The following is a 99,575-nucleotide window of genomic DNA, read 5'->3' as shown; positions in this document are numbered from 1 at the left end:
GGAGAACCCAGCCGCTAGGCCGCTTCGGAGCTGGCGCCAATACATCGGACTACTGCAGCCTTTTTCAACGAAATCGGCCAAAAGCCGACACCAACCTCAGCCGCTCAAAGCCCCTTGGCACCGCGCTCCCTTGCCGCAACCACAATCGTGATGACGATGCTGATGCTGATCACAAGGATGACGGCCAGCCAATGCCGGAAGATGAAATCCTGTAGATACCAAAGCCCCAAAAGGATGTAGGCGAAAATGACCTGTTGAGCGTCCACCCGATTTCCTCCGGACGTTGTACTACCGTACTGTATCGCTCGCGCGTTTACGCTTTCTTTTAAATTCATTCCAAGTCCGAAATGGGTCACAAGCCGCCGACCACATGTGCAGTAGCAGACTTCCGCTGTGCTTTGGTAAGCTGACGATGACGCGCGCTCCGCCAGCGGAGTTCCTGTGACCACAACTGCCTGGAAGGACAGCCGATGAGCATCAAAGCCGTCGTCTTCGACGCCTACGGGACGCTCTACGACATCCAGTCGGTCGCGGAGGTCACCGAAGACGCGTTTCCCGGCTACGGCGAGATCATCACGCAGGTTTGGCGGATCAAGCAGCTCGAATACACCTGGTTGCGCTCGCTGATGCGGCGCTACCAGGATTTTGGCGCGGTCACGCGGGACTCGCTGACCTATACGCTGCGCGTGCTCGGACTTGCTTACGAGAGCGAGGCGTTCGAGCGCGTCGTCGAGAAATATCTGCACCTCGATCTCTATCCGGATGCGGCGGCAGCGCTGGCCGCGCTGAAGCCGCGCAAGCTCGCCATCCTCTCCAACGGCAGCCCGGACATGCTGAACGCGCTGGTGCGCAACACCAGGCTCGACCGCCTGCTCGATGCCACCATCAGCGTCGATGCCAGGAAGATCTTCAAGCCGTCTCCTGAGGCCTATGAGCTGATCGGCGAGGCGCTCGGCACCAGGCCGGACGAGGTTCTGTTCGTCTCGTCCAATCCCTGGGACGTTGCCGGCGCGAAATCGTTCGGCCTCAACGTCGCCTGGATCGAGCGGGTGACGCCCGAGGCCATGGCGCTGGCTTGCGTCGAGAACGAACTCGTGGCACCGCTGACGATGTTCAAGGCGATCCGCACCCAGATGGACGAGCTCGGCTTTGCGCCGGACCACCGCATCCGTTCGCTCTCCGAACTGGCAAAGATCGCATAAGTATCGCCGCCCGCCCGTGAGTTGTGAATGAGCCTGGAATCCGTTCGCGCCTTCTTCGCCGAAAAAGCCCCCGACATATCAGTCATCGAATCTCCGATCAGTTCGGCGACCGTGCCGCTGGCCGCCGAAGCCTATGGCGTCGAGCCCGGGCGGATCGCCAAGACACTGTCCTTGCGGATCGGCGAGCGCGTCATCCTGATCGTCGCCGCCGGCACTTCGCGGATGGACAACAAGAAGGTGAAGGCGCAGTTCGGCGGCAAGCCGAAGATGCTGGGGCTGGAAGAGGTTGCCGAGATCACCGGCCACGAGGTCGGCGGCGTCTGCCCGTTCGGGCTGAAGTCGCCGTTGCCGGTCTATTGCGACGTGTCGCTGAAGGCCTTCGACGTGGTGGTGCCGGCCGCAGGCTCGACCCACAGCGCGGTGCGCATCACGCCGGAGCGGATGGCCGAGCTCACCGCAGCCGAATGGGTCGATGTCTGCGAGGTCAGGCCGTAAGGCCGCTGCGGGACGCCTGATGCATTTGTCGGTCGGGGAGGCTAATGTAGGAACCATGACCGACGACAAAGTGAAACGACGACTGACCACCGTGCTGTGCGCCGACGTGTACAGCTATTCCCGTCTCATGGAAGCCGACGAGACCGGAACGCTGGAGACACTCCGCCGCTACTTCGCTGCCATGGCGCGATTGGTCGAGCGGCATGACGGCCGCATCGTCAATACCTGGGGCGATGCCGTGATCGCCGAATTCGCCAGTGTCGTCGAAGCCGTGCAATGCGCGATCGAAATCCAGCAGGAAGTTTCCAATCAGGAGTCGGCCCCGCCCCAAGCGAACCCAATGCGATTCCGTATCGGCATCAACCTCGGCGATGTCATGGTGGACGGCACCAATATCTATGGTGACGGCGTCAATATCGCATCACGCCTGCAGGAGCTCGCTGAACCCGGCGGCGTCGTGATCTCGAGCTCCGTCTACGATCAGGTGCACAACAAGATGTCGGTTGGCTTCGACTGTCTCGGCCAGCGCCCCATGAAGAACATTGCGCCCCTGACCAGCTATCGGCTGACCCTCGGCAGCCAGACCGCCGGGCTGGGAAGCTTCGCGATCAATGAGAGCCCAGCTCCTTCAGAGAGAGCGCGCGCTCCGCGGATGGACCTCAGCCGCGAGCCGTCTACGTCGACGAATGTCGTCTCGCATTGGCTAGGAAAGCTGCCCCGCCCGCTTGCAGCGGCTCTCACGGTGTCGGCCTTCCTGATTCTGATCAATCTTTTCACTGGCCACAAGATCTGGTTCCACTGGCCAGTCGCCGCCATTCTCTTCGGCGTCGTCCTGCGGATGGTGCTGGGACATCGACCGGAATCGGACAGCGAGCGCCAGCGCTGAACGAGGCAATGTGACCGAATCTTCGCGCCGGCAGCTGCGTCTCGACACGCCCAACCAGAAGGGGTGAGCCGCAATGAAGTGCCTGCGCATCTATGCCACCCCGGATGGCGAATCGCATTTCGACGAAGTCGAATTGCCGACAACGAAGATGTCAGTGCATCCCGATGCGCTCCCGTTCGACGTTTCCGCCAAATATCCCGCGTCCCGCGTCCGCCTCACCCGCATTCCTGCGGGCATGCGCGAAGTTGCTTGGCATACGGTCCCAGAGTCGAACCTTTGCGTGAGGCTGGATGGTTCGGTTGAATACGAGACGAGCGACGGAGAGGTGCGCCACGTTCCGGCGGGAAGCTTCGTGTTGGTGGAGGATACACACGGCAAGGGCCATCTATCGCGCCATTCAGCGGAGGCGCAAACTGTCATTTGGATCTCACTACCAAACGGCCTCGACGTGCCGCCCGCATAGCCCGTCAAGGCACGACGGGTGGTGCGACCGCTGAGACAGGCTCTTGGCTATTGCCACATACTGCACAGCCTAATCGTCGTCATCGTAAGGCCGCGGCTGCGCGGGCGGAGGCGCATTGTTGTAGCGCGGCGGCGGTGCAGCGCGATTGCGAGGGGCCTGCTGTTGCGGCGGCATCTGGTTATTGGATTGGAACACCGCACGGCAGCCGCTCGAGAGCTGCGGCGTGTTCTGCTGCAAGCAGGCCGTGATGCGGCTCACGTCCGGAATCTGGTCGCTGCACAGGCGCCACACATCCGGCGTGCAGGCCATCTGCTGTTCCATGGTTCCGCGATATTCTTCGGCGAATGCTGCGCCGTGCGCGACGATGCCGCCAATCGCGAGCGCCACACCCAGCGCAATCCGCTTTGTTCGCATGTCTCGATTCCTTCCCGAGTCTCTCGAATTCTCATCAATCAATGAGACGCGGGCAGGTTCTGGACCAACAAAAAAATGTGAAGTGCCGGCTGGAACCTACTCCACCTTGCCGATCTTCCTGACCGCCGCGATCAGCCGCGTGCTGTCGACCGCGACGAATTCCGAGAAGGCCGGCGCATCCTGATAGGCGACGAGGCTGCCGGACGTGTCGAAGGCCTTGAGGACATCAGGGCTCGTCATCACCTGCGCCATGGCCTCGCGCAGCCGGGTCGCGATCGGCGCGGGAAGAGAACCCTGTGCAAACAGCCCGGCCCAGATATACATCTCGACATCCTTGTAGCCGAGCTCCTGGAAGGTCGGCACGTCAGGGAAGCTCGCGATGCGCTGCGCACCGCAATTGCCGAGCACACGCAGCTTGCCGTCGTCGACCTGCGGCTTCAGCGTGCCGGGGGCCGCCGCGATGGCCTGCACGGTGCCGCTGAGCAGCGCGGTGAGCGCGGGACCCGCGCCGCGGAACGGCACATGCAGCAATTTGATGCCCGCGCTGCTGGCAAACATCTCCATCGCCACATGCAGCGTGCCGTACGGGCCGGACGAGCCATAGGTGATCTGGCCGGGCCGCTTCTTCGCATCCTCGACGAAATCCTGCGCCGTCTTCCATGGCGCCGAAGCCGGCACCGCCAGCAACGTCGGATCGGCCAGCACGCGCGCGATCGGCATGAACTGCGAGACTTCATAGGCGACGGGACGGTCGAACAGCCGGTCGGCCTCGGGGAGCACCGCGAGCGAGGACAGCGTCATCAGCAGCGTGTAACCATCAGGCTCGGCGCGCGCGGCGGCGGCATTGCCGACCGATCCGCCGCCGCCTCCGGCGCGGTTGTCGACGATCACGGGCTTGCCGAGGATCCGCTCCAGCGCCATCGCCACCGGGCGCGCGGCGAGATCGGCCTGGCCGCCGGCCGGAAACGGCACGATCATCGTGATGTTGCGAACAGGATAGGTTTGCGCGAAGGCTTCATTCGGTAACGCAGCCCGCAACAACGGCAATGCCGCAGCGGCGCGCAAGAGATCGCGACGATCCATCATGGAGCCTCCCCCTGATTTTCTTTGTTTCGTCGCCAGCCTAACGTGCCGAACGGCAAGAACAAGCCGTTTACGAAGCATTAGCCATGTTCGGTCCGGCCCGGAACGCATCCCTGGACCCGCTGTTGCCCTCTCGAGGGAGTGAGTGATGCGGAATCTTGCAACCATCGACGTCGCGCTGGACGAGATGCTGGTGAATCTCGCGGCGATCGTCTTGCGGCTTTCAAGGCCCGAATTGACGCGAACACCGGAAGCGCGGCGCGCCCTGGCGCAATCGGTCCATCAATACGCGGCATGCGCGGCGCGATCGACTGACCCGCGCGTGCACGAATTGAAGTCGCAGCTGGAGTCGACTTTGAAGCCCAGCTTGCGTATTGCCGCGATCAACGGTGTGAAGGTGTCGTAGTCACGCTCCGTCATTGCGAGGAGCTCTTGCGACGAAGCAATCCAGAATCCTTCCGCGGAGGCACTCTGGATTGCTTGGCTGCGCTCGCAATGACAGGGTCGTTGAGGCTCGCTCTATGCCCCCTTCACTTTCGCACGCGGACGCCGCTTGCAGGTGCCGGGCAGCTTGGCTGCGAGAAAATCGCCGAGCGCCTCGACGCGTGCGGGGCGCGGGCCGCCGGGCGGCGTCACCAGGTGCACGGCGCCTTCGGCCTGTTTCCAGTCTTTCAGGATCACTTCGACCTCGCCGGAGGAGATGGCCTCGCCGACGATGAATTCAGGCAGCTCGGCGATGCCGAGGCCTGATATCAGCGCCGGCATCACGGCTTCGCCGTTGTTGACGCGGAGCTGGCCGCCCGGACGCACGCTGGCCTGCTCGCCGGCGGAATTGGTGTAGTGCCAGACATTGGGCGTCGAGAGATAGGCGTAGCTGAAGCATTTGTGCTCGGCCAGATGCATCGGATGCGTCGGCCGGCCGTGACGCTTGAGATAGGACGGCGCCGCCACCGTGAAGCGCGCCATGGTGAAGAGCCGCCGCGCGATCAGCGAGGAATCCGGCAGCCGCGCGATCCGCACCGCCATGTCAAAACCTTCGCCGATCAGGTCGATGGTCGCATCGCTCAAATGCAGATCGACCGAGACCTCCGGGTAGGTTTCGAAGAACTCCGGCAGCAGCGGCGCCACCGCCTTGATGCCGAACGTCATGGGCACGGCGAGCCGCACCAGGCCGCGCGGCGCCACCGATTGCGCCAGCGCCTCGTTCTCGGCGGCTTCGCCATCGACCAGCAGGCGCGTGGCGCGTTCGGCGAGCTTGTGCCCGGCATCGGTCAGCGCGAGACGGCGCGAGGTACGGTTGAACAGCCGCGCGCCGAGCCGCTCCTCGAGCCGGGTGACGGCCTTGGACACCGTCGCCTTGGACATCGCGAGCTCACTCGCGGCACCCGCAAACGACCGTAACTCCACGACTTTTGCGAAGATCGCGAGCGCCTCGAAATCGGGGAGTTTTGCCATGGAAGCCGGTCCAACCAGGATGTTTTAGGAAACAATACGTTTCAACAGTTTCTATTTCTATACCACAGGCGGAGGCTTATCCAAGGGTCATCAGAAATTCAGGACTGGAGAAATCCAATGACCAAGAAGCTCTCAGGCAAGGTTGCCCTCGTCACCGGCGGCTCGCGCGGCATCGGCGCGGCCTCTGCCCGCGCGCTCGCCGACGAAGGCGCCGACGTCGCCATCAGCTATGTCGCCTCGCCCGACAAGGCTGAAGCCGTCGTCACCGAGTTGAAGGCCAGGGGCGTCAAGGCTCGTGCCTTTAGGGCGGATCAGGCCTCGGCCAAGGACGTCACGAAGCTCGTGAACGACGTGGCGAAGGAGTTCGGCCATCTCGACATTCTCGTCAACAATGCCGGCGTTGCCGCCGGCGGTGCGACCGACGATGCCAAGGCCGATACCGATGCGCTGGAACGGCAGGACCAGGTCAACGTGCATGGCGTGATCGCGGCGATCCGCGCCGCCTCGCAATTGATGGGTGAAGGCGGCCGCATCGTCACGGTCGGCTCGATGCTGGCCGATCGCGCCTCGTTCCCCGGCCTTGCCGACTACGTCGCCACCAAGGCGGCCGTGGTCGGCTACACCAAGGGCGCGGCGCGCGACCTCGGCCCGCGCGGCATCACCGTCAACGTGGTGCAGCCCGGCTCGATCAACACCGACATGAATCCGGACGATGACCGCGACTTCGCGGAAGTCCAGCGCAAGCAGCACGCGCTCCAGCGTTTCGGCCGGCCCGAGGAAGTCGCCGCTGGCGTGGTCTTTCTGGCGAGTCCGGAGGCCTCCTTCGTCACCGGTACCGTGCTCAACGTCGACGGCGGATTTGGCGCCTGATCAGGGCGCCAAACCCACTTACACAAGGAATACGCAAATGATCGAACTCAGACCTTTCGACAAGCTCGGCGGCGCCGATCATGGTTGGCTGAAAGCAAAACATCATTTCTCCTTCGCCGGCCATTACGACCCGAGCAACATGGGCCATGGCGCCTTGCGGGTGTGGAACGACGACGAGATCGCGCCCAACACCGGCTTTCCCGCCCATCCCCACGCCAACATGGAGATCATCACCTATGTGCGCGAGGGCGCGATCACCCATCAGGACAGCCTCGGCAACGAGGGCCGCACTGAAGCGGGCGACGTGCAGGTGATGAGCGCTGGCAGCGGCATCCGCCACTCCGAGTACAATCTCGAGCCGACCAGGACGCGGATCTTCCAGATCTGGATCGAGCCTGTGGCACGCGGCGGCCAGCCGACGTGGGGTTCGAAGCCGTTTCCGAAGGCGGACCGCACCGGCAGGCTCGTCACCATCGCCAGCGGTTTCGAGGACGACACCGACGCGCTGCCGATCCGCGCCGACGCGCGGGTGCTCGCCACCACGCTGAAGGCCGGCGAGAGCGCGGAGTATGAACCGCAAAAGGCGCGGCACCTCTATCTGGTGCCAGCGGCAGGCGCGGTCGAGATCAACGGCGTGCGCGTCAACGCCCGCGACGGCGTCGCGATCCGCGACGAGGAGCGGCTGACGATCACGGCGCTCGAAGACTCCGAGCTCGTGCTCGTCGACGCGGCTTAAACCGCTCTCCCCGTCATGGCCGGGCTTGTCCCGGCCATCCACGCCTTTCCGCGCGTGACCAAGAACGTGGATGCCCGGGACATCTAGCGCGAAGACGCGCTTCGCGCTTCTGCCCGGGCATGACGCCCTCTCAACAATTAGCCCATCAAACCCAATCAACGGAGATCACCATGACCAAAGTTCTCGTTCTTTACTATTCCGCCTACGGCCACATCGAAGCGATGGCCAATGCCGTCGCCGAAGGCGCCCGCGAGGCCGGCGCCACCGTCGACGTCAAGCGCGTGCCGGAGCTGGTGCCGGCCGAGGTCGCCAAGGCCTCGTATTACAAGGTCGACCAGGCCGCCCCGATCGCTGAGATCGCCGACCTCGCCAATTACGATGCGATCATCGTCGGCACCGGCACGCGCTTCGGCCGCATGGCTTCGCAGATGGCGAACTTCCTCGACCAGGCCGGCGGGCTCTGGGCCAAGGGCGCGCTGCACGGCAAGGTCGGCGGCGCCTTCACGTCCACAGCGACCCAGCATGGCGGCCAGGAGACGACGCTGTTCTCGATCATCACCAACTTGCTGCATTTCGGCATGACGGTGGTCGGCCTGAACTATGGCTTCGCCGGCCAGATGAAGCTGGATGAAGTCACTGGCGGTTCGCCCTATGGCGCCACCACGATCACCGGCGGTGACGGCAGCCGCCAGCCCAGCGCCAACGAGCTCGCCGGCGCACGCTATCAGGGGCGCCAGATCGCGGAGACCGCCAAGAAACTACATGGCTAGCTGCACTGCTGAGCCGCGGTTAAGCTTTACGGACGAACGGCTGCATGGCTGATGCGACGCGGGCGGCATTCTCTTTCGGGAATGCCGCCCCATCTTTGCGGCAGGATATTTCACCAAAAGCGATACGAATGGCTTTCGAACTCTTGTTGATCGCGCAGATGATCCGCAAGCCCGCCCAGGCATTGGCGCGGCGCTGGTATTGCCGCAGCCTGTTCCGCGCCTCGCGCGGCCGGTTTCAGTGTGCAGGCTGCACGGAATCGTGAGACGCTAGGCCCGCGTGATATCCGCGTGGGGCTTGATGGGCGCAGTCACGACAGGCGCTGCCGCCGTGGACAGCCACCAGCCCTCACCGGCGAACCAGCAGGTCTGGTCGGGAACGCCCTCCCTGCGTAACGACTGCACGCCCTCCCATCCGCCTGCAAACGCCTCGGCCAGTCGCCGGCCGGCATCCGCATCCTGCAATCCCGCGCAGCCGATGAATTGGGCACGGCTGAGGAATTTCGCGGGCCAGATCGCACCCTCGTCCGGGCGCGTGATCATCAGCATGCCGCCGAGCACTCCCTCGGGCGCGAGCGGAAACACCAGCCGTCCGCCGGGCAGCAAGGCATCGAGCCATTCGGCGGCCGGCTGCGCCGCGCCCGCGCAGACATAGATCACGTCGGCCTTGGGCAGATCGGACGCGATGCCCGAACGGTCGCGCACGTCCACATGGGCGATGTCTTTCAGATTTTCGCGCGCGAGCCCTGCCAGACGTTCGTCGATCTCGTAGGCGTGGACGCGGCCGCCGGGGCCGACGAGATGCGCCAGGATCGCGGTGTAATAGCCGCTGCCCGCGCCGATCTGGATCACGGTCTCGCCTTGCTTCACCGCGCAGCCGCTGAGCCAATAGGCGTGCGCACCGGGCATCCCGATATTGAGGCCCCGCGCGCTGTCGAGCGCGAGCAGCGTGTTCTGGTAGAGGAACACGGGGTCATCGTCGGGCGTCATGACATAGGGGTGGCCGCCGAGACAAATCGACCACGGCCCGGGCCCGGCGAAAGGCTCGCGCCTGACGCTCCGAAAGGCCTCCTCGATACGGGGATCCGCGGTCTTCGCCGCGGCGCAGAGCAACTGCGCATAGAATGCGCGATATTTTGCCGACCGATCTTCCATGTCGCCTCCGGACTGCGGAGACAACGATAGCACAACGATTGCGATATTCGAGCGACACCTGCAATCAGGGCAGTCGTGCTCTAACGTACGCGCTTGCCAATCGCATGCGCCGCAAACGCCGCGAGCCTTGGGTGACGGCGCAGGCCCTGCGCGACATGGTCGCGCCAGGCAAAAGGCAGCCCACGCCAGGACAGCGCGACGCTGACATCGGTCAGCGGCACCTGCTCGGCCCCCAGCCGGCGCTTGTAGTCCTGATTGCCGATGCTGAGATCGAAGCGGCGCACGCCCTGCCCATGCAGCGCCTCCATGGTGCGTTCGGTCACGAGCAGCCCGGGGGAGAAGTTCGCCCAGGTCTTGCCGGTATGACTGATGCGCAGCAGGAAATAGGTCGCGCCGTATCGGACGCCGAGCGTGGTCGCAACGATGCCCTTGTCGCAGACCAGCGCCGAGATGACGGCATAACCTTCGGCAACACCCTGCCGCGCCACCTCGCGATAGAATCGGCCGTGAACGTCGTCATTGAGAACGAAAGGCGAGCCAAGCTGCCTCATCCGCCCCTCTTGCTGCACGTCCATCATATCGAGGAACTCGTGCGCACGCGCGACATCCGTGGCGATCTCGAACCGCGCACTGCCAAGACGGCTGAAGACGCGCCAGCACCGCGGCAGCTGGAGACGCCTGATCGACGCCCGATAGTCGGCATAGTCGTCGCCCGTCAGCACGAGATTGCCGTTGAGCGAGCAGGATCCGATACGGCCGAGCGACACCAGCGGGTTCGGCTTGCCGCCGACATGGGCCGGCATCTTCTTCAGGCGCAGCAGGTCGAAGCGGTCGGGCAAGGCGCGCAATGCCTCGACCAGGGCCTTGCCGATCGCATGCATCGCCGCCGCGTCCAGCACGGCATCGAGCGCCATGATCGGCGCGTTGTTGTCGGAGACGCCGAGGTCGGCAAACTCGACGACGCGGATCCCGCGTCTGACATGGCTGATCATCGGCACCACCGCGATGTCCCTGCCGGTCGCGGCATCCGAGATCACCGCGATCAGCGGCGCAAGGTCGGAAAACGCTTCGTACCAGGCAGCGAGCCAGTAACCATGCTGGAAAGCGGTGCGATGGCCTGCATTCAGGCGCGAGGCGGCCTGCCGCCAGTCGCGCACGAAATCGACCGCGATTCCCGACGTGCTGGACACCCGATCATCTGGTTGTTCGACACTGAGAAACGTCATCCGCGAGTCATACGATTACTGAATGTTTGCAGGTAGATTATGTTTTGCCGCAGACCACAAGTGACGTCGCCGCTTATCGTTAAGCCGATGCCACCATCGCGGCGACGGCTGCGACAAGCTGTCAGCGAACGAGTTCCGCTCGTTCGGCGCATTGGAACCTTGCCAGGAAGTGCAGACCTGCAACGGCAAGCGCGAACATGAACCAGATCGGATTCTGCCGTTCGAGCAGGAAGGTCTCGGTGGCCCCGTAATACAGGCCGAACAGCCACACCGTCAGGAACAGTTTCGCCAGCGCGCTACTGCGGTTGCGCGCCTGGGCCGACTGGAAATTGCCGAGCGGGGCGAGCACGAAGACTGGGATCACGAGCATCAGCCCGGGCAGGCCGATGGTGACCGCGAGCTCGAGATAGCTGTTGTGGCTGTGCGCAGCGGACGTCGCCCATTCGGCGCCCTGGGCGGTCTGCCGCGCGGTCACGTCGTCCCAGAAGGCCGCATAGCCGTGACCGATGATCGGCTTGTCGGCGACGGCTGCGATCGCGAACTCCCAGATGTCGGAACGGCCGGTGAAAGTGGGATCGAGGGGAAGCAGCCGCGTCACGGCTGCGAGCCCCGGGCTCAAGACACTGCCGACCGTCAGCAGGTTGATCGCGATCAGCGGCACGAAACAAATGAGCCGCTTCAGCCACAGGCTTCGCGTCACATAGACCAGCGACGCGAGGACATAGATCGCAAGGCACAGCACCGACGACGTCTTGCCGCCGGTGAAGATCAGGAAAATGCCGGCCAGCGCCGCGATCGCCGGTCCCATCACGAATGCGCCGACGGCGGACAGGTAGATGCCGACATAGACCAGGATGGTCATGACGGGCGAAGCGACGTTCTTGTGGCCGAAACTGCCGCGCCAGTCGCCGGCGAGCCGCGGCTCGGTGATGTCGAGTGCGGTGTGGATCGAATATTGCGGTGCCAGGACGACGCCGAGATAGCAGAGCGCGAGCAGCACGAGCGCGGCGGCGCCGAGGCACAAATTGAAGCTGCGCTGCGTCGGCGGCAGCAGCGGCAACAGGACGGCGAGCGACGTCACGCTGACCGCGAGCACGAAACGCTGCATCGAAACGCCGCGGCTCTCGGAGAACACGATGTTGATCAACAGCCAGCCGACGAGGCAGAGATGCAGCGGTGTCACCAGGGTCTTCAGCGCCGGCGCATCCGTGGCCGCGACGAGCAGCGCCGCGACCGCAGCCAGCAGGCCCCAGCAGATGTAGGTCGTCGCCATTCGTCCACCGACGACGGTGGCGACGTCCTCACTGCGCAAGTCGGGAAACGGATCGAGCGTCACCAGCACGAGCAGCAGGGCCGCAACCGCGACGAGGCAGCGCGCCGCCTGCACGGCATTCAGTCCGGCAAGACCACCGCGCAGCACGTGGCCGAACGATCGGGCCTCGACGTCGGTCATGTCAGCGGCGCTGCGATCCATGGCTCAGGGCCGGTCTGGTGAATCCGGGAAGCGACAGGTCTTAGCCCATCCCCGTTAACCATCCGTCAACCAGCATGCCTGATGTGGCGCGCCTCGTGCTGCCGCACCACGCCAACGGCTTAACGCTAATTGACGAAACCCGTGCTGCGCAGGGCTTCCCGGAAACGATTCGGCCGTAATGCGAGTATCATCCGCAGCGGCCGAGATTGCGATCGCTGGCACTTGCCAGCCCGGCAGAAGCGCCCTGGTTAACAGACCGTTAAGAACGAGCCGCAGCTTGATCACCGCCGACGACGTTCTCGATCTACCCGCCGCACCGCGCGCGACGACCGTCGTGCGCCGCCCGCTGCCGATGCCCCCGGTCGCGCCGGTGTCCGTCGTCATTCCCGCCAAGAACGTTGCGGCCTATGTCGGCGAAACCATCGCGAGCGTGCTGGCGCATGACGAGGTCGCCGAGGTGATCGTCGTGGACGACGGCTCGACCGACGACACCGTCGCAATCGTCCGCGCCATTCGTGACCCGCGGCTACGCCTGATGGTCAACGAGTCCGCCGGCGTATCGGCCGCTCGCAATCTCGGCGCGCGACAGGCCGGCGGCGAGTGGCTCCTGTTCCTCGATGCCGACGACCGCCTGCGCCCCGGCGCGGTGGCGGCGCTGCTGGCGGCGGCGCGCAGAGCTCCGCGCGCCGTCCTCGTCTACGGCGACTACAACACGATCGACAGCGAGGGACGGCAGATCGGCCGGCGCGACCTCTTGAAAGGTCGCCGCAAGCCCTCCGGCGACGTGCTGACGCGCCTTGCGGCCGGCAACTTCATCGTCAACGGCGGCATCGCGCTCACACGTGCGGAGGCCTTCCGCGCGATAGGCGGCTTCGACACCGCCCTCAGATATTGCGAGGACTGGCACTGCTGGTGCCGCCTCGCCGCGATCGGCGAGTTCGAGTTCGCACCGAAGCTTCTGCTCGACTATCGCCTGCACACCGCCAACACCATGAACGCCGCAGTGCGGACGCCGCAGGACTTCTTCCCGGCGATCACGCGCATCTTCGATGACGGGCTGATCCTGGCGAGACTGCCCGAGGGCACGGCAGCCGGGCTGCGGCAGGCGGCCGAGATTCATCTCGTCACCTATTCTGCGATGCAGGCGGTCCGCTTCGGCAGATATCGCGAAGCCTTCACCTATCTCGGAATGATCGGAGCGCGGTCGCCAAAATCGCTGCCGCGCGCCGCGGTCAGGGTCGCCCTCGCCTGCTTCGGCATCTAGTCCGCCGCCATGCCGTCACGACGCGATCTTCGAGGCCTGATAGGGCTTGGGATCGAAGCCGAAGGCCGCGAGCGCAGAACCGAGCGCCACCATCACGGGATGCATCGCGACAACGGCCTTCGACGTCGTCAGCAGACGGGCAGCGCGTAGCAGAGACAGCGGCAGCCGCCCGAGCATCTGCGCAAACACCCGCGCCCGCGCCGCAACGCCCCGCGCGGCCTTGTACTGCACACGATAATTGATCGCGCCGATGCGCAGGCCGCGCTTTGCGATCCAGCCGAGACTGGTGCGGTTTTGCGGCACGGTTTCGGTGATGACCGCCTCCGCCGTCCAATGGAAGATCATGCCCGCATCGCGGCAGCGCACGAAGAAGTCGCAGTCGCCGCCGCCGAGAAAATTGAAGCGCAGATCGAAGGCCGGGCTGCCGAGCCGCTCGAACGCCGCACGCGTGATCAGACAATTGCCGCAACCATAGATCAGCGGCACCGCGCCGCTGTAGTCGTAGGCGGGGCAGAAGGCGGGATGACGCGAAAGCCAGGGCTGGCTGTCGTCGTCGAAGTCAGGCAGCACCGGCCCGCCGACCACATCGGCACCGGTCGCCTCCGCGGTGCGAACCATCAGCTCGAGCCAGTCGGGCGAGGCGATCTCGTCGTCGTCGATCATCAGGAAGCGGGTCGCGGCGGGAAACAGCACCTGCGCGGTCTCGAACGCGGCGTTGATCGCCTGGCAGTTGCCCTGCCGCTGCTCGACGAGGCAGATGCCCTGGAGTCGGCCGTCGGCCAGATACTCCGCTGCGACCGGCGCGCTCTCGCGCCCTGCCGCGTCATTCTCGACCATGACGACGGCGAAGGAACGCGGGGTGCGCTGGCTCGCGAGCGAATCCAGCGTCAGCCGCAGATGCTGCGGACGGCGGAAGCACGGGATGCAGACGACGATGCCGACCGACAGGTCGATGACGCGGGAGCTCGCCGCGATCTCGCGGTTGGGATCGCGCACGGCATCCGAGAGCCGGCTGGCGGACAGGTCTGTCGGGATCAGCGTCATGGCGTTCTAGATGCCCGAGATATGTTGAAAAAGCCCTTTAACTGAAGACGGCCTTGCGCCGGCCGCATGCGTCGGCGCAGTCCCGCGACGGCACAGTACGGCGGGACAGATGCGTGCCAAAGTGGACGGAAGGATCGAGGCGCGAAACGGCACCGCCTCGTGGATCCCGCGGCAATGCGGACGTGCCACCATGTGCTTAACCGCTTTCACGTGTTTTCCCTGCAAATCCATCCGCGCATGGTACTGCAATTCGCAGTCCATCGTCCGCCGCCGGCGCGATAGGGACAATGCCGTAGTTAACGCCCATGCGCATTAACCCGACCGTAAGCACCGCGACCGGTGAGGTGGCACGGCATCAGATTTGCTCTTCGGGCATGCGAGATTTTTCCTGTAAATTTGAGTCGAACAAGCGCGGTCAAAAACATGAACAAGCCAGCCACGATTGATTTCGCGACAGCCACGGCAATCCAAATCCCCGCGGCCAGCGCACAGGCCCAGGCACTGCATGATCTGGTGCCCGGCGAAGCCCGCGACAGCCTGCTCGCCGTCCACGACGTATTGCGGCGCGATCTGCCGCAGGGCCGGCTCGCCATCTATGAAGCCGGCGGCGGCTCGTGCAGCGTTCTGCCGCCTGAATTGCTGAGCCGCAGCAAGGTCACCGTCGTCGACATCGACGAGGACCAGGTGCGCAACAACACCTACGCCGACGAAGCCATCCTCGGCGACGTGCAGACCTACGCCTTCGGGCGCGAAACCTTCGATCTCGTGATCTGCTACAACGTGATCGAGCATCTGCCCAATGTCGACGCCGCACTCCTGAATTTTCGTGACGCACTCAAGCGCGGCGGGATGATCCTGATCGGCGCGCCCAATCCGCGCTCGCTGTCCGGCGTCGTCACCAAATACTCTCCGCACTGGTTCCACGTCTGGTTCTACCGGCACGTCCGCGGCATCAAGGATGCCGGCCTGCCCGGCGAGCCGCCGTTCCCGACTTTCTTCCATCCGCTGGTGACGCTGCCGCGGCTCGAAACGTTCGCGGCCGCTAATGGCCTCGAGATGGTCTACCGCCGTGAGGTCGAGAGTCCACGCTATCCGGAGATGCGCCGGCGCAAGCCGCTGTTCGCGGCCCTCGTCGACGCCGGCGCCGCCGTGCTGAACGCCGTGCTGCCGCGCGGCACCGACGTTCGCCGCGGCGATTATCACGTCATCCTCCGGAAAAGCTGACGCTCATGGTGCGCGCGCACCCCATCGCAGGACGGGCGGAGCCTCGCGGCCACGCGGCGCGCGGTAACGAACCGTTAATCTCCGACCCCCTGCGACATCGCGAATGTCACAGTGACGCGTCGAGCAGCGGCGTGCACTTAAACGTTTTGTTTGCCATTTCGGTGAATAGTCCCTCAATGCGTATGGTTAATTTTCCCTGTTGCGTTGATTGGGCACCTATATCCTGGGTGCGTGACAAGAAGCGAAGAGTAACCCCTCAGCCCGCGGCAGTTGGAATGGAAGCTGGGGATCATGCTTGACTACAACCAGCCAATCGATCGAGCCAGACCCGAGGCCCCGCAGCAGAAGCCAGAAGCCGGCTTCAACGTGCTGGAGCTGGTCAGCCTGCTGTGGCGGCGTAAGATCGCGATTGCGGCCGCAGCCCTGCTCGGCGCGACGCTTGCGGTCACGGTCGGCAAGAGCCTGACGCCCCGCTACACCGCCACCGCCCAGCTCTATGTCGACCCGCGCGAACTCCAGCTCGTCGATCGCGAACTCACGCCGCGCGCCCAGGACGTCTCCGGCATGTCCATGGTGGTGGAGAGCCAGGCGCGCCTGATCACCTCCAACAGCGTGCTGCTCCAGGTGATCCAGCAGGCCGGTCTCGACAAGGATCCCGAATTCGGCGACGGCGGCGACGCCAAAAGCCTGATGTCGTCGTTGCTCGGCCTGATCGGCCTTCAGCCCCGCGCCCCCTCCGCCGCGGAGACGAAGGAAGTACAGCTTGCGGCGCTCGAGGCGCTGAACCGGCACATCACCATCCGCAAGACCGAGAAGAGCTTCATCGTCGACATCGAGGTCTGGTCGACCGATCCGGCGAAGGCCGCGATGCTCGCCAACACGCTGACCGGCGCCTACCTCGCGGAATCCCGCAACTCGCAGGCTTCGGCCGCACGGCGTGCCACCAGCGACCTGTCCGGCCGGCTCAAGGAGCTGCGCGAGCGGCTGCGCAACGCCGAGACCGCGCTTGCGACCTACAAGGCCCAGAACAATTTCGTCGGCACCCAGGACGCGCTGATCAGCGACCAGCAGCTCTCCGCCAGCAACCAGCGGCTCTCCGCGGCCCGCGCGGCGACGATGGACGCGCAGGCACGGCTCGACCAGATCGAGGCGAGCCGCCGTACGGCTGCCGATGCGGGCGCGATCCCCGAAGCACTGCAATCGCCGACCATCGCGAACCTGCGCGCCCAATATGCCGACGCGCGCAAGAAATATGCGGAGCAGACCGGCGAGCTCGGCCCGCGCCATCCGGCGCTGCGCCAGACCGAGAAGCAGGTCGAGGACCTCAAGCGCACCATCAGCGAAGAGATCGAACGCTTCGCCCAGTCCGCCAAGAACGATCTGACGCGCGCCCGCGACTTCGAAGCCTCGCTCAACCGCGCGTTGGAAGCGCAGAAGCGGCAGAGCGTCCAGCTCAGCCAGGCCGCCGTACGCCTGCGCGAGCTCGAGCGCGAGGCCGACGCCAGCCGCGACGTCTATCAGTCCTTCCTCAAGCGCTCACGCGAAACCGAGGAGCAGGAGACGCTCAACACCTCGGCGGCCCGCGTCATCGGCGAAGCCACGGTGCCGCAGCGGCGCTCGTTCCCGCCTGCCATGAGCCTGTTCGCCATGATCGGCTTCATCTTCGGCGCACTCGCGGCTTCGAGCTGGTTCGTCGCAGCCGAGCTCCTGTTCGCCGGCGCGCCCACGCCGGCCCGCCGCGAACGCACGCCGGCGCCGCAAGCCCGCCGTGTCCCGGAGACGATTCGGGCTTCGGAGATGGTCCGGCCCCAGCAGGCATCGCGAACCCCGGAAATCGCGCAGGCTCCGCCGGAGCTTGCCGCACCGCCGCTGCAGCCCTCGATGGCCGAAAAGCCCCTGATCGAAAAGCCACTGATCGCGCGCCTCCAGGAGGCCGACGTCATTCACACGCTGGGTGCCATTCTCGCCACCGGCGGCGGCGTCGATTTGACACGGCTGGGCTGGCCGACGCTACGCCCCGGCTTCCCCCTGACGACGCTGCTCAATGCCTGGCGCGACATGCGCGCCGCAGTCGCCCGGCGTGCCGGCGGCAAGGCGATGCCGGTGATTGCGCTCATTGGTGCCAGCGAGACCACCGGGCGCAGCGTAACCGCGCTGAACTTCGCGCTCGCAGCGGCGCGCGACGGTGCCCGCGTGCTGATGATCGATGCCGACCATCAGGCACATGCGCTCTCGACCAAGGTCAACCGTCCCGGCAAGAGCGAGCCGAGCGCGCTTGGCTGGCTCTCGATCGGCAGCAAGGCCGCACGCGAGATCAAGACGGTCAACGGCATCTCGGTGCTGCCGGCCGTCGAAGGCGACGCCGGCAAGGCGACCGAAGCCATCCGCAAGGCGATTTCGCAGGCGCGCGCCGCCGGCGGCTATGATCTCGTGATCCTCGACGGCCCCGCGATGCCGCTCCCGGCCGGCAGCCGCAAGCTGCTCGACGAGGCCGACACGCTGGTGGCGGTGCTTCCGACCGGCCTCGACATCAACGACAGCCTGGAAGAGATCCTGAACACACTCGGCCGCGCCGAGCGCAAGCTCGTCGGCGTCGTGCTCGACGAGCTCGCCCCCGCAACCCAAGCGCGCCAGCGAGGCAGACAATATGCTTGAGCGCCGCGTCAATCTGGACGGCCGGGCCGCAACTGCCGAGGTGCCGCGGATCACCGTCGGCGGCCTTCGCATGGCCGCGCTCGACCTGGAAGCGACCGCCGACTTCATGATCGAGGCCACCGATCCGCGCCATCGCATCGGCCGTCCGCTCTACCTGACCTCGGCCAATGGCGAAGTGCTGGCGCGCTGCTCGACGGAGCCGCAGACCGAACGCCTGTTCCGCGCCGCAGACCTGATCAATGCCGACGGCCAGCCGCTGGTGGCCGCCTCGAAGCTGCAATCCTGGTTTCCGCTGCCCGAGCGCGTCGCGACCACGGACCTGTTCCACGTCGTCGCGCGCAAGGCCGAAGCGGTCGGCCGCACCTTCTACATGTTCGGCGCCAGCGAAGAAGAAAATGCCGCGGCGGTCGCGAACGTCCAGAGGATGTATCCGAACCTGAAGATCGTCGGGCACAGCCACGGCTATCTGCGCGGCGAGGCCCTGCGCGCGAAAGTCGAGGAGATCAACGCGCTCGCACCCGATTACCTGTGGGTGGCGCTCGGCGTGCCCAACGAGCAGGCATTCGTGGAGGAATACACGCCGCTGATGACCAATGTTGGCGTTATCAAGACGTCGGGCGGGTTGTTCAACTTTTTGTCGGGCAGCCGGTCCCGCGCGCCGCAATGGATGCAGAAGATCGGGCTCGAATGGGCCTGGCGCACCCTGCTCGAGCCACGCCGCCTGTTCTGGCGCTATTTGACCACCAACCCCCGCGCGCTCTATCTTCTCTTCAGCCGCAACCGGCCCCTCCGCTAAGAAGAAGAGCAGAAGACGACATGACCGACCGACCGACTGTCCTCGTCACCGGAGGCGCGGGCTATATTGGCTCGCATGCCTGCCGCGCCCTGACCGCCGCCGGCTATCAGCCCGTCGTTTATGACAATCTCTCGACAGGTCACCGCAGCTTCGTTGCCGGTCCCCTGGTGACCGGCGACCTTCTCGACGGCGCAGCGCTGGCGCGCGCCTTCGCCGATCACAAGGTCTCGGCGGTGATGCATTTCGCGGCGGCGAGCCTCGTCGGCGAATCCATGACCGACCCGCAGAAGTACTACATCAACAACGTCCAGGGCACGCTGTCGCTGCTCCAGGCGATGCGCAACGCCGGTTGCCATCGCATCGTGTTCTCCTCGACCGGCGCCGTCTACGGCAATGCCGATTCCAAGGAGCTGCCGGAGGACTTCCCCTGCGCGCCGATCAATCCCTACGGCGCGTCGAAATGGATGATCGAGCGCATGCTCGCCGACTATCGCACAGCCTATGGCTTCGGCGCGTTCTGCCTGCGCTATTTCAACGCCAGCGGCGCCGATCCGGCCGGCGGCATCGGCGAGCTGCGCGACAACGAGACCCATCTCATTCCGCGCGCCATGATGGCGCTGCAGGGCCATGTCGACTTCGCGGTGTTCGGCGATGACTACGACACGCCGGACGGCACCGCGATCCGCGACTACATCCATGTCACCGACCTCGCCGCCGCGCATGTCGCCGCACTGAAGCTGTTGGAACAGGGACATGCCGGCGGCAGCTTCAATCTCGGCACCGGCTCCGGCTTCTCGGTCCGCGAGATCCTTAACGCCATCAGGCAGGAGACCGGGCGCGAGGTGCCGCACACCGTCAAGCCGCGCCGCGCCGGCGATCCCACCTATCTGGTCGCCGACCCTTCCGCCGCGCGAAACGTTCTCAACTTTGTGCCGCGTCATTCCGACCTGCCGACGGTCATCCGCACCGCCTGGGCCTGGCACCAGACGGCCCATCCGCTCAAGTCGCGTTAAGCAACCGTAACACCCGTACCTTGCCTGCCATGCCTCCAAACGGCTAAAGTGGCCGTTCGCCGCCGCCGTTGGCGCATCGCCCACGGCCGCTTTTTTGGCATTGCCGACGACGATGTCGGCATGCATGGCCCGGCCACTTTGGCGCGAGCCGTCTTTCCGAGTGCCAAGGCCACGATCAAATCCGTGCATCGGCCTGTCGTCGGGCACGGATTCCGGGAGTATCGACCGCATGCATCAGGCTGCACGCCTGGAATTCGAGCGCGTGATGGATGAGTTCGTTCGCTGGCATGTCGTGCCCGCGGACGAGCGCTCGCCTGCGCCTGCCTGGTGGTGGGGTCCCGCCATGGCAGTGGTCGACGACCAGGAGCCGATGAGCGGCGCGTGGTGCGCCGAGCTCGGCCTCAACCAGGGCACGAGCTTCGCCGACGGCGCGCGCACGATTTTGGCGCTGTTCGTCGAGCAGACCTCGCTGACGGAACCACAGGATTTTCCGAGCAAGGCCGAAGGCACGGATCACGAGGTCCGCGAACTGCACCCGCAGCCGTCAGACGACAGCGCGTTTCAGCCGTGACATGGCGCCTTCGTCCGCTGCCTGCTCCGGCTGGAGCGGCGGGGCGACCGGCAGGACCATGGGCCGCAGCAGCTCGGCCATCTGCCGCGCCGGCAGCGGCTTCGAGATCAGGAAGCCCTGCATCTCGTCGCAGCCATGGCTGCGCAGGAACGCTTCCTGCTCGACGTTCTCGACGCCTTCGGCGACGACGGTCATGCCGAGCGCCTTGCCCATGCTGATGATCGCCTGCGCGATCGCCTGGTCCTCCGAATCCTGCGGCAGGTCGCGCACGAAGGAGCGGTCGATCTTGATGGTGTCGATCGGGAAGTGCTTCATCAGCGACATCGACGAATAGCCAGTGCCGAAATCGTCGATGGCAAGGCGGATGCCGCGGCTCTGGATGGCGTCGAGCACCTTGAGCGCGCGCCCGACATTGCGCATCATCATGCTCTCGGTGACTTCGAGCTGGAGCAACACCGGCGACATGCCGGAGGCCGCCAGCGCCTCGTCGACGTCCTGCAGCAGATGTTCGTCGGCGAACTGCCGCGGCGACAGGTTCACCGCCATCGACAGCGGCAAGAGGCCGCGGTGCTGCCAGGCCATCGCCTGCGCGCAGGCCTCGTTCAGCACCCAGCGGCCGATCGGCACGATCAGCCCGGTTTCCTCCGCAAGCGGAATGAACTGTGCCGGCGAGACGTTGCCGAGATCGGGATGCGCCCAGCGCAGCAGCGCTTCCACACCGGTGATCTGGCCGGTCGCCATGTCCACCTTGGGCTGGTAGTTCAGCGAAAACTGCTCGCGCTCCAGCGCCCGGCGCAGTGCGCTCTCGAGCGACAGCCGCTCGATCGACTGCGTCTTCACTTCCTTGGAGAAGAAGCGGTAGCCGTTCTTGCCGTCCTCCTTGGCGAGATACATCGCCATGTCGGCGTTCTTGGTCAGTGTCTGCACGTCGGAGCCGTTGGCCGGATACATCGCGATGCCGATCGAGGCCGTGGTGTGGCACTCGTGGCCGGCGAGCTCCATGGGTTCGGCCAGCGCCGCGAGCAATCCGGTCGCGATGCGCTGAACGTCGTCGATCTCGCCGCACTGGTCGAGGATCACCACGAACTCGTCGCCGCCGAGACGCGCCACCACGTCGCTGACCCGCAGCGCGCCGCGCAGCCGCCTCGCCACTTCGAGCAGGAGCAGATCGCCGGCCTCGTGGCCCAGCGAATCGTTGATGACCTTGAAGCGGTCGAGATCGATGAACAGAACCGCAAAGCTGTGATCGTGGCGCTGTGCGGTGTCGATCGCCTCGCGCAGCAGCCCGTTGAAGGTCTCGCGGTTCGGCAGGTCGGTCAGGCTATCGTGCGAGGCGAGGTACTCGATCCGCTCGTCGGCCTGGTTCTTCTCGTCGGCGCGATCGAAATTCTCCATCGCAAAGGAGACGTTGTCGGCAAGACGCTGCAACAGCTCGACGAACTCGGACGTGAAGGTGCCCGGTTCGGTCGACATGTAGATCATGACGCCGACGGCCTGATCGTGCGCGATGAGCGGAAACGCCGCGCCCGACCGTGCGCCATCGGCGCGGACGACGGGATGGAAGACGCGAACGCGATCGTCGTTGAGATAATCGTTGCTGATGCAGGGTTGGCGCGTGCGGAATGCGGTGCCGCTCATTCCGCGCCCCTCGGGACGCTCGGGGTCGATCGAGAGGCGGACGTTGCGCGTGGTGTCGGCGGACGGCCCGGCCGCGGCCACGATCTCGAGCCGATCGCTGTCGGCCCTGGCCAGCGCGATCGTCGTCGAGGTGAATTTGGCGCCGTTCGATGCCGCGAGGCAGACGAGATCGAACAGCTCGGCGCGCGATTTCGCCCGCATGATCGCCTCGTTGGTGGCGCTCAGCGCCGCGAACATGCGCGTCAGGCGCTCCTTCTGCGCCTCGGTGCGGGCCTTTTCCTCGGCGCGATCGAAATTGTCGAGCGCGAACGAGACGTTCTCGGCAAGCCGCCCCAGGAGCTGGATCAGGTCCGGCGTGAACGTGCCTTCGTCAGCGGAGAGGAACAGCAACACGCCGACCGCCTTGCTGCCGTTGCTGAGCAGCGGGAAGCAGGCTCCCGATTTCGTGCCCTGGATACGCGCGATCTGGTGCCAATGCGCCGTGCGGATGTCGGTGAGAAGCTCGTTGGTGACACAAGGGGTGCGCGTGCGGAACGCGGTGCCGGTCAGCCCCCGTCCTTCCGGATCGTCCGCCGAGGTCGAGAACCGCCATTGCTTGACCTGATAGCAGCTGTCGCCCTTGGTCATGGCGATGTCGAGGTAATGTCCGGTTTCGTCCACCAGCGCGATGGTCGCGGAAGAGAACGTGCCGCCGAGCACCGCCGCCTCGCAGACCACTTCGAACAATTCGGCCCGGGCCTTGACCCGCATGATCGCTTCGTTGGTCGCGCTCAGCGCCTCGAGCATGCCGCGGAGACGGTTGCGCTGCATTTCGGCCTTGGCCTTCTCGTCGGCGCGGTCGAAATTCTCCAGCGCGAAGGCGACATTGGCCTGGAGCTTGCGCAGCAGCTCGACGAATTCGGGCGTGAAGGTGCCGCGCTCCGGCGAATTGAACAGGAACACGCCCTCGACCTGGTCGCCATTCAAGAGCGGCAACGCCGCCGAGGATGCGATGTTGTTGCGGCGGGCGCTGGCGTGCCACGGTGCGATGCGGTCGTCGGCGAACACGTCATTGCTGACCGCGGGCTGGCGCGTGCGGAACGCGGTGCCGGTCAGGCCACGCCCCTCGGGCACCCGGTCGGATGTGGAAAACTTGAAGGTGCGGACCTGATCGGCGTTCGGACCATAGCAGGCGACCACGCGCAGCAGCTCGGCATGATGGTCGACGAGCGCAACGGTGACCGAGGTGAACTTGGCGCCCTTCGCCGTCGCCTCGCAGACGAGGTCGAACAGTTCCGATCGCGACCGCGCGCGCAGGATCGCCTCGTTGGTGGCGCTGAGCGCCGCATACATGCGCGCCAGGCGCTCTTCTTCCGCCGCAATCCTGGCCTTGTCGGCCTCGCGGCCGAAATTCTCGATCGCGAACGAGACGTTCTCCGCCATGCGCAGCAGCAGCGCGACGACTTCCTCGTCTTTGGCCCATGACCTGCTGACGAAGGACAAGAGCACGCCGACGCTCTCGCCGTGCTTGATCAGCGGCGCGACCACGCAGGCGGCGACGCCGGTGTTGACGTTGGCCTGCTCCCACGGCGTTCCACGGGTGCGGCTGGCGAGATCGTCCTCGACGATGGCCTTCTGCGTCCGGAACACCTCGCCGGAGACGCCCTTGCCGTAGGGATTTTCCGGGTCGATCGAGTAGCGCGCCTGGGTGACCAGCTCCAGGTTCTGTCCGGTGGAAGCGACCGGCTTCATCCAATGCGAATCCGGCTCGCGGAGCAGGACGATGGTCGCCAGCGACTTGCCACCATGCACGGAGGCGTCGCACACGAGCTGGTAGAGCTCCTGCTCGGTCTTGGCGCGGAGAATGGCTTCGTTGGTGGCGCTGATGGCGCCGAACATGCGGTTGAGCCGCCGCGTCGCTCGCTCGCCGGTCTGCCGCGCGGTCTCGCGCGCGAAATTGTCCAGGGCATAGGAGATGTTCGCCGACATGCGCTCGAACAGCGACACCATCTGCTCGTTCAGCGAGCCGGCTTCGCTCCGGGTCACGTACAGCACGCCGACGCTCTTGCCGTTGCAGAGCAGCGGCAGCGCCGCGGCCGCGCCGATATGGGCCTTGGCGGCGCCCTCGCGCCACGCCTGCGAGCGCGGATCGTTCAGATAGTCGTTGCTGACGCACAGCTTCTGATCGCGAAAGGCCTCGCCACCGACGCCGGCTCCTTCCGGGGTGCCGGCCTCCGTGGTGATCTCGATCGAGCGCAGCCGCGGGATATCGTCGCCGCAGCCGGCCGCAAAGCGCAGCCGCCGGCCGTCCGGTCCCACCAGGAACACGGCCACGGCCAAAAAGTCCCCGCTCGAAAACCCGGCGTCGCAGACCTTCTGGTACAGCTCGTCCGGCGATTTCGCGTAGAGAATCGCTTCGTTGATGGCGCTCAACGCCGCAAAGGTGCGCGCGAGTGTCGTCGGCACGATCTCAACTCCCGGGCATTTCTGCCTAATTCTCCCGGGTACGTTATGAACGGCCATCGCCTAAGTGGTCGTTATTGCGCGCCGCAAACCGTCGATCACAGTGAACGAGCTGCGAACGACCCACGCCAAACTGTCGAAATACCGCTGCCCGGGACAAATCTTCGACCAAAGGCGCGTTCTCTTTACGAATTTGCAGCCCTGTATTGGTTTACGGGACGTTGATATCGGTCCTGCGCTTTGAGACGATGGCACCCAACAACGCCCACCAAGGGCGAGACCGGGGGAAACGCCATGCCGATCGTCAGGGCCGACCGCCTCACGCGCATCAGCGCCGCGCTGCTCCAGGCGGCCGGAGCTTCCCCGGACGAGGCCGACGCGGTGGCCACCGGCTGCGTCAACGCCAATCTCGCCGGCCACGATTCCCACGGCGTGATCGCGATTCCCACCTATATCGACCGCATCAAGGCCGGGCACATCGTTCCCGGCGCACCATGGACCATCGTCCAGGAATCGCCGACCACGACCGTGATCGACGGCCATTGGGGTTTCGGTTTTCACGTCAACGCCAAGGCGATGGCGCTGACGGTCGAAAAGGCGAAGACGGCGAACCTCGCCGCCTGCACCGTGTTCCGGCAGAGCCATGTCGGCCGCCTCGCCGCCTATCCCCTGATGGCGATACGTGAAGGCATGATCGGGATTGCCACGGCGGACTCCGGCCGTTCGCCGAAGCATGTGGCACCGTTCGGCGGCAAGGAGGCGCGGCTCGGCACCAACCCGATCTCGATCGCGGTGCCGTCCGATCTTAAGGCGCCGTTCTATCTGGACATGGCGACCTCGGCGGTCGCCGCCGGCAAGATCCAGCTCGCTGTGGCCCGCGGCGAGGAGATTCCGACGGGATGGATCATCGACGCCGAAGGGCGCCACACCACCGATCCCACGCAATATCGCAAGGGCGGCGCGCTGCTGCCGCTCGGCGGCACCGAGGGCTACAAGGGGAGCGGTCTCGCCGCCATGGTCGAGGTGCTGTGCGGCCTGCTCACCGGTTTGGGATTCGGCGTCGAGCCGACCGGGCGACACAACGACGGCTGCTTCATGGCGGTGTTCAACGTCGCCGCATTCCGCCCGCTGAAGGAGTTCAAGCGTGAGGTCGCCGAATTCGCCCACTATCTGAAATCGACCCCGCCGTCCGAGGGCAGCCAAGGCGTCTACTATCCCGGCGAGATCGAGGGCCTGCGCGAGCAGCAGCGGCTTCGCGACGGCATCGCGGTCGAGGATGCCACCTGGGAAAAGCTGCGCACGCTGGCGCGGGAATACCGGCTCGACACAGTGCTCGATCTGGCCTGACGGACTCTTGGAGAACAGCATGACGCGGCAGATGGTACTGGTCGGCTTCCTGCAGGCACAGAACTGCACGAACTTGCCAAGCTCCTGGCGGCATCCGGACTCGCGCGACGATTCGATGTCAGCGGATTACTATCAGGAGATCGGCAGAATCCTCGAAGCCGGCAAATTCCACATGGCGTTCTTCGACGATCGCCTGGCGATGCCGGACCGCTACGGCAACGACCATGCCCACACCGTCGAATACGGCATCCGCTGCGTGAAGATGGATCCGCTGATCGTGCTGACCACGATGGGCATGGTCACCGACAAGCTCGGGCTAGGGGCGACCTGCTCGACCACCTATTACGAGCCGTTCGATGTCGCGCGGCGCTTCGCGACGCTCGATCTGATGTCGGGCGGGCGCGCGGGCTGGAACGTCGTCACCTCGCTCAATGACGGCGAGGCGCTCAACATGGGCCGCGACTCCCATCCCGAACATGATTCCCGCTACGACCGCGCCGACGAATTCATGGAGGTCGTGCTCGGCCATTGGGACACCTGGGAGGACGGCGCGCTGATCATGGACAAGAGGAGCGGCCGCTTTGCCGACCCGGCCAAGGTGAAGCGGCTCGATCACAAGGGAGCGGCCTTCAAGTCGCGCGGGCCGTTCACCGTGCCGCGCTCGCAGCAGGGCCATCCCGTGATCATCCAGGCCGGCGCATCGGGCCGCGGCCAGCGCTTTGCCGGGCGATGGGGCGAGGTGATCTTCACCGCCGCACGCAACCTCGCCGCGGCCAAGGAGGGCTATGCGGCCGTGCGCAACGAAGCCGCCAAGGCCGGCCGGGATCCCGACCAGATGTTCCTGTGCAATCTGACGACGCCGGTCTGCGCCGCGACCAGGGCTGAGGCCGAAGACAAGATGGCGCTGATCAACAAGCTGCCGCTCCAGATCGACGCGTTGTCGCTGCTCGCCGAAGCGCTCAATTACGACTTTGCGTCGAAGGATCTCGACGAGCCGCTGACGACGGACGAACTGAAGAGCATGCAGGGCATTTTGGGCATCCGCGACGGCGTCCTGAAGAATTCGGGCAAGAGCAATCCGAGCGCGCGCGATTTCGTCACCTTCTCCGGCCGCGGCCAGGTGCAGGACGCGATGGTCGGCGGCCCCAAGGAGATCGCGGACAAATTCGAAGAGATGTTCGTCGAGCGCGGTTGCGACGGCTTCGTCATCGCGGCCACCTACGTCCCCGGATCCTACGCCGATTTCGTGCGCCACATCGTGCCGGAATTGCAGCGCCGCGGCTTGTTCCAGAAGGACTATCGCGGCAAGACGCTGCGGGAAAATCTCGGGCTGGCGCGACCGGCCGCCGGCGCCTGGAAGGCGCAGCCGCGCGATGCTGCGGAATAACAACGAGGACACCACATGCGCTGGCTGAAATTCACCGCCGCAGACAAGACCTCCTGGGGGATCGTCGAGGCCGACCAGGTGATCGCGGTCGACGGCGATCCGCTCAGTGAATGGCAACGGACCTCGCGCACGCATCCGCTTGGCGGCGTCAAGATCGAGCTGCCGCTGATCCCGCGCACGTTCTATTGCGTCGGCCTGAACTATCTGAAGCACCTGAAGGAGGCCGCCGACAAGCGCGGCGAGGTGCCGGCCGTCCCCGATAGACCCGAGATCGGCTATCGCGCGCAGAACGCGCTGATCGCACATGACGAGGACGTCATGATCCCCTCCTTCGCGACGGACAAGATCCACTACGAGGGCGAGCTCGTCGTCATCATCGGCAAGAAGGTGAAGCACCTCACCACACAGAACGCGATGAATTGCGTGTTCGGCTACACCATCGGCAACGACGTCAGCGAGCGCAGCTGGCAGAAGGCGGATCGCAGCCTGTGGCGCTCGAAGAACGCCGACACCTTCAAGCCGATGGGCCCGTGGATCGAGACCGAGGCCGATCTCGATCAGATGGAAACGATCGTCCGGGTCAACGGCAAGGAGACCAACCGCTTCCACACCAACGACATGATCTTTGGTGTCGTGCCGTTCCTGGTCGAGCTGACCAAGTATTTTACGCTATGGCCCGGCGACGTGATCTGGATGGGCACCGACGGTGCCTCGCCCGATATCAAGCACGGCGACGTCGTGGAGATCGACATCACCGGCATCGGCACGTTGCGCAACAGGTTCGTGCGGGAGCAGCGGTAGACAAAGGTGCCGTAAGGTGGGCAAAGGCGCTCTTGCGCCGTGCCCACCATCTCTCCACGATTTCGCTGGAGATGGTGGGCACGCTTCGCTTTGCCCACTCTACGGCACTTCGCCGGGACGACGACGAAGAATCCCTGCAGACCTCCTCAAAACGGCAGCGCCACGCTCGTCTTGATTTCCTTCAGCACCACGTTGCTGCGGACGTAGCGGATGCCGGGAATGCGGAACATGAACTCATCGAGGAATCTGTTGTAGGCCGCCATGTCCTGCACGACGACGCGCAAATGGTAATCGGCGTCGCCCGTGGTCGCAAAGCACTCCAGCACCTCGCGCCGCGTCGTCACTCGCGCGACGAACTCGTCGACGAACTTGGTGTCGTGCCGTTCCAGCGAGACGTGGAGGATGGCGGACATCGCAAAGCCCGCCTGCTCGCGCGCGACCAGCGCGGCATAGCCCCGGATAACGCCGCTCTCCTCCAGCGCACGCACCCGGCGCCAGCAGGCCGAGGTCGACATGCCGACCTCGTCGGCGAGCTGCTGGTTGGTGGCGCGGCCATCCTTCTGGAGATGGGCGAGAATCCGCGTGTCCTGCTCTTCAATCATGGAAACCCCTCAATTGGAGGAGATCTATCAAATTCGGACCGCAATTGCAAAATTCTACCGAATTGGCGCCATATACGGGATAAATAGGTAAGACCTACCAACCGCGCGGGCATAACCTTCCATTATTCGGCAGGATGCCGCGCGAGGCCGCCATGGACGCCATTTCGTCGCTCGATGCTTACGAGCTGTCCGACCGCTACGACCGCGAGGAGGGCCGCGTCTTCCTCACGGGCACGCAGGCCATTGTCCGCATCGCGCTAGACCAGGCGAAGCGCGACCGTGCGCGCGGCCTCAACACGGCCGGCTTCATCTCCGGCTATCGCGGCTCGCCGCTCGGCGGCGTCGATCTCGAGCTTTGGCGCATCCAGGAGCGGCTCAAGCGAGACCGCATCGAATTCCTCCCGGCGGTGAACGAGGACCTCGCGGCGACAGCGGTGCTCGGCTCGCAACAGGTCGAGACGCAAGCCGACCGCGAGGTCGATGGCGTGTTCGGCCTCTGGTACGGCAAAGGCCCCGGCGTCGATCGCTCCGGCGATGCGCTCAAGCATGGCAATGCCTACGGCTCCTCGCCGCATGGCGGCGTGCTGGTGGTCGCGGGCGACGACCATGGCTGCGTGTCCTCCTCGATGCCGCACCAGTCCGATGTCGCCTTCATGAGCTGGTTCATGCCGACGCTGCATCCGGCCGATGTCGGCGAATATCTGGCGTTCGGCGAATATGGCTACGCGCTGAGCCGCTTCTCCGGCATGTGGGTCGGCTTCAAGGCGATCTCGGAGATCGTCGAGTCGGGCGCCTCCGTCGCATTGCGCCCGCCGCGCCTTTTCCGCACGCCCGACTTCACGCCTCCATCCGGCGGCCTGCACTACCGCTGGCCGGATCTTCCGGGTCCGCAGATCGAGGAGCGGCTGGAGGCGAAGAAGCACGCGGTCTACGCCTTCGCAAAGGCCAATCCGATCGACCGCCACATCTATGACATTCCGGACGCCACCTACGGCATCGTCACCACGGGCAAGGCGCATCTCGATTTGATGGAAGCGCTGCGGCTGATGGGCCTCGACGAAGCCGCTTGCCGCAGCATCGGCATCGACGTCTACAAGGTCGGCATGGTCTGGCCGCTGGCGCTGCATGACGCCATGGACTTCGTGAAGGGCAAGCGCGAGATCCTCGTGGTCGAGGAGAAGCGCGGCATCATCGAGAGCCAATTCAAGGAATATTTCTACGATTATCCCGGCGCCAAGCCCGAACGCATGGTCGGCAAGCACGACGAGCGAGGGGCACGGCTGATTTCCTGGATCGGCGAATTGTCGCCGCGTGCGCTGGCGGCCGTGCTCGCACGCCGGCTCGATCCAATGTTTCCGGGTCTCAATCTCGCCGCACGCGCAGCCACCTTGATGCCTGAAGCCGCGCGCACGATCAACGTGAGCGGCGCGACGCGCACGCCCTATTTCTGCTCAGGCTGCCCACACAACACGTCGACAAAGGTACCTGAGGGATCGAAGGCGCTGGCCGGCATCGGCTGCCACTTCATGGCGAGCTGGATGGACCGCGAGACCTCGTCGCTGATCCAGATGGGCGGCGAGGGCGTGAACTGGGCGGCATCGTCGAAGTTCACCGGCAACAAGCACATCTTCCAGAATCTCGGCGAAGGTACCTATTATCACTCCGGCTCGATGGCGATCCGGCAGGCGATCGCTGCAAAAGCCAACATCACCTACAAGATCCTGTTCAACGATGCCGTCGCGATGACCGGCGGCCAGCCGGTCGACGGTCCCGTCAGCGTCCATGCCATCGCACACAGCGTCCGGGCCGAAGGTGTGGCGCGTATCGCGCTGGTGTCGGACGATCCCGCGCAGTTTTCGCCGGCGGACCTGCCCATCGGCGTGACCATCCATCCGCGCGAGGAGATGGACACCGTGCAGCGCGAGCTGCGCGAGGTCTCCGGCGTCTCCGTCCTGATCTACCAGCAGACCTGCGCCACCGAGAAGCGACGCCGCCGCAAGCGCGGACAGATGGCCGACCCGAAACGCTTTGCCTATATCAACGACCTCGTCTGCGAAGGCTGTGGCGACTGCTCGGTCGAATCCAACTGCCTCAGCGTCGAGCCGAAGGAGACGCCGTTCGGCCGCAAGCGCCAGATCAATTTGTCGTCCTGCAACAAGGATTTTTCCTGCCTCAACGGTTTCTGCCCGAGCTTCGTCACCGTCGAGGGTGCGACGCGCCGGAAGAAGAGCGCGAGCCGGATCGATGCAAGCGGCCGCGCCGCCACGCTGCAGCTGCCCGCCCCTGTAGCGCTCGACCGACCCTACGATCTGCTCGTCACCGGCGTCGGCGGCACCGGCGTGATCACCGTCGGCGCACTGATCGGCATGGCCGCGCATCTCGAACGACGCGGCGTCTCGGTGCTGGACTTTACCGGGTTTGCGCAGAAGTTCGGGCCGGTGCTGAGCTATATCCGCCTCGCCGCTTCGCCCGAAGCGCTGCACCAGGTGCGCATCGACCAGGGCGCGGCCGATGCGCTGATCGGCTGCGACCTCGTCGTCAGCTCCTCGCCAAAGGCATCCGGCACCTATCGCCGCGGCACCCGCGCTGCCGTCAACACCGCGGAGATGCCGACCGGCGACGTCGTCCGCTTTCGCGACGCCGACCTTGCCTCGCCCGCCCGCCTGCGCGCCATCCGTCACGTGATCGGCGACGGCAATCTCGACACGATCAACGCCAACGCGCTGGCCGAACGGCTGCTGGGCGATGCCGTCTATGCCAACATCATCATGCTCGGCTTTGCCTGGCAGCACGGACTGATCCCCGTCTCGCTGCAAGCGCTGTTGCGCGCGATCGAGCTTAACGGCGTCACGGTCGAACGCAACAAGCAGGCCTTTGCCTGGGGCCGGATCGCCGCGGCCGATCCGGACTTTTTGCCGAAGACGGACGATACGCCTAAAGCCGAGACGCTCGACCAGCTCATCGCCCGCCGCGCCGATTTCCTCGCCGCCTATCAGAACGAAGCCTACGCGGCACGCTACCGGACGATCGTCGCAAGAGTCCGCAGTGCCGAAGCCAAGTTGGACAGCGAGGCGATGACCGAGGCCGTCGCGCGCGCGCTGTTCAAGCTGATGGCCTACAAGGACGAGTATGAGGTGGCGCGGCTGCACATGCAGAGCGGATTCCGCGACGAGCTGAAGCGCGAGTTCGAGGATGGCTTCAGCATCCAGTACCATCTAGCCCCGCCCCTCCTGCCGTCCGAACGCGACGCACGCGGTCGTCCGCGCAAGCGCGCTTTCGGCCAGTGGATCCAGATGCCGCTCACCATGCTCGCGCGGTTGAAGGGCTTGCGCGGGACGCCGCTCGATCCGTTCGGTTACACCGCCGAGCGGCGCGCAGAACGGGAGCTGATCACCTGGTATGAGGGTGTGATCGAGCGGATACTCCGCGAACTCGATGCGGCGCGCCTGCCCGATTTCGTGGCAATCGCCAAGGCTCCGATGGAGATCCGTGGCTACGGCCCTGTCAAGGACGTCGCGATCGCCAAGGTGAAGCCGCAGGTCGAACGGCTTCTCGCCGATGTGATCGCAGCATCGCCGGCAAAGTTGCGCGCTCGGTTGACGTGATGCGCGCGAGGCTTCAGCCTCTGGACCTGAGGGGCCCCTTATGGGCGCCTGCAATCGGGTGACGCATCATGGATTTCGACCAGTTGACCCTGACCCAGGCCGCGGCCGAACTTCGGGCGGGGAAGGTCACGAGCACTGTGCTCACGACCGAAGCTCTTGCCCGCGCCAAAGCCAACACGGATCTCAACGCCTTCGTCACCCTGGACGAGGCCGGCGCGCTGAAGGCCGCGGCCGCATTTGACGCGAAGAGCGACAAGACAAAACCGCTCGGCGGCGTGCCCATCGTGATCAAGGACAATATCGAGGTGGCGGGACTGCCCTGTAGCGCCGGCACACCGGCGCTGAAGGATTATGTTCCGAAGGCCGACGCGCCTGTCGTCGCGAAGCTGCGCGCCGCCGGTGCCGTCATCATCGGCAAGACCAGCATGCACGAGCTCGCCTTCGGCATCTCCGGCTACAACACCGCATTCAAGACCGGCGCCGAGTACGGCATACGCAACGCCTATGATCGCGCGCTGATCGCGGGCGGCTCCTCGTCAGGGACGGGCGCCGCGCTCGGGGCGCGGATCGTCGCGGGCGGGCTTGGTACGGACACAGGCGGATCGGTCCGGGTGCCGGCTGCGCTGAACGGATGCGCCTCGCTGCGCCCGACCGTCGGCCGCTACCCGCAAACGGGCATCGCGCCGATCTCGCACACCCGCGACACCGCAGGGCCGATGGCCGCGACGATCGCCGATGTCGCATTGCTCGACCGTGTCATCACGGATGACGACGAGGTTACGCCGGCTGATTTGAAGCAGGTGCGGATCGGCATCGTGAGGTCGATGCTGACCAATCTCGACGCCGACACGGAGGTCGCCTTCCACGCGGCCGTCGCGACGATGAAGGCGCAGGGTATCACGATCGTCGAGATCGAGATGCCGCAACTGCCTGAAATCAACGGCCAGGTCGGCTTTCCCGTCGCGCTGTACGAAGCCTATGACGACATGGTCGCCTATCTCGCACACACCGGCACCGGCCTCACCATCGAGGCGCTGGCAAAGGAGATCGCCAGCCCCGACGTGAAGGGCACTTATGATGGCCTCGTCATCCCGCGCAAACTGCCCGGCCCCGACAACTCACTCTTCGACGCCAAGCCGATCTATGACGCCGCGATCAAGACCGCGCGGCCGGCGCTTCAGGCGCTTTACAGCAAGACTTTCGCCGACAACCGGCTCGACGCCATCGCCTTCCCGACCACGCCGCGCGTCGCCATTGCCTCCAATCCGGAGTCCAGCAGCCTGGACAATTTCGGCCTGTTCATCCAGAACACCGATCCCGGCAGCAATGCCGGCATTCCCGGCATCCAGATCCCGATCGCGCTTGGTGCTGCGAGCAAGCTTCCGATCGGACTGGAGCTCGACGGCCCTGCAGGCAGCGATCGCCGGTTGCTTGCGATCGGCATGGCGCTCGATGCCGTATTTGGAAGATTACCGCCGCCGCGCTGACGCTCTCGTAGGGTGGCAAAGGCGCCCTTGCGCCGTGCCCACCGTGTATCTGCATCCGCGATGCTGATTGGTGGGCACGCCTCGCTTTGCCCACTCTACGGCACCGCCGGTTGGCTTCACGCGTACGGATTGATCAGCTTCTGCTGCTCGGCGCTGTGCTGCACCAGCATGTCGATAAAGGTCCTGACCTTCGCCGACAGATGATGCCGGTGCGGATAGACCGCGTTCATCGACATCTCCACCGGCCGATATTCGGGGAGAAGACGCACCAGCCGGCCGGCATCGAGATCGTCGCCGACCAGGAAGCCGGCCGCCAGACTGATGCCCGCGCCCTGCAGCGCGGCCTCGCGGAGGGCTTCGCCGCTGTTGGTGATGAGATTGCCTGATACCCGCACCGAGGCCGGCGTGCCCTTGCGATCGAAGAAACGCCACTCGTCGAAGGGATAGTTGATGTGGCGCACGCAATTGTGCCCGGCGAGATCCTCGAGCCTCTGCACGCGGCCATGCGCCTCGATATAGGCGTGCGAGCAGCACAGCACATGCCGCCAGGTCGCGAGACTCCGTACGATCAGGCTCGAGTCGGGCGGCGCGATCATGCGCAGCGCGAGATCAAAGCCCTCCTCGATCAGGTCGACATTGGTCTCGCCCATGCGCAAATCGACCTTTACTTCCGGATAGGTCGCGAGGAATTCGGCCATCACCGGGGCCACGAACGGAACCATATGGGTGGCGGTGTGGATGCGCAGCGTCCCGCGCGGCGTCGATTGCAGCGCGCCGGCGATATCGTCGGCCTGTTCGATATCGGCCAGGATCTGGACACAGCGGTCATAATAGGCCTTGCCGATTTCGGTCAGGTTGACCTTGCGCGTGGTGCGCTGAAGCAGCCTCACGCCGAGCCGGTCTTCCAGCGCCTGAACATGATTGCTCACCATGGTGGTCGACATGTTGAGCTTGCGGGCTGCTGCAGAGAAACCGCCGGTCTCGACCACCCGGCTGAAGACTTCGAGGCTGGTCAATCGGTCCATGCTGCCTGATTATCCGCTCTTGATCGATAATCCCAAGGAATTTGCTCGGATTGTCTATCAGATCGACGCGCGGGCGGCATGGCTCAAGCGTTCGCAGCAATCGCTCGACAGGCACGGCAATCGCTCTGGGGCAGCGGCATGGCTGGTTCGGTAGACCACGCATCAGGGCGAGGCCCCGGACCATCCACTCCCAGTGGATAATCCTTCCGGCATTTCGCCGATTATCACTCAAACCAGAAAGACCGATAGTCCCTCCCAGCCGACAGGAGACCGTCATGTCCGAGATGCCCCGCACCGAAAACTTCGAACAAGCAACTGAAATCACTCAGGATTGTGCCAAGGCGCAGCTGCGCGTGCCGGCCCGTCACAGGATCCGGCGCGCGGCCCTGGTGCTCGCGCTCCTCGCCGGCACGGCCATGATTGGCTATTACGGCCATGACTACTGGATCAATGGCCGCTACCTCGAATCCACCGATGACGCCTATGTGAAGGCCGATTCCACCATCATCGCGCCGAAGGTCTCGGGCTATATCGCCAAGGTGCTGGTCGGTGACAACGAGAAGGTTCGGGCTGGCCAGGCGCTGGCGAAGATCGACGACCGCGACTTCAAGGCGGCACTGGACCAGGCCCGTGCTGACGTGGCCGCCGGCGAAGCCTCGGTACGCAACATCGATGCCCAGCTCGAGCTGCAGCAACCGATCATCGAGCAGAGCACCGCCGACGTCACTGCGGCGGACGCCAACCTGAAATTCGCCCAGGAAGAGCGCGCCCGCTACGACGATCTCATGAAGTCTGGCTCGGGCACGATCCAGCGCGCGCAGCAGACCGACGCCGCGCTCCGCGCCAGCAACGCGCAATCGCAGCACGCGAAATCCGGCCTTCTGGCCGCACAGCGCAAGGTCGACGTGCTCACCACCCAGCGCGCCCAGGCCACCGCCCAGCTCGAGCGCGCCCGCGCGGTGGCAGACCAGGCGCGGTTGAACCTGTCCTACACCGAGATCACCGCGCCGGTGGACGGCACGGTCGGCGCGCGCAGCTTGCGCGTCGGCCAGTACGTGCAGGCCGGCACGCAATTGATGGCGGTGGTGCCGCTCGATGCGGTCTATGTCGTCGCGAACTTCAAGGAGACGCAGCTCACCCATGTGCGTCCCGGCCAGCCGGTCGAGCTGCACGTCGACAGCTTCCGCAACCAGACCCTGCGCGGCCATGTCGACAGCCTGTCGCCGGCGAGCGGGCTCGAATTCGCACTACTGCCGCCCGACAACGCCACCGGCAATTTCACCAAGATCGTGCAGCGCGTCCCGGTGAAGATCGTGCTCGACGACCACAGCCTCACGGGCCTGCTGCGGCCCGGCATGTCGGCGGTGCCGACCGTCGACACCAAGCAGACCGTGCTGGCCGAGCGCGAGACCGCCAGGCGCCTCGCCGACAACGCCTCCCGCCCGAACGGCGGCTGACGTCGAGGGGCTTGCGGCAGGATCATCAAGTCATGCCGGATGATCCTTCCCAGACTGCCTCGACGATCGAAATCAACGGCCTAATGCATCCTGTCTCCACACCCGAGACGAGGCTTCCATGAGCACGCTCCAACCGACCATCGACGCCGCTTCCGCCACCAACCTCCCCGCTCCGGCCGCGGCTCCCGCAACGCCCGCCGTCTCGGCCAAGACCTGGATCGCGGTGATCGGCGCGACGCTCGGCGCCTTCATGGCGGTGCTGAACATCCAGATCGTCAACGCCTCGCTCGCCGACATCCAGGGCGCGATCGGGGCCGGCATCGACGACGGCGGCTGGATCTCGACCTCCTATCTGATCGCCGAGATCGTGGTGATCCCGCTCTCCGGCTGGCTCGCCCAGGTGTTCTCGATCCGCCTATATCTCCTCACCAACGCGATCCTGTTCCTGGCCCTCTCCGCAGCCTGCGCGCTCGCGCAGGACCTGCCGCAGATGATCGTGCTGCGCGCCGTGCAGGGCTTTACCGGCGGCGTGCTGATCCCGATGGCGTTCACGCTGATCATCACGCTCTTGCCGCGCGGCAAGCAGCCGGTGGGCCTTGCGCTGTTCGCGCTGTCGGCGACGTTCGCGCCCGCGATCGGCCCGACCATCGGCGGCTATCTCACCGAGAATTTCGGCTGGCAGTACATTTTCTACGTCAACCTCGTCCCCGGCGCGATCATGGTCGGCATGCTCTGGTACGCGCTCGACGCCAAGCCCATGAAGCTGTCACTGCTGCGCGAGGGCGACTGGGCCGGCATCATCACCATGGCGATCGGCCTGTCCGCGCTCCAGACCGTGCTGGAGGAAGGCAACAAGGACGACTGGCTCGGCTCGCCTTTCATCGTGAGATTGTCCGTCATCGCCACCGTCGCGCTCGCGGCCTTCCTGATCATCGAGCTCACCGTGAAGAAGCCGTTGCTGAACCTGCGCCTGCTGGTGCGCCGCAATTTCGGCTTCGGCATGCTCGCGAACTTCCTGCTCGGCATCGCGCTATACGGCTCGGTGTTCATCCTGCCGCAATATCTGGCGCGCATCCAGGGCTACAATGCCGAGCAGATCGGCATGGTGCTGGCATGGACCGGACTGCCGCAGCTCGTGCTGATCCCGCTGGTGCCGCGCCTGATGCAGCGGTTCGACGCGCGGGTCATCATCGGCGTCGGCTTCGTCCTGTTCTCGGCCTCGAACTTCATGAACATCACCATGACCAACGACTACGCCGCGGACCAGCTGTTGTGGCCCAACGTCGTGCGCGCGATCGGCCAGGCGCTGGTGATGGCGCCGCTGTCCGCAGTGGCAACCGCAGGCATCGAGGCGGAGAATGCGGGTTCGGCCTCCGGCCTGTTCAACATGATGCGCAATCTCGGCGGCGCCGTCGGCATCGCACTGCTCCAGACCGTGCTGACCAAGCGCGAGCAGTATCACTCCAACGTGCTGATGCAGTCGGTCTCGGTGTTCGAGCAGGCGACCCGCAACCGGCTGGAACAGCTCACGCAATATTTCGTCAACCACGGCGTCCTCGACCGTGCGGACGCCGCGCATCGCGCCTATGTCGCGATCGGCCATACCGTGCAGAAGCAGGCCTACATCTTCGCCTTCAGCGACACCTTCTATTTGCTCGGCATGGCGCTGATCGTGGCGCTCGCCGCCGTCCTGTTCCTGAAGAAACCCGGCCATGTCTCGGCCGGTGGAGCCCACTGAAATTAACCCAGCAAGCAAGGAGACCGACCATGAAACCCCGCATGAATTTCTACCAGGCCGCCCCTGACACAATGAAGGCGCTGATGGCGCTGGAAGAGCAGATCCAGTCGACAGGTCTGGAGAAATCGCTGATCGAGCTCGTCAAGATCCGGGCGTCGCAGATCAACGGTTGCGCCTTCTGCATCAACATGCACACCGAGGACGCCCGCAAGCGCGGCGAAACCGAACAGCGCATCTATCTGCTCAACGCCTGGCGCGAATCCCCGCTCTATACCGACCGTGAGCGCGCCGCGCTGGCCTGGACCGAATCGGTGACGCTGATCTCCGAGACGCATGCGCCGGACGACGTCTATGAGCAGGTCCGCGCGCAATTCTCCGATGCCGAGACGGTGAACCTGACAATGCTGATCGGCGCCATCAACGCCTGGAACAGGATCGCGATCGCGTTCCGCGCGGTGCATCCGGTGAAGGTGAAGGCGTCGGTGGCGTAGGGCGCGGCGCGTGGAGGCCAAACTGCCTCTACACATTCAACTGTCATGCCCCGGCTTGACCGGGGCATCCAGTACGCCGCGGCTTCTCGATTCAAGCACTCCTGTTACGGAGTACTGGATCGCCCGGCCAAGCCGGGCGATGACAGCGGTGGGAGTGGCTCAGACCGCCGTCGCCTTGGCGAACTCCACATAGATCTCGCGAAGCCGCGTCGCCATCGGGCCGGGCTTGCCGTCGCCGATCTTGTTGCCGTCAACGGCGACCACCGGCTGCACGAAGGACGAGGCCGAGGTGATGAAGGCTTCCTTGGCGGCGAGCGCCTCGGCGACCGTGAAGGAGCGCTCCTCGACGCGGAGCTGGCGCTCCTCGGCAAGCGCGATGACGGCCTTGCGGGTACAGCCCGGCAGAATCGCGTTGGAATTCTGGCGCGTCACGATGACGTCGTCCTTCGTCAGGATGAACGCCGTAGACGAGCCGCCTTCAGTCACATAGCCATCCTGCAGCATCCAGGCTTCGCCGGCGCCGGCTTCCGCCGCGGCCTGCTTGGCCAGCACCTGCGCCAGCAGCGCCACGCTCTTGATGTCGCGCCGCTCCCAGCGGATGTCGGGCACAGTGATCACGTTGATGCCGGTCTTGGCCGAGGCGGCATTGATGATGTCCTTCTCGGAGGTGAACATCACCAGGCTCGATTTGACGTCGCCCTTGGGGAACGGGAAGTCGCGGCCCTTGTCGGCGCCGCGCGTGACCTGGAGATAGACGAGGCCGCTCTCGACCTTGTTGCGCGCGATCAGCTCCTTCTGGAGCTCGGTGATGCGCTCGACCGTCTCCGGCAGCTTCAACTTGATCTCACCGACCGAACGCTCCAGCCGCGCCAGGTGCGAGGCGTTGTCGACCAGCTTGCCGCCGAGCACGGCCGAGACCTCGTAGATGCCGTCGGCGAACAGGAAGCCACGATCGAGGACCGAGATTTTGGCTTCCGAGAGCGGGACGAATGAGCCGTTGACGTAGGCGATCGGGTCCAAGGCAGGTCTCCTGGCGGGATAGGGGAATTTGGCGCCCGTATACGGGATTTGCGCAGCCCGATAAACCCTCGATCGGCCATTCCGGGGCATTCGCGGTGCGAATGACCCCGGAATCTCGGGATTCCGGGTTGCTTCGCATCGCCCCGGAATGACGGTGGAGGCTAATGCGACAGAATCTTCGACAAGAACTTCTGCGCGCGGTCGCTGCGCGGCTTGCCGAAGAAGTCCTCCTTCGCCGCGTCCTCGACGATCTCGCCGCGGTCCATGAAGATCACGCGGTTGGCGACCTTGCGGGCAAAACCCATCTCGTGGGTCACGACCATCATGGTCATGCCCTCATGGGCGAGGTCGACCATGACGTCGAGCACTTCGCTGACCATTTCGGGGTCGAGCGCCGAGGTCGGCTCGTCGAACAGCATCACGATCGGATCCATCGCGAGCGCGCGTGCGATCGCAACGCGCTGTTGCTGGCCACCGGAGAGCTGCGCGGGAAACTTCTGCGCCTGCTCCTTCAGGCCGACGCGCTCCAGCAGTTGCTCAGCTTTCGCCACCGCCTTGTCGCGCGACCGATCGAGCACCTTCTGTTGCGCGAGACAAAGGTTATCGATGATCTTGAGATGCGGAAACAGCTCGAAGTGCTGGAACACCATGCCGACGCGCGAGCGCAGCTTCGGCAGATTGGTCTTGGGATCGTTGACCTTGGTGCCGTCGACGCTGATGTCGCCCTCCTGGAACGGCTCCAGCGCATTGACGCATTTGATCAGCGTCGACTTGCCCGAGCCCGAGGGGCCGCAGACCACGACGACCTCGCCCTTGGTGACGCTGGTGGTGCAGTCGGTCAGCACCTGGAAGGTCGGGCTGTACCATTTGTTGACGTGGCTGATTTCGATCATGACCGACACGCTCTATCGAATGATGGCGATGCGCGCCTGGAGGCGACGCACGCCAAAGGACGCAACACAGGAAATGGTGAAGTAGACGACGGCAGCGAACAGATACATCTCGACCAGGCGGCCGTCGCGCTGCGCGACCTTGCTCGCCGCGCCCAGAAAGTCCGGGATCGAGAGCACGTAGACCAGCGAGGTGTCCTGGAACAGCACGATGGTCTGCGTCAGCAGCACCGGCAGCATGTTGCGGAACGCCTGCGGCAGCACGACGTAGCGCATGGTCTGGGCGTAGGTCAGGCCGAGCGCGTTGGCGGCCGCCGGCTGGCCGCGCGAGATCGACTGGATGCCGGCGCGCATGATCTCGGAGAAGTACGCCGCCTCGAACATGATGAAGGTGATGAGCGAGGAGGCGAACGCGCCGACGCTGATCGGGCGCGAGGCGCCCGTCACCCACTGCCCGATATAGGGCACCAGGAAGTAAAACCAGAAGATCACCAGCACCAGCGGCAGCGAGCGCATGAAGTCGACATAGACACCGGCGATGCGGCCGAGCAGCTTGTAGCCCGACAGCCGCATCAGCGCGATCGCCGTGCCGAAGATCAGGCCGCCGAGGCCGGCGAGCGCCGTCAGGGTCAGCGTGAACGTCATGCCTTCGTAGAACAGATAGGGCAGCGCGCGGCGGATGACGTCGAAATCGAGATTACCGAACATGGCGCTATTTCCCCGTGATGTAGCCGGGGATCGCGACGTAGCGCTCGAGGAAGCGCATCGCGGTCACGACGACGGCGTTGACGAGGAGATAGATCAGGGTTGCCGCGGTGAAGGCCTCGAACACCTGGAACGAGAATTCCTGCATCGAGCGCGCCTGTCCGGTCAATTCGAGCAGGCCGATCGTGATGGCGACCGCCGTGTTCTTGATGGTGTTGAGGAACTCGGAGGTCAGCGGCGGCAGGATGATGCGGAACGCCATCGGCAGCAGTACGTAACGATAACCCTGCGCGGTGGTCAGGCCGAGCGCAGTTGCGGCCATCTTCTGCCCACGCGGCAACGAGCCGATGCCAGCCTGCAGTTGCACGGCGACACGCGCCGACATGAAGAAGCCGACGCCGATCGCAGCCGTCCAGAACGGTGCGTTCGGCAGTTGCTTCAGCCAGGTGCCGGCGGCTTTCGGCAGCAATTCCGGCAGCACGAAGAACCACAGGAAGAGCTGCACCAGCAGCGGCATGTTGCGGAAGAACTCGACCCAGCAGAAGCCGAACCAGTAGGCCGCCCTGGAGGGCAGCGTGCGCATGACGCCGATCAGCGAGCCGAAGACCAGCGCGATGACCCAGGCGAGCGCAGCCGTCTTGAGGGTCAGCGCCAGTCCCGACAGGAGCATGTCGAGATAGGTGCCGGTCCCCATCGGGTTCGGCTCGAAGAATATTCCCCAGTTCCAGTGGTAGTTCACGTGTCCCCCGCGCGAACGCGCCAATCATAGATGTCCCGGGCACTTATGCAAATGTCCGGCCACTCTCCCTCCAGAATGGCCGGAATTTGCGTCCTCTCCCCGCACGCGGGGAGACGCAAACAGCATATTACTTGTAGTCGTCCGGGTTCGGCGAGTCCGTGGGCTTCGCGAACTCGTTCTTCAGCTCGGCCGAGATGGGGCTGTTGAGGTTCAGACCCTTCGGCGGGATCTTCTGGGTGAACCACTTATCGTAGATCTTCTGCCCTTCGCCGGAGGTGTAGATCGCAGCAGTCGCCGCATCGACCACCTTCTTGAAGGGCGCGTCGTCCTTGCGCAGCATGATGCCGTAGGGCTCGGGCTTGGAGAAGGCGTCCTTGGAGATGACATAGTCGTCCGGCGACTTCGAGCCGGCAACGAGGCTCGCGAGCAGGATGTCGTCCATCACGAAGGCGACCGCGCGGTCGGTCTCGACCATCAGGAAGGACTCGGCGTGGTCCTTGGCCGGAATGATGTTGGCGCCGAGGCTTTTCGCAACATTGGCCTCGGTGAGCTGCTTGATGTTGGTGGTGCCGGCAGTCGAGACCACCGTCTTGCCCTTGAGATCATCGATCGACTTGAGGCCGCTCGACTTCTTGAACACGTAGCGGCTGGCGGTCAGGAAGTGGGTGTTGGTGAAGGCGACCTGCTTCTGGCGCTCGGCATTGTTGGTGGTCGAGCCGCATTCGAGGTCGATGGTGCCGTTGGCCATCAGCGGGATACGGGTCGCCGAGGTCACCGGATTGAGCTTCACCTCGAGCTTGTCGAGCTTGAGCTCCTTCTTCACGGCGTCAACGATCTTGTAGCAGATGTCCATCGCGAACCCGACGGGCTTCTGGTTGTCGTCCAGATAGGAGAACGGGATCGAGGAGTCGCGGAAGCCCAGCGTGATGGCGCCGGTGTCCTTGATGTTCTTCAGCGTGCCGGTCAGCTCCTGGGCCCCGGCCTGGCTTACGGCGAAGGTCGCGGCGAGCGCAAGACCGATGCTACGGAAATGTTTCACTTTTTTGGTCCCCTTTCAGGATGATGCGGCCGGATGCAAGCACAAATCTGGCCGGATTAGAATGTGACTTTCGGCTGGATTGCGGCTCAGGTTAATGGCCCAGGCCGGTGGTTCAGGTCAGCGGTTTGGGCAATTCCCCGAGATCCCAGAACAGCCCGGCCATCACCGTCAAGGCCTCTTCGGTCAATGGCAGCAGGATGTGCTCATTGGGCGCATGCTGCGAGCAGCCGGGATAGGAGTGCGGGACCCAGATCGTCGGCAGGCCCAGGATCTCGGAGAACACGTCGTTGGGCAGCGAGCCGCCGAAATTCGGCAGCACCGCCGGCGCCTTGCCGGTGGTCGCTTGCACCGAATCCGCCGCCCATTTGATCCAGGGGCTGTCGAAATCGGTACGCGAGGCGGCAAAGCTCTGCGCCGCCCGCACCTCGACCATCGGAAAACCCTTTTGCACCAGATGCGCGCGGACGGCCTCGATCAGGCCGTCGACCTTGGTGCCGACGACAAAACGCAGTTGCAGCACGGCATTGGCCTGGCCGGGAATGGCATTGGCCGGCTTCTCGATATTGCCTGACGACATCGCCAGCACTTCGAGCGTGTTCCAGGCGTAGAGCCGTTCGGCTGCCGACAGCCCTTCCTCACCCCAATTCTCCGCGAGCGCCGGTTCGTCCGCGGTCGGCACTACCTGCACGTCGGCGAGATAGCTGCGGATCTGGTTGGTGAGCCGTGGCGGCTTCAGCGCATCGAGCTGGAGCCGGCCTTGGCCATCGACCAGCGTCGAGATCGCGTTGACCAGAATGGTCGCCGGGTTGGCGAGCACGCCGCCCCAATTGCCGGAGTGATGCCCGCCATCGCGCAAATTCACGTCAAGATGGATGCGGATGCCGCCGCGACAGCCGAGGAACAGGGTCGGGCGATCTGCCGACAGGCGCGGCCCGTCGGAGGCCATGAATAGATCGGCCTTGAGCGCGTCGCGGTTCAGATCGCAGACCTTGCCGAGATCGGGCGAGCCGATCTCCTCACCCATCTCGACGATGAATTTGGCGTTGAAGCCAAGCTTGCCCCCGCGGGCCTCGCGCACCGCACGGAGCGCCGCCATGTTGATGCTGTGCTGGCCCTTGTTGTCGGCGGTGCCGCGGCCGTAGAGGCGCGTGCCCGCAACCGTCGTGCGCCAGGGATCGCGGCCATCGCGCCACTCGCCCTCCATGCCGTCGACGACGTCGCCATGACCGTAGATCAGCACGGTCGGCGCCGTCTCGCTCTCCCGATGCTCGGCGAACAGGAACGGCGCCTTGCCGCTGGGGGATTCGACCATACGGCTTTGAAAATCGAGCGCGGCGAAAGCGGGCACCATCTCCTGTTCCAGATAGGCGCGCAGCTCCGCACCGCGCGACGGGTTCTGGCTTTCGGTCTTGAAGGCGACGCGGCGGTCGAGTTCGGCGAGGAACGCACCCGATGTAAAATCCTCACGGGCACGGGCGATGGCGTCGGCTCTGGTCATGACTTGTTTTTCGAGGCTTTGCGACGAAGGACCTTACCCGAGACAGGTAGCCCTTCGAAAGTGGCGGGGACTTGGATAGTTCTTCGAGTTCTCTTGTAGTTCTCTTGGGATTTCGTTCTTGCTCTCTTGAGATTAGCTTGCCAAGCGCGGCGGCGCCGCTGATTTTGGCCTTGCCAATACTCAGACATATGCAAGAACTTCGCCAAGTTGGGGCGCACATCTATCATTCGAAGAGCGCTCAGTACAAGCGCCGGGGGACCATCATGGCCAAGCAGATCAGGCTCAACGCCTTTGCGATGAATTGCGTGGCGCATCAGTCACCGGGCCTGTGGACCCATCCGCGCGACCGCACCGCCGAATATAATCGCCTGCCCTACTGGATCGATCTTGCCAGGACGCTGGAGCGCGGCCGCTTCGACGGGCTGTTCCTGGCCGACGTGCTTGGCGTCTACGACGTCTATGGCAACAGCCCTGACGCAGCTTTGCGCAATGCAGCGCAGACGCCGTCGAACGAGCCGTTGCTCCTGCTCTCGGCGATGGCGGCGGTGACGCAAAATCTCGGCTTCGGCGTTACCAGCAATCTCTCCTTCGAGCCGCCCTACCCGTTCGCGCGGCGGATGTCGACGCTCGATCATCTCACCGAGGGCCGGATCGGCTGGAACGTCGTCACCGGCTATCTCGACAGTGCCGCGCGCGGCGCCGGCAAGGACAAGCAGATCGGGCATGACGACCGCTACGACATCGCCGACGAATATATGGAGGTCGTCTACAAGCTCTGGGAAGGCAGCTGGGAGGACGATGCCGTGCTGCGTGACCGCAAGCGCGGTATCTTCACCGATCCCGCCAAGGTTCATCGCGTCAATCATGTGGGCGCGAACTATCGCATCAATAACACCGTTCACCTCAGCGAACCGTCGCCGCAGCGCACGCCCGTGCTGTACCAGGCCGGCACCTCGCCGCGCGGCCGCCAGTTCGCGGCGCGTCACGCCGAATGCGTGTTCATGTCGGGACCGTCGGCCAAAGTGATCGCACCGCGGGTCTCCGCGATCCGCCAGGAGGCCGCCGCGCTCGGCCGCAACCCGGCCGAGATCCTGATGTTCTCGATGATGACGATCATCCTCGGGCGGACCGAAGCGGAAGCCAAGGAAAAACATGCCGACTACCGCCGCCATATCAGCCCCGAAGGCGCGCTGGCGCTGATGTCGGGATGGACCGGGGTCGACTTCTCCGGCTACGACCTCGACCAGCAGGTCCGCCACGTCCAGAACGATGCCGGCCGCAGCGCGATGGACAACGTCACCCGCGCCGACCCTGATCGCGTCTGGACCGTGCGCGACGTCATCGAGCATGTCGGCATCGGCGGCGCCGGTCCTGTCGTGGTCGGCACGCCGGAGATGGTGGCGGACAAGATCGAGCAATGGTTCGAGGCGACCGACGTCGACGGCCTCAACGTCGCCTTCGCAATCTCGCCCGGCGATTTCGAGGACATCGCCGACATGCTGGTGCCTGAGTTGACGCGGCGCGGGCGGTACAAGCCGGAATACGCAAAGGGCACGCTGCGGGAGAAGCTGTTCGGCGATGGCCGCGCGCGGCTTGGCGCGCCGCATCCGGCGGCGGGGTATCGGGTGGGGAAGACGGGGTAGGCCACCGCCTCCCCGTCATTGCGAGCGCAGCGAAGCAATCCAGAGCCCCTCCGCGGAAGCAGTCTGGATTGCTTCATCGCAAGTGCTCGTCGCAATAACGGTGGAGACAGTATGCCCTCACACCTTCCCGTCCACCGTCACCTCGATCAGCTTCGTCCCCGGCCGGCCGAATGCCGACGACAGTGTCGCCTTCAGCTCGCGAGGATCGCTCACCTTGATCGCCTCGCAGCCCAGCGCTTTCGCGATCCCCGCGAAATCCACCGGCGGATCGACGAAATCCATGCCGACGTAATTGTCGTCACCGTGGAAGGCGAGCAGGCGCTGCTTGATGATGCGATAGCCGCCATTGTTGGCGATGACGACGTTGAGCGGCAGCTTGTGATGTGCCGCGGTCCACAGCGACTGGATCGAATACATCGCGCTGCCGTCGCCGGAGAAGCAAACGACGGAACGATCCGGATTGGCGATGCTGGCGCCGACGGACGCCGGCAGGCCCCAGCCAATGCCGCCCGATGCAAGGCCGTGATAGCCGAAGCGATCGCGGTGCGGACGCAACGCTGTGATCTGGCGGCTGGAGGTCAGCCCTTCGTCGACCAAGATGGCGTTGTCAGGCATCGCCTCGACCATTTGCAGCACCAGAAAATCCGGATCGATGGGGCTGCGGCCGGCGCTCTTGCCGATCTGTTCGACCAGCGCGGCACGGCGCGCGGTCCAGTTCTTCGGCGCAAGCTCGGCGAGACGCTGCTTGGCGCGGCTCGCAAGTGTGACACCGCCCATCTCCTTCAGTACCGGGATCAGCGCGCGTAGCGTTTCCTTGACGTCCGCCTTCAGTGCGATCTCGGCGCCGTAATTCTTGGCGATCTCCCAATCGACGAGGCCGATCTGCACGATGCCGAGTCCATCAGGCAGCGCGTCCACTTCGCTATAGACCGACATCCGCAGGGGATCGCCGCCGAGCGCGATCAGGAGATCGTAAGGCGCGAGTGTGTCGCGCGCGACCTTCTGCACGCGCGCCAGCGTGCCGACGAAGCTCGGGCTTTCCGAGAGGAAGTGCGAACCATAGGGCGTGGAGGATTGAAAGGCGGCCGCGCCGAGCAGCTCGGCGAACTCAGCGGCCTCCTTCAGCGCGTCGCTCTTGACCACCTCGTCCATGGTCACGATGACCGGACGCTCGGCCTTCAGCAGACGGGCGGCAAAGGCCTTCAGCGCCTCGTCCGATGGTTTGGTGCGCGCGTCGATGCGGGTGGAGCGGCCGAGATCGATGCCGGCTTCGCTGTTGAGAATGTCGCCCGGCAGCGAGATGAACACCGGCCCGGTCGGTGGTGTCATCGCAACCTTGGCGGCGCGGCGCACGATGCGCGGCAGATCCTCCAGCCGCGTCACCTCGACCGCCCATTTCACCAGCGGCTCGGCCATCCGCACCAGCGGGCCATACAGCACCGGCTCCATCAGGCCATGACCCTGCTCCTGCTGGCCCGCGGTCAGGATCATCGGCGTGCCCGTGAACTGGGCGTTGTAGAGCGAGCCCATGGCGTTGCCGAGGCCGGGCGCGACGTGGACGTTGCAGGCGACGAGCTTTCCGGAGGCGCGGCTGTAGCCATCGGCGATCGCGACCACCAGGCTCTCCTGCATCGCCATCACATAGGTGAGGTCAGGGTGGTCCTTCAGCGCATGCATGATCGGCAGCTCGGTGGTGCCGGGGTTGCCGAACAGATGCGTGATGCCCTCGTCCTTGAGCAGCGCGAGAAAGGCGGAGCGGCCGGTGATCTTGTTCTTCATGTTTCCTCCAGGAGCGGACGTTGCCGCAAGGACGGAGGCATGATGGCCGAAATCGAAGGGGGCGCGCAAGGAAGCGCGGTCATGGCTGCGTTGCGCGGGCGTGCGCTACATCTCCTCGCGACCCAATTCGAACGGATCCTCGCCGCCCGCCCGCTTCTTCTTTTTCGAGCGCTGCCACACCACGCCGGGAAAACCCTTCAGCGGCACCAGGGGCTCGCCGGTATAGGCCCATTCCTGCAGCTCCTCGATGGCGATGTGATAGAGCGGCTGGCGGCCGGTACGCTCCTTGAACAGTGCGCGCGGGATGTTGACCATGTGCGGCCCGCGCGGGCGCTCATAGGCGATCGGCGTGCCGCAATGCGAGCAGAAGCTGCGTGTGGTCTTGGTCGCCTTGTCCTCGTAGCGCGTGAGCGCGGTCTTGCCGGAGGTGATGCGAAAGCGCTTCTTCCAGCTGCCGACATAGGTCGCGTAAGCCGCGCCATGGGCGCGGCGACTGGCCGCGGAATGATCATGCCAGGCCCAGCGCGCGGGAACGTCGATCTCGAAGGTGACCTTGCCGCAGAGGCACTGGCCGGTGGCTATACCTGCGGTGACTGCGGCTTTGGCCATGGTGCTTCCCCATCGTCATTGCGAGCGCAGCGAAGCAATCCAGACTGCCTCTATGGAAAGATTCTAGATTGCTTCGCTACGCTCGCAATGACGGAGTTCGTGGGCTCGTCGGAGCGACGAATATAGACCCGTAGCCCGGATGGAGCGAAGCGCAATCCGGGACCTATGCCTCGCGGGATCAAACCCGGATTTCGCTTGCGCTCCATCCGGGCTACGAAGAGCGGCTACGCCGGCGTCAGCTCGTCATAAACAGGATAATCCGTATACCCCTTCTCCTCGCCGCCATAGAACGTCGCGCGGTTGTACGGCGTGATCGGATAACCCTGCTCCAGCCGCCGCGGAAGATCGGGGTTGGAGATGAAGATGCGGCCGAAAGCGATGATGTCGGCGTGTCCCTCGGCGAGGGCCGCATTCGCGGTCTCGCCGGTGAAGCCGCCGGCCGTCATCAGCACGCCGCTGTAGAGCGGACGGAACAGCACCATTGCCGACGGCACGTTCTGCCAGTTGACGTCGGCGCGGCCGGCGCCGCTGGATCGCGGCTCGATGAAATGCAGATAGGCAAGGCCGAGCTTGTCGAGTGCCTTCACCACATGCGTGTACAGCGGCATCGGATCAGGCTCGCCGGAATCATTGGCGATGCCGTGGGGCGACAGCCGGACGGCGACGCGGTTTGCGCCCCAGACGTCGATCGCGGCCTGCGTGACTTCGAGCAGCAGCCGCGCGCGGTTCTCGATCGACCCGCCATACTGATCGGTGCGCTGGTTGCTGCGCGATTGCAGGAACTGCTCGAGCAGGTAGCCGTTGGCGCCGTGGATCTCGACGCCGTCGAAGCCGGCGGCGAGCGCGTTCTTCGCGCCCTGCCGGAAGGCCTCGACGATGCCCTTGACCTCGTCCGTCTGCAGCGCGCGCGGTGTCTCGTAGTCGGCAATCTTGCCGTCGGCCGTCATCGCCTTCATGCCTTCGGCCTTGATCGCGATCGCCGAGGCCGAGACCGGCAACGCGCCGCCGTGGAAGGAGGAATGCGAGACCCGACCGACATGCCAGAGCTGGAGGAAGATGATGCCGCCCTTGGCATGCACGGCATCGACCACCTTCCGCCAGCCGGCGATCTGCGCTTCCGAATAGATGCCGGGCGTCGCCGGGTTGCCGCGGCCGTGCGAGAGCACCGGCGAGGCTTCGGCGATGATCAGGCCACCCTTCGTTGCGCGCTGGCTGTAATATTCGGCGTTGAGCGGTCGCGGCGAAAAGCTGTCGCGCTCGGCCCGCATGCGCGTGAGCGGCGCCATCGCGACGCGATGCGCCAGCTTGTACGGACCGACCTGCAACGGTTTGAACAACGCCGGATATTTCATACTGGCCCCAATTGGCTATGGAAGGATGCGGATCATATAGCGAGGGGCGGCCGCCGGAAAAGGCACCGCCCCTCAAAAAGCAGATATTCCCTTCCGCGGAACGCGAGGAGAGAACAGGCGTTACGCCGTCTTGATCCAGACGGCCTTCACGTTGAGATACTCCTCGACGTGCTGCTTGCCGGACTCCCGACCGTAGCCGCTCATCTTGTAGCCGCCGAACGGCACCGCCGGGTCCATCGCCTGGTAGCAATTCACCCACACCGAGCCGGCGCGCAGCGATTTTGCCACCGCATGCGCTTTGCTGACGTCGCGCGTCCACAGGCCCGAGCCGAGGCCGAACGTGGTGTTGTTGGCACGCTTGACCAGCTCGTCCATGTCCTTGAAAGCGATCGCGGAGATGACCGGGCCAAAGATCTCCTCCTGCGCGATGCGCATATTGTCCTGGACACCGGCAAACACTGTCGGCGAGACGAAGAAGCCCTTCGACAACGCGCCCTCGGTGACGCGGCCGCCGCCGGCGAGCGCCCGTGCGCCCTCCTTCTGGCCGATATCGAGATAGCCGGTGACGCGCTCGAGCTGCTGCTCGGAGACGAGCGGGCCGATCTGCACATTGGGATCGAGACCGTTGCCGACCTGCAGCCTCTTGCCGAACTCGGCGACGCGGCCGACGAACTCCTCGTAGATCGACTGCTCGACGAACAGGCGCGTGCCGGCGCTGCAGATCTGGCCGGAATTCGCGAACACCGCCATCGCGGCGCCGGGCACGGCGGCATCGAGATCCGCATCCGCGAACACGATGTCCGGCGACTTGCCGCCAAGCTCGAGCGAGACGCGCTTGAGGTTGCCGGCAGAGGCACGGATGATCGACTGTCCCGTGACATGCGAGCCGGTGAAGGCGACCTTGTCGACGTCGTGGTGCGAGGCGAGCGCAGCGCCCGCGGTCTCGCCATAACCGGGCACGACGTTGACGACGCCGGGCGGAATGCCGGCTTCCATCGCAAGTTCGGCGATGCGCAGCGAGGTCAGCGGCGCCTCTTCGGCGGGCTTGAGCACCACGGTGCAGCCGGTCGCGATCGCCGGGCCGATCTTCCAGATCGTCGCGGTCAGCGGACCGTTCCAGGGAATGATGGCGCCGACGACGCCGATCGGCTCCTTCAGCGTGTAGGAGAAGATTTCGCCCGGCAGCGAGTTCTCGATGGTCTCGCCGTGGATCGCGGTGGTCTGGCCGGCGTAATAGCGCAGCATGCCGACGGCACGCAGGCGATAGGCGCGCGTGCGGCTGAGCGGCGCGCCCATGTCGAGGGTGTCGAGCTGCGACAATTCGTCGAAATTCTTCTCGACGAGATCGGCAAGCCTCAGCAGCAGGTTCTGCCGCTCGAACGGCTTGACCTTGCTCCAGGGACCTTCGAAGGCCCGGCGAGCGGCGGCAACCGCACGGTCGATATCTTCCTTGTCGCCCTCGGCGACGGTTGCGAGCAACTCGCCCGTGGCGGGATTGCGGCTCTCGAAGCGCTTGCCGGAAACGGCGTCGACCCACTTCCCGTCGATCAGCATCTGCTTGTAGGACCCGTTGGCGAACGGGTGGCGCGTAATCGGAATAGCCTGCGACACAGCCATGGCTGCTCTCCCTGTCAGGTCATTGATTGGCTTCGATCTCGGTGGGACCGTTAGGTCAGGGAGAATACAGCGGTGCCGGAGAGGCGTAAAGGCGGCGCGGAACGAAGACCTCCCATGCCGACTTGTGCAGGGTCGAACACTCGCCATGTTATAGCTCGATCGAACTTGACGCCCCTCCCCGGAGAATGAGCCATGTCGCATCCTGTCATCACCAAGGGCAATGTCGCTGTGATCACCGGGGGCGCATCCGGCATCGGCCTCGCCGCCGCCATGGCCTTCGCGCGCGCGGGAATGAAAGTGTGCGTCGCCGACGTCGACCAGGGGCGACTGCAAGAGGCCGCAACAAAACTGTCATCCGTTACGGCTGCCGCACATGTGATGACGTTTGCCGTCGATGTCGGCAAAGCCGAGAGCGTGAAGGAACTGGAACGCGCCGTTGGCGCGCATTTCGGCGGCACCGACCTGCTCATGAACAATGCCGGCATCCAGCCCGGCAGCACGTTGTTTGGCGAACCCGACAATTGGCAGCGCATCATCGCCGTCAACATGTGGGGCATCATCAACGGCTCGCGGGCCTTCGCGCCCAACATGATCGCACGCAGCAAGGCCGGGCTGATCATCAACACCGGCTCCAAGCAGGGCATCACCACGCCGCCCGGCGATCCCGCCTACAATGTCTCGAAGGCCGGCGTAAAGGCGTTCACCGAGGCGCTCCAGCATGAGCTGCGCAACACGGAAGACTGCCACATCACGGCGCACCTGCTCATTCCGGGCTTCGTCTTCACGGGGCTCACCGCCAAGGGCCGCACCGAGAAGCCGGCGGGAGCCTGGACGCCCGAGCAGACCGTGGATTTCATGCTGGCGCGGCTGGAAGCCGGCGACTTCTACATCCTGTGCCCGGACAACGACGTGCCGCGCGCGCTCGACGAAAAGCGCATGCTCTGGGCCGCCGGCGACATCGTCGAGAACCGCCCGCCGCTGTCGCGCTGGCACACGGATTACGCAGATGCGTTCAAGCGATTTGTGGAGGGGAGCTAGGTCTTTTTCCTTCTCCCCTTGTGGGAGAAGGTGGCGCGAAGCGCCGGATGAGGGGTTCTTTCCACTCGCGCGACTGTTCGTGAGGAAAGAACCCCTCACCCGGCTTCGCTCTGCGAAGCCACCCTCTCCCACAAGGGGAGAGGGTAAAACGCAAGCGCCTCTACAGCGTCTCTTGCTGGTGTCCGCAATTCTTGCAGGCGAACTTGACGCGGCTCTGGCCCTTTGGCGCCTGCACCCGGTTCGGGGCGCCGCACTTGCCGCAGACCGCCTCGATCCGGGTATCGCCCTGCTTGACGACGATGGTCTTCTTTTCCATCGATTCGCGGATCAGGCGCTCGGCCTCCTCACGCAGGGATTGTTTCGACAAAGCTCATCTCCGCCTCTGGAAAGCGCGAGAGCCATATCGCACCTGCGATGAAATCACAATCCGCAAAGGCAGCTCAGACCTCGACAATCACATAACTGTCCTCGACATGCACTGGAAACGTCTCGGCAACATACGGACCCTTCCGCAGTTCCTCGCCGCGCTCCACCGCGACCGGATATGACCGGATCTTGACGCGTGTCGGATCGAACCAGGACTGGCCGTTGCGCATGTCGAACTCCCAGCCATGCCAGGGACAGCGCAGCATCTCGCCGACGCGCGACCGCTCATAGACGCCCGGCTCGGGCGAGGTCAGCCGCGCCACGCAGGCGGCTTTCTCCAGCGGCGCGCCTTCATGCGGGCAGCGGTTCAGGAGCGCGAAGAACTCGCCGTTGACGTGGAACACGACGATGTCGCGGCCCGCGATATCGACGACCTTGTTGCCGCCGGGCGGGATCTCGGTGGTGCGGGCGACGATGTGACGGGCCATGACCCTTCTCAGAACTTGTAGACCGCGCGGGCATTGGTGCTGAAGATCTTCTTCCGCTCGGCCTCCGTGAGCGGCGTCTTGAAGGCGAAGCGCGGATCGTCGAAGTCCCAGTGCGGATAGTCCGACGAGAACAACAACCGGTCGATGCCGACCCACTCGATCAGCGCACACAGATGCCGCGCCTCATCAGGCTCGTCGATCGGCTGCGTCGTGAACCAGAAATGCTCACGGACATATTCGGACGGTTTTCGCTTGAGATGAGGCACCTCGCTGCGAAAACGTTCGAAGTGCTGGTCCATGCGCCACACCGCCGACGGGATCCAGCCGAAGCCGCCCTCGATGAAGACGATCTTCAATTTTGGAAAGCGCTCCGGCACGCCCTCGATGACGAGGCTGGCAAGCTGCGCGGCGATGGTGTGGGCATTGGACTGGTGCTCTTCGACATAATAGGACGGCCAGCCGCCGCCGGTCGGCGCGTGGCCGCCATAGCCGCCGACATGGATGCCGAGCGGCAGATCCAGCGCCTGCGCGCGCTCGTAGATCGGCCAATAGCGGCGGCGGCCGAGCGGCTCGTTGGCGCGCGGCGAGACGTTGATCTGGATGTATTCACCTGTTTTGGCGCAGCGATCGATCTCGGCAATCGCAAGATCGATCCCGTCCTGCCCGACCAGGATCGACGCCTTCAGGCGGGGATCGCGGTGCGTCCAGAATGCCAGCTGCCAGTCGTTGATCGCACGCTGGATCGCGGCCCCGAATTCGAGGTTCTGCTGCGAGAAGATGAAGAGATCGAGCACCTGCAGAATGCCGAACTCGACGTCGAGCGGATCGAGATGCTGCTTCTGCATGAAAGCGAGATCGGAGCCGGGTGGCCCGCCGGTCGGCGGCCATGCGTCACGCCGCGCGATCAGCGGCGACGACCGCGGATAGGGCGTCGTGAACAGATAGGGCGTGCGCAGATGGCTGCCATATTCTTTCAGATGCTGCTGCCAGCGTTTCGGCAGGAACTCGTTGAGATCGTCCGTCGAGCGCAAGCTCGGATGGACGTCACAATCGACGATGCGCAGCTTTGATGCGGCGGGCTTTTCGTCGTCACGCAACGGACGGTCGATGACATCACTCATGCGAACCTCCAGTCCGCTTCACCTCTCCCCATCGGGGAGAGGTCGGCGCGAAGCGCCGGGTAAGGGGGCGCGGCAAACGCGCTGCAGCGTAGGCCCTCACCCGGATCGCATCTTGCGATGCGATCCGACCTCTCCCTACGGGAGAGGTGTAGCACCTGCGATGCGGCTTCGAAGTTGGATACCTTCAACATAGTTCACGCATTCAGTTTGAGCCGCGGAAACGTCTCCAGCGGATTGTCGGCGCACATTTTCGCGATGATGCCCTTCGGCAGGTTCGGCGGGATCGGATCGTCGCCGTCGAACTGCCAGTGCGGGTAGTCGGACGCGAACAGGAACATTTTTTCGCAGCCGATCTGGTCGATGATCTCCTCGACGCTTTTCGCATCGCGAGGTGCATCGAACGGCTGCATGGTGACGCGGAAATTGTCGCGGATGATCGATGCCGGCTCGCGCTCCACCCAGGGCACCTCGACGCGCACGCCGCGCCAGGTCTTGTTGGCGCGCCACATGAAGGCCGGCAACCAGCTCACGCCTGATTCCATCAGCACGACCTTGAGATCGGGATATTTGCCGAACACGCCCTCGTAGATCAGGCTGAGGATCTGCGCCTGAAACGCCTGCGCCTCGACGAAGTAGTATTCATAACGATGCGACGGCCAGCCGGCGGAGCTCGGCGCCTGGCGATATTGCGTACCGGCGTGGATCGCGAGCGGCAGCTTGTATTTCTCCGCAAGCTGATAGACCGGCCAGAAATGCCGCCGTCCCAGTAACGTCTCGCCCTGCGCCAGCACCAGGATGGAGACGAAGCGATTGTCGCCGGCGCGGCGCTCGATCTCCTCGATCGCGAGATCCGGCGCCTGCATCGGCACCACGATGGACGCACGCAAGCGCGGATCGCGCGACAGCCATTCAGCAGCGATCCAGTCGTTGATCGCCTTGCAGAAGTCGGCTGCCATGTAGGCATCGAACACGGCCTGCGCACCATAGAGCACGTTGAGGATCGCGTGGCTCGCGCCAAGCTGCTCGAACGCGCCCTTCTGCACCATTGCGAGATCGGAGCCTGGCTTGGCGCCATTCGCCGGCCGCCAGTCGGCACGCCCCGACAACGGCATGCTCGGCGGATAGGAGGTGAGGTCGAGCCCATCGATCGCGCGGCTCACCACCTGCTCTTTCCAGTGATCGCTGAGATAGGGCAACAGCGTCGTGCGCGTGCCACCAACCGCCGGGTGGATGTCGCAGTCGATCCGCGTCACCGCCATGGAGCTTCCTCGCGCAAATCTCATTGGTGGCGTTCTTATGCGCCGCTCACACAGAGTGCTCCTGCCCGCGGTGCCACGCAAGGGCGCACGCCCGCGCGATCCGTCATGGCTCGGTTGCATCTCGCAGGCGCGATATCGGGCTCTGCGATCATCGCGAGCGGCGATGGCTCGATGGTGGACGACATACGGCATGGGCGGCGGATGCTTTGGCATCCACCGCCCATATTGCAAATGGCTTCACGCTTCTATTTGCTCTCCCCTCAAGCCGCCTTGGAGACTTCCATCAGCAGGCGCTCGGCCTTGGCATCCTCGATGCGGTTCACCAGGCGGCTGCTCTCGTGATTGTCGCGGACCGTCTTGGTCAGCGTGATGCAGGTCTGGATCAGCATCACGATCCCCATGGTGAGATAGCCCTTCATCCAGAAGTCGATCGGCAGGAAGAAGATGCCGATGGCGATGAGGAAGGCGGAGGCCGCGAATGACGCGTAGGTGAAGGTGACCCAGGCGCTGCTATGGGGCTGGCCGTTCTGGTTCATGATGGTCTCCTGTTGGTTCGATTGATGATAGGATCTGAGTTCAGGCAGTCGGCGGGCGCTTGGACTTCAGCCGCGAAAGCACATCGTCCGCGGTCGTCTTGAGCCGGGGGCCAAAGCCCTGCTCGGCGAGTCGTTCGGCAGTGGCGAGCGGACCGGTCGCCGCATCGAGCTCGACCAGCGCGTCATCGGCGGCCTGCGCTTCCATCTGCCGTTCGCGCAGGCGCCGCAATGTGCTCTCCGCCTCCGGCAGCGTGGATTCGTAGGGACGTGCCGCCTCGATGCCGCTGCGCCGGAGCGAGCGCACCGCTTCCGAGGCGCGGGCGACACGGCGGCCACGATCGAGCTCGGTGATGCGGGCCTGCGCGCTTGCGACGTGGCGCTTCAGCTTGATGATCTCGGTCGCGAACAGCGCGCGGGCCGTCATCGCCGCATCGCGGTCGGCCTCTAAGCCTGCGATGGCTTCGGCTGCCTCCCTGGCGAGATCCTCGCGGCCGCCATCGAGCGCCGCAACTGCGCGGGTCTCGAGATCGGCGATACGGGCGACGGTCGCTTCGAGCTTGCGGCCTTCCTGCTGGTCCTGCGCGATCGCCAGCGCCAGCGTCCGCTTGCTGCGCTCGACGGCCGCAGCCGCATCGCGCATCTGCTGGTCGAGGATGAGAAGGGCCGTGCGGTCCTCCAGTTCCTCGCCTGCGGCGGCCACACTGCCGCGGAAAAGTGTCACGACGGTCTTGAACATCTGCATCTCCCTGTTATGAGCGTTGCTCACAGATGCTTTGTAGCAGAGAACTTGAACATCGTTCAATAAATATTTGAGCGACGCTCACGAATTTGGTTAACAAATGACTAAAGCCTTGGAGCGTCGAGAGAAATTGCGGGCCGACCTGATCCTGGCGGCGGAACGCATGATCGCGACCCGGGGGTTGGCGGGCCTGAAAACCCGCGATCTGGCCCGCGAGATCGGCTGCGCCAATGGCGCGGTCTATAATCTCGTGGCCGACGTGGATGAGCTGGTCCTGCGCGTCGGCTCGCACACGCTGCTCCGGCTCGACGAGGCGCTCAGCGCAGCGGTACGCGCGGGCAATCCATCGCCGCAGGAGACGCTGGTCCGCATCGCGATCGCCTATTGCGATTTCGCCGCGGAGAATCTCGAACTCTGGCGCGCAATGTTCGAGCACCGCATGGAGCCCGACAAGGATGTCCCCGACTGGTCCGTCGACGACCAGATGCAGCTGTTCCGTCACATCTACGCGCCGCTGGCGGCGTTGTTTCCAAAGCGGGGGACGGAGGAACTCGGCATCACCGCACGCAGCCTGTTCTCGGCCGTGCACGGCATGGTGGCGCTGGGGCTCGAGCAGAGGCTGGTCGCCGTTCCCCTGCCGGCGCTGCGCAAGGAGATCGCCATCCTCGTGCGCGCGATGATCGACGGATTGATCGCACGCGCGGCGTAGAGGCAGAGAGAAGCCGCTGGCGACGTGTGACTAAAATTTCGCCTGTCGCATTGCGCCCGGCACGCTTAGCCTTCGCGAGGTCCCCCTCTTCCGGAGTCTCCCATGCCCCTCCTCATCCGCGGCGGCACCGTCGTCAATCACGATCATTCGCGCCGTGCGGACGTGCTGATCGACGGCGAGACCATCGCCGCGATCGGGACATCGCTCGATACGCCCAAGGGCACGGAGATCCTCGATGCCGGCGGCGCCTACATCATCCCGGGCGGGATCGATCCGCACACCCATCTCGAAATGCCGTTCATGGGCACCGTCACCGCCGACGATTTCGAATCCGGAACGAAGGCGGCGCTGACCGGCGGCACCACCATGGTGGTGGATTTCTGCCTGCCGGACCCCGGCCAGTCGATGCTCGCGGCCTATCAGGAGTGGCGGCACAAATCCGAGAAGGCGGCATCCGACTACGGCTTCCACATGGCGGTGACGTCGTGGTCGAAGCAGATCTATGACGAGATGGAGACCGTGGTCAAAACCTACGGCATCAACACCTTCAAACACTTCATGGCCTACAAGGGCGCGCTGATGGTGAACGATGACGAGCTCTACAACTCGTTCGCGCGCTGCGCCCATCTCGGGGCCATGCCGGTGGTACACGCCGAGAATGGCGACATCGTCGCGCTCATGCAGGAGGCGCTGATCACGCGCGGCGTCACCGGCCCCGAGGGCCACGCCTATTCACGGCCGCCGGAGGTCGAGGGCGAAGCCACCAACCGCGCCATCATGATCGCGGATATGACCGGCACGCCGGTCTATATCGTGCACACCAGCTGCCGCGAAGCGCATGAGGCGATCGCGCGTGCGCGGGCTGCGGGCAAGCGCGTCTATGGCGAGCCGCTGATCCAACATCTGCTACTCGATGAGACCGAATATCAGAACAAGGACTGGAATCATTCCGCGCAGCGGGTGATGTCGCCACCGTTCCGCGACAGATCGCATCAGGATAGCCTGTGGGCGGGCCTGCAATCCGGCTCGCTCCAGGTGGTCGCGACCGACCACTGCGCCTTCACCACCGAGCAGAAGCGGTTCGGGCTCGGCGACTTCAGGAAAATTCCGAACGGCACCGGCGGACTCGAAGATCGGCTCGCACTGTTGTGGACCGCAGGCGTCGCAACGGGACGGCTGACCAAGGAAGAATTCGTCGCGGTAACCTCGGCGAACATCGCCCGCATCCTCAACATCTATCCGCGCAAGGGCGCGGTCGCCGTCGGCTCCGATGCCGATATCGTGGTATGGGACCCCAGGGCGAGCAAGACCATCAGCGCCAAGCGGCAGATGAGCCGGATCGATTACAACGTGTTCGAAGGCTTTGCCTGCACTGGCGGGCCGGCGGCGACACTCTCGCGCGGCCGCGTCGTCTGGAAGGATGGCGATCTGCGCGCCGAAGCCGGCGATGGACACTATGTCGAGCGTCCCGCGTTCTCGCCGGTGCACGTCGCCAACTCGACCTGGAAAGAGCTGACCGCCCCGCGCGCGGTGAGCCGTGGTGCGGTCACGCCCTAGGAACGCGATCGGTGTGGGATGCGACGCCGTGAAGCGCGGCCGATGGCATGCACCTTGCCTCTTTACACTGCAAATTTCTCGCAAAAGAGGCACCGATGAGCGCATCACCTTTCGACATCAACCGCCGTAACGTGGTGCTCGGCGGCCTCGGCGTGGCCGGATTGACGACCCTCGGACCGCGCTTCGCTTCTGCGCAGGGGCGCGCCGAAACACTTCTGGTGGTGCAGGAGCTCGGGCCGAACTCACTCGACATGCAGGGCGTCGGCTCCAACCAGACCGTGAACGGCCTGTCCTGGAATTGTTACGATCGCCTACTGACCTACGCGTCCAGGACACTGCCCGATGGGACAGTGTCCTATGACCGCGAGAAGCTCGCGCCTGAACTAGCCGAAAGCTGGGAAGTCGCGGCCGACGGCATGTCCTGCACCTTCAAGCTGCGGAAGGACGCAAAATTCCACGACGGCACGCCGGTCACGGCCAGGGACGTCAAATGGTCGTTCGACCGCGCGGTGAAGGTTGGCGGCTTTCCGACCTTCCAGATGTCGGCGGGATCGCTGGAAAAGCCCGAGCAGTTCGTGGTGGTCGACGACCACACCTTCCGCATCGACTATGTCCGCAAGGACAAGATGCTGCTGTTCAACGTCGCAGTGGTCGTGCCCTTCATCATCAATTCCGAGCTCGCGAAGAAGAACGCAACGCCTGAGGACCCCTGGGCGCTCGCCTGGCTGAAGACCAACGAGGCGGGCGGCGGCGCCTACAGGATCGAAAGCTGGAAGCCCGGCAGTGAGACCGTGCTGGCGCGCTTCGACGAGTGGAAGAGCGGCCCGCTGCCAAAGGTGAAGCGCGTGATCGCGCGCGACGTTCCCTCCGCAGGCACCCGACGCGCCATGCTGGAGAGGGGCGATGCGGATATCTCGAGCGGCTTTGCGCCACGAGACTTCGAGCAGATCATTAGGGAGGGCAAGGTCAAGGTCTCGGGCGTGCCGATCCCGAACGCGCTTTGGTACGTCGCACTCAACACTGCGAAACCGCCGTTCGACAATGTAAAGCTGCGACAGGCCGTCGCCTGGGCGATGCCCTACGAGCAGATCCAGAGCAGCGCTTTCTTCGGACGCGCCGTTCCCATGTATGGCGGCGCGGCCGACGTCTCAAAGCCGGTCTGGCCGCAGCCCTCTCCTTACGTCACCGATCTCGACAAGGCCAAGGCCTTGATGAAAGAGGCAGGCTTCGAGTCCGGACTGGAAACGACGCTGTCGCTCGACACCGGTACGGCGACCGTCGGCGAGCCGACCGCGATCTTGATTCAGGAGAGCCTCGCCAAGATCGGGATCAAGACGTCGATCGAGAAAATCCCCGGCGCGAACTGGCGCACGACGCTGAACAAGAAGGAGCTGCCGCTCGCGCTCAACCGCTTCAGCGGCTGGCTCGACTATCCCGAATATTACTTCTACTGGAATTTCCACGGCAACAACTCGATCTTCAACATCTCCTCCTACCAGAACAAGGCGATGGACGCGTTGATCGACAAGGCGCGCTTCACCACCGATGCGGTGGAATACGACAGGTGCGTGAAGGATTTCATCGCGCTCTGCATGAGCGATGTTCCCGTCATTCCGCTCAACCAGCCGATCCACGACGTCGCCATGCAGAAGGCCATCACCGGCTACGAATTCTGGTTTCACCGCGAGCCGGACTATCGCCAGTTCGCCAAGGGCTAGTTCTTCTCGACGACGCGAACGCCTGAAACCGTCTGCGCCTGTTCGATCGAGAAGCCCCTTTCCAGCCGCACCTCGCTCGCGCGCAACATCGTTGCGTCGAGCTTGCCTTGCCGTGATCCGTCCAGCGCGCATTGAAAAACCCGGTAGAACTGTGTGCCGTCATAGGCGACCAGCAACCGGTCGACGCCGGCATTGATCGCCTCGACCACGGCCTTGCAGACGTCGTTCTGGTAGATCGCGCCCATCACGAGGTCGTCGGTCATCACCACGCCCTGGTAATTCCATGTATCCCGGATGATACCCTGGACGACGCGCTTCGAATGCGACGCAGCCCGGTCAGGATCGATGGCAGTGAGCGTGATATGGCCGACCATGAGCGCACTGCGCGACTGCGCCAGCACCTCGCGGAACGGGAGCCAGTCAGTCGCCTCCAATTCCTTCACCGGCGTGTCGAGACTGGCGCTGAAATGATGCGTGTCGGTGCGCACGCGGCCAATGCCGGGAAAATGCTTGAGCGTGGCGCCGACGCCGGACTCTTCCAGCCCGCGCACATAGGCGTTTGCGATCGTGCTGACCACGACGGGATCGGTTGCAATCGCGCGCTGGCCGATCAGCGTATGGAAATCGAGGCGATTGCGCAGCTGCGGCGGCTTGAGGTCGAGCACCGGTGCAAGATTGAGGTTGACGCCGAGGCCGGCGAGCTCGTGGCCGTGGATGCGGCCGAACTCTTCCGCTTTGGTCTGCTGTTCGTCAGGAGCAAGCCCGGTCAGCGTTGCCAGCGCCGGCACCTTGGTCAGCGGCGGCGCGAGATGCCCGACGATACCGCCCTCCTGGTCCGCGGCGACGACCAGCGGTCGCAGGCCGGCGGCGCGGCGCTTGTCCTGGAGCGCAGCGATCTCCGCGCGAAGCGCCTCGATTGTTCGGCCGCGGATGTTGTGCCGGGTGACGTAGACGCCGCCGATCAATCCCTGCTCGGCAAGCCGCGCGACCTCGGGAAAGGAGGAATAGCCGACCATGAAGTGAGCCCCGAGCTGACGCGCCTCGGCCGGGCTGGCGGCAAGGACATCGTGCTTGCGCAGCTCGAACTTGAGATGCGCCGCCGACATCAGGACCGGCGGCAGGCACCAGAGCACGACGAGCATCTTGCCGGCCATGGTACGCCACCGCCCTCTGCGCAGAAGGACGATGACGATCGCGATGCTTGCAACGACAAGCACGATGTTTCCGGCGCCGCGCAACGGGACGAGATAGGGATCGTTCTTGTTCGCGGCCGCGAAAGCGACAAGAGGCGCGGTGAGCCAGAGCAGGATGAGACCGATACGGCGGAGGAATTGCATGATGCGTCACGCGCTGGGAGTGGGGAATGCTTCGCACCTATCAAGGCGAAGCATGCTGCGCGAGAGGCAAAAGCGCGCCTGCACGAAAACTGCAAAAGACTCCTGAAACCGTGCAGACGATGATCCCGCCTTCTGCACAAGCGCCGTTCAGACTTCGTGATGCCACCCATCACGAAAGGTCTTCTGCACATGACGAGCCTGGCTTCGACGATCGTCGCGGAAATCAAGCCGATCAGTCATTCCTCGATCCCCGCCAAGGTCGGATTTGCGCTGGTGCTGGCGGCGCTCGCCGACTGGCTGTTCTACGGCCCGAAGATCGGGTTGTCGCTGACGCTGTTTGCGATCGCGATGGCTTGCGTCTCGGTGCTGTTCAATCATGCGGCCATGGATCTGCGGCGCGGCGCGATCAGCGCAGCCATTTTCGTCGCCAGCCTCGTTCCGGCCGTCGAGGAGCTCGACATTCTGTCGTTCCTGATCCTCACAATGGCGCTGGCCATTGCGCTTCTGGTTGCGACCAATCCGGAAACGACCGGGCTCACCGAGCGCGCTCGCGCGCTGCGCAATTTTGTCCTGTTCGGTCCCTTCAGGTTCTTCCTCGACGCGCTCCAGATCTTCAACATGTCGGAATTCACCCGCGGCATCGCACTCTGGCTGCTCCCGGCCGCGCTCAGCACCGTCTTCCTCGCGCTGTTCGCGGCGGCCAATCCGGTGATCGAGCAGTGGGTGTCCCTGCTCAATCCAAAGCTCATCTTTGAGTATGTCAGCGTCCCGCGCGTGCTGTTCTGGACCATGATGCTGGCGCTGGTCTGGCCGTTCATCGACGTTCGGTGGCGGCGCAAAACGATAGTCACTGCGACCGTCGCCGATGGCCCCGTGCCGCCGCCGCCACCCATGGTCCCCGCGGAGTTCCTGGGACCGTCGACGATCCTGCGCTCGCTGATCCTGTTCAATCTGCTGTTCGCGGCGCAGTCCATTCTCGACGGCATCTACCTCTGGGGCCACGTGGCACTGCCGGCCAACATGACCTATGCGGCCTACGCCCATCGCGGCGCCTATCCGCTGATCGCGACCGCCCTGCTCGCCGCGGCCTTCGTGCTGGTGGCAATGCGTCCGGGTGGGCCTGCGGAAAAGTCAAATGTGATCCGTCTGCTGGTCTATCTCTGGGTCGGGCAGAACGTCCTTCTGGTCGCTTCCTCCATCCTCCGCCTCGACCTCTATGTCGACATCTACATGCTGACCTATTGGAGGATCGCGGCCTTCATCTGGATGGGGCTGGTGGCGCTAGGGCTGATCCTGATCGTCGCCCGTATCGCGCTCGACCGCTCCAACCGCTGGCTCGTCGGCGCCAACCTGATCGCGTTAACGATCGTGCTCTATATCGCCTCGCTGGTGAACTTCGATGCGTTCATCGCCGACTACAATGTTGCCCACAGCCGGGAAGCATCGGGCAAAGGCGTGCAGATCGACATCAACTATCTCCTGACGCTTGGGCCGCAGGCGCTCCCCGCCATCGACAAGGCGATTCTGCTCAGGCCCGGTAACCCCGAGAGCTGCCTTGTGTCGCGCCGCGACCGCCTTGTAGAACAGCAACGTCAGGATCTGGCCTGGCGGAGCTGGGGCTTTCGGAGCTGGCGGCTCCAGCGCAGACTGGACGCGCAGGCGAAGAATCAGCCGGCAGGCTGACGAGGAAGCGGAGAATTTCTTGGCGCATCGCATTCTCATCGTCGACGACGAGGGCCACATCCGCGAGGTCATCCGCGTCGCCCTGAAGAAGGCCGGCATGGACGTGATCGAGGCGCGCGACGGCAAGGAGGCGCTCACCCGGTTTGCCGCCGACAGGCCCGACCTGATCGTGCTCGACATCGGCATGCCCGAATTCGACGGCCTCGATGTCTGCCGCGAGATCCGCAAAGTCTCCGACGTGCCGATCCTGTTCCTGTCCGCGCGCGACGAGGAGATCGACCGCATCCTCGGCCTGGAAATCGGCGGCGACGACTACGTGACGAAGCCATTCAGCCCGCGCGAGCTGGTGGCGCGGGTCAACGTCATCCTGCGCCGACTCAGCCCGCGCAATGGCGAAGCCAAGGCCGGGCCGGCCGCCCTGTCGCAAGGCGGCCTGCTGATCGATCCCGAGCAGCATGTCGCAACCTTTGCCGGCACTCAGCTGAAGCTGACCGCGATCGAGTTCGGCATCCTGCGCGCGTTCCTGACCCGGCCGACGTCCGTATTCAACCGCGAGCAGCTGATGCGCGCAGCCTATCAGCTCAACATCCAGGTCTCCGATCGCACCATCGACAGCCACATCCGCAACATCCGCGCCAAGCTTGCGGCGCACAATTGCGAGAACGTGATCGAGACCATCCACGGCGTCGGCTTCAAGCTCGGCCGCTGCGAGAAAGAGGCATGACCGCGGCGCCCGACAAATGGCGACCATCGCTCACCCTCGTGATTTTCACGGTGCTGGCCACCGTCGGCGTGCTTCCGCTGGTCGGCCTGTTCTTCTTTCGCCTCTACGACAACCAGTTGATCCGCCAGACCCAGGCCGAGCTGATCGCGCAGAGCCGCGTGCTGGCGACGATCTATGCGCAGGAGGTCACGGCAAGGCTCGACAATGGCCTGACGCTCGGCGCCGAGGTGCCGCCCGGCGTGCTGCCCGATCCCGGCGACCAGGTCACGCCGATCCGCCCCGCGCTCGACCTCACCGCCAACGACCTGTTGCGGCGGCGGCCTGATGCGCAGGCCGCGCCGCAGCCGGCACAGCCTGCCTATGTCGAGATCGGCGCAAGAATGACGCCGATCATCCGCGAGACCCAGAAGGTGACGCTGGCGGGCTTTCGCATCCTCGATCCGCAGGGCGTGGTGATCGCCGGGCGCTACGAGGTCGGGCAGTCGCTCGCCCATATCGAGGAGGTCGCGGACGCCCTGCACGGGCAATACCGCGCGACCTTGCGCAATCGCGTCCCGGATCGGCCGCCGCCACCGATCTATTCCTTCAGCCGCGGCCTCGGCGTGCACGTGTTCTCGGCCATGCCGGTCATCGTCAACAACCGCGTCGCCGGCGTGGTCTACACCACGCGGACGCCGAGCAACATCTTCGATCATCTCTACCAGGAGCGTGGCAAGTTCGTGCTGGCCGGCCTTGCCGTGATCCTCGGCACGATCGCGATCGGGCTGGTGTTCTCGCGCACCATCACGCTGCCGATGCGCGAATTGATCGACCGCGCCGCCCGGATCGGCCGCGGCGACCGCGAGGCGTTCCGGCCGCTCCGACACTACGGCACGCGCGAATTCGCCCAGCTCTCGCACAGCTTCCTCGGCATGGCCGAGCAGCTGGCGCGCCGCTCGGACTACATCGCGACCTTCTCGGCCCACCTCACCCATGAGCTGAAATCGCCGCTGACCTCGATCAAGGGCGCGGCGGAGCTGTTGCAGGATTCGGTTCAAGGCAAGGCCGGCAGCCTGACGCCGGCCGAGCAGACGACGTTCATCGCCAACATCCTGTCGGACACACAACGGCTGGAGGCGATGGCGCAGCGGCTGCGCGAGCTCGCCCGCGCCGAAAGCCTGCCGCAGAACGAGCGCACCGAGCTGGCGCCCGTCATCGCCGACCTCAGGAGCCGGTTTCCGGGAGGCTCCATCGAGGCCAGCGGCAGCCTCGACCGGGCGATCGGCATGTCCTCAGAGAAGGCGCTGATCGTGCTGTCGCATCTGGCCGACAACGCGATGCGGCATAAGGCCCGGACCATCAGGCTGGAGGCGGTCGACGAGCGCACGACGCTGCTGCTGACCGTGAGCAATGACGGCGAGCCGATCTCGGCGCCGAACCGCGACAGGATCTTTGATGCGTTCTTCACCACCCGCCGCGACCAGGGCGGCACCGGGATGGGGCTGGCGATCGCGCGTGCGGTGATGGCGAGCCATGGCGGCTCGATCAGGCTGAAGCCGACCGACGAGGGCGCGACCTTCGAGCTGCAGTTTCCGGCCGCCTAGATCGCAAACACCCAGGCCGCAACGATGGTACCGATGGTGACCAGACCGGCGATGGTCCAGCCGGCGGCATATTCCAGCTCAGGATGACCGGTCGCCCGCATGATCTCTGCCGGATCGGCGGTATGCTTGTGTGCCATGACAGCCTCGCGCGTTTCTCTCCGCGTCATGGATAAGTCGCACCAGCCGCCATAAGGTTCCATCACGGACATGCGAGGAATGAAAAACGCGAAAACAACCCCATGCACAGTAGACGGCCCGCTCCGGGGCGAGGCGGGGTCGCGCCGCCCAACCTTCTGACACGCCGGTGCAAAACGGCCCCGCCGCGCGATACCCGCCCGCCCCGCGCCTTGCCTTCCGAATCCGGTTGCATGCTAGAGTGGACGCCGTCCAAGGCAGGAGGAATGCATGGCCGACAACAAGGCAAAGCGGGGCGGAGCCGATCGCGCCCTGATTGCACTGACCGAAAAATACGAAGTCGCCTACTGGTCCAAGAAGTTCAAGGTGACGCCGGCCAAGCTGAAATACGCCGTCAAGAAGGTCGGCCGCTCCGCGAAGAAGGTCGAGGCCTACATCAAGCTCCAGAAGCACCGCGCCTCCGACAAGAGCCGGATCGCGCTGAGCGAGGCCTATGAGGTCCGCTACTGGTCGAAGAAATTCAAGATCACCCCGGCCAGGCTGAAGGCCGCCGTGGCCGCAGCCGGCCATTCCGCCAAGAAGGTGGAAGCGTATCTTGCGGCGCAGAAGGCGACGAAAAAGGCCAAGAAAGCGAACAAGAAGACGAAGAAAACGGTCAAACGGAAGAGGGCCGCCTGAGATTTCGAGCCCATGGAGGCAGGGATGAAATCCGGCCGATCGATCCTAGCCTGCGCCCTGGTTCTTGCCGGCGCGTCCCACGTCGCCGGCGCCTCCGCGGCCACGCCCGCAAAGGTCTCGGGCGCGACGGCGCTGGCGCTCGCGGGCGTGATCGCGCCGCTGTCACCCAACCTCACCGGCGCCGAGAAGAAGGCGATGGCGATGCTGTTCGCCGCCAATGCCGACATTCCCTACAAGAAGGCCATCGTCGTGACGGCCGACCGGATCGTCTGCCGCACCGGCAATGTCGACATCACCGTTCGCAATTGCGAAGTGACCTTCGGCAAGAAGGTGAAGACCGTGAACGGCTCCACCGCCAACGAGATCTTCGCGACCGAAGCGCTGGCCGGCGTTCCGCCCGACGGCGCGGCGGGATCGAACTTCGAGAGCCTCGCCAGGCTGAGCTGCACGATCGACCCCAATGCGATCAGGCGCAAGGACGGCAGCGGGGCGGATTGCACGTTCGAGCCGGGGAATTGAGGCCCAAGGTGCCGTCAAATCGCCTCAAGACCAGCCAACAAATGAGGCGAATTGAAAAGACAGGCCCCGAGAGCGAGCCAATATGAGCGCGCAGGGCCCGGCACCATCATGAAGAATTGTCTCGCATTTTTGCTTGTTCTGACCGTCTCGACGGCCTCCGCGCATGGACCGGTTCCGGCGCGGCTGGTGGCGCCGTCCGATCTCGTCCGCGTCGGGCTCACCGACAACGACACCACTGCCGGCGGCACCGCGCGGCTCTGCGAGCAGGTCACCTTCGCGCGCGGCCTGCGCTACGGCGAGAGCGAGGCTAATGTGCTCGATGTCGCCACCAGCGGCGAGACCAGGGCGGACACGCCGCGGCCGGTGCTGCTGTTCGTGGCGGGCGACACCTTCACCGGGGATCATGCGGCGCCGGAGCTGTCGCGCCAGGTCCAGGACCAGGCCATGTGCTTTGCCGCGCGCAACGGCATGATCGGGGTGCGCATCAGCTATCGCCTCGCGCCGTCGGCGACCTGGCCCGCCGGGGCAACCGACGTCGCGGCGGCGCTGTCCTGGATCCACGGCAATATCGACCTGTTCAATGGCGACGCCCGCGAGATCGTCGCGGTCGGCTATGGCGCCGGCGCCTTTCACGTCGCCACCCTGCTGGCGCATCCCGAGCTCCAGACCGAGCGCGCCGACGTCGCCGGCGTCGTGCTGGTGTCCGGGATCTACCGCGCCGGCAAGGACGCCAGCGACAGCGTGAAGGCCTATCTCGGCGGCGACGCCAGCCAGTACGACAAGCGCTCGGTCTTTCCCGGCATCCTCAATGTCGACGTGCCGATCGTGCTGGCCTGGGCCGCGGACGATTCCGCCAGTGTCGCGGCACAGGGCGAGACCCTGAAGAAGACGCTCTGCGGCGCCGGCCATTGCCCGCGCGGCACCATCCTGCGCAGCCGCGACGGCATCGCCGCGGCGTTCGGCCTCGATGGTTCGGGCGACAGCCTTGCCGAACCGACGCTGCTGCTGGTGCATCAGTTGGAGGCACGGGGGTTGCCGTAGCGGCGTTGCGGGGCACCGCGAAAGTCAATCTATCACCGTCCCCCTGGGTGGCCGCTTCTTCAGCGGTCCTCGAAGGGCGACGGCCCGGCTCTCTCCTGCGCGGTAGCAGCCGTGGCCGTTCATCCTTCGAGGCTCCGCCCGCGATGCGAGGCATCGCGAGCTTCGCACCTCAGGATGACGGAGTTGGCGACACCAGTTGTCTCACGCCCAAATGCAGACGGCGCGTCAGCACCCCTGCCTTTTCACCCGAACGACGGCTGCACCCATCCTAAACAACCCACCCGGCCACAGCTTTGACAAACGCCTGGCGTAGATCACATCGCCTGGGTGCAGATCGAGCCGACCTCGTTGGGGGCCAACAACAAGGTGTCGAGCATGGGCGTCACCGGCAGGCTGCTATTGATTTCGATCATCGCCTTCGCTTCGCTCGGGGCGATGTCCCAGCAACGGTCCGAACAACCGGCAAGCGACCAGGAAATCCGCATCGGCAATGTCATGCCGTATTCGGGCCCGCTCTCGGAGTTCGGCGCGATCGGCCAGGCGGAAGCCGCCTATTTCGACATGGTCAACGCGCGCGGCGGCATCAACGGCCGCAAGATCCGCTTCATCAGCCGCGACGACAATTCCGATCCCACGGCCGCGCTGGAGCTGACGCGCAATCTGGTGGAGAAGGACGACGTGCATCTGATGTTCGGCTCGTTCGGCACACCCGGGAATCTCGCCGCGCGGCGGTATCTGAACGAGAAGAAGATCCCGCAGCTTTTCCTCGCCTCCGGCGACGAGGAGCTGAGCCAGGCCCAGGCATTTCCCTGGACCATGGGCTGGCAGCCGTCGTTCCGGTCGGAGGGGCGCATCTACGCCAACTACATCCAGGCCTATTATCCGCAGCGCAGGATCGTGGTGCTCTGGCAGAACGACCAGTTCGGGCGCATGCTCTACAAGGGCATCCAGGAGGGTCTTGGCGATCTGAACCGTCACGTCCTCGTCGACATTGCCTTCGACATCAACGACGAGCATCTCGACGGGCACGTCTCGATTCTCAAGCGCGCGGGCGCCGATATTTTCGTCTTTCTCGGCGTGCCGTCGACGGCGTCCAAGGTGATCAGGCTGGCGGCGTCGCTGAACTGGCGTCCGGTCTTCATCGTGAACGATGCCTCCGCCTCGATCGCCAATGCGATGGCGCCGGCGGGCCTGGAAAATTCGGCTGGCGTGATCTCGGCCGCCTTCCTGAAGGATCCGAGCGACCCCGCATGGAAAGACGATCCCGCCATGAAGGACTGGTTCGCCTTCATGGACCGGTACCATCAGGTCGAAAGCATCAACAACAGTGCGGCAGTCTATGGCTACGCTGCGGCCGAGGCGCTGACCAAGGTGCTGAAGCAATGTGGCGACGATGTCTCGCGCGAGAACATCATGCGTCAGGCGGCTTCGCTGAAGGCTTATCAGCCCACCGTTGCGCTGCCCAACATCAGGATGAACACCTCGCCCAACAACTATCTGCCGATCAGGCAGATGCGGCTGGTGCAGTTCGACGGCCGGTCCTGGCAGCCTTTTGGGGATGTGATCGAGACGGCATTCACGGAGGGCATGGCGCGGTGATACGACCTCTTACCCTCCCCCTCCAGGGGAGGGTAAGAGAGAGCGCCACGCGACTCGCGCACCGTCACGCCGGCTTCAGCGAAGCCAGCGCATTTTCCAGCAGCGAGCGCACGCGGGCGGCGTCGCCTGACTTCACCATTGCGGGATCGAGATAGAGCTCGAGGCCGGGCGCGCGCTCGGTGATGATTCCGCTTCTCTCCGCCGCGGCATCGTTCAGAGCGTCGACCGAATAGGGAATCACCTCGCGGCTGATGCCCTTCATCGTGATCGCCGGTAGCGCGTGGGCGCGGACGATGTCGCTGACGAGGGCAAAGGTCTCGTAGCTCAGCACGATGCCGCCGGGCTCGGCGATCGATTGCAGGCGTGCGGCGAGGTTCGCCTCGGCGCCGATGATGGTGTAGTCCATGCGGTCGCTGCTGCCGAAATTGCCGACATTGCAATAGCCGGAATTGATGCCCATGCGGGCCTTGAAAGGCAGCTCGATGCCGGAGGCGCGCCATTTCGCGTTGAGCTCGGCAAGCCGCTGCTGCATGCGCCAGGCCATTTGCAGGCAGGCTTCCGCATCCGTGCGGTCACCCTTGGTCTCGGGATCGCCAAAGAAGATCAGCATGGCGTCGCCGATGAACTTGTCGATGGTGCCGCCATATTCATGGGCGATCGCCGACATCTCGGTGAAATATTCGTTGAGGAGCTGGGTCAGCAATTCGGGCTGAAGCCGCTCCGCCGTCGCCGTGAAATTCTGGATGTCGGAGAAGAAGATCGTGAGCTTCTTGCGCTCGGTGTGGATGGTGACGTCCTTCTGTCCGGAGAAGATGCTCTTGTAGACCTGCGGCGGGATGTAGCGGGAGATCTTCATTGAGAGCGAGGCAAGGAAGTCGTTGGCGGATTCGAGCTCCTTGTTCATGCCCTTGATGCGGCTCGCCTGGCGGCGCTGGAGCGAGAGGAACGACAGGCCGCTGCCCGCGGCGATCAGGAAATAGGCCAAGAGGAACTTGAACGAGAAGATGTTGGCGGCGATCGGCTGGGCGATGATCACCTCCTGGATGCCCCTGACGTCGCCGACCTTCCAGTCCTTCTTCGGGCTTTCGGGGTGGCTGTTGTGGCAGCTCACGCAGGCCGGGCCCATCGTGACGGGCGCGACCAGGCGGACCTTGTCGGAGAACAGCGAGGTCTCGGTCTCGACGATTTTCTGCTCGGGATCCCTGCGCAGCGCGTCGAGCGCGTCCTTCTCGAACTTGTCGAGCTGGTGCGGCGCGCGGTTCTGGAACGGGAAGTCCGAGACGAAGCGGTAGGTGATGTTCTCCTGCTGCGCGCCGATCACCCGGCCGAGCTCCAGCGACAGCGTCGCCGGGATCGGGATCGCGCCGGGGACGGATTCGTAGTTGTGGACCACCCTGGTGGTGCCGTTCGGATTGGCGATGATGCGTCCGACCACGTTGGTCGCGTAATAGCTGCGCACGCTCGTGATCACCGAATTGAGATCGGCGGCCTGCCGGCGCAGCGCGGACTTGCTGAGCTCGGTCAGGTCCAGCCACACCGCGAGCGGCAGAGCAAGCAGCAGGAAGACGATCGCGGCACCGGTCAGGACGCCGCTCTTGCGCTGTTCTTCAGCGATCTCTTGTTTCACTCTGTGGCTCCGTTGTGTGCGATCTTGTCGCAAATCTCCCGGGATTGGCGGCAAGGGCTGCGGCCGCACAGAGCCAACAAATGCTGGCGCGCGCAACCCCATTTTATGGTGGTCGCACCAGGCGTCTTTCCGTTTCATCACGAAGGTTTAAGATCGGCATCAACCTGCGTTGATAAATCCGGAGCCAGTGCCCCATGACCGACACCGTCCGCATCAAGCGCTTCACGGCGCGGCCCGTGATCGTGCCGATGAATTTGCCGCTCAAGACCTCGACCGGGGCGGTCGACAAGGCGCCGCTGGTGCTGGTCGACTGCGAGACCGACCAAGGCGTCGTGGGGCACGCCTATCTGTTCGCGATCACGCCGGTGGCCTTGAAGCCGCTGACGGCGATGGTCACGGAGATGTCCGAGCTGCTGACCGGCGACGAGCTGCTGCCGTTCGAGATCGAGCGCAAGCTGACCCAGCGCTTCACGCTGCTCGGCCTCGCCGGCCTGCAGCGGCTGGCGCAATCCGGCATCGACATGGCCACCTGGGACGCGCTGGCACGCAGCCGAGGCCTGCCGCTGGCGCGGCTGCTCGGCGGCGCGCCGAAGCCGGTTAGGGCTTACAATTCGAAGGGGCTCGGCATCATGCCTGTTGGCGCCGCAGTGGAGGAGGCCCACAAGCTGCTGGCCGAGGGTTTTCGAGCCGCAAAGATCCGCGTCGGCCGGCCCGATGCGCGGGAGGACCTCGCGGTCGTGCGCGCGGTGAGAAAAGCCGTCGGCGATCGGGTGACGCTGATGTGCGACTACAACCAGGCACTGACCGTCACCGAGGCGATCCGCCGCGGCGAGATGCTCGACGACGAGGGCTTGAGCTGGATCGAGGAGCCGATCCGCCACGACGATTACGCCGGCTGCGCCCGCATCGCGGACGCGCTGCGCACGCCGGTCCAGATCGGCGAGAATTTCGACAGCGCCTTTGCGATGCAATCGGCGCTGTCGGCGGAAGCCTGCGATTACGTGATGCCCGACGTGCAGCGCATCGGCGGCGTCACCGGCTGGCTCCGCGCCGCCGCGCTGGCGCACGCCGCCGGCATCGAGATGTCCACGCATCTGTTCTCGGAAGTCAGCGCGCATCTGTTGTGCGTGACGCCGACCGCGCACTGGCTGGAATATGTCGACTGGGCCGACGCGGTGCTGTCGACGCGATTGAAGATCGAGGACGGCTTTGCGCTGCCGAGCGAGGAGCCCGGCAACGGCATCGCGTGGGACGAGGCGGCGATCGCCAGATATCTCGTCAAATAAGGCTGCCTGCTACGAACGAATGGCGGCAATCATGTTCAGCTCGACCGGAGCGCCCCGCGGCAACTCGGCAACGCCGACGGACGTGCGCGTGTGGCGGCCGCGATCGCCGAGGCGCTCGATCAGCCGGTCGGAGGCACCGTTCATGACTTGCGACTGCTGGGCAAATCCAGGCGCCGAGGCGACGTATCCCACGACCTGCAGGACCTGCACGATCTTGTCCTCTCCGCCGGTTGCGTGGTTGATCGCCGAAATGCAGAGATCGGCGCAGAGGGCAGCAGCCTCTTGCGCGGCCTCGACATCGACATTTGCGCCGACTTTGCCCGCGTACAGCAGCTCTTCGCCGCGACGCGGCAGCTGACCGCTGACATACGCAAGTCCGCCATGGATGATCACCGGCAGGTAGTTGCCGCCGGGCTTGTTCACATTGCTCATCTCGCCAACCTGCCTTCCGCTTTCCCTGCTCGTTACCGCGGTGGATGGCCGACAATGGCAGGCAGGGAGTCACGGATCAAGGCTGCGCATTGCGCAGTGGGGGCGAGGAAGCAACGTCTCAACTCCGTCATCCTGAGGCGCGAGTGGCGCGATGCAAATGCATCGCGCCGGGAGCCTCGAAGGATGAACGGTCAGGATAGAGCGGGGCCGTCGCCCTTCGAGGGCCGCTAAAGGAGCGGCCACCTCAGGGTGACGGGGCTCCTATATCGCCGTTGCAAGCACACAATCTCCCGCCCTTGTTGCGAAAGCGTGTGACAGGGACTAACGATCCCGCATGACCACATGGCGTCCCCATCCCGGCATCAGGGTTGTCGCGATCGGCCTGCACTGGCAGGCCGGGCGCCTGCTGGCTGCCGAGATTCGCGACGATGCGGGCCGGATCAAGGGCGTGCGCCCGCTCGGCGGAGAGATCGAATTCGGCGAGAGCTGGCGGACTGCGCTGATGCGGGAATTCAGGGAAGAGCTCGGCATCGACGTCACTATCACAAGCGAGCCGCTGATGATGGAGAACATCTTCGTGCACGAGGACGCCATCGGGCACGAGGTGATGTTCATCGCCGAGGTGGCATTTCCGGACGGCGCGTTCAGCGGCCAGGACCGCATCGATTTTCGCGAGGACAACGGCGAGCAGATCGTCGCCCGCTGGTTCGACCTGGCCGATCTCGACGTGGACGGCGGCGCGCGCCTCTACCCGACCGGACTGAAGGATTTGCTGCTGGGGGCAAAAGACGGAACTGCGTGAGAGGCGCCCCTCTCGTCACGTTCCGCCCGCATCGCGACGATAGCGGAAGTCGCAATGCGGCGCACCTTGCATGATCGTCTGCGTGCGCGTGAGCCTGACGTCGGGGCCGAATCCCTCCGCGGTCGCAAAATCCGCGGTGCAGACCAGGAGAAAGCCGAGTTCCGGCTCACCGAGGGCCTTGTAGAACTCGGCATAGGCGCATCGCGTGACGTCGAACGCGAAGGCGTCGTGGGTCTGCTCGATCACGTCATAGGCGAGCGCATCGTCGCGGGCGTAGGTCCTGAACGCCGACGACACGGCCTTGCCGAGATCGCTCTCGTTCTCGAATTTGTTCTTGGCTTTCCAGAATTCCTCGCCGAAGCGACGATAGAGATCGCCGAGCGCCTTTCGCACCAGCGCGTTGGCGCGCGCCTCGCCGAGCTCGGCCTGGAGCGCCCTGACCAGCGGCACCAGCACCTGCGCCTGGATTTTTGCCTGTTCGATGACGGATATGCTCATGGGCGGCCCCACGTCTGAAATGAGATCGTGGCCCGGATCGAGCCAACGGGTCGGCGCAAGGCGCCACCCGATGACAGGCTCAGCATAGTCCGGGACAGCGGCCGAGAGGATACACCCCGGATTGCGCTTCCGTCTTCGCTCTACGAGCTACGCCGGACACGCTTCGCCTTTATTGGGCGTGGCTGCGCCACGCGGAGCCTCTTGGCGAAGCGTGGTGGGCGCGACAGGGATCGAACCTGTGACCCCTACCATGTCAAGGTAGTGCTCTCCCGCTGAGCTACGCGCCCTAAAAGTCCACTTGCGTTCGGGTCGCGTCCCTATAACGGCTCAGGGGAGCCGGTGCAAGGACGGAACGGGGCCGATTTAGGCCGCCAGCATCTTGTTCACTTCGCTGACCAATTCGCGCAGATGCACGGGCTTGGACAACACCTTGGCGTTCTTGGGGGCGTCCGAATCCGAGTTCAGGGCGACCGCGGCAAAGCCGGTGATGAACATGATCTTGATGTCGGGGTCGAGTTCCGAGGCCCGGCGGGCGAGCTCGATCCCGTCCATTTCCGGCATCACGATGTCGGTCAGCAGCATCTCGAACGGCTCTTCGCGGAGCCGCTGATAGGCGGCCATGCCGTTGTCATGGGACGAGACCTGAAAACCGGCGTTTTCCAGCGCCTTGACCAGGAAACGGCGCATGTCGTTGTCGTCTTCGGCGAGCAGGATCTTTGGCATGGCAGGAAACGTCGAATCCCCAGAGGATATCAGCAGAGGTCACTAAGCCCGACAGAGGGTAAATTTGGGGTGAAAATCTTTACCCCTGGGCAGCTCGCGCTGCCGGCCCCTTGTGAACCGGAATGCGGCGCGAAGCAATCGAAGCCGACCGGTCGATCCCCGCCTCGCTGCCCGCACGGTTAAGACATGTTCCAGTGCCGAACACATCTTTTCGCTTGGCAGAATGGTTGCGATTCCAGACAATGACGACACATAAGAGCCGCTCGACCGGCCGAATCACTGTCTTGATGCCTTTGCCGGGACCTTGCCGGATCTCAGCGGGCGCCAAGGGACGAAGCCTGGGAATAAGGGACGAAGCCTGAGAAGATGACCCGGTTTGACGGCGAGGTGTCGCCAGCCTTCGAGATCGTGGAGCCCGCCGAATGGCGCGCGCCCGTCATCTTCAACTCGCCCCATTCCGGCTCGACCTATCCGGACGAATTCCTCAGCGCCTCGCGCATCGACCTGCCGACGCTGCGGCGGTCGGAAGATTCCTTCATGGACGAGCTGATCGGCCATTTGAGCGATCGCGGCTTTCCGACCGTGCGGGTCAACTTTCCGCGCTCCTATGTCGACGTCAATCGCGAACCCTACGAGCTCGACCCCCGGATGTTCACCGGGCGCCTGCCGAGCTTTGCCAATACCCGCTCGATGCGGGTCGCCGGCGGCCTCGGCACCATCCCGCGCGTGGTCGGTGACGGCCAGGAGATCTATCGCGACCGCATCCTGGTGGACGATGCGCTGGCGCGGATCGAGACGCTCTACAAGCCGTACCACCGCGCGCTGCGCCGGCTGATCAACAAGGTGCACCAGATGTTCGGCACCGTGGTGCTGGTCGACTGCCATTCGATGCCTTCGGTCGGCGTCAGCAGGGACGAGCCGCGCCGGCCCGACGTCGTGATCGGCGACCGCTACGGCACCAGCTGCACGCCGCTGTTGCCCGACCGGGTCGAGGAGACCATGGGCGGGCTCGGCTATTCGATCGGCCGCAACAAGCCCTATGCCGGCGGCTTCATCACCGAACATTACGGCAATCCGGCCAGCGGCCTGCATGCCGTGCAGCTCGAGCTGAACCGCGCGATCTACATGGACGAGCGGCGGCGCGAGCGCGGCCCACGCTTTGCGCAGGTGGCGTCCGACTTCGGCGTGCTCGCCGACGTGCTGGCGACCACGATCCCGTTCGGGGATCTCGGCCCGTTCCAGGCCGCGGCGGAATAAAAGCGCGCCATCGCCGCGCGATCGCGTCGCGGATCAAAGACCAGACACAGCTGCCAGCGTATCGGACGCCGAATCTTCACTGGCATCTTCACTTCGCATCTTCACTTGGCGTTTTTTGCGCAGCTGAAGTGAAGATGGAGGCCCAAAGAAAAAAGGGCCGCTTCTGATGAAGAAGCGGCCCAAGTCTAGGGAGGAAACGCCCAAGGAGGGCAGCGGTAACGCAGAGCGCTACCGCACCGCAACAATATGCGGCCGCGCCGCACAAAGTGCAAGGGCTTTTGAGCCCTTTCCCATGCAATACGGACATGGCTCTGTTGCTTCCAGAGAAACCCAGATTCAGTTTCTTTGATAAGGAAATTCAATGGGTTGATTGTCATTTGCATACGAACAAGGCATGCCCGGAACTAAGTTTTCAACTCAATGATCGATATTTGGCCAGCATATGGCTCGGATGAGGCAAGCCTGCCGACCGCATCCAAAATACCAGGGTGCAAACCAAGACAGCGCTGCACGCGAGAGGCGAATTGAGATAGGCAGGTGCGAGCTTCACCCAACTTTCGCTTTGAGGATTCGCCGTGACGGTGATCGACTTCTCCGCCTTCATCGGACGGCTCGCCACCGCGTCCGGCGAAACCATCCTGCCGTTCTTCCGCACCTCGCTGTCGATCGACGACAAGAGCAAGACCAAGGATTTCGATCCCGTCACCGAAGCCGACCGCGCCGCCGAGGCGGTGATGCGGCGGCTGATCAAGGCCAACTTCCCCCAGCACGGCATCGTCGGCGAGGAATTCGGCAATGAGCGCGAGGACTCGGATTACGTCTGGGTGCTCGACCCCATCGACGGCACCAAGTCCTTCATCGGCGGCTTTCCGATCTGGGGCACGCTGATCGCACTGCTGCACAAGGGCGCGCCGGTGTACGGCATGATGCACCAGCCCTTCATCGGCGAGCGCTTTTCCGGCGACAACGGCTCGGCCACCTATAAAGGCCCCTCCGGCGAGCGCCGGCTCCAGGTTCGTCGCTGCGCCTCGCTGTCGGAGGCGACGACCTACACCACCTCTCCGCTGCTGATGAACGAGCGCGACCGCGCCATTTTCGGCCGTATCGAGAAGGGCGCGCGGCTGTCGCGCTATGGCGGCGACTGCTACTCCTATTGCATGCTGGCGGCCGGCCACGTCGATCTCGTGGTCGAGACCGAGCTGAAGCCCTACGACATCGCGGCCCTGATCCCGATCGTGACCGGCGCCGGCGGCGTCGTCACCACCTGGGAAGGCAAGCCGGCCCAGGGCGGCGGCCGCATCATCGCGGCCGGCGACGCCAGGGTTCACGAAGAAGCGATGAAACTGCTCAACGGATAAACGACCCAGGTAAACGACCTAAATAAGCGACCCAAAGAGGCCTGCATGAAAAACCGCCGCTCGCTCCTCCTCGCGCTCCTGCTGCTGTTTCCGACGCTCGCCTCCGCCCAGAATTTTCCCGCAAAACCGATCAAGCTGATCGTGCCGTTCCCGGCCGGCGGCCCCAACGACATCATCGCCCGCGTGATCGGCCAGCGCATGTCGGAATTGTCGGGCCAGCCGGTGCTGATCGACAATCGCGGCGGCCAGGGCGGCGTGCTCGGCACCGATGCGGTCTCCAAGGCCGCACCCGACGGCTACACCATCGCGATCTCCAGCGCCGGCGCGCTCGCGATCAGCCCGAGCATGGAGCGGGTTGCCTACGACACATTGTCCGACCTTGCGCCGGTGACGCTGGTTGCGACCGTTCCGGAAATGCTTGTCGTCGCAACCAACGTGCCGGCCAAGGACATCGGCGAGTTGATCGCGCTGGCGAAAGCCCAACCCGGAAAGCTCAACTTCGCCTCCTCCGGCCCCGGCAGCCTGCCGCATCTCGCCGGCGAATTGTTCAAGCTGACGGCCAAGATCGACATCGTGCACGTGCCCTATCGCGGCGCCGCGCCTGCCGTGAACGACCTGCTGGGCCAGCAGGTGCAGATGACCTTCCTCGACCTCCCCGTGCTGCTGCCGCAGGTCAAGGCCGGCGCCCTGCGGCCGATCGTGGTCGGCTCGGCCGAGCGCGCCCCTACCGCGCCTGACGTGCCGACTCTTTCGGAAGCGGGTTTTCCCGACCTGCGTGTCGAGAACTGGTACGGCATGGTCGCGCCGAAAGGCACGCCGAAGGAGATCGTCACCGCGCTGCATGGCCTCGCAACCAAGGCGATGGCGGATCCGGCGGTGAAGGAGAAGCTCGCAGCCCAGGGCGCGACGCTTGTCGGCGACGAGCCGGAGCATTTTCGCGCCTTCATCGCGGATGAGACCAAGAAGTGGGCGAAGGTGATCAAGGACGCCGGGGTGGAGACAGCGAAGTAGCGCTGTCTTACCCTCACACTGCCTCGGCCCGCAAATGCTCGACCAGCATCTTGGCCGGCCTCGGCAGAGTCTTGAAGCTGCGCGCGCAGATCACGAGCTTGCGGTTGGCCCAGGCGTCGCGCAGGCGGACCATGGCGAGCGGCATCAGCTTGGCGCAGCGGCGGGCGGCCGATATCGGCACCAGGGCAACGCCGACGTCGGCGGCGACCATCTGGCAGATCGCATCGAAATCGCGCATCCGCGCGCGGTAGTGCGGCCGCATGCCGAGCCGCGCGGCGTGCTTCGAAATATGAACCTGGAGCGCGGTGGCGCTGGTGAGCCCGACGAAGTCGCAAGCGCCCGTCTCCTGAAAATCGATCTGGCGACGGCCCGCGAACGGGCCGCGCCGCGACGTCACCAATGTCAGGTGATCCTCGCTGAAGACGAAGCGCTCGATATGGTCGGGCAGCGCGTGCTCGGCGGCGAAACCGAGATCGGCGGCGCCTGCGGTGATCGCGGCCGCGATGTCGGTGCTCTCGCGCTCCTCGATGTCGACGGCGACATCGCGATGCTCGTGCAGGAATCCGGCCAGCGCCTTCGGCAGATGCTCCGACAGCCCCGACGTGTTGACCAGGAAATGCACGCTCGCGCGCACGCCGCTGGCAAAGCCCGCGAGGTCGCCGCGCATGGCGTCGATCTGGTGGATCACGATGCGCGCATGGTCGAGCAGACTCTCGCCGGCCGCGGTCAGCTCGACGCCGCGGCGCCCGCGCTTGAGCAGCGCGACGCCGAGCGCGTCCTCGAGCCCCTTGATGCGCGCGCTGGCCGAGGCCAGCGCCAGATGCGACCGCTCGGCGCCGCGGGTGATGCTGCGCTGGTCGGCAACCGCGATGAAGAGCTGGAGATCGACGAGGTCGAAACGCATGGCAGGGCTCCTCGGGTATAGCCTTCGGCGCTAGCGAAGGCTGTCTCCGTAACCTCCAGATTGTGCCCGGGCGCGGCTTCGGTCAATGTGCAGAACATGATCGACCCGCTTCTCATCGTCATCGCCGCCGTCTTCCTGATCGCCGGATTCGTCAAGGGCGTGGTCGGGCTCGGCCTGCCAACCGTCTCCATGGGCCTGCTCGCGGTGAGCATGGCCCCGAGCCGCGCGATCGCCATCGTCATCGTGCCGGCGATCGTCACCAACATCTGGCAGACCTTCGTCGGGCCTTATCTGCGCGACATCCTCAAACGGCTGTGGCCGCTGATGATCGGCACCGTGATCGGCTGCTGGCTCAATGCCGGCGCGCTGACCGGCCCTCATGCGCGCTATGGCACGATCGTGCTCGGTCTGCTGCTCGTCATCTACGCGGTGATCGGGCTGAACAAATTCCAGTTCCGCGTCGCGCCGCAGAACGAGAAATGGGTCGGCGGCGTGGTCGGCGTGGTCACCGGCGTGATCTCGGCCTCGACCGGCGTGCAGGTGATCCCCTCGATGCCGTTCATGCAGGCGATCGGCATGGAGAAGGACGAACTGGTGCAGGCGCTCGGCGTGTTCTTCACCACCGCGACGCTGGCGCTCGCCTTCAACCTCACCGCCGGCGGACTGCTGACGCCGGCCAATGCGGTGCCCGGGGCCGTGGGCCTCGCCATGGCCTTTGCCGGCATGTTCATCGGCCAGTCGGTGCGGGCGCGGATGCCGGCGGAAGCGTTCCGCCGCTGGTTTTTGATCGCGATGATCCTGCTCGGCCTCTATCTCGCAGGCAGCGCGCTGCTGAAGGAGTTCGCCTGACAGGCTTACGGCCTGGGCTCGTAACCCGGCACCCATTTTTCGTGCTGGGGCAGATCATCCTGGATCGTCCACCACGGCGCGCGCGACGAGGTGAAGACGTGCAGGCGGGGCCTGACGTCCGGATCATCATCGAGCAGGCCGGCGGGAATGCTGACGGTCGGAAGATAGCTCGCCTTGCCCGGCGTCAGACAGCCGCAAGTCTTGCAGCGATGGCGGAAACTCCCCGGCGCGGATTCGTAAGGCGTCGTCATGTCCTCGCCCGCGACGAAGCGAAACTTGTCGGCGTCGACATGGGCATAGGTGGCGAAGGCCGCGCCGGTCAGCTTGCGGCAATTGGCGCAATGACAGTGCGTGAGCGCGCGCACCTGGTCGACCTCGAAACGCACGGCGCCGCACAGACAGCTTCCACGAACCATCGAAACCTCTCTCGCGCGGCCTCTATCGGGGCCAATTGCATGCCGTACCCGTCATCCGTTCGGATGAGTTACCGCGTCTCCAGCATGGCGACGCGAATGCCGAGATAGACGAAGAGGCCGCCGAGTGCGCGGTTGACCCAGGCGATCGCACCTTCGGAGGTCCGCAGGCGGTGGGCGGCCTTGGCCGCGAACGCCGCCAGCACAAGGCACCACAGCGTCCCCGTAAAGATGAAGATCAGGCCGAGCGTCAGGAAGGCGAGCGGCTTATGCGGCGCATCTGCTGCGACGAATTGCGGCAGGAAGGCGAGGAAGAACAGCGCGACCTTGGGATTGAGCGCGTTGGTGAAGACGCCCTGGAGGAACACCCGCCGCAGCGAGCTCCGTTCGACCTCGTCCCTGACCGTCGCCAGCGACGGCCGCGACCACAGCATCTGCAGGCCTGTCACGACGAGATAGGCCGCGCCGACCAGCTTCAGGATCGAGAAGGCGGTCGATGAGGCCATCAGCAGAGCCGAAAGCCCGATCGCCGCGCCCGCCACGTGGAAAAAGCAGCCGCAACTGATGCCGAGGGCCGCGGCGGCCCCGCCCCGCCAGCCCATCTGCATGCTGCGGCCGATCACATAAACCGAGTCGGGCCCGGGCGTGATGTTGAGCAGCACGCCCGACAGGATGAAGAGCCAGATTTCGTGAATGCCCAGCATGTCAGGTGCCCCGCCGCCCCGCTCCTCGTCTCAAGGGAACGGGCTTAGTCGGTTCGCTCCTCCCCGTCCACCACCGGGACTGCGTAGGATTTACCTCGAATTTGCAATGCGGATCATACTTTCGCTCGGCCTCATCTGCTCTATAAAGGCAGGGTTCTTGAAATGCGGGATTCGAGGCGACTGCCACGCCGTGGCCAGCTCTCCGTCCTTTGGAGCTCCGAGAATATGGAAAGACGTCTGGCTGCCATCGTCTGCGCCGATGTCGCCGGCTATTCGCGCATGATGGGCAGCGACGAGGCCGGCACCCATGCCGCCTTCAAGGCCCATCGCAGCGCGATCCACCCCATCATCCTCAATCACGGCGGCCGCGTCGTGAAGAACACCGGCGACGGCTTCCTGCTGGAGTTCCCCTCGATCGTGGGTGCCACCGAGGCCGCGGTCGCGATGCAGATGCTGATGGCGGAGCGCAATCACCACCTGCCGGCCGACCGCGCCATGCAGTTCCGGCTCGGCATCCATATGGGTGACGTCATCGCCGACGAGGACGAGGTCTTCGGTGACGACGTCAACATTGCCGTCCGCCTCGAATCGGTGGCGAGCCCCGGTGGCTTCGCCATCTCGGCCAAGGCCTACCGGGAGGCGAGCAAGCATCTCACCGTGCCGCTGGTCGATGCCGGCAACCATCGCTTCAAGAACATCAAGGATGCGGTCGGGGTCTGGACCTGGAAGCCCGACAGCGCGCCGGCGCTCGCCCCCGAGCTGAGGGAGGCGTCCACCCTCTCGCAGCAATACCGCACTGCCATCGTCGGCGTGCTGCCCTTCGCCAATCTCAGCGACGCCCAGGACGAATACTTCTCCGACGGCCTGACCGAGGATCTGATCCACGCACTGTCGCTGCAATCCTTCTATCGCGTGCTGAGCCGCAACTCGACCTTCGTCTTCAAGGGCAGGAACACGAGCACCCGGCTGATCGCGCGCGAGATCGACGCCACCTACCTGATCCAGGGTTCTGTGCGGCGTGCCGGAGCCAAGATCCGCGTCACCGCCGAACTGATCGCGCCGGAGACCGGCGAGCAACTCTGGACCGGGCGCTACGACCGCGACATCGGCGACTTCTTCGCGATGCAGGACGAGATCACCACCAACCTGTCCGCTGCCATCGCCACGGAGATCGTCCGGGCGGAAGCCTCGGCACCGGCGCGACTCTCGACCGACGTGACGGCTTGGGACCGTTTCCTCAAGGGGCTGTCGCATTACTACCGGCAGACCAAGGAGGACCTGGCCACCGCCATCGACCTGTTCCGGGAGGCCATCGAGGTCGATCCCAAGCTGTCGATCGCGCACGCCTATCTTGCCACGATCCAGATCCAGAGCATCCAGTTCGGCTGGGTCAAGGGCACGCGGGAGATGTGGGCCGAGGCGATGAACCTCGCCGAGACCAGCGTCCGGCTCGACCCGCGCTCCTCCTTCGCCTTCTCGATCCTGTCCTGGGCCCACGCGATGGAAGGACATTACGAGGCCGCGATGGACGCCGCCAAGCGCGCGGTCGCGCTCAACCCCTACGACATGGGCGCGCGCGGCGTGCTCGGCATCTGCCATTTCGTCGTCGGCGAGCACCGCGAGGCGATCGAGCTGTTTTCGATGGCCGCACAGCGCGACAACAGCGACCCGCGCTACCAATGGGCCGCGCTGAACGCCTTCAGCCATTATCTGTTGGGGCAATACGACGCGACGCTGTCATGGGCCCGCGAGCAACTCTACATCAATCCGCACCACATGCAGGCGCTGGCAATCCGCGCTGCGGCGCTGGCGCAATTGGGACGGAACGACGAGGCGTTCGAGGCCGCGAAGGTGCTGATGGGCAACTACCCGACCCTGAACGTCGACCGCCACTTGCGCAATTTCCACTGGAAGCGGCCCGAGGACCTCGCCCATTACCGCGAGGGCCTGCTGAAGGCGGGCGTGCCGCTCGGCAAGCTGACCCTGGTCCAGAGAGACCTCAAACGCGCCGCCGAGTCCTGACAGGCTGCGGCGGCTTCACGACCTCGGCTCTTATTGACACAACAGTGAATTCAGCCACACTTCGTCACACCCTGAGGTAGTATACCCTGCTGTCTGTTTGTTAGGACTTTCCGCGCTTGATCGGCGCGCCTGCATTTCGCGATTCGCTGTTTCAGGATTTTTGGGCCATGCACGATCCCGCCTCGAAGCCTCCCTTCGATCCCTCGATCCAGGTCTCGCCGAACAATCCCTGTCCATTCCTGCGCGGCCTCGTCGGCGAAGGCTTCGTCGACGGCGGGACCGTGCCGCTCCGGACGCTGTCGCAGACCATCGCGAATGCAAGCGGCGAGACCGGGCTGAAGAAGGTCTCGGCCCGCATCCAGACCCGCGGTGTGGCGCTGATCGCCAACGGCGCCTGTCACATCCTGCAAAGCATCTTCTGGGGCGCGCAGCTCAATGGCTTGCGCGGCGGCCCGCTCGACAAGCTCGGTGCCGGCTCGCGCATCCTCGGCGTCGACGGGCGCGTCAACGAGGACGAGATCGCGCGGCTCGCCAGCTTCGGCGGCACCTATGCCGATCCCGATGGCGGCACCGAGGCCGGGCTCAACGCCGCGCAGATCAAGACCTTCATGGACGACAATCTCAAGCGCGCCGGCAATCAATCGCGCTGGTACTACCCAATCCTGATGAAGTTCGAATGGCCGATCCTGCTCAAGATCATGGGCAAGGGTCAGGGCGATGACCGCTATCTCAGCGTGGTCGAGGTGAGGACGTTGTTCAACGAGCGCAAATTCCCCGACAGGATCACCCAGCGGGTCGTCAGCCAGCCGGTCACTCCGCCTTCGCTGATATTGCGCGTTGCCGGCGGACTCCTCGCCGCGCTGCTCGTCTTTGGCGTCGTGGCGCTGCGCTTTCCCGATCAATTCCAGCCGATGCTGCCCGGCATCCTCGGGGACCTGGTGGCGCCGCCATTGCCGGAGCACGTCGAGCCGCGGGCGGCGTACTGGCTCGAGCAAAACTGGGCGCTCGAGGACCGGCACTGGTTCCATCACGCCAGCCAGGGCACCGCGACCTTCCCGGTGCCCTACAACTGGTTCATGGCGCTCGAGCAGCCGCGGCTTCATTTCTTCGCAAAGCCGGGGATGCTGCATGACAGCGACCATCTGCAGCGCTTCGGCTTCATCCCGAGCCCGCAGACGATCAACACCGACGACGCCACGCTGCGCCGGTTCGGCTATGCCAACGTCTACGACAAGACGAAGCCGGTGCCGGCGCGGCTTTGGAATCCGCCGGTCAACTGGGGCGCCCAGGCTGAAAACGTCGACGGCCTGCCCGTCGGCTTTGCGCGCATGACCGGCGTCCCCGATCCCGCGACCGGCCAGGTCGGCGAGGACCGGATCGGCCTGACCTGCGCCGCCTGCCACACCGGCCAGATCCACTACAAGGGCATCGACATCCGTTTCGACGGCGGCCCGGCAATGACCGATTTGAGGAAGCTCGAGGTCACCACCGGCCTGTCGATCGCCTACACGCTCATCGTGCCGGGTCGCTTCACGCGCTTCGCCGACCGTGTGCTCGGCACCTCAGCCAGCGATGCGGATCGCGATGCGCTGAAGCAGAAGCTGCGTGCGATCAGCACGTTCCTGATCGACTGGGAGAAGACCTACGCGAAAACCATCGATGGCAAGACGAGGCTCAACCCGAAGACGAAGCGGGAAGAGAAGCAGCAGGACACGGAGGAAGGATACGGCCGTCTCGACGCGCTCAACCGCATCGGCAACCAGGTCTTTGCCCAGGACATGACGCTCAGCGGCCTCAGCGGCTTCGAAAAGAATCTGCATGCCAAGGACGCGCCGGTCAGCTTCCCGCCGATCTGGACCGTGCCCTGGCTCAAATACGCGCAATATGACGCTTCGATCGAACAACCGCTGATCCGCAACGCCGGCGAAGCGCTGGGCGTGACCGCACTGCTCAACCTGTCCGACAATACCCCCAAGGACAGGCTGTTCCGCTCGTCGATGGATATCAAGAACCTGAACTGGATCGAGGATCTGCTGAAGGGGTCGGCGCCCTATCCGAAAAAGCAGCTGTCCGGGCTGACATCGCCGAAATGGCCGTCGGACGTCTTCGGCGATGCGGCCTGGAAGATCGATGACGAGCGCGTCAAACGCGGCCGCAAGCTCTATGCGGAAATCTGCGTCGAATGCCATCTCGGTCCGGTCAACGATCGCGTGTTCGACACCGAATTTCCGGCCCAGAGCATCTGGTCCTCGTCACGGTGGGAAACCATCGGCGACGACAAATTCCTGAACGAGGTGCAGAAGAGCGTCAAAGGCATGGGGACCGATTCCGCCCAGGCCGGCGTGCTGGCGACGCGGACGGTTCAGGTGCCGGGTTTCCTCAAGCTCGATCCCACACAAAACCTCAATGCCTGGTGGAGCTGCAATCTGCCGGATATTTCTTCGACCGACATGCCGTACGCGCTCGGGCTGATGGTGATCGTCGACATCGTCAGCCGCAAGGCGATGGACGATGCCAAGATCGACCCGAAAGTTCAGGATGCCTGGTGGGGCAAGCGCAAGAACTGCCCGAATCCCGGCCCGCAGCCGGCCGACAAGAACGAGCCGGGGCCATGGTATCGCGCGCGCCCGCTTAACGGCGTCTGGGCCACCGCGCCTTACCTGCACAACGGATCGGTGCCCTCGCTCTACTGGATGCTGAGCCCTGCGGCCGAGCGCCCCAAATCGTTCTGCATGGGTGGCGGCCGCGACTACGATCCGAAGCAGGTCGGCTTCGCGGTCGTGGACGGCGAGAGCTGCAAGACCGGACAGTCGCGCTTCTCGACGCTCGCCCCCGACGGCACCGATCTGTTCGGCAACAGCAATGCCGGCCACTCATTCGATGGCACGCCAGGCCCCGGCAAGGACGGCACCATCGGCCGCGTGCTCAAGGAGCAAGAGCGCTACGACCTGATCGAGTATCTGAAGACGCTGTGAGGCAGAGAAGGTTCATCGTCATGGCCGGGCTTGTCCCGGCCATCCACGATCTTTAGTGCGACACGTAGAACGTGGATGCCCGGGACAAGCCCGGGCATGACGGAGACTGTGGAACGGTCAGCCGTCCTCGGAAAGCTTCTACCCCCTCACTTGAACAGCGGCGTGCCCGGCACGAAGGCGTCGAAGGCGGCCCAGAACTGGGAGCGGTAGCGGTCCTGCTCCTGGAGGATCTCGTGCTTGGCGCCGGCGATCACGAGATGGGAGCCGGCGCGCAAGTGATAGGCGAACTCCTCGATCGCCGCGGTCGAGACCACGGTGTCGTTGGAGGCCGCCAGCATCAGGATCGGCTGGCGGATCTGGGACGGGTAATTCATGCCCTTGAAGGTGTGCATGGCGCGAAAGGCGGTATCCGCCCAGGCGACCGTCGGTGATGCGAGTCCGAGGGTCGGATCCTCCTCCAGGATCGCGGCATTGCGCGCATAGCGCACGGGATCGCTGGTCAAGGGATTGTTGATGAAGGGGTCGAGCCCGGTGATGCGGTCGCTGCCGCCGGGGACATAGCGGCCGCCCATCCCCATCAGGCGCATCGTCTTCAGAATCGCCCGCGCCGGAAACGAGGTGGCGCGGCCCGGCAGATCGATCATCGGCGCCGACAGCACCATGCGGTCGAACCAGCGCTTGCCAGCATGCGCGACCCGCAGCATCACCGTACCGCCCATGGAGTGGGCGAGCGCGAAGAAGGGCGGCGGGCAGTCCGGCAGCACCACCTGCTGCACAAAGGTCTCGACGTCGATCTCGAAATCGGCGAAGTCGCGGACATAGCCCTTGCGCGGATCACGCAGCCGGCGCGAGGAGTGGCCCTGCCCGCGCCAGTCGATCATCGCCACCGCAAAGCCGCGGTCGCGCAAATCGCGTACGGTCTCGAAATATTTTTCGATCTGCTCGCTGCGTCCGGTGAAGACGCAGACCGTGCCCTTGCGGTTCGCAGGCGGCGCCCAGCGCGCAAAGCGAAGCTCGGCGCCATCGGGCGTCTTGATGGTGCCGCTGACGACGTCTTCGGGAACGGGATTGGACGGAATCGAGATCAGCGTCATTGGGCGCGAAATGCTGCAAAGCAAGGGGCGGGAGCGCCGAAAAGGCGCAGGTTGCCGCCCTCTTGAACGCCGTTCCCTTGAACCCATATCACTATGGTGCAGGCCGCTACCAGTGTTTCGGAACCGGAACATCAGGCTGCACACAGACGAAAGCCCGGCCCGATTGGCGGGCGGGTTACCCAACAGTCGCTCAATGGAGGACTTGACCATGCGTACCTACGATCTCACCCCGTTCTATCGTTCCACCGTCGGCTTCGACCGCCTCTTCAACCTGCTCGACCAGACGAGCTCGGACGGCAGCCCCGGTTATCCCCCCTACAACATCGAGCGTACCGGCGAGAACGCCTACCGCGTCACCCTCGCGGTCTCCGGCTTTGCCAAGGATGAGCTCTCCATCGTCGCGAAGGAAAACACGCTGACGATCAAGGGCGAGAAAGTCGCCAATGAAAACTCGAAATCCGAGGTGCTCTACCGCGGCATCGCCGCGCGTGCCTTCGAGCGCGCCTTCCAGCTCGCCGATTTCGTGCAGGTGAAGGACGCCTCGCTCGAGAACGGGCTGCTTCACGTCGACCTCGTGCGCGAGATTCCCGAAGCCAAGAAGCCGCGCCAGATCGCGATCAACGCCGGCGCGCCCAAGGCACAGGTGATCGAGAACTCGGCCGCGCAAGTCGCCGCGTAAGTCACCCACGCCACTTCCAGGTTGCGAAAACGCCCCGGTGCCCCGGGGCGTTTTTTTTCGTTTTGCTCAAGCCCCTCCCTCGGTGTCGTCCTGGCGAAAGCCAGGACGACACCGAATGCTTTTCTGCATCGCATCACAGGCTGGTGAGCCAACGTAACACCACGACCTCTGCCTCCGTCCTTTGGACATCGCCCCCAAAACAAGACGGAGAATGATCATGACTTTCTGGCGCAGCCTTTTCGTCGCCGCGAGCCTGGTGGCCGCCCCGCTCAGCCTCGCTCACGCGCAGACGCCGCAGGCGGTGAAAGTGAAGAACGTCGTGCTGGTGCACGGCGCCTGGGCCGACGGCTCCAGCTGGTCGGAGGTGATCCCGATCCTCCAGGCCGCGGGCCTGCATGTGACGGCCGTGCAGAATCCGTTGTCGTCACTTGCGGACTCCGTTGAGGCGACCAGACGCGCGCTGGCCGAGCAGGACGGGCCGACCGTGCTGGTCGCGCATTCCTGGGGCGGCACCGTGATCAGCGAGGTCGGCACCGACCCGAAGGTCACCGGCCTCGTCTATGTCGCCGCACGCGCGCCCGACGCCAATGAGGATTTCGTCGCGCTGTCGAAGCAGTTTCCGACCGGCCCGGTGCGCGCCGGCATCGTCGAGCGCGACGGCTACACCAAGCTGTCCGAGGACGCCTTCCTGAAACATTTCGCCAACGGCGTGAAGCCGGAGCAGGCCAAGGAGCTCTACGCGGTGCAATGGCCGACCGCCGCCTCGATCTTCGCCGGCCGCACCACGGAAGCGGCCTGGCATTCCAAGCCGAGCTGGTACGCGGTGTCGAAGAACGACGACACCATCAATCCCGATCTCGAACGCTTCCTCGCCAAGCGCATGAACGCCACCACGATCGAGCTCGATGCCGGCCACCTCTCGCTGGTGTCGCATCCGAAGGCGGTGGCGAATCTGATCCTGGAAGCGGCGGGTTATGGACGGAGCTGAGGGCTGACTGCCTCGATGCAAAAGGCGCCTGAGTGCTCAGGCGCCTTTTGTTTTTGCTCCCCTCTCCCCAACGTCGTCCTGGCGAAAGCCAGGACCCATTAGCCCAGGGAGGTGTTTAGCGAAGACACGTCGTTCGGGACTCGCACCTCCCACATCCGATAGACCTCGCGGTATGGGTCCTGGCCTTCGCCAGGACGACACCAAAAATGTGGTGAGCGCCGTCGCGCCAAACGAACAGCGCGCTAGTCCAGCCCCTGTGCCGCCGGCATGTCCTGCGTCGGCAGGATCGTTGCGGCAGGCTTGGCCTGACCGACGGTCGATGCGGCGGCTGGCGGGGTGGCCTCAACGGGCTTGGCCTGCACGGCGGCCGCTGTCTGCTGCGCAGGCTGAGCCTGCGGGGCCTGGGCCTGCTGGACCGCAGGCTCGGCCGGCTTCGCCGCTGCGACCGGCGTCTCCCCGCGCGGAGGAGCAGCCCTCGGCAGCGGCACGGCGCGGCTGGCGACATGCGGGATCGAGGCGGGCGGACGAGGCGGCCCGCTGCGAACCGCGGTCGGCGGCGGCAACGCGCTTTGCGGGCCGTAAGGCGCGACCGCGCGCTCCTCATAGGCGGGGGCCATGCCATAGGCATCGGCCGCCGGCATGAAGCGCAGGATTCGTCCATCGCGGGCATCGATCACGAGCCGGCCGTCGTCGCCGCGACGGTCGATCACCGCAATGGTGTAGACGCTGCCGCGCAGACGCGGGATGCCGAGCGGCGAGAAGCCGTTGTCACGCAGCACGGCGTAGACCTCGGTCGGTGGCAGCAGCGCCGGCGCCGGGCCGCGTTCTTCGTAACCGTAGCCATAGCCATACCGCGGTGGTGGAGGTGGCGCGGCGTCCGGCGGACCGTAGGGCCCGTCGAAATCCGACACCGCGATCGCAGCCCCTCTCGCAATACCGCTCGCCGGAACTTGCGCCTCTGCCGCGGTCACCGCCAGCGCCAGCGCGGCGGCAGCCACACATCCTGTGAAAAACTTCATGGTCGACACGCTCCTGTCAGGCCCCGAATGGATCGCGCTCTTTCGCTTCTTGCGGCGTGGCGCACCTTCCGAAGGGGCGATCCGAAGCTTCATTTGCGATTTCGGCGTCCACAGGGCCGGATCAGGGCGCGTTTGCTTCAAAACCGGGGCCGCGCAACTTTCGGAAAGCGATTGATTGACAGATCGGGAATCGGGACTTTCGCGCGCTTGTGTGATAGACAAAAATTTGGCAAGGTGATTGTTAGGACAGGAAGACTGTCTCAATTTTGCTTGCGGTTCCGGCATAGGGATTGCAACGAAAGTTGGTGCTTCCGAGCACCAAGAAGGCAACAGGAAAAGCCGTTCTCGGGGACGTAGAACGCCTTGGCCTGAATTTAAGAAAATGCGGCTCGCAGCGGACGAGCGGTGGCCCAGAAGCGGGTGCCGCGGAACGCCCAAGGTGCGCCGAAGATGGCGGTGAGGCAGCTTGCCGCATGGAGAGGACAGGAACCATGAACGGGTCGCAATTCGAGCGCGCAAACATCGTGGCAGAAGAGCTGTCGGCGACGGTCGCCTCGAAAACGACCGATCCGATTCAGGAACACAATTCGCGGCCGCCGGCCGAAGGCCTCTACGATCCGAGCCTGGAGAAGGATTCCTGCGGCGTCGGCTTCATCGCCAACATCAAGGGCAAGAAGTCCCACGAGATCGTCTCGGACGCGCTCAGCATCCTCTGCAACCTCGAGCATCGCGGCGCCGTCGGCGCCGACCCGCGCGCCGGTGACGGCGCCGGCATCCTGGTGCAGATCCCGCACGCCTTCTTCGCCCGCAAGGCCAAGGAGCTCGGCTTCGCGCTGCCTCAACCTGGCGAATACGCCATCGGCGCGCTGTTCATGCCGCGCGACACCGCCTGGCGCAACGTCATCAAGAGCATCATCGCCGACCAGATCAAGGAAGAGGGCCTGACCCTGCTCGGCTGGCGCGATGTGCCGACCGACAATTCCTCGCTCGGCGTCACCGTGAAGCCGACCGAGCCCGCCTGCATGCAGGTGTTCATCGGCCGCAATGGCACCGCCAAGACCGAGGACGATTTCGAACGCCGGCTCTACATCCTGCGCAAGTCGATCTCGCAGGCGATCTACCAGCGCCGCGACCGCGGCCTTGCGGGCTATTACCCCTGCTCGATGTCCTGCCGCACGGTGATCTACAAGGGCATGTTCCTCGCCGACCAGCTCGGCAAGTACTATCCCGACCTGCACGAGGCGGACTTCGAGAGCGCGCTGGCGCTGGTGCATCAGCGCTTCTCGACCAACACCTTCCCGGCCTGGTCGCTGGCGCATCCGTACCGCATGATCGCGCACAACGGCGAGATCAACACGCTGCGCGGCAACACCAACTGGATGGCGGCACGCCAGGCCTCGGTGAGCTCCGAGCTCTACGGCAAGGACATCAACCGGCTCTGGCCGATCTCCTACGAGGGACAGTCGGACACCGCCTGCTTCGACAACGCGCTCGAATTCCTGGTGCAGGGCGGCTACTCGCTGCCGCACGCCGTCATGATGATGATTCCGGAAGCGTGGGCCGGCAATCCCTTGATGGATGAGACGCGCCGCGCCTTCTACGAATATCACGCCGCGCTGATGGAGCCGTGGGACGGCCCCGCCGCGATCGCCTTCACCGACGGCCGCCAGATCGGCGCCACGCTCGACCGCAACGGCTTGCGGCCGGCGCGCTATCTCGTGACCAAGGACGACCGCATCGTGATGGCGTCCGAGATGGGCGTGCTGACCATCCCCGAGGACCAGATCATCACCAAGTGGCGCTTGCAGCCCGGCAAGATGCTGCTGGTCGACCTCGAGCAGGGCCGCCTGATCCCCGACGACGAGATCAAGGCCGGTCTCGCCAAGAGCCATCCCTACAAGGAATGGCTGGAGCGGACCCAGATCGTGCTGGAAGAGCTGCCGAAGGTTCCGACGACCGGCGTGCGCTCCAACCTGTCGCTGCTCGATCGCCAGCAAGCGTTCGGCTACAGCCAGGAAGACATCACCATCCTGATGACGCCGATGGCGGCCACGGGCGAGGAAGCCGCAGGCTCGATGGGCAACGACACGCCGATCTCTGCGCTGTCGGACAAGGCCAAGCCGCTGTTCACCTACTTCAAGCAGAACTTCGCGCAGGTCACCAACCCGCCGATCGACCCGATCCGCGAGGAACTGGTGATGAGCCTCGTCTCGATCATCGGGCCGCGGCCGAACCTGTTCGACCTGCAGGGCCTCGCCACCACCAAGCGCCTCGAAGCGCGCCAGCCGATCCTGACCGACGCGGATCTGGAAAAGATCCGCTCGATCTCGGACGTGGCGGAGTCGCACTTCAAGTCGCGCACGCTGGACACGACGTTCCACGCCGGGCTCGGCGCGGCCGGCATGGACCAGGTGCTGGACGAGCTCTGCGCGCGCGCGGAGAGCGCGGTGCGCGAGGGCGTCAACATCATCATCCTGTCCGACCGCATGGTCGGCACCGACCGCGTGCCGATTCCGTCGCTGCTGGCCTGCGCCGCCGTGCATCATCATCTGATCCGCACCGGCCTGCGCACCTCGGTCGGCCTCGTCGTCGAATCCGGCGAGCCGCGCGAAGTGCATCACTTCGCCTGCCTGGCCGGCTACGGCGCAGAGGCAATCAATCCTTACCTCGCGTTCGAGACCATCATCGCGATGAAGGACCGCCTGCCCGGCTCGCTCGACGACTACGAGATCGTCAAGCGCTACATCAAGTCGATCGGCAAGGGCCTGCTGAAGGTGATGTCCAAGATGGGCATCTCGACCTACCAGTCCTATTGTGGCGCGCAGATCTTCGACGCGGTCGGCCTCAAGGCCGACTTCGTCGGAAAGTTCTTCGCCGGCACGCATACCCGCGTCGAGGGCGTGGGCCTTTCCGAGATCGCGGAAGAAGCCGTGCGCCGCCATGCCGACGCGTTCGGCGAGGCGCTGGTCTACAAGACCTCGCTCGATGTCGGCGGCGAATATGCCTACCGCAGCCGCGGCGAGGACCACGCATGGACCGCGGAGTCGGTCGGGCTGCTTCAGCACGCCGCGCGCGGCAATTCGCTGGAACGCTATCGCGCCTTCGCAAAGATCCTCAACGAGCAGTCGGAGCGTCTGCTGACGCTGCGCGGCCTGTTCCGGATCAAGAGCGCCGAGGAAGAGAAGCGCAAGCCGGTGCCGCTCGACCAGGTCGAGCCGGCCAAGGACATCGTCAAGCGGTTCGCCACGGGTGCTATGTCGTTCGGCTCGATCTCGCGCGAGGCCCACACCACGCTCGCGATCGCCATGAACCGGATCGGCGGCAAGTCGAACACCGGCGAAGGCGGCGAGGAAGCCGACCGCTTCAAGCCGCTGCCGAACGGCGACAGCATGCGCTCGGCGATCAAGCAGGTCGCCTCGGGCCGCTTCGGCGTCACCACGGAGTATCTCGTCAACTCCGACATGATGCAGATCAAGATGGCGCAGGGCGCCAAGCCCGGCGAAGGCGGCCAGCTGCCCGGCCACAAGGTCGACGCGACCATCGCCAAGGTGCGTCACTCGACGCCGGGCGTCGGCCTGATCTCGCCGCCGCCGCACCACGACATCTACTCGATCGAGGATCTGGCGCAGCTCATCTACGACCTCAAGAACGTCAACCCGACGGGCGACGTCTCGGTCAAGCTGGTCTCCGAGATCGGCGTCGGCACGGTGGCCGCGGGCGTTGCCAAGGCACGCGCCGACCACGTCACCATCGCGGGCTTCGAGGGCGGCACCGGCGCTTCGCCGCTGACCTCGATCAAGCACGCCGGCAGCCCCTGGGAAATCGGCCTCGCCGAGACCCACCAGACGCTGGTGCGCGAGCGGCTGCGCAGCCGCATCGTGGTCCAGGTCGACGGCGGTTTCCGCACCGGCCGTGACGTCGTGATCGGCGCGCTGCTCGGCGCCGACGAGTTCGGCTTCGCCACCGCGCCGCTGATCGCGGCCGGCTGCATCATGATGCGCAAGTGCCATCTCAACACCTGCCCGGTCGGGGTCGCGACGCAGGACCCGGTCCTGCGCAAGCGCTTCACCGGTCAGCCCGAGCACGTGATCAACTACTTCTTCTTCGTCGCGGAAGAGGTGCGCGAGATCATGGCCTCGCTCGGCTTCCGCACCTTCAACGAGATGGTCGGCCAGGTGCAGCTGCTCGACCAGACCAAGCTGGTTGCGCACTGGAAGGCCAAGGGCCTCGACTTCTCCAAGCTGTTCGTCAAGCAGAAGGAAGAGAAGGGCCAGAAGATCTATCATTCCGAGCGCCAGAACCATCATCTGGAGGCGGTGCTCGATCGCACGCTGATCGAGAAGGCGCAGCCCGCGCTCGACCGCGGCGCGCCGGTGAAGATCGAGGCCACGATCAACAGCACCAACCGTTCCGCCGGCGCGATGCTGTCGGGCGCGGTCGCCAAGATCTACGGCCATGCCGGCCTGCCGCATGACACCATCCATGTCAGCCTCAAGGGCACCGCGGGCCAGGCTTTCGGCGCGTGGCTCGCCCATGGCGTCACCTTCGAGCTCGAGGGTGAAGGCAACGACTATGTCGGCAAGGGCCTCTCGGGCGGCAAGATCATCGTCAAGCCGCCGAAGAACTCCGCGATCGTGCCGGAAGAGAGCATCATCGTCGGCAACACCGTGATGTACGGCGCCATCCAGGGCGAGTGCTACTTCCGCGGCATCGCCGGCGAGCGCTTTGCCGTGCGTAACTCCGGCGCGGTTGCCGTGGTCGAGGGCGCGGGCGACCATTGCTGCGAATACATGACCGGCGGCATCGTGGTCGTGCTCGGCAAGACCGGGCGCAACTTCGCGGCCGGCATGTCCGGCGGCATCGCCTATGTGCTGGACGAGACCGGCGACTTCGACAAGCTGTGCAACATGGCGATGGTCGAGCTCGAGCCGGTGCTGTCGGAAGAGCTGATCAACGCCGGCACCTATCACCACTCCGGTGACCTCGAGGCGCACGGCCGGGTCGACGTGTTCAAGGATCTGCTCGACTCCGACGTCGAGCGGCTGCACGTCCTGATCACGCGCCATGCGAAAGCGACCGGCTCCAAGCGCGCCGCCGACATCCTTGCCAACTGGAAGGACTGGCTGCCCAAGTTCCGCAAGGTGATGCCGGTCGAGTACCGGCGCGCGCTGCGCGAAATGGCCGCCAACGCGGACGCCGAGCCGAAAATCGCGATCGGGGCGTAAGGCATCACACCCCGTCATTGCGAGCGAAGCGAAGCAATCCAGGCTTTCTATATTGATGCAGACTGGATTGCTTCGTCGCTTCAGTGCAAAATTGCTCCGCAATTTTGTCACGAGCTCCTCGCAATGACGACGAGACGAAACAGAACGAATTCAAGCGGCAGGGACTTCGGGTTTAATGGGCAAGATCACGGGTTTTCTGGAAATCGAACGGCACGACCGCAAGTACACCCCGGTCGCCGAGCGCGTGAAGCATTACAACGAGTTCGTCGTTCCCTTGACCGAGAAGGAAACGCGCGACCAGGCCGCGCGCTGCATGAATTGCGGCATTCCCTATTGCCATGGCACCGGCTCGGTCGCGCCGGGCACGCCGGGCTGCCCGGTCAACAACCAGATCCCCGACTTCAACGACCTCGTCTATCAGGGCAATTGGGAAGAAGCCTCGCGCAACCTGCACTCGACCAACAATTTCCCTGAATTCACCGGTCGCATCTGTCCGGCGCCGTGTGAAGCGTCCTGCACGCTCAACATCGACGACAACCCCGTCACCATCAAGACGATCGAATGCGCGATCGTCGACCGCGCCTGGGACAATGGCTGGCTGAAGCCGGAGATCGCCTCCGTCAAGACCGGCAAGAAGGTCGCGGTGATCGGCGCGGGCCCGGCCGGCATGGCCTGCGCGCAGCAGCTGGCGCGTGCCGGCCACGACGTGCATTTGTTCGAGAAGTACGCCAAGGCCGGCGGCCTGCTGCGCTACGGCATCCCCGACTTCAAGATGGAGAAGGGCGTCATCGACCGCCGCGTCAAGCAGATGGAAGGCGAAGGCGTCACCTTCCACTACAACAGCCATGTCGGCACTGACGGCAATGTCGATCCGCGCGAGCTGCTCAACGAGTATGACGCCGTTGCGCTGACCGGCGGCGCCGAAGCCCCGCGCGACCTGCCGATCCCCGGCCGCGACCTCCAGGGCATCCACTACGCCATGGACTTCCTGCCGCAGCAGAACCGCCGCGTCTCCGAGGAGCCGCTGAACGGCGTCACCGAGATCCTGGCTGCCGGCAAGCATGTCGTCGTCATCGGCGGCGGCGACACCGGAAGCGACTGCATCGGCACCTCGCTGCGCCAGGGCGCGCTCTCCGTGACCCAGCTCGAGATCATGCCCGCTCCCCCCGAGCACGAAAACAAAGGCCTGACCTGGCCGAACTGGCCGCTGAAGATGCGCACCTCATCCAGCCAGGCCGAAGGCGCGATCCGCGAATTCGCCGTGTTGACCCAGAAGTTTTCCGGCGAGAACGGCGAGGTCAAGAAGCTGCACTGCGTGCGCGTCGACGACAAGTTCAAGCCGATTGCCGGCACCGAGTTCGAGCTCGATGCCGAGCTCGTGCTGCTCGCCATGGGCTTCGTCCATCCCGTGCACGAGGGCCTGCTCAAGCTGCTGTCGGTCGAGCTCGACCCGCGCGGCAACGTCAAGGCCAACACCTTGGACTACCAGACCTCGCGCCCGAACGTGTTCACGGCAGGCGACATGCGCCGCGGGCAATCGCTGGTGGTGTGGGCGATCCGCGAGGGCCGGCTGTGCGCGCGGTCGATCGATACGTTCTTGATGGGGAAGACTGATCTGCCGCGGTAGGTTTTCGCTCCGCTGCCAGACTTACGAAAGGTGTCATCGCCCGCGAAAGCGGGCGATCCAGTATTCCAGAGGCGTCAGACATATACGGATGAGCCGCGGCGTACTGGATGCCCCGGTCCAGCCGGGGCATGACGGCGGAGTAGGTGGCGAGAACGGGCACAACGGTTCCGATGCAGTCAGGATGACTCGCCGCCCCTCTAATTCTGCAGCCTCACCCCCAACATCACCACAGTCCCCTGCGAGCTCGACCCCGCCTGGTTCGAATCCAGGATGTCATGCCGCAGCGTGCCCTTGATCCAGATGTTGCGGTTGAGCTTGTAGATCAGATTGCCTTCGAGCGAGTAGGTTTTGTCGTTGCGACCCTGGTTCTGGTAGTCGTAGGTGCCGTAGGTGAACTTGCCGATTGCGGTGAGCCAGCGGCGGAAGTCGTGATCGACTTCGACGCCATAGGTGTGCACCAGCACGCCGGAGGAGCCGGGGACGGTGGTCTCGTTGATCTGCGTGTCGGTGGCAAGTTTTACCGTGGTGAGGCCGCTCGCGTTCCAGATCAGCGAGCCCGAGGTGAGGAAGCCCGAGAGCTGGCTGAGGCGCGGGTCGACATAGTTGCGCGCGGAATAGCCGACCGAGACCTCGCCGGTGAGGATGCGCGAGAACTCGAAGGACGAGCCGACCTTGGCGTAGCCGCCGTTCGAATCGCGGAAGTAGCCGTTGCGGTCCGCGGCCTGGTCGTGAACGCGGGTGTCGCCCTGGATCTCGACGAACGGTTTTAGCCCGGGCTTCAGCTCGTAGGAGAAGCGGCCGACGCCGCCATACTGGTTGAAGTCGCGATCGGCGTTCGTGAAGGTCGTGCCGTCGGTGAGCTTGGAATCCGTGTAGGCGGTGCGATCGACGGTGGCGCCGGCGGCGACCTGGAAGCGGTTGAAAGTCTGGTCGAAGCCGACGGTGGTGCCGTAGGTGGCGTAAACAGGATATTTCTGCAGGCCGGCCTGCACGTTCGGGCTGCCGGGATTGTCGGTGGCGAGCCGCAGGCGCAGCTGCGAGGTCAGCTTGAGATCGCGGTCGACGTCGATGCGGCCGTCGACATGGCCGTTGAAATCGGGACGATTGATCTCGACCGGCGAGGGCGAGGCGAAACCGTCGATCGTCGCCGGCATGTTGTTGGTGTAGCCGGAGAACGAGCCGCGCAGATCGGCAACCAGCGCGTGGCGCTGCCAGTCGGACTGCACGAGGAGGTCGGGCGCGACGACATAGACCGGCGAGCCGACCGGCTTGTTGAGGCGCGCCGGGTTGGTGTCGTAGCCGGTGGAGAGCTCGAGCCCGCCCTTGATCAGGAAGCTGCCAGCGTAATCGCCGACCGCGCCGAACGCGTCGTCATCGGCCTTGAGACGGCGGCGCAGCGGCTGGCCGGGCACGTTGCCTGCCATCGCCGGGGCGACCGGCACCTTGTGCGCAGTCTCGGACGGCGGCGGCGCGATCCGCGGCGGACCGAGCGTCGTCACCGGCGTTGCCGGTGGCGGCGGCGAGCCGGGGCCGACCGGGCGCTTCGGC

The 99,575-nt window shown here is 64.8% G+C and carries 87 protein-coding genes and 1 tRNA gene (1 of these 88 running past the window's edge); 48 read left to right on the top strand and 40 right to left on the bottom strand.

What is annotated here, in order from left to right; translation table 11 throughout:
• The 5 genes from AC1RUR_RS23370 to AC1RUR_RS23350 all read left to right on the top strand — a co-directional run.
• Positions 1–215: hypothetical protein (locus AC1RUR_RS23370; RefSeq protein WP_492848272.1), on the top strand; the 215-nt coding region annotated here is incomplete at its 5' end.
• 255 nt (positions 216–470) lie between these two features.
• Positions 471–1,202, top strand: coding sequence for a haloacid dehalogenase type II (locus AC1RUR_RS23365; RefSeq protein ID WP_492848270.1), 732 nt, complete (start codon positions 471–473; stop codon positions 1,200–1,202).
• A 27-nt stretch (positions 1,203–1,229) separates the two neighbouring features.
• Positions 1,230–1,697: a YbaK/EbsC family protein gene (locus tag AC1RUR_RS23360; protein WP_492848269.1), complete on the top strand. Its 468-nt coding sequence runs from the start codon at positions 1,230–1,232 to the stop codon at positions 1,695–1,697.
• Between the two features lie 55 nt (positions 1,698–1,752).
• Positions 1,753–2,583: an adenylate/guanylate cyclase domain-containing protein gene (locus tag AC1RUR_RS23355; RefSeq protein WP_492848267.1), complete on the top strand. Its 831-nt coding sequence runs from the start codon at positions 1,753–1,755 to the stop codon at positions 2,581–2,583.
• Between the two features lie 73 nt (positions 2,584–2,656).
• On the top strand, positions 2,657–3,046 hold the full coding sequence (locus AC1RUR_RS23350) for a cupin domain-containing protein (RefSeq protein ID WP_492848265.1): 390 nt from the start codon (positions 2,657–2,659) through the stop codon (positions 3,044–3,046).
• Positions 3,047–3,115: 69 nt separating this feature from the next.
• Here the strand turns inward: AC1RUR_RS23350 and AC1RUR_RS23345 are convergent, their stop codons facing one another.
• On the bottom strand, positions 3,116–3,460 hold the full coding sequence (locus AC1RUR_RS23345) for a hypothetical protein (protein WP_492848263.1): 345 nt from the start codon (positions 3,458–3,460) through the stop codon (positions 3,116–3,118).
• A gap of 96 nt (positions 3,461–3,556) precedes the next feature.
• On the bottom strand, positions 3,557–4,543 hold the full coding sequence (locus tag AC1RUR_RS23340; protein ID WP_492848279.1) for a tripartite tricarboxylate transporter substrate binding protein: 987 nt from the start codon (positions 4,541–4,543) through the stop codon (positions 3,557–3,559).
• Between the two features lie 148 nt (positions 4,544–4,691).
• On the opposite strand from AC1RUR_RS23340, the gene AC1RUR_RS23335 reads away from it, so the two are divergent.
• Positions 4,692–4,949, top strand: coding sequence for a hypothetical protein (locus AC1RUR_RS23335; protein WP_492848261.1), 258 nt, complete (start codon positions 4,692–4,694; stop codon positions 4,947–4,949).
• Between the two features lie 113 nt (positions 4,950–5,062).
• Here AC1RUR_RS23335 and AC1RUR_RS23330 read toward each other — a convergent pair whose 3' ends face one another.
• Positions 5,063–5,998 carry a LysR family transcriptional regulator gene (locus AC1RUR_RS23330; protein ID WP_492848259.1) on the bottom strand — a complete coding sequence of 312 codons (936 nt, stop codon included), beginning with the start codon at positions 5,996–5,998 and terminating at the stop codon, positions 5,063–5,065.
• 117 nt (positions 5,999–6,115) lie between these two features.
• Between AC1RUR_RS23330 and AC1RUR_RS23325 the strand changes: the two genes are divergently transcribed.
• The 4 genes from AC1RUR_RS23325 (at position 6,116) to AC1RUR_RS23310 (ending at position 8,637) form a co-directional block, all read left to right on the top strand.
• Complete coding sequence (locus tag AC1RUR_RS23325; protein WP_492848257.1) at positions 6,116–6,868, top strand: SDR family NAD(P)-dependent oxidoreductase; 753 nt, start codon at positions 6,116–6,118, stop codon at positions 6,866–6,868.
• Between the two features lie 37 nt (positions 6,869–6,905).
• Complete coding sequence (locus tag AC1RUR_RS23320; protein WP_492848255.1) at positions 6,906–7,604, top strand: pirin family protein; 699 nt, start codon at positions 6,906–6,908, stop codon at positions 7,602–7,604.
• A gap of 170 nt (positions 7,605–7,774) precedes the next feature.
• Positions 7,775–8,374 carry an NAD(P)H:quinone oxidoreductase gene (gene wrbA, locus AC1RUR_RS23315; protein ID WP_492848253.1) on the top strand — a complete coding sequence of 200 codons (600 nt, stop codon included), beginning with the start codon at positions 7,775–7,777 and terminating at the stop codon, positions 8,372–8,374.
• Between the two features lie 44 nt (positions 8,375–8,418).
• Positions 8,419–8,637, top strand: a complete 219-nt coding sequence (locus tag AC1RUR_RS23310; RefSeq protein WP_492848251.1) for a hypothetical protein — start codon at positions 8,419–8,421, stop codon at positions 8,635–8,637.
• A 4-nt stretch (positions 8,638–8,641) separates the two neighbouring features.
• On the opposite strand, the gene AC1RUR_RS23305 is transcribed toward AC1RUR_RS23310, so the two are convergent.
• The 3 genes from AC1RUR_RS23305 to AC1RUR_RS23295 form a co-directional block, all read right to left on the bottom strand.
• Positions 8,642–9,526 (bottom strand): protein-L-isoaspartate O-methyltransferase family protein, encoded by an 885-nt coding sequence (locus AC1RUR_RS23305; protein WP_492848249.1) that lies wholly within the window; start codon positions 9,524–9,526, stop codon positions 8,642–8,644.
• Between the two features lie 80 nt (positions 9,527–9,606).
• Positions 9,607–10,752, bottom strand: coding sequence for a GNAT family N-acetyltransferase (locus tag AC1RUR_RS23300; protein ID WP_492848247.1), 1,146 nt, complete (start codon positions 10,750–10,752; stop codon positions 9,607–9,609).
• 121 nt (positions 10,753–10,873) lie between these two features.
• Positions 10,874–12,226 carry an O-antigen ligase family protein gene (locus AC1RUR_RS23295; RefSeq protein ID WP_492848245.1) on the bottom strand — a complete coding sequence of 451 codons (1,353 nt, stop codon included), beginning with the start codon at positions 12,224–12,226 and terminating at the stop codon, positions 10,874–10,876.
• Positions 12,227–12,503: 277 nt separating this feature from the next.
• On the opposite strand from AC1RUR_RS23295, the gene AC1RUR_RS23290 reads away from it, so the two are divergent.
• Positions 12,504–13,490: a glycosyltransferase gene (locus tag AC1RUR_RS23290; RefSeq protein WP_492848243.1), complete on the top strand. Its 987-nt coding sequence runs from the start codon at positions 12,504–12,506 to the stop codon at positions 13,488–13,490.
• A 15-nt stretch (positions 13,491–13,505) separates the two neighbouring features.
• Here the strand turns inward: AC1RUR_RS23290 and AC1RUR_RS23285 are convergent, their stop codons facing one another.
• Complete coding sequence (locus AC1RUR_RS23285) at positions 13,506–14,534, bottom strand: glycosyltransferase family 2 protein (protein WP_492848241.1); 1,029 nt, start codon at positions 14,532–14,534, stop codon at positions 13,506–13,508.
• Between the two features lie 423 nt (positions 14,535–14,957).
• On the opposite strand from AC1RUR_RS23285, the gene AC1RUR_RS23280 reads away from it, so the two are divergent.
• The 5 genes from AC1RUR_RS23280 (at position 14,958) to AC1RUR_RS23260 (ending at position 20,793) form a co-directional block, all read left to right on the top strand.
• Positions 14,958–15,758: a class I SAM-dependent methyltransferase gene (locus AC1RUR_RS23280; protein WP_492848240.1), complete on the top strand. Its 801-nt coding sequence runs from the start codon at positions 14,958–14,960 to the stop codon at positions 15,756–15,758.
• 291 nt (positions 15,759–16,049) lie between these two features.
• Positions 16,050–18,413, top strand: a complete 2,364-nt coding sequence (locus AC1RUR_RS23275) for an exopolysaccharide transport family protein (RefSeq protein ID WP_492848238.1) — start codon at positions 16,050–16,052, stop codon at positions 18,411–18,413.
• A complete protein-coding gene (locus AC1RUR_RS23270; protein ID WP_492848237.1) occupies positions 18,406–19,209 on the top strand; it encodes a WecB/TagA/CpsF family glycosyltransferase in 804 nt (267 codons plus the stop codon). Before AC1RUR_RS23275 ends, AC1RUR_RS23270 begins: the two co-directional genes overlap by 8 nt.
• A gap of 20 nt (positions 19,210–19,229) precedes the next feature.
• On the top strand, positions 19,230–20,222 hold the full coding sequence (galE, locus tag AC1RUR_RS23265) for a UDP-glucose 4-epimerase GalE (protein WP_492848235.1): 993 nt from the start codon (positions 19,230–19,232) through the stop codon (positions 20,220–20,222).
• A gap of 229 nt (positions 20,223–20,451) precedes the next feature.
• Positions 20,452–20,793, top strand: coding sequence for a hypothetical protein (locus tag AC1RUR_RS23260; protein WP_492848233.1), 342 nt, complete (start codon positions 20,452–20,454; stop codon positions 20,791–20,793).
• Here the strand turns inward: AC1RUR_RS23260 and AC1RUR_RS23255 are convergent.
• Positions 20,767–24,876 carry a bifunctional diguanylate cyclase/phosphodiesterase gene (locus AC1RUR_RS23255; RefSeq protein ID WP_492848231.1) on the bottom strand — a complete coding sequence of 1,370 codons (4,110 nt, stop codon included), beginning with the start codon at positions 24,874–24,876 and terminating at the stop codon, positions 20,767–20,769. The genes AC1RUR_RS23260 and AC1RUR_RS23255 overlap by 27 nt on opposite strands.
• A 291-nt stretch (positions 24,877–25,167) precedes the next feature.
• Between AC1RUR_RS23255 and AC1RUR_RS23250 the strand changes: the two genes are divergently transcribed.
• Genes AC1RUR_RS23250 through AC1RUR_RS23240 form a run of 3 tightly spaced genes read left to right on the top strand, consistent with a single transcriptional unit; the run spans position 25,168 to position 28,408 of the window.
• The gene (locus AC1RUR_RS23250; RefSeq protein ID WP_492848229.1) at positions 25,168–26,220 is read left to right on the top strand and encodes an Ldh family oxidoreductase; all 1,053 of its coding nucleotides are present in this window, start codon (positions 25,168–25,170) and stop codon (positions 26,218–26,220) included.
• A gap of 19 nt (positions 26,221–26,239) precedes the next feature.
• Positions 26,240–27,607: an LLM class flavin-dependent oxidoreductase gene (locus AC1RUR_RS23245; RefSeq protein WP_492848227.1), complete on the top strand. Its 1,368-nt coding sequence runs from the start codon at positions 26,240–26,242 to the stop codon at positions 27,605–27,607.
• A 15-nt stretch (positions 27,608–27,622) separates the two neighbouring features.
• On the top strand, positions 27,623–28,408 hold the full coding sequence (locus AC1RUR_RS23240) for a fumarylacetoacetate hydrolase family protein (RefSeq protein WP_492848225.1): 786 nt from the start codon (positions 27,623–27,625) through the stop codon (positions 28,406–28,408).
• A gap of 146 nt (positions 28,409–28,554) precedes the next feature.
• On the opposite strand, the gene AC1RUR_RS23235 is transcribed toward AC1RUR_RS23240, so the two are convergent.
• Complete coding sequence (locus tag AC1RUR_RS23235) at positions 28,555–29,010, bottom strand: Lrp/AsnC family transcriptional regulator (RefSeq protein ID WP_492848223.1); 456 nt, start codon at positions 29,008–29,010, stop codon at positions 28,555–28,557.
• 152 nt (positions 29,011–29,162) lie between these two features.
• Between AC1RUR_RS23235 and AC1RUR_RS23230 the strand changes: the two genes are divergently transcribed.
• The gene (locus AC1RUR_RS23230; RefSeq protein ID WP_492848221.1) at positions 29,163–32,615 is read left to right on the top strand and encodes an indolepyruvate ferredoxin oxidoreductase family protein; all 3,453 of its coding nucleotides are present in this window, start codon (positions 29,163–29,165) and stop codon (positions 32,613–32,615) included.
• Positions 32,616–32,683: 68 nt separating this feature from the next.
• The gene (iaaH, locus tag AC1RUR_RS23225; RefSeq protein ID WP_492848219.1) at positions 32,684–34,102 is read left to right on the top strand and encodes an indoleacetamide hydrolase; all 1,419 of its coding nucleotides are present in this window, start codon (positions 32,684–32,686) and stop codon (positions 34,100–34,102) included.
• A 116-nt stretch (positions 34,103–34,218) separates the two neighbouring features.
• Here iaaH and AC1RUR_RS23220 read toward each other — a convergent pair whose 3' ends face one another.
• Entirely contained in the window at positions 34,219–35,127 is a 909-nt protein-coding gene (locus AC1RUR_RS23220) for a LysR family transcriptional regulator (protein ID WP_492848216.1), read from the bottom strand.
• Between the two features lie 275 nt (positions 35,128–35,402).
• Between AC1RUR_RS23220 and AC1RUR_RS23215 the strand changes: the two genes are divergently transcribed.
• The 3 genes from AC1RUR_RS23215 to AC1RUR_RS23205 all read left to right on the top strand — a co-directional run bounded on the left by AC1RUR_RS23215 (position 35,403) and on the right by AC1RUR_RS23205 (position 38,813).
• Entirely contained in the window at positions 35,403–36,584 is a 1,182-nt protein-coding gene (locus AC1RUR_RS23215) for an HlyD family secretion protein (protein ID WP_492848214.1), read from the top strand.
• A gap of 118 nt (positions 36,585–36,702) precedes the next feature.
• A complete protein-coding gene (locus tag AC1RUR_RS23210; protein WP_492848212.1) occupies positions 36,703–38,322 on the top strand; it encodes an MDR family MFS transporter in 1,620 nt (539 codons plus the stop codon).
• A 29-nt stretch (positions 38,323–38,351) separates the two neighbouring features.
• Positions 38,352–38,813, top strand: a complete 462-nt coding sequence (locus tag AC1RUR_RS23205) for a carboxymuconolactone decarboxylase family protein (RefSeq protein WP_007615070.1) — start codon at positions 38,352–38,354, stop codon at positions 38,811–38,813.
• 159 nt (positions 38,814–38,972) lie between these two features.
• On the opposite strand, the gene AC1RUR_RS23200 is transcribed toward AC1RUR_RS23205, so the two are convergent.
• The 6 genes from AC1RUR_RS23200 to AC1RUR_RS23175 all read right to left on the bottom strand — a co-directional run bounded on the left by AC1RUR_RS23200 (position 38,973) and on the right by AC1RUR_RS23175 (position 44,704).
• A complete protein-coding gene (locus AC1RUR_RS23200; RefSeq protein WP_492848209.1) occupies positions 38,973–39,833 on the bottom strand; it encodes a D-amino-acid transaminase in 861 nt (286 codons plus the stop codon).
• Positions 39,834–39,994: 161 nt separating this feature from the next.
• Positions 39,995–40,726 carry an amino acid ABC transporter ATP-binding protein gene (locus AC1RUR_RS23195; protein ID WP_492848208.1) on the bottom strand — a complete coding sequence of 244 codons (732 nt, stop codon included), beginning with the start codon at positions 40,724–40,726 and terminating at the stop codon, positions 39,995–39,997.
• A 12-nt stretch (positions 40,727–40,738) separates the two neighbouring features.
• Complete coding sequence (locus AC1RUR_RS23190; protein WP_492848206.1) at positions 40,739–41,431, bottom strand: amino acid ABC transporter permease; 693 nt, start codon at positions 41,429–41,431, stop codon at positions 40,739–40,741.
• 4 nt (positions 41,432–41,435) lie between these two features.
• Positions 41,436–42,167 carry an amino acid ABC transporter permease gene (locus tag AC1RUR_RS23185; RefSeq protein WP_492848204.1) on the bottom strand — a complete coding sequence of 244 codons (732 nt, stop codon included), beginning with the start codon at positions 42,165–42,167 and terminating at the stop codon, positions 41,436–41,438.
• A 127-nt stretch (positions 42,168–42,294) separates the two neighbouring features.
• The gene (locus AC1RUR_RS23180) at positions 42,295–43,206 is read right to left on the bottom strand and encodes an amino acid ABC transporter substrate-binding protein (RefSeq protein WP_492848202.1); all 912 of its coding nucleotides are present in this window, start codon (positions 43,204–43,206) and stop codon (positions 42,295–42,297) included.
• A 112-nt stretch (positions 43,207–43,318) separates the two neighbouring features.
• The gene (locus AC1RUR_RS23175) at positions 43,319–44,704 is read right to left on the bottom strand and encodes a M20 family metallopeptidase (protein WP_492848200.1); all 1,386 of its coding nucleotides are present in this window, start codon (positions 44,702–44,704) and stop codon (positions 43,319–43,321) included.
• Positions 44,705–44,967: 263 nt separating this feature from the next.
• On the opposite strand from AC1RUR_RS23175, the gene AC1RUR_RS23170 reads away from it, so the two are divergent.
• Positions 44,968–46,347, top strand: a complete 1,380-nt coding sequence (locus AC1RUR_RS23170; protein ID WP_492848198.1) for an LLM class flavin-dependent oxidoreductase — start codon at positions 44,968–44,970, stop codon at positions 46,345–46,347.
• 117 nt (positions 46,348–46,464) lie between these two features.
• On the opposite strand, the gene AC1RUR_RS23165 is transcribed toward AC1RUR_RS23170, so the two are convergent.
• The 4 genes from AC1RUR_RS23165 to AC1RUR_RS23150 form a co-directional block, all read right to left on the bottom strand.
• The gene (locus AC1RUR_RS23165) at positions 46,465–48,126 is read right to left on the bottom strand and encodes a thiamine pyrophosphate-binding protein (protein ID WP_492848196.1); all 1,662 of its coding nucleotides are present in this window, start codon (positions 48,124–48,126) and stop codon (positions 46,465–46,467) included.
• A 105-nt stretch (positions 48,127–48,231) separates the two neighbouring features.
• Positions 48,232–48,735: a GFA family protein gene (locus AC1RUR_RS23160; protein ID WP_492848194.1), complete on the bottom strand. Its 504-nt coding sequence runs from the start codon at positions 48,733–48,735 to the stop codon at positions 48,232–48,234.
• A 224-nt stretch (positions 48,736–48,959) separates the two neighbouring features.
• Positions 48,960–50,087 (bottom strand): alkene reductase, encoded by a 1,128-nt coding sequence (locus tag AC1RUR_RS23155; RefSeq protein ID WP_492848192.1) that lies wholly within the window; start codon positions 50,085–50,087, stop codon positions 48,960–48,962.
• Between the two features lie 120 nt (positions 50,088–50,207).
• Complete coding sequence (locus AC1RUR_RS23150) at positions 50,208–51,704, bottom strand: aldehyde dehydrogenase family protein (RefSeq protein ID WP_492848190.1); 1,497 nt, start codon at positions 51,702–51,704, stop codon at positions 50,208–50,210.
• A gap of 192 nt (positions 51,705–51,896) precedes the next feature.
• Here AC1RUR_RS23150 and AC1RUR_RS23145 point away from each other — a divergent pair, with 192 nt between their 5' ends.
• Positions 51,897–52,742: an SDR family NAD(P)-dependent oxidoreductase gene (locus AC1RUR_RS23145; RefSeq protein ID WP_492848188.1), complete on the top strand. Its 846-nt coding sequence runs from the start codon at positions 51,897–51,899 to the stop codon at positions 52,740–52,742.
• Positions 52,743–52,902: 160 nt separating this feature from the next.
• Here AC1RUR_RS23145 and AC1RUR_RS23140 read toward each other — a convergent pair whose 3' ends face one another.
• From AC1RUR_RS23140 to AC1RUR_RS23115, 6 genes are all read right to left on the bottom strand, one after another.
• Positions 52,903–53,109, bottom strand: a complete 207-nt coding sequence (locus AC1RUR_RS23140; RefSeq protein ID WP_027547442.1) for a hypothetical protein — start codon at positions 53,107–53,109, stop codon at positions 52,903–52,905.
• Between the two features lie 73 nt (positions 53,110–53,182).
• Complete coding sequence (locus AC1RUR_RS23135) at positions 53,183–53,596, bottom strand: Rieske (2Fe-2S) protein (protein WP_492848186.1); 414 nt, start codon at positions 53,594–53,596, stop codon at positions 53,183–53,185.
• An 8-nt stretch (positions 53,597–53,604) separates the two neighbouring features.
• Positions 53,605–54,717 (bottom strand): amidohydrolase family protein, encoded by a 1,113-nt coding sequence (locus tag AC1RUR_RS23130; RefSeq protein ID WP_492848184.1) that lies wholly within the window; start codon positions 54,715–54,717, stop codon positions 53,605–53,607.
• Between the two features lie 194 nt (positions 54,718–54,911).
• Complete coding sequence (locus AC1RUR_RS23125) at positions 54,912–55,976, bottom strand: amidohydrolase family protein (protein WP_492848182.1); 1,065 nt, start codon at positions 55,974–55,976, stop codon at positions 54,912–54,914.
• Positions 55,977–56,236: 260 nt separating this feature from the next.
• A complete protein-coding gene (locus tag AC1RUR_RS23120) occupies positions 56,237–56,512 on the bottom strand; it encodes a YiaA/YiaB family inner membrane protein (protein ID WP_091966026.1) in 276 nt (91 codons plus the stop codon).
• A gap of 40 nt (positions 56,513–56,552) precedes the next feature.
• The gene (locus AC1RUR_RS23115; RefSeq protein WP_492848179.1) at positions 56,553–57,248 is read right to left on the bottom strand and encodes a PspA/IM30 family protein; all 696 of its coding nucleotides are present in this window, start codon (positions 57,246–57,248) and stop codon (positions 56,553–56,555) included.
• 103 nt (positions 57,249–57,351) lie between these two features.
• Here AC1RUR_RS23115 and AC1RUR_RS23110 point away from each other — a divergent pair, with 103 nt between their 5' ends.
• From AC1RUR_RS23110 to AC1RUR_RS23100, 3 genes are all read left to right on the top strand, one after another.
• Positions 57,352–57,960 (top strand): TetR/AcrR family transcriptional regulator, encoded by a 609-nt coding sequence (locus AC1RUR_RS23110; RefSeq protein ID WP_492848177.1) that lies wholly within the window; start codon positions 57,352–57,354, stop codon positions 57,958–57,960.
• A 102-nt stretch (positions 57,961–58,062) separates the two neighbouring features.
• Positions 58,063–59,517, top strand: a complete 1,455-nt coding sequence (gene hydA, locus AC1RUR_RS23105) for a dihydropyrimidinase (RefSeq protein WP_492848175.1) — start codon at positions 58,063–58,065, stop codon at positions 59,515–59,517.
• A 95-nt stretch (positions 59,518–59,612) separates the two neighbouring features.
• Positions 59,613–61,235 carry an ABC transporter substrate-binding protein gene (locus AC1RUR_RS23100; protein ID WP_492848173.1) on the top strand — a complete coding sequence of 541 codons (1,623 nt, stop codon included), beginning with the start codon at positions 59,613–59,615 and terminating at the stop codon, positions 61,233–61,235.
• Here AC1RUR_RS23100 and AC1RUR_RS23095 read toward each other — a convergent pair.
• Positions 61,232–62,572, bottom strand: a complete 1,341-nt coding sequence (locus AC1RUR_RS23095) for a glycoside hydrolase family 3 N-terminal domain-containing protein (protein ID WP_492848171.1) — start codon at positions 62,570–62,572, stop codon at positions 61,232–61,234. The genes AC1RUR_RS23100 and AC1RUR_RS23095 overlap by 4 nt on opposite strands.
• A 189-nt stretch (positions 62,573–62,761) precedes the next feature.
• Here AC1RUR_RS23095 and AC1RUR_RS23090 point away from each other — a divergent pair, with 189 nt between their 5' ends.
• The 3 genes from AC1RUR_RS23090 to AC1RUR_RS23080 are packed head-to-tail and all read left to right on the top strand — an operon-like array spanning position 62,762 to position 66,562.
• Complete coding sequence (locus tag AC1RUR_RS23090) at positions 62,762–64,255, top strand: DUF4153 domain-containing protein (protein WP_492848170.1); 1,494 nt, start codon at positions 62,762–62,764, stop codon at positions 64,253–64,255.
• A 19-nt stretch (positions 64,256–64,274) separates the two neighbouring features.
• A complete protein-coding gene (locus AC1RUR_RS23085; RefSeq protein WP_492848168.1) occupies positions 64,275–64,979 on the top strand; it encodes a response regulator in 705 nt (234 codons plus the stop codon).
• Entirely contained in the window at positions 64,976–66,562 is a 1,587-nt protein-coding gene (locus AC1RUR_RS23080; RefSeq protein WP_492848166.1) for an ATP-binding protein, read from the top strand. The genes AC1RUR_RS23085 and AC1RUR_RS23080 overlap by 4 nt, the downstream gene beginning before the upstream one ends.
• On the opposite strand, the gene AC1RUR_RS23075 is transcribed toward AC1RUR_RS23080, so the two are convergent.
• Positions 66,559–66,699, bottom strand: a complete 141-nt coding sequence (locus AC1RUR_RS23075; RefSeq protein WP_018321489.1) for a hypothetical protein — start codon at positions 66,697–66,699, stop codon at positions 66,559–66,561. The two genes, AC1RUR_RS23080 and AC1RUR_RS23075, sit on opposite strands and share 4 nt — an antisense overlap.
• A 268-nt stretch (positions 66,700–66,967) precedes the next feature.
• Between AC1RUR_RS23075 and AC1RUR_RS23070 the strand changes: the two genes are divergently transcribed.
• From AC1RUR_RS23070 to AC1RUR_RS23060, 3 genes are all read left to right on the top strand, one after another.
• The gene (locus AC1RUR_RS23070; RefSeq protein WP_492848164.1) at positions 66,968–67,375 is read left to right on the top strand and encodes a DUF3606 domain-containing protein; all 408 of its coding nucleotides are present in this window, start codon (positions 66,968–66,970) and stop codon (positions 67,373–67,375) included.
• 24 nt (positions 67,376–67,399) lie between these two features.
• On the top strand, positions 67,400–67,894 hold the full coding sequence (locus AC1RUR_RS23065) for a hypothetical protein (protein ID WP_492848162.1): 495 nt from the start codon (positions 67,400–67,402) through the stop codon (positions 67,892–67,894).
• A gap of 108 nt (positions 67,895–68,002) precedes the next feature.
• A complete protein-coding gene (locus AC1RUR_RS23060) occupies positions 68,003–68,935 on the top strand; it encodes an alpha/beta hydrolase (RefSeq protein WP_492848160.1) in 933 nt (310 codons plus the stop codon).
• 314 nt (positions 68,936–69,249) lie between these two features.
• On the opposite strand, the gene AC1RUR_RS23055 is transcribed toward AC1RUR_RS23060, so the two are convergent.
• The gene (locus AC1RUR_RS23055; protein WP_492848280.1) at positions 69,250–69,432 is read right to left on the bottom strand and encodes a hypothetical protein; all 183 of its coding nucleotides are present in this window, start codon (positions 69,430–69,432) and stop codon (positions 69,250–69,252) included.
• Between AC1RUR_RS23055 and AC1RUR_RS23050 the strand changes: the two genes are divergently transcribed.
• Complete coding sequence (locus tag AC1RUR_RS23050) at positions 69,371–70,534, top strand: ABC transporter substrate-binding protein (protein WP_492848277.1); 1,164 nt, start codon at positions 69,371–69,373, stop codon at positions 70,532–70,534. The two genes, AC1RUR_RS23055 and AC1RUR_RS23050, sit on opposite strands and share 62 nt — an antisense overlap.
• A 64-nt stretch (positions 70,535–70,598) precedes the next feature.
• Here the strand turns inward: AC1RUR_RS23050 and AC1RUR_RS23045 are convergent, their stop codons facing one another.
• Entirely contained in the window at positions 70,599–72,161 is a 1,563-nt protein-coding gene (locus tag AC1RUR_RS23045) for an adenylate/guanylate cyclase domain-containing protein (protein WP_492848158.1), read from the bottom strand.
• A 194-nt stretch (positions 72,162–72,355) separates the two neighbouring features.
• Between AC1RUR_RS23045 and AC1RUR_RS23040 the strand changes: the two genes are divergently transcribed.
• Complete coding sequence (locus AC1RUR_RS23040) at positions 72,356–73,447, top strand: enolase C-terminal domain-like protein (protein ID WP_492848156.1); 1,092 nt, start codon at positions 72,356–72,358, stop codon at positions 73,445–73,447.
• 9 nt (positions 73,448–73,456) lie between these two features.
• On the opposite strand, the gene AC1RUR_RS23035 is transcribed toward AC1RUR_RS23040, so the two are convergent.
• Positions 73,457–73,879 (bottom strand): RidA family protein, encoded by a 423-nt coding sequence (locus tag AC1RUR_RS23035; RefSeq protein ID WP_492848154.1) that lies wholly within the window; start codon positions 73,877–73,879, stop codon positions 73,457–73,459.
• A 334-nt stretch (positions 73,880–74,213) separates the two neighbouring features.
• Here AC1RUR_RS23035 and AC1RUR_RS23030 point away from each other — a divergent pair, with 334 nt between their 5' ends.
• Entirely contained in the window at positions 74,214–74,681 is a 468-nt protein-coding gene (locus AC1RUR_RS23030; RefSeq protein WP_492848152.1) for an NUDIX hydrolase, read from the top strand.
• A 15-nt stretch (positions 74,682–74,696) separates the two neighbouring features.
• On the opposite strand, the gene AC1RUR_RS23025 is transcribed toward AC1RUR_RS23030, so the two are convergent.
• From AC1RUR_RS23025 to cpdR, 3 genes are all read right to left on the bottom strand, one after another.
• A complete protein-coding gene (locus AC1RUR_RS23025; protein WP_492848150.1) occupies positions 74,697–75,179 on the bottom strand; it encodes an L-2-amino-thiazoline-4-carboxylic acid hydrolase in 483 nt (160 codons plus the stop codon).
• A 212-nt stretch (positions 75,180–75,391) separates the two neighbouring features.
• A tRNA-Val gene (locus AC1RUR_RS23020) sits at positions 75,392–75,466 on the bottom strand.
• A gap of 76 nt (positions 75,467–75,542) precedes the next feature.
• Positions 75,543–75,902, bottom strand: a complete 360-nt coding sequence (gene cpdR, locus AC1RUR_RS23015; RefSeq protein WP_007597092.1) for a cell cycle two-component system response regulator CpdR — start codon at positions 75,900–75,902, stop codon at positions 75,543–75,545.
• Between the two features lie 366 nt (positions 75,903–76,268).
• Between cpdR and AC1RUR_RS23010 the strand changes: the two genes are divergently transcribed.
• The 3 genes from AC1RUR_RS23010 to AC1RUR_RS23000 all read left to right on the top strand — a co-directional run bounded on the left by AC1RUR_RS23010 (position 76,269) and on the right by AC1RUR_RS23000 (position 79,528).
• Positions 76,269–77,159, top strand: a complete 891-nt coding sequence (locus AC1RUR_RS23010) for an N-formylglutamate amidohydrolase (protein ID WP_492848148.1) — start codon at positions 76,269–76,271, stop codon at positions 77,157–77,159.
• Between the two features lie 575 nt (positions 77,160–77,734).
• Entirely contained in the window at positions 77,735–78,517 is a 783-nt protein-coding gene (gene hisN, locus AC1RUR_RS23005; protein WP_492848146.1) for a histidinol-phosphatase, read from the top strand.
• A 45-nt stretch (positions 78,518–78,562) separates the two neighbouring features.
• Positions 78,563–79,528: a Bug family tripartite tricarboxylate transporter substrate binding protein gene (locus AC1RUR_RS23000; RefSeq protein ID WP_492848144.1), complete on the top strand. Its 966-nt coding sequence runs from the start codon at positions 78,563–78,565 to the stop codon at positions 79,526–79,528.
• Between the two features lie 13 nt (positions 79,529–79,541).
• Here AC1RUR_RS23000 and AC1RUR_RS22995 read toward each other — a convergent pair whose 3' ends face one another.
• Positions 79,542–80,432 (bottom strand): LysR substrate-binding domain-containing protein, encoded by an 891-nt coding sequence (locus tag AC1RUR_RS22995; RefSeq protein ID WP_492848142.1) that lies wholly within the window; start codon positions 80,430–80,432, stop codon positions 79,542–79,544.
• A gap of 96 nt (positions 80,433–80,528) precedes the next feature.
• Between AC1RUR_RS22995 and AC1RUR_RS22990 the strand changes: the two genes are divergently transcribed.
• Positions 80,529–81,281, top strand: coding sequence for a sulfite exporter TauE/SafE family protein (locus AC1RUR_RS22990; RefSeq protein WP_492848140.1), 753 nt, complete (start codon positions 80,529–80,531; stop codon positions 81,279–81,281).
• 5 nt (positions 81,282–81,286) lie between these two features.
• Here the strand turns inward: AC1RUR_RS22990 and AC1RUR_RS22985 are convergent, their stop codons facing one another.
• Entirely contained in the window at positions 81,287–81,697 is a 411-nt protein-coding gene (locus AC1RUR_RS22985; protein ID WP_492848138.1) for a GFA family protein, read from the bottom strand.
• Between the two features lie 68 nt (positions 81,698–81,765).
• Positions 81,766–82,398 carry a LysE family translocator gene (locus AC1RUR_RS22980; RefSeq protein WP_492848136.1) on the bottom strand — a complete coding sequence of 211 codons (633 nt, stop codon included), beginning with the start codon at positions 82,396–82,398 and terminating at the stop codon, positions 81,766–81,768.
• A 225-nt stretch (positions 82,399–82,623) separates the two neighbouring features.
• Here AC1RUR_RS22980 and AC1RUR_RS22975 point away from each other — a divergent pair, with 225 nt between their 5' ends.
• Together AC1RUR_RS22975 and AC1RUR_RS22970 are read left to right on the top strand one after the other, a co-directional pair.
• Complete coding sequence (locus AC1RUR_RS22975; RefSeq protein ID WP_492848134.1) at positions 82,624–84,420, top strand: adenylate/guanylate cyclase domain-containing protein; 1,797 nt, start codon at positions 82,624–82,626, stop codon at positions 84,418–84,420.
• A 167-nt stretch (positions 84,421–84,587) separates the two neighbouring features.
• Entirely contained in the window at positions 84,588–87,395 is a 2,808-nt protein-coding gene (locus tag AC1RUR_RS22970) for a di-heme-cytochrome C peroxidase (protein ID WP_492848132.1), read from the top strand.
• Positions 87,396–87,541: 146 nt separating this feature from the next.
• On the opposite strand, the gene AC1RUR_RS22965 is transcribed toward AC1RUR_RS22970, so the two are convergent.
• The gene (locus AC1RUR_RS22965) at positions 87,542–88,489 is read right to left on the bottom strand and encodes an alpha/beta hydrolase (RefSeq protein ID WP_492848130.1); all 948 of its coding nucleotides are present in this window, start codon (positions 88,487–88,489) and stop codon (positions 87,542–87,544) included.
• 208 nt (positions 88,490–88,697) lie between these two features.
• Here AC1RUR_RS22965 and AC1RUR_RS22960 point away from each other — a divergent pair, with 208 nt between their 5' ends.
• Together AC1RUR_RS22960 and AC1RUR_RS22955 are read left to right on the top strand one after the other, a co-directional pair.
• The gene (locus tag AC1RUR_RS22960; protein WP_492848128.1) at positions 88,698–89,168 is read left to right on the top strand and encodes an Hsp20 family protein; all 471 of its coding nucleotides are present in this window, start codon (positions 88,698–88,700) and stop codon (positions 89,166–89,168) included.
• 217 nt (positions 89,169–89,385) lie between these two features.
• Positions 89,386–90,156, top strand: coding sequence for an alpha/beta fold hydrolase (locus AC1RUR_RS22955; RefSeq protein WP_492848126.1), 771 nt, complete (start codon positions 89,386–89,388; stop codon positions 90,154–90,156).
• Between the two features lie 242 nt (positions 90,157–90,398).
• Here the strand turns inward: AC1RUR_RS22955 and AC1RUR_RS22950 are convergent, their stop codons facing one another.
• Entirely contained in the window at positions 90,399–91,175 is a 777-nt protein-coding gene (locus AC1RUR_RS22950) for a hypothetical protein (RefSeq protein ID WP_492848124.1), read from the bottom strand.
• Positions 91,176–91,666: 491 nt separating this feature from the next.
• Between AC1RUR_RS22950 and gltB the strand changes: the two genes are divergently transcribed.
• Positions 91,667–96,400: a glutamate synthase large subunit gene (gene gltB, locus AC1RUR_RS22945; RefSeq protein WP_492848122.1), complete on the top strand. Its 4,734-nt coding sequence runs from the start codon at positions 91,667–91,669 to the stop codon at positions 96,398–96,400.
• Positions 96,401–96,575: 175 nt separating this feature from the next.
• Positions 96,576–98,027, top strand: coding sequence for a glutamate synthase subunit beta (locus AC1RUR_RS22940; protein ID WP_492848120.1), 1,452 nt, complete (start codon positions 96,576–96,578; stop codon positions 98,025–98,027).
• Positions 98,028–98,224: 197 nt separating this feature from the next.
• Here AC1RUR_RS22940 and AC1RUR_RS22935 read toward each other — a convergent pair whose 3' ends face one another.
• A protein-coding gene (locus AC1RUR_RS22935) for an outer membrane beta-barrel protein (RefSeq protein ID WP_492848118.1) crosses the window boundary here: on the bottom strand, positions 98,225–99,575 show its 3' portion. 407 nt of this gene lie beyond the right edge of the window; 1,351 of the gene's 1,758 nt are visible here — the last part of the coding sequence; its start codon lies beyond the right edge, outside the window; its stop codon occupies positions 98,225–98,227.

This window comes from Bradyrhizobium sp. GW821-FHT12B03 (genome assembly GCF_058807535.1).
This window is presented reverse-complemented; position numbering and strand designations above follow the sequence as displayed.

Bases quoted from the DNA above. Each gene is read 5' to 3' on its own strand.
- AC1RUR_RS23280 (WP_492848240.1), top strand. From the start codon at position 14,958: ATGAACAAGCCAGCCACGATTGATTTCGCGACAGCCACGGCAATCCAA.
- AC1RUR_RS22975 (WP_492848134.1), top strand. From the start codon at position 82,624: ATGGAAAGACGTCTGGCTGCCATCGTCTGCGCCGATGTCGCCGGCTAT.
- AC1RUR_RS23025 (WP_492848150.1), bottom strand. From the start codon at position 75,179: ATGAGCATATCCGTCATCGAACAGGCAAAAATCCAGGCGCAGGTGCTG.
- hydA (WP_492848175.1), top strand. From the start codon at position 58,063: ATGCCCCTCCTCATCCGCGGCGGCACCGTCGTCAATCACGATCATTCG.
- AC1RUR_RS23060 (WP_492848160.1), top strand. From the start codon at position 68,003: ATGAAGAATTGTCTCGCATTTTTGCTTGTTCTGACCGTCTCGACGGCC.
- AC1RUR_RS23355 (WP_492848267.1), top strand. From the start codon at position 1,753: ATGACCGACGACAAAGTGAAACGACGACTGACCACCGTGCTGTGCGCC.
- AC1RUR_RS23155 (WP_492848192.1), bottom strand. From the start codon at position 50,087: ATGAAATATCCGGCGTTGTTCAAACCGTTGCAGGTCGGTCCGTACAAG.
- AC1RUR_RS23075 (WP_018321489.1), bottom strand. From the start codon at position 66,699: ATGGCACACAAGCATACCGCCGATCCGGCAGAGATCATGCGGGCGACC.
- AC1RUR_RS23365 (WP_492848270.1), top strand. From the start codon at position 471: ATGAGCATCAAAGCCGTCGTCTTCGACGCCTACGGGACGCTCTACGAC.
- AC1RUR_RS23205 (WP_007615070.1), top strand. From the start codon at position 38,352: ATGAAACCCCGCATGAATTTCTACCAGGCCGCCCCTGACACAATGAAG.
- AC1RUR_RS23050 (WP_492848277.1), top strand. From the start codon at position 69,371: ATGTCCCAGCAACGGTCCGAACAACCGGCAAGCGACCAGGAAATCCGC.
- AC1RUR_RS23330 (WP_492848259.1), bottom strand. From the start codon at position 5,998: ATGGCAAAACTCCCCGATTTCGAGGCGCTCGCGATCTTCGCAAAAGTC.
- AC1RUR_RS23055 (WP_492848280.1), bottom strand. From the start codon at position 69,432: ATGACATTGCCGATGCGGATTTCCTGGTCGCTTGCCGGTTGTTCGGAC.
- AC1RUR_RS23110 (WP_492848177.1), top strand. From the start codon at position 57,352: ATGACTAAAGCCTTGGAGCGTCGAGAGAAATTGCGGGCCGACCTGATC.
- AC1RUR_RS23210 (WP_492848212.1), top strand. From the start codon at position 36,703: ATGAGCACGCTCCAACCGACCATCGACGCCGCTTCCGCCACCAACCTC.
- AC1RUR_RS23145 (WP_492848188.1), top strand. From the start codon at position 51,897: ATGTCGCATCCTGTCATCACCAAGGGCAATGTCGCTGTGATCACCGGG.
- AC1RUR_RS23300 (WP_492848247.1), bottom strand. From the start codon at position 10,752: ATGACGTTTCTCAGTGTCGAACAACCAGATGATCGGGTGTCCAGCACG.
- AC1RUR_RS23100 (WP_492848173.1), top strand. From the start codon at position 59,613: ATGAGCGCATCACCTTTCGACATCAACCGCCGTAACGTGGTGCTCGGC.
- AC1RUR_RS23215 (WP_492848214.1), top strand. From the start codon at position 35,403: ATGTCCGAGATGCCCCGCACCGAAAACTTCGAACAAGCAACTGAAATC.
- AC1RUR_RS23040 (WP_492848156.1), top strand. From the start codon at position 72,356: ATGACCGACACCGTCCGCATCAAGCGCTTCACGGCGCGGCCCGTGATC.
- cpdR (WP_007597092.1), bottom strand. From the start codon at position 75,902: ATGCCAAAGATCCTGCTCGCCGAAGACGACAACGACATGCGCCGTTTC.
- galE (WP_492848235.1), top strand. From the start codon at position 19,230: ATGACCGACCGACCGACTGTCCTCGTCACCGGAGGCGCGGGCTATATT.
- AC1RUR_RS23320 (WP_492848255.1), top strand. From the start codon at position 6,906: ATGATCGAACTCAGACCTTTCGACAAGCTCGGCGGCGCCGATCATGGT.
- AC1RUR_RS23295 (WP_492848245.1), bottom strand. From the start codon at position 12,226: ATGGATCGCAGCGCCGCTGACATGACCGACGTCGAGGCCCGATCGTTC.
- AC1RUR_RS23325 (WP_492848257.1), top strand. From the start codon at position 6,116: ATGACCAAGAAGCTCTCAGGCAAGGTTGCCCTCGTCACCGGCGGCTCG.
- AC1RUR_RS23030 (WP_492848152.1), top strand. From the start codon at position 74,214: ATGACCACATGGCGTCCCCATCCCGGCATCAGGGTTGTCGCGATCGGC.
- AC1RUR_RS23095 (WP_492848171.1), bottom strand. From the start codon at position 62,572: ATGCAATTCCTCCGCCGTATCGGTCTCATCCTGCTCTGGCTCACCGCG.
- AC1RUR_RS23190 (WP_492848206.1), bottom strand. From the start codon at position 41,431: ATGTTCGGTAATCTCGATTTCGACGTCATCCGCCGCGCGCTGCCCTAT.
- AC1RUR_RS23345 (WP_492848263.1), bottom strand. From the start codon at position 3,460: ATGCGAACAAAGCGGATTGCGCTGGGTGTGGCGCTCGCGATTGGCGGC.
- AC1RUR_RS23270 (WP_492848237.1), top strand. From the start codon at position 18,406: ATGCTTGAGCGCCGCGTCAATCTGGACGGCCGGGCCGCAACTGCCGAG.
- AC1RUR_RS23175 (WP_492848200.1), bottom strand. From the start codon at position 44,704: ATGACCAGAGCCGACGCCATCGCCCGTGCCCGTGAGGATTTTACATCG.
- AC1RUR_RS23080 (WP_492848166.1), top strand. From the start codon at position 64,976: ATGACCGCGGCGCCCGACAAATGGCGACCATCGCTCACCCTCGTGATT.
- AC1RUR_RS23035 (WP_492848154.1), bottom strand. From the start codon at position 73,879: ATGAGCAATGTGAACAAGCCCGGCGGCAACTACCTGCCGGTGATCATC.
- AC1RUR_RS22970 (WP_492848132.1), top strand. From the start codon at position 84,588: ATGCACGATCCCGCCTCGAAGCCTCCCTTCGATCCCTCGATCCAGGTC.
- AC1RUR_RS22940 (WP_492848120.1), top strand. From the start codon at position 96,576: ATGGGCAAGATCACGGGTTTTCTGGAAATCGAACGGCACGACCGCAAG.
- AC1RUR_RS22950 (WP_492848124.1), bottom strand. From the start codon at position 91,175: ATGAAGTTTTTCACAGGATGTGTGGCTGCCGCCGCGCTGGCGCTGGCG.
- AC1RUR_RS22960 (WP_492848128.1), top strand. From the start codon at position 88,698: ATGCGTACCTACGATCTCACCCCGTTCTATCGTTCCACCGTCGGCTTC.
- AC1RUR_RS23260 (WP_492848233.1), top strand. From the start codon at position 20,452: ATGCATCAGGCTGCACGCCTGGAATTCGAGCGCGTGATGGATGAGTTC.
- AC1RUR_RS23115 (WP_492848179.1), bottom strand. From the start codon at position 57,248: ATGTTCAAGACCGTCGTGACACTTTTCCGCGGCAGTGTGGCCGCCGCA.
- AC1RUR_RS23275 (WP_492848238.1), top strand. From the start codon at position 16,050: ATGCTTGACTACAACCAGCCAATCGATCGAGCCAGACCCGAGGCCCCG.
- iaaH (WP_492848219.1), top strand. From the start codon at position 32,684: ATGGATTTCGACCAGTTGACCCTGACCCAGGCCGCGGCCGAACTTCGG.
- AC1RUR_RS23150 (WP_492848190.1), bottom strand. From the start codon at position 51,704: ATGGCTGTGTCGCAGGCTATTCCGATTACGCGCCACCCGTTCGCCAAC.
- AC1RUR_RS23240 (WP_492848225.1), top strand. From the start codon at position 27,623: ATGCGCTGGCTGAAATTCACCGCCGCAGACAAGACCTCCTGGGGGATC.
- AC1RUR_RS22955 (WP_492848126.1), top strand. From the start codon at position 89,386: ATGACTTTCTGGCGCAGCCTTTTCGTCGCCGCGAGCCTGGTGGCCGCC.
- AC1RUR_RS23000 (WP_492848144.1), top strand. From the start codon at position 78,563: ATGAAAAACCGCCGCTCGCTCCTCCTCGCGCTCCTGCTGCTGTTTCCG.
- wrbA (WP_492848253.1), top strand. From the start codon at position 7,775: ATGACCAAAGTTCTCGTTCTTTACTATTCCGCCTACGGCCACATCGAA.
- AC1RUR_RS23350 (WP_492848265.1), top strand. From the start codon at position 2,657: ATGAAGTGCCTGCGCATCTATGCCACCCCGGATGGCGAATCGCATTTC.
- AC1RUR_RS23220 (WP_492848216.1), bottom strand. From the start codon at position 35,127: ATGGACCGATTGACCAGCCTCGAAGTCTTCAGCCGGGTGGTCGAGACC.
- AC1RUR_RS22990 (WP_492848140.1), top strand. From the start codon at position 80,529: ATGATCGACCCGCTTCTCATCGTCATCGCCGCCGTCTTCCTGATCGCC.
- AC1RUR_RS23070 (WP_492848164.1), top strand. From the start codon at position 66,968: ATGGCCGACAACAAGGCAAAGCGGGGCGGAGCCGATCGCGCCCTGATT.
- AC1RUR_RS23090 (WP_492848170.1), top strand. From the start codon at position 62,762: ATGACGAGCCTGGCTTCGACGATCGTCGCGGAAATCAAGCCGATCAGT.
- AC1RUR_RS23360 (WP_492848269.1), top strand. From the start codon at position 1,230: ATGAGCCTGGAATCCGTTCGCGCCTTCTTCGCCGAAAAAGCCCCCGAC.
- AC1RUR_RS22995 (WP_492848142.1), bottom strand. From the start codon at position 80,432: ATGCGTTTCGACCTCGTCGATCTCCAGCTCTTCATCGCGGTTGCCGAC.
- AC1RUR_RS23235 (WP_492848223.1), bottom strand. From the start codon at position 29,010: ATGATTGAAGAGCAGGACACGCGGATTCTCGCCCATCTCCAGAAGGAT.
- AC1RUR_RS22980 (WP_492848136.1), bottom strand. From the start codon at position 82,398: ATGCTGGGCATTCACGAAATCTGGCTCTTCATCCTGTCGGGCGTGCTG.
- AC1RUR_RS23160 (WP_492848194.1), bottom strand. From the start codon at position 48,735: ATGGCCAAAGCCGCAGTCACCGCAGGTATAGCCACCGGCCAGTGCCTC.
- gltB (WP_492848122.1), top strand. From the start codon at position 91,667: ATGAACGGGTCGCAATTCGAGCGCGCAAACATCGTGGCAGAAGAGCTG.
- AC1RUR_RS23335 (WP_492848261.1), top strand. From the start codon at position 4,692: ATGCGGAATCTTGCAACCATCGACGTCGCGCTGGACGAGATGCTGGTG.
- AC1RUR_RS23195 (WP_492848208.1), bottom strand. From the start codon at position 40,726: ATGATCGAAATCAGCCACGTCAACAAATGGTACAGCCCGACCTTCCAG.
- AC1RUR_RS23125 (WP_492848182.1), bottom strand. From the start codon at position 55,976: ATGGCGGTGACGCGGATCGACTGCGACATCCACCCGGCGGTTGGTGGC.
- AC1RUR_RS23305 (WP_492848249.1), bottom strand. From the start codon at position 9,526: ATGGAAGATCGGTCGGCAAAATATCGCGCATTCTATGCGCAGTTGCTC.
- AC1RUR_RS23130 (WP_492848184.1), bottom strand. From the start codon at position 54,717: ATGAGTGATGTCATCGACCGTCCGTTGCGTGACGACGAAAAGCCCGCC.
- AC1RUR_RS23065 (WP_492848162.1), top strand. From the start codon at position 67,400: ATGAAATCCGGCCGATCGATCCTAGCCTGCGCCCTGGTTCTTGCCGGC.
- AC1RUR_RS23250 (WP_492848229.1), top strand. From the start codon at position 25,168: ATGCCGATCGTCAGGGCCGACCGCCTCACGCGCATCAGCGCCGCGCTG.
- AC1RUR_RS23310 (WP_492848251.1), top strand. From the start codon at position 8,419: ATGGCTGATGCGACGCGGGCGGCATTCTCTTTCGGGAATGCCGCCCCA.
- AC1RUR_RS23340 (WP_492848279.1), bottom strand. From the start codon at position 4,543: ATGGATCGTCGCGATCTCTTGCGCGCCGCTGCGGCATTGCCGTTGTTG.
- AC1RUR_RS23230 (WP_492848221.1), top strand. From the start codon at position 29,163: ATGGACGCCATTTCGTCGCTCGATGCTTACGAGCTGTCCGACCGCTAC.
- AC1RUR_RS22985 (WP_492848138.1), bottom strand. From the start codon at position 81,697: ATGGTTCGTGGAAGCTGTCTGTGCGGCGCCGTGCGTTTCGAGGTCGAC.
- AC1RUR_RS23120 (WP_091966026.1), bottom strand. From the start codon at position 56,512: ATGAACCAGAACGGCCAGCCCCATAGCAGCGCCTGGGTCACCTTCACC.
- AC1RUR_RS23170 (WP_492848198.1), top strand. From the start codon at position 44,968: ATGGCCAAGCAGATCAGGCTCAACGCCTTTGCGATGAATTGCGTGGCG.
- AC1RUR_RS23010 (WP_492848148.1), top strand. From the start codon at position 76,269: ATGACCCGGTTTGACGGCGAGGTGTCGCCAGCCTTCGAGATCGTGGAG.
- AC1RUR_RS23285 (WP_492848241.1), bottom strand. From the start codon at position 14,534: ATGACGCTGATCCCGACAGACCTGTCCGCCAGCCGGCTCTCGGATGCC.
- AC1RUR_RS23135 (WP_492848186.1), bottom strand. From the start codon at position 53,596: ATGGCCCGTCACATCGTCGCCCGCACCACCGAGATCCCGCCCGGCGGC.
- AC1RUR_RS23245 (WP_492848227.1), top strand. From the start codon at position 26,240: ATGACGCGGCAGATGGTACTGGTCGGCTTCCTGCAGGCACAGAACTGC.
- AC1RUR_RS23165 (WP_492848196.1), bottom strand. From the start codon at position 48,126: ATGAAGAACAAGATCACCGGCCGCTCCGCCTTTCTCGCGCTGCTCAAG.
- AC1RUR_RS22965 (WP_492848130.1), bottom strand. From the start codon at position 88,489: ATGACGCTGATCTCGATTCCGTCCAATCCCGTTCCCGAAGACGTCGTC.